106 protein-coding genes, 2 pseudogenes and 1 riboswitch (1 of these 109 running past the window's edge) are annotated in these 112,544 nt (G+C 64.1%); of the genes and pseudogenes, 48 read left to right on the top strand and 60 right to left on the bottom strand.

Annotation, left to right across the window (positions count from 1 at the left end):
• The 3 genes from ngg to ACVWZ5_RS09345 all read left to right on the top strand — a co-directional run.
• Window positions 1-1,433, top strand: partial view of an N-acetylglutaminylglutamine synthetase gene (ngg, locus tag ACVWZ5_RS09355; RefSeq protein WP_062573184.1) — the 3' portion only. 313 nt of this gene lie to the left of the window's left edge; the window shows 1,433 of its 1,746 coding nt (coding positions 314-1,746); its start codon lies beyond the left edge, outside the window; it ends in the stop codon at window positions 1,431-1,433.
• Window positions 1,434-1,615: 182 nt separating this feature from the next.
• Entirely contained in the window at window positions 1,616-2,800 is a 1,185-nt protein-coding gene (locus ACVWZ5_RS09350; RefSeq protein ID WP_062573183.1) for an osmoprotectant NAGGN system M42 family peptidase, read from the top strand.
• A 77-nt stretch (window positions 2,801-2,877) separates the two neighbouring features.
• On the top strand, window positions 2,878-3,105 hold the full coding sequence (locus ACVWZ5_RS09345; RefSeq protein WP_050704590.1) for a YheU family protein: 228 nt from the start codon (window positions 2,878-2,880) through the stop codon (window positions 3,103-3,105).
• A gap of 8 nt (window positions 3,106-3,113) precedes the next feature.
• Here the strand turns inward: ACVWZ5_RS09345 and csrA are convergent, their stop codons facing one another.
• On the bottom strand, window positions 3,114-3,299 hold the full coding sequence (gene csrA / locus ACVWZ5_RS09340) for a carbon storage regulator CsrA (RefSeq protein WP_062573182.1): 186 nt from the start codon (window positions 3,297-3,299) through the stop codon (window positions 3,114-3,116).
• 125 nt (window positions 3,300-3,424) lie between these two features.
• On the bottom strand, window positions 3,425-4,240 hold the full coding sequence (locus tag ACVWZ5_RS09335; RefSeq protein ID WP_062573181.1) for an SDR family oxidoreductase: 816 nt from the start codon (window positions 4,238-4,240) through the stop codon (window positions 3,425-3,427).
• A 202-nt stretch (window positions 4,241-4,442) separates the two neighbouring features.
• Between ACVWZ5_RS09335 and ACVWZ5_RS09330 the strand changes: the two genes are divergently transcribed.
• The gene (locus tag ACVWZ5_RS09330) at window positions 4,443-4,595 is read left to right on the top strand and encodes a DUF3309 family protein (RefSeq protein WP_046854586.1); all 153 of its coding nucleotides are present in this window, start codon (window positions 4,443-4,445) and stop codon (window positions 4,593-4,595) included.
• On the opposite strand, the gene ACVWZ5_RS09325 is transcribed toward ACVWZ5_RS09330, so the two are convergent.
• The 9 genes from ACVWZ5_RS09325 to ACVWZ5_RS09285 all read right to left on the bottom strand — a co-directional run bounded on the left by ACVWZ5_RS09325 (window position 4,540) and on the right by ACVWZ5_RS09285 (window position 14,566).
• Window positions 4,540-5,304: an Hpt domain-containing protein gene (locus ACVWZ5_RS09325; RefSeq protein WP_143514902.1), complete on the bottom strand. Its 765-nt coding sequence runs from the start codon at window positions 5,302-5,304 to the stop codon at window positions 4,540-4,542. The genes ACVWZ5_RS09330 and ACVWZ5_RS09325 overlap by 56 nt on opposite strands.
• Window positions 5,305-5,490: 186 nt before the next feature.
• Window positions 5,491-6,117, bottom strand: a complete 627-nt coding sequence (locus ACVWZ5_RS09320) for a response regulator transcription factor (RefSeq protein ID WP_062573179.1) — start codon at window positions 6,115-6,117, stop codon at window positions 5,491-5,493.
• 36 nt (window positions 6,118-6,153) lie between these two features.
• Entirely contained in the window at window positions 6,154-6,906 is a 753-nt protein-coding gene (locus ACVWZ5_RS09315; protein WP_457340575.1) for a molecular chaperone, read from the bottom strand.
• Between the two features lie 115 nt (window positions 6,907-7,021).
• Entirely contained in the window at window positions 7,022-8,203 is a 1,182-nt protein-coding gene (locus ACVWZ5_RS09310) for a hypothetical protein (protein WP_186599724.1), read from the bottom strand.
• The gene (locus ACVWZ5_RS09305) at window positions 8,203-10,707 is read right to left on the bottom strand and encodes a CS1-pili formation C-terminal domain-containing protein (protein WP_457340574.1); all 2,505 of its coding nucleotides are present in this window, start codon (window positions 10,705-10,707) and stop codon (window positions 8,203-8,205) included. The genes ACVWZ5_RS09310 and ACVWZ5_RS09305 overlap by 1 nt, the downstream gene beginning before the upstream one ends.
• Window positions 10,708-10,803: 96 nt before the next feature.
• Entirely contained in the window at window positions 10,804-11,283 is a 480-nt protein-coding gene (locus ACVWZ5_RS09300; protein WP_062573177.1) for a CS1 type fimbrial major subunit, read from the bottom strand.
• A gap of 210 nt (window positions 11,284-11,493) precedes the next feature.
• Window positions 11,494-13,158 (bottom strand): cation acetate symporter, encoded by a 1,665-nt coding sequence (locus tag ACVWZ5_RS09295; RefSeq protein WP_062573176.1) that lies wholly within the window; start codon window positions 13,156-13,158, stop codon window positions 11,494-11,496.
• Window positions 13,155-13,466 (bottom strand): DUF485 domain-containing protein, encoded by a 312-nt coding sequence (locus ACVWZ5_RS09290; protein WP_028690856.1) that lies wholly within the window; start codon window positions 13,464-13,466, stop codon window positions 13,155-13,157. Before ACVWZ5_RS09290 ends, ACVWZ5_RS09295 begins: the two co-directional genes overlap by 4 nt.
• A gap of 239 nt (window positions 13,467-13,705) precedes the next feature.
• The gene (locus ACVWZ5_RS09285; protein ID WP_084941744.1) at window positions 13,706-14,566 is read right to left on the bottom strand and encodes a glycine betaine ABC transporter substrate-binding protein; all 861 of its coding nucleotides are present in this window, start codon (window positions 14,564-14,566) and stop codon (window positions 13,706-13,708) included.
• Between the two features lie 216 nt (window positions 14,567-14,782).
• Between ACVWZ5_RS09285 and ACVWZ5_RS09280 the strand changes: the two genes are divergently transcribed.
• Window positions 14,783-16,330 carry a glycoside hydrolase family 17 protein gene (locus ACVWZ5_RS09280; RefSeq protein WP_084941743.1) on the top strand — a complete coding sequence of 516 codons (1,548 nt, stop codon included), beginning with the start codon at window positions 14,783-14,785 and terminating at the stop codon, window positions 16,328-16,330.
• Between the two features lie 88 nt (window positions 16,331-16,418).
• Here ACVWZ5_RS09280 and ACVWZ5_RS09275 read toward each other — a convergent pair whose 3' ends face one another.
• A complete protein-coding gene (locus ACVWZ5_RS09275) occupies window positions 16,419-16,787 on the bottom strand; it encodes a hypothetical protein (protein WP_062575688.1) in 369 nt (122 codons plus the stop codon).
• 218 nt (window positions 16,788-17,005) lie between these two features.
• Between ACVWZ5_RS09275 and ACVWZ5_RS09270 the strand changes: the two genes are divergently transcribed.
• The gene (locus tag ACVWZ5_RS09270; RefSeq protein ID WP_084941742.1) at window positions 17,006-18,304 is read left to right on the top strand and encodes an alpha/beta fold hydrolase family protein; all 1,299 of its coding nucleotides are present in this window, start codon (window positions 17,006-17,008) and stop codon (window positions 18,302-18,304) included.
• Window positions 18,297-19,112 (top strand): MlaA family lipoprotein, encoded by an 816-nt coding sequence (locus tag ACVWZ5_RS09265; RefSeq protein ID WP_050704582.1) that lies wholly within the window; start codon window positions 18,297-18,299, stop codon window positions 19,110-19,112. The genes ACVWZ5_RS09270 and ACVWZ5_RS09265 overlap by 8 nt, the downstream gene beginning before the upstream one ends.
• A 139-nt stretch (window positions 19,113-19,251) precedes the next feature.
• Here ACVWZ5_RS09265 and ACVWZ5_RS09260 read toward each other — a convergent pair whose 3' ends face one another.
• Both ACVWZ5_RS09260 and ACVWZ5_RS09255 read right to left on the bottom strand, forming a co-directional pair.
• Entirely contained in the window at window positions 19,252-20,400 is a 1,149-nt protein-coding gene (locus ACVWZ5_RS09260; RefSeq protein WP_028690863.1) for a patatin-like phospholipase family protein, read from the bottom strand.
• 75 nt (window positions 20,401-20,475) lie between these two features.
• Window positions 20,476-21,411, bottom strand: a complete 936-nt coding sequence (locus tag ACVWZ5_RS09255) for a lipid A biosynthesis lauroyl acyltransferase (protein WP_062573171.1) — start codon at window positions 21,409-21,411, stop codon at window positions 20,476-20,478.
• Between the two features lie 100 nt (window positions 21,412-21,511).
• On the opposite strand from ACVWZ5_RS09255, the gene minC reads away from it, so the two are divergent.
• The 7 genes from minC to ACVWZ5_RS09220 all read left to right on the top strand — a co-directional run bounded on the left by minC (window position 21,512) and on the right by ACVWZ5_RS09220 (window position 28,080).
• Entirely contained in the window at window positions 21,512-22,273 is a 762-nt protein-coding gene (gene minC / locus ACVWZ5_RS09250) for a septum site-determining protein MinC (protein WP_028690865.1), read from the top strand.
• Between the two features lie 96 nt (window positions 22,274-22,369).
• The gene (gene minD, locus ACVWZ5_RS09245) at window positions 22,370-23,182 is read left to right on the top strand and encodes a septum site-determining protein MinD (RefSeq protein ID WP_028690866.1); all 813 of its coding nucleotides are present in this window, start codon (window positions 22,370-22,372) and stop codon (window positions 23,180-23,182) included.
• A gap of 3 nt (window positions 23,183-23,185) precedes the next feature.
• Window positions 23,186-23,440: a cell division topological specificity factor MinE gene (minE, locus tag ACVWZ5_RS09240; RefSeq protein WP_011532731.1), complete on the top strand. Its 255-nt coding sequence runs from the start codon at window positions 23,186-23,188 to the stop codon at window positions 23,438-23,440.
• Window positions 23,441-23,552: 112 nt separating this feature from the next.
• Complete coding sequence (locus ACVWZ5_RS09235; protein WP_084941741.1) at window positions 23,553-24,188, top strand: RluA family pseudouridine synthase; 636 nt, start codon at window positions 23,553-23,555, stop codon at window positions 24,186-24,188.
• Between the two features lie 90 nt (window positions 24,189-24,278).
• Window positions 24,279-25,568 carry a M18 family aminopeptidase gene (locus ACVWZ5_RS09230; RefSeq protein WP_028690868.1) on the top strand — a complete coding sequence of 430 codons (1,290 nt, stop codon included), beginning with the start codon at window positions 24,279-24,281 and terminating at the stop codon, window positions 25,566-25,568.
• 140 nt (window positions 25,569-25,708) lie between these two features.
• The gene (locus tag ACVWZ5_RS09225; protein ID WP_167388396.1) at window positions 25,709-25,879 is read left to right on the top strand and encodes a hypothetical protein; all 171 of its coding nucleotides are present in this window, start codon (window positions 25,709-25,711) and stop codon (window positions 25,877-25,879) included.
• Between the two features lie 44 nt (window positions 25,880-25,923).
• A complete protein-coding gene (locus ACVWZ5_RS09220) occupies window positions 25,924-28,080 on the top strand; it encodes a mechanosensitive ion channel domain-containing protein (RefSeq protein ID WP_457340573.1) in 2,157 nt (718 codons plus the stop codon).
• Between the two features lie 15 nt (window positions 28,081-28,095).
• Here the strand turns inward: ACVWZ5_RS09220 and ACVWZ5_RS09215 are convergent, their stop codons facing one another.
• Window positions 28,096-28,809 carry a UTRA domain-containing protein gene (locus ACVWZ5_RS09215; RefSeq protein WP_096048498.1) on the bottom strand — a complete coding sequence of 238 codons (714 nt, stop codon included), beginning with the start codon at window positions 28,807-28,809 and terminating at the stop codon, window positions 28,096-28,098.
• A 327-nt stretch (window positions 28,810-29,136) separates the two neighbouring features.
• Between ACVWZ5_RS09215 and ACVWZ5_RS09210 the strand changes: the two genes are divergently transcribed.
• The 7 genes from ACVWZ5_RS09210 (at window position 29,137) to sugE (ending at window position 34,933) form a co-directional block, all read left to right on the top strand.
• Window positions 29,137-30,195, top strand: coding sequence for an ABC transporter substrate-binding protein (locus ACVWZ5_RS09210; protein ID WP_062573166.1), 1,059 nt, complete (start codon window positions 29,137-29,139; stop codon window positions 30,193-30,195).
• 154 nt (window positions 30,196-30,349) lie between these two features.
• The gene (locus tag ACVWZ5_RS09205; RefSeq protein ID WP_028690873.1) at window positions 30,350-31,156 is read left to right on the top strand and encodes an alkaline phosphatase family protein; all 807 of its coding nucleotides are present in this window, start codon (window positions 30,350-30,352) and stop codon (window positions 31,154-31,156) included.
• Complete coding sequence (locus ACVWZ5_RS09200) at window positions 31,153-31,992, top strand: ABC transporter permease (RefSeq protein ID WP_062573165.1); 840 nt, start codon at window positions 31,153-31,155, stop codon at window positions 31,990-31,992. Before ACVWZ5_RS09205 ends, ACVWZ5_RS09200 begins: the two co-directional genes overlap by 4 nt.
• Window positions 31,982-32,776 carry an ABC transporter permease gene (locus ACVWZ5_RS09195; RefSeq protein ID WP_062361447.1) on the top strand — a complete coding sequence of 265 codons (795 nt, stop codon included), beginning with the start codon at window positions 31,982-31,984 and terminating at the stop codon, window positions 32,774-32,776. Before ACVWZ5_RS09200 ends, ACVWZ5_RS09195 begins: the two co-directional genes overlap by 11 nt.
• Window position 32,777: 1 nt before the next feature.
• Window positions 32,778-33,767 carry an ABC transporter ATP-binding protein gene (locus ACVWZ5_RS09190; protein ID WP_062573164.1) on the top strand — a complete coding sequence of 330 codons (990 nt, stop codon included), beginning with the start codon at window positions 32,778-32,780 and terminating at the stop codon, window positions 33,765-33,767.
• 13 nt (window positions 33,768-33,780) lie between these two features.
• Complete coding sequence (locus tag ACVWZ5_RS09185) at window positions 33,781-34,434, top strand: HAD family hydrolase (protein WP_028690877.1); 654 nt, start codon at window positions 33,781-33,783, stop codon at window positions 34,432-34,434.
• Window positions 34,435-34,615: 181 nt separating this feature from the next.
• Window positions 34,616-34,933 (top strand): quaternary ammonium compound efflux SMR transporter SugE, encoded by a 318-nt coding sequence (gene sugE / locus ACVWZ5_RS09180; RefSeq protein WP_028690878.1) that lies wholly within the window; start codon window positions 34,616-34,618, stop codon window positions 34,931-34,933.
• A gap of 16 nt (window positions 34,934-34,949) precedes the next feature.
• Here sugE and ACVWZ5_RS09175 read toward each other — a convergent pair whose 3' ends face one another.
• Window positions 34,950-36,824: an MFS transporter gene (locus tag ACVWZ5_RS09175; RefSeq protein WP_062573163.1), complete on the bottom strand. Its 1,875-nt coding sequence runs from the start codon at window positions 36,822-36,824 to the stop codon at window positions 34,950-34,952.
• Window positions 36,825-36,953: 129 nt separating this feature from the next.
• The gene (locus ACVWZ5_RS09170) at window positions 36,954-38,093 is read right to left on the bottom strand and encodes a TDT family transporter (protein ID WP_028690880.1); all 1,140 of its coding nucleotides are present in this window, start codon (window positions 38,091-38,093) and stop codon (window positions 36,954-36,956) included.
• 159 nt (window positions 38,094-38,252) lie between these two features.
• Here ACVWZ5_RS09170 and ACVWZ5_RS09165 point away from each other — a divergent pair, with 159 nt between their 5' ends.
• Together ACVWZ5_RS09165 and ACVWZ5_RS09160 are read left to right on the top strand one after the other, a co-directional pair.
• Window positions 38,253-39,443, top strand: a complete 1,191-nt coding sequence (locus tag ACVWZ5_RS09165) for an MFS transporter (protein WP_084941739.1) — start codon at window positions 38,253-38,255, stop codon at window positions 39,441-39,443.
• 131 nt (window positions 39,444-39,574) lie between these two features.
• Window positions 39,575-43,051 (top strand): hybrid sensor histidine kinase/response regulator, encoded by a 3,477-nt coding sequence (locus ACVWZ5_RS09160; protein ID WP_062573160.1) that lies wholly within the window; start codon window positions 39,575-39,577, stop codon window positions 43,049-43,051.
• Here the strand turns inward: ACVWZ5_RS09160 and rmuC are convergent.
• A complete protein-coding gene (gene rmuC / locus ACVWZ5_RS09155; RefSeq protein WP_167388423.1) occupies window positions 43,023-44,381 on the bottom strand; it encodes a DNA recombination protein RmuC in 1,359 nt (452 codons plus the stop codon). The genes ACVWZ5_RS09160 and rmuC overlap by 29 nt on opposite strands.
• Before the next feature lie 247 nt (window positions 44,382-44,628).
• Window positions 44,629-45,048: a tetratricopeptide repeat protein gene (locus tag ACVWZ5_RS09150; protein ID WP_062573158.1), complete on the bottom strand. Its 420-nt coding sequence runs from the start codon at window positions 45,046-45,048 to the stop codon at window positions 44,629-44,631.
• Between the two features lie 942 nt (window positions 45,049-45,990).
• Between ACVWZ5_RS09150 and ACVWZ5_RS09145 the strand changes: the two genes are divergently transcribed.
• From ACVWZ5_RS09145 to ACVWZ5_RS09135, 3 genes are all read left to right on the top strand, one after another.
• A complete protein-coding gene (locus ACVWZ5_RS09145) occupies window positions 45,991-46,215 on the top strand; it encodes a hypothetical protein (protein WP_050704563.1) in 225 nt (74 codons plus the stop codon).
• Between the two features lie 244 nt (window positions 46,216-46,459).
• Complete coding sequence (locus ACVWZ5_RS09140) at window positions 46,460-46,942, top strand: hypothetical protein (protein WP_062573157.1); 483 nt, start codon at window positions 46,460-46,462, stop codon at window positions 46,940-46,942.
• Between the two features lie 144 nt (window positions 46,943-47,086).
• Window positions 47,087-48,349 (top strand): OmpP1/FadL family transporter, encoded by a 1,263-nt coding sequence (locus ACVWZ5_RS09135; RefSeq protein ID WP_084941738.1) that lies wholly within the window; start codon window positions 47,087-47,089, stop codon window positions 48,347-48,349.
• A 189-nt stretch (window positions 48,350-48,538) separates the two neighbouring features.
• Here ACVWZ5_RS09135 and ACVWZ5_RS09130 read toward each other — a convergent pair whose 3' ends face one another.
• The 3 genes and pseudogenes from ACVWZ5_RS09130 to ACVWZ5_RS09120 all read right to left on the bottom strand — a co-directional run bounded on the left by ACVWZ5_RS09130 (window position 48,539) and on the right by ACVWZ5_RS09120 (window position 50,512).
• The gene (locus ACVWZ5_RS09130) at window positions 48,539-48,967 is read right to left on the bottom strand and encodes a hypothetical protein (protein ID WP_253249240.1); all 429 of its coding nucleotides are present in this window, start codon (window positions 48,965-48,967) and stop codon (window positions 48,539-48,541) included.
• A 177-nt stretch (window positions 48,968-49,144) separates the two neighbouring features.
• Window positions 49,145-49,450: pseudogene (locus tag ACVWZ5_RS09125) on the bottom strand (RHS repeat-associated core domain-containing protein); the annotation flags it as partial.
• A 132-nt stretch (window positions 49,451-49,582) separates the two neighbouring features.
• Window positions 49,583-50,512 (bottom strand): LysR family transcriptional regulator, encoded by a 930-nt coding sequence (locus tag ACVWZ5_RS09120; RefSeq protein WP_457340572.1) that lies wholly within the window; start codon window positions 50,510-50,512, stop codon window positions 49,583-49,585.
• A 116-nt stretch (window positions 50,513-50,628) separates the two neighbouring features.
• On the opposite strand from ACVWZ5_RS09120, the gene ACVWZ5_RS09115 reads away from it, so the two are divergent.
• Window positions 50,629-50,889 carry a DUF2798 domain-containing protein gene (locus ACVWZ5_RS09115; protein ID WP_062573154.1) on the top strand — a complete coding sequence of 87 codons (261 nt, stop codon included), beginning with the start codon at window positions 50,629-50,631 and terminating at the stop codon, window positions 50,887-50,889.
• Window positions 50,890-50,903: 14 nt separating this feature from the next.
• On the opposite strand, the gene ACVWZ5_RS09110 is transcribed toward ACVWZ5_RS09115, so the two are convergent.
• From ACVWZ5_RS09110 to cobO, 16 genes are all read right to left on the bottom strand, one after another.
• Complete coding sequence (locus tag ACVWZ5_RS09110; RefSeq protein ID WP_253249235.1) at window positions 50,904-51,698, bottom strand: RHS repeat-associated core domain-containing protein; 795 nt, start codon at window positions 51,696-51,698, stop codon at window positions 50,904-50,906.
• 104 nt (window positions 51,699-51,802) lie between these two features.
• On the bottom strand, window positions 51,803-52,363 hold the full coding sequence (locus ACVWZ5_RS09105; RefSeq protein ID WP_457340571.1) for a glutathione peroxidase: 561 nt from the start codon (window positions 52,361-52,363) through the stop codon (window positions 51,803-51,805).
• 46 nt (window positions 52,364-52,409) lie between these two features.
• Window positions 52,410-52,532, bottom strand: a complete 123-nt coding sequence (locus tag ACVWZ5_RS09100; RefSeq protein WP_256582037.1) for a hypothetical protein — start codon at window positions 52,530-52,532, stop codon at window positions 52,410-52,412.
• The gene (locus ACVWZ5_RS09095; protein ID WP_062573151.1) at window positions 52,529-53,731 is read right to left on the bottom strand and encodes an MFS transporter; all 1,203 of its coding nucleotides are present in this window, start codon (window positions 53,729-53,731) and stop codon (window positions 52,529-52,531) included. The genes ACVWZ5_RS09100 and ACVWZ5_RS09095 overlap by 4 nt, the downstream gene beginning before the upstream one ends.
• Before the next feature lie 64 nt (window positions 53,732-53,795).
• Window positions 53,796-54,200 carry a MarR family winged helix-turn-helix transcriptional regulator gene (locus ACVWZ5_RS09090; RefSeq protein WP_062573150.1) on the bottom strand — a complete coding sequence of 135 codons (405 nt, stop codon included), beginning with the start codon at window positions 54,198-54,200 and terminating at the stop codon, window positions 53,796-53,798.
• A 42-nt stretch (window positions 54,201-54,242) separates the two neighbouring features.
• Window positions 54,243-55,433, bottom strand: coding sequence for a glycoside hydrolase family 5 protein (locus ACVWZ5_RS09085; protein WP_457340570.1), 1,191 nt, complete (start codon window positions 55,431-55,433; stop codon window positions 54,243-54,245).
• Between the two features lie 229 nt (window positions 55,434-55,662).
• On the bottom strand, window positions 55,663-56,397 hold the full coding sequence (locus tag ACVWZ5_RS09080) for an adenosylcobinamide-GDP ribazoletransferase (RefSeq protein WP_457340569.1): 735 nt from the start codon (window positions 56,395-56,397) through the stop codon (window positions 55,663-55,665).
• 1 nt (window position 56,398) lies between these two features.
• Window positions 56,399-56,968: an alpha-ribazole phosphatase family protein gene (cobC, locus tag ACVWZ5_RS09075; RefSeq protein WP_062573147.1), complete on the bottom strand. Its 570-nt coding sequence runs from the start codon at window positions 56,966-56,968 to the stop codon at window positions 56,399-56,401.
• Complete coding sequence (gene cobT, locus ACVWZ5_RS09070; RefSeq protein WP_084941733.1) at window positions 56,965-58,020, bottom strand: nicotinate-nucleotide--dimethylbenzimidazole phosphoribosyltransferase; 1,056 nt, start codon at window positions 58,018-58,020, stop codon at window positions 56,965-56,967. Before cobT ends, cobC begins: the two co-directional genes overlap by 4 nt.
• Entirely contained in the window at window positions 58,017-58,538 is a 522-nt protein-coding gene (gene cobU / locus ACVWZ5_RS09065; RefSeq protein ID WP_062573145.1) for a bifunctional adenosylcobinamide kinase/adenosylcobinamide-phosphate guanylyltransferase, read from the bottom strand. Before cobU ends, cobT begins: the two co-directional genes overlap by 4 nt.
• Window position 58,539: 1 nt before the next feature.
• Window positions 58,540-59,994 carry a cobyric acid synthase gene (locus ACVWZ5_RS09060; RefSeq protein WP_343579479.1) on the bottom strand — a complete coding sequence of 485 codons (1,455 nt, stop codon included), beginning with the start codon at window positions 59,992-59,994 and terminating at the stop codon, window positions 58,540-58,542.
• A complete protein-coding gene (gene cobD / locus ACVWZ5_RS09055) occupies window positions 59,991-60,983 on the bottom strand; it encodes a threonine-phosphate decarboxylase CobD (RefSeq protein WP_457340568.1) in 993 nt (330 codons plus the stop codon). The genes ACVWZ5_RS09060 and cobD overlap by 4 nt, the downstream gene beginning before the upstream one ends.
• On the bottom strand, window positions 60,976-61,884 hold the full coding sequence (cbiB, locus tag ACVWZ5_RS09050; protein WP_062363768.1) for an adenosylcobinamide-phosphate synthase CbiB: 909 nt from the start codon (window positions 61,882-61,884) through the stop codon (window positions 60,976-60,978). Before cbiB ends, cobD begins: the two co-directional genes overlap by 8 nt.
• A complete protein-coding gene (bluB, locus tag ACVWZ5_RS09045; protein ID WP_062573141.1) occupies window positions 61,881-62,531 on the bottom strand; it encodes a 5,6-dimethylbenzimidazole synthase in 651 nt (216 codons plus the stop codon). Before bluB ends, cbiB begins: the two co-directional genes overlap by 4 nt.
• Window positions 62,528-63,823 carry a cobyrinate a,c-diamide synthase gene (locus tag ACVWZ5_RS09040; RefSeq protein WP_084941730.1) on the bottom strand — a complete coding sequence of 432 codons (1,296 nt, stop codon included), beginning with the start codon at window positions 63,821-63,823 and terminating at the stop codon, window positions 62,528-62,530. Before ACVWZ5_RS09040 ends, bluB begins: the two co-directional genes overlap by 4 nt.
• Window positions 63,820-64,431, bottom strand: a complete 612-nt coding sequence (cobO, locus tag ACVWZ5_RS09035; RefSeq protein WP_457340567.1) for a cob(I)yrinic acid a,c-diamide adenosyltransferase — start codon at window positions 64,429-64,431, stop codon at window positions 63,820-63,822. Before cobO ends, ACVWZ5_RS09040 begins: the two co-directional genes overlap by 4 nt.
• 113 nt (window positions 64,432-64,544) lie before the next feature.
• A riboswitch (cobalamin riboswitch) is annotated at window positions 64,545-64,763 on the bottom strand.
• A 151-nt stretch (window positions 64,764-64,914) separates the two neighbouring features.
• Here cobO and ACVWZ5_RS09030 point away from each other — a divergent pair.
• Window positions 64,915-65,493 (top strand): hypothetical protein, encoded by a 579-nt coding sequence (locus ACVWZ5_RS09030; RefSeq protein WP_028690904.1) that lies wholly within the window; start codon window positions 64,915-64,917, stop codon window positions 65,491-65,493.
• A gap of 11 nt (window positions 65,494-65,504) precedes the next feature.
• Here the strand turns inward: ACVWZ5_RS09030 and ACVWZ5_RS09025 are convergent, their stop codons facing one another.
• From ACVWZ5_RS09025 to ACVWZ5_RS09000, 6 genes are all read right to left on the bottom strand, one after another.
• A complete protein-coding gene (locus ACVWZ5_RS09025) occupies window positions 65,505-68,075 on the bottom strand; it encodes a dermonecrotic toxin domain-containing protein (RefSeq protein ID WP_084941728.1) in 2,571 nt (856 codons plus the stop codon).
• Window positions 68,076-68,209: 134 nt separating this feature from the next.
• Window positions 68,210-68,743: a C40 family peptidase gene (locus ACVWZ5_RS09020; RefSeq protein ID WP_062573136.1), complete on the bottom strand. Its 534-nt coding sequence runs from the start codon at window positions 68,741-68,743 to the stop codon at window positions 68,210-68,212.
• 146 nt (window positions 68,744-68,889) lie between these two features.
• Entirely contained in the window at window positions 68,890-69,525 is a 636-nt protein-coding gene (locus ACVWZ5_RS09015) for a C40 family peptidase (RefSeq protein WP_062573135.1), read from the bottom strand.
• 125 nt (window positions 69,526-69,650) lie between these two features.
• Window positions 69,651-70,355, bottom strand: a complete 705-nt coding sequence (gene hda, locus ACVWZ5_RS09010) for a DnaA regulatory inactivator Hda (protein ID WP_050704543.1) — start codon at window positions 70,353-70,355, stop codon at window positions 69,651-69,653.
• 208 nt (window positions 70,356-70,563) lie between these two features.
• Window positions 70,564-71,637 carry an AI-2E family transporter gene (locus tag ACVWZ5_RS09005; protein ID WP_062573134.1) on the bottom strand — a complete coding sequence of 358 codons (1,074 nt, stop codon included), beginning with the start codon at window positions 71,635-71,637 and terminating at the stop codon, window positions 70,564-70,566.
• 11 nt (window positions 71,638-71,648) lie between these two features.
• On the bottom strand, window positions 71,649-72,704 hold the full coding sequence (locus tag ACVWZ5_RS09000; RefSeq protein WP_062573133.1) for a DUF2066 domain-containing protein: 1,056 nt from the start codon (window positions 72,702-72,704) through the stop codon (window positions 71,649-71,651).
• A 342-nt stretch (window positions 72,705-73,046) separates the two neighbouring features.
• Here ACVWZ5_RS09000 and purM point away from each other — a divergent pair, with 342 nt between their 5' ends.
• The 4 genes from purM (at window position 73,047) to ACVWZ5_RS08980 (ending at window position 75,845) form a co-directional block, all read left to right on the top strand.
• Entirely contained in the window at window positions 73,047-74,105 is a 1,059-nt protein-coding gene (gene purM / locus ACVWZ5_RS08995) for a phosphoribosylformylglycinamidine cyclo-ligase (RefSeq protein ID WP_050704540.1), read from the top strand.
• Window positions 74,105-74,749 (top strand): phosphoribosylglycinamide formyltransferase, encoded by a 645-nt coding sequence (purN, locus tag ACVWZ5_RS08990; protein ID WP_062573132.1) that lies wholly within the window; start codon window positions 74,105-74,107, stop codon window positions 74,747-74,749. Before purM ends, purN begins: the two co-directional genes overlap by 1 nt.
• 8 nt (window positions 74,750-74,757) lie before the next feature.
• Window positions 74,758-75,468: a DUF3108 domain-containing protein gene (locus tag ACVWZ5_RS08985; protein WP_028690912.1), complete on the top strand. Its 711-nt coding sequence runs from the start codon at window positions 74,758-74,760 to the stop codon at window positions 75,466-75,468.
• 194 nt (window positions 75,469-75,662) lie between these two features.
• Window positions 75,663-75,845: a hypothetical protein gene (locus ACVWZ5_RS08980; protein ID WP_062573131.1), complete on the top strand. Its 183-nt coding sequence runs from the start codon at window positions 75,663-75,665 to the stop codon at window positions 75,843-75,845.
• Between the two features lie 46 nt (window positions 75,846-75,891).
• Here the strand turns inward: ACVWZ5_RS08980 and ACVWZ5_RS08975 are convergent, their stop codons facing one another.
• The 7 genes from ACVWZ5_RS08975 to ACVWZ5_RS08945 form a co-directional block, all read right to left on the bottom strand.
• Window positions 75,892-76,431 (bottom strand): DUF2058 domain-containing protein, encoded by a 540-nt coding sequence (locus ACVWZ5_RS08975; protein WP_062573130.1) that lies wholly within the window; start codon window positions 76,429-76,431, stop codon window positions 75,892-75,894.
• A 27-nt stretch (window positions 76,432-76,458) separates the two neighbouring features.
• Window positions 76,459-77,292 carry a nucleoside triphosphate pyrophosphohydrolase gene (gene mazG, locus ACVWZ5_RS08970; RefSeq protein ID WP_062573129.1) on the bottom strand — a complete coding sequence of 278 codons (834 nt, stop codon included), beginning with the start codon at window positions 77,290-77,292 and terminating at the stop codon, window positions 76,459-76,461.
• Between the two features lie 59 nt (window positions 77,293-77,351).
• The gene (relA, locus tag ACVWZ5_RS08965) at window positions 77,352-79,592 is read right to left on the bottom strand and encodes a GTP diphosphokinase (RefSeq protein WP_062573128.1); all 2,241 of its coding nucleotides are present in this window, start codon (window positions 79,590-79,592) and stop codon (window positions 77,352-77,354) included.
• 99 nt (window positions 79,593-79,691) lie between these two features.
• A complete protein-coding gene (gene rlmD / locus ACVWZ5_RS08960) occupies window positions 79,692-81,050 on the bottom strand; it encodes a 23S rRNA (uracil(1939)-C(5))-methyltransferase RlmD (RefSeq protein WP_062573127.1) in 1,359 nt (452 codons plus the stop codon).
• A complete protein-coding gene (gene cysM / locus ACVWZ5_RS08955) occupies window positions 81,050-81,949 on the bottom strand; it encodes a cysteine synthase CysM (protein ID WP_301140354.1) in 900 nt (299 codons plus the stop codon). Before cysM ends, rlmD begins: the two co-directional genes overlap by 1 nt.
• An 81-nt stretch (window positions 81,950-82,030) precedes the next feature.
• Window positions 82,031-83,425 carry a histidine kinase sensor domain-containing protein gene (locus ACVWZ5_RS08950; protein WP_186599707.1) on the bottom strand — a complete coding sequence of 465 codons (1,395 nt, stop codon included), beginning with the start codon at window positions 83,423-83,425 and terminating at the stop codon, window positions 82,031-82,033.
• Window positions 83,426-83,428: 3 nt separating this feature from the next.
• Complete coding sequence (locus ACVWZ5_RS08945; RefSeq protein ID WP_062573125.1) at window positions 83,429-84,145, bottom strand: response regulator transcription factor; 717 nt, start codon at window positions 84,143-84,145, stop codon at window positions 83,429-83,431.
• A gap of 219 nt (window positions 84,146-84,364) precedes the next feature.
• On the opposite strand from ACVWZ5_RS08945, the gene ACVWZ5_RS08940 reads away from it, so the two are divergent.
• The 4 genes from ACVWZ5_RS08940 (at window position 84,365) to ACVWZ5_RS08925 (ending at window position 89,050) form a co-directional block, all read left to right on the top strand.
• Window positions 84,365-87,121: a response regulator gene (locus ACVWZ5_RS08940; protein ID WP_062573124.1), complete on the top strand. Its 2,757-nt coding sequence runs from the start codon at window positions 84,365-84,367 to the stop codon at window positions 87,119-87,121.
• Window positions 87,122-87,189: 68 nt separating this feature from the next.
• Window positions 87,190-88,179: a 2-hydroxyacid dehydrogenase gene (locus ACVWZ5_RS08935; RefSeq protein ID WP_186599705.1), complete on the top strand. Its 990-nt coding sequence runs from the start codon at window positions 87,190-87,192 to the stop codon at window positions 88,177-88,179.
• A 31-nt stretch (window positions 88,180-88,210) separates the two neighbouring features.
• Window positions 88,211-88,645 carry a hypothetical protein gene (locus ACVWZ5_RS08930; RefSeq protein WP_028690922.1) on the top strand — a complete coding sequence of 145 codons (435 nt, stop codon included), beginning with the start codon at window positions 88,211-88,213 and terminating at the stop codon, window positions 88,643-88,645.
• Window positions 88,646-89,050 carry an META domain-containing protein gene (locus tag ACVWZ5_RS08925; RefSeq protein ID WP_084941724.1) on the top strand — a complete coding sequence of 135 codons (405 nt, stop codon included), beginning with the start codon at window positions 88,646-88,648 and terminating at the stop codon, window positions 89,048-89,050.
• 34 nt (window positions 89,051-89,084) lie between these two features.
• Here the strand turns inward: ACVWZ5_RS08925 and ACVWZ5_RS08920 are convergent, their stop codons facing one another.
• Window positions 89,085-89,552: a TlpA disulfide reductase family protein gene (locus ACVWZ5_RS08920; RefSeq protein ID WP_028690924.1), complete on the bottom strand. Its 468-nt coding sequence runs from the start codon at window positions 89,550-89,552 to the stop codon at window positions 89,085-89,087.
• Between the two features lie 86 nt (window positions 89,553-89,638).
• Here ACVWZ5_RS08920 and arsC point away from each other — a divergent pair, with 86 nt between their 5' ends.
• From arsC to ACVWZ5_RS08905, 3 genes are read left to right on the top strand one after another with little or no spacing between them, the layout of a single operon-like run.
• Entirely contained in the window at window positions 89,639-89,992 is a 354-nt protein-coding gene (gene arsC / locus ACVWZ5_RS08915) for an arsenate reductase (glutaredoxin) (protein ID WP_260270341.1), read from the top strand.
• Window positions 89,989-90,594 (top strand): NAD(P)H:quinone oxidoreductase, encoded by a 606-nt coding sequence (wrbA, locus tag ACVWZ5_RS08910; protein WP_084941722.1) that lies wholly within the window; start codon window positions 89,989-89,991, stop codon window positions 90,592-90,594. Before arsC ends, wrbA begins: the two co-directional genes overlap by 4 nt.
• Window positions 90,587-91,000 (top strand): DUF2069 domain-containing protein, encoded by a 414-nt coding sequence (locus ACVWZ5_RS08905; RefSeq protein WP_084941801.1) that lies wholly within the window; start codon window positions 90,587-90,589, stop codon window positions 90,998-91,000. Before wrbA ends, ACVWZ5_RS08905 begins: the two co-directional genes overlap by 8 nt.
• A 27-nt stretch (window positions 91,001-91,027) precedes the next feature.
• Here the strand turns inward: ACVWZ5_RS08905 and ACVWZ5_RS08900 are convergent, their stop codons facing one another.
• Together ACVWZ5_RS08900 and ttcA are read right to left on the bottom strand one after the other, a co-directional pair.
• Window positions 91,028-91,699, bottom strand: coding sequence for a DNA-3-methyladenine glycosylase I (locus ACVWZ5_RS08900; protein WP_084941721.1), 672 nt, complete (start codon window positions 91,697-91,699; stop codon window positions 91,028-91,030).
• Window positions 91,700-91,703: 4 nt separating this feature from the next.
• Complete coding sequence (gene ttcA / locus ACVWZ5_RS08895; protein WP_011532643.1) at window positions 91,704-92,528, bottom strand: tRNA 2-thiocytidine(32) synthetase TtcA; 825 nt, start codon at window positions 92,526-92,528, stop codon at window positions 91,704-91,706.
• 263 nt (window positions 92,529-92,791) lie between these two features.
• Between ttcA and ACVWZ5_RS08890 the strand changes: the two genes are divergently transcribed.
• The gene (locus ACVWZ5_RS08890) at window positions 92,792-93,391 is read left to right on the top strand and encodes a Yip1 family protein (RefSeq protein WP_028690929.1); all 600 of its coding nucleotides are present in this window, start codon (window positions 92,792-92,794) and stop codon (window positions 93,389-93,391) included.
• 140 nt (window positions 93,392-93,531) lie between these two features.
• Complete coding sequence (locus ACVWZ5_RS08885) at window positions 93,532-94,026, top strand: SprT family zinc-dependent metalloprotease (RefSeq protein WP_198745023.1); 495 nt, start codon at window positions 93,532-93,534, stop codon at window positions 94,024-94,026.
• Between the two features lie 101 nt (window positions 94,027-94,127).
• On the opposite strand, the gene ACVWZ5_RS08880 is transcribed toward ACVWZ5_RS08885, so the two are convergent.
• The 4 genes from ACVWZ5_RS08880 to ACVWZ5_RS08865 form a co-directional block, all read right to left on the bottom strand.
• On the bottom strand, window positions 94,128-95,450 hold the full coding sequence (locus ACVWZ5_RS08880) for a dicarboxylate/amino acid:cation symporter (protein ID WP_028690931.1): 1,323 nt from the start codon (window positions 95,448-95,450) through the stop codon (window positions 94,128-94,130).
• A 342-nt stretch (window positions 95,451-95,792) separates the two neighbouring features.
• Window positions 95,793-97,133, bottom strand: a complete 1,341-nt coding sequence (locus tag ACVWZ5_RS08875) for an ATP-binding protein (protein WP_028690932.1) — start codon at window positions 97,131-97,133, stop codon at window positions 95,793-95,795.
• Window positions 97,130-97,807: a response regulator gene (locus ACVWZ5_RS08870; RefSeq protein WP_062573117.1), complete on the bottom strand. Its 678-nt coding sequence runs from the start codon at window positions 97,805-97,807 to the stop codon at window positions 97,130-97,132. The genes ACVWZ5_RS08875 and ACVWZ5_RS08870 overlap by 4 nt, the downstream gene beginning before the upstream one ends.
• Before the next feature lie 84 nt (window positions 97,808-97,891).
• Entirely contained in the window at window positions 97,892-98,497 is a 606-nt protein-coding gene (locus tag ACVWZ5_RS08865; protein WP_028690934.1) for an outer membrane protein, read from the bottom strand.
• A gap of 123 nt (window positions 98,498-98,620) precedes the next feature.
• On the opposite strand from ACVWZ5_RS08865, the gene ACVWZ5_RS08860 reads away from it, so the two are divergent.
• Together ACVWZ5_RS08860 and ACVWZ5_RS08855 are read left to right on the top strand one after the other, a co-directional pair.
• Window positions 98,621-99,412 (top strand): dienelactone hydrolase family protein, encoded by a 792-nt coding sequence (locus ACVWZ5_RS08860; protein ID WP_062573116.1) that lies wholly within the window; start codon window positions 98,621-98,623, stop codon window positions 99,410-99,412.
• A gap of 124 nt (window positions 99,413-99,536) precedes the next feature.
• Window positions 99,537-100,238 (top strand): 4'-phosphopantetheinyl transferase family protein, encoded by a 702-nt coding sequence (locus ACVWZ5_RS08855; protein ID WP_096048528.1) that lies wholly within the window; start codon window positions 99,537-99,539, stop codon window positions 100,236-100,238.
• Here ACVWZ5_RS08855 and ACVWZ5_RS08850 read toward each other — a convergent pair.
• Both ACVWZ5_RS08850 and ACVWZ5_RS08845 read right to left on the bottom strand, forming a co-directional pair.
• Complete coding sequence (locus ACVWZ5_RS08850) at window positions 100,235-101,839, bottom strand: ATP-binding protein (protein ID WP_062573114.1); 1,605 nt, start codon at window positions 101,837-101,839, stop codon at window positions 100,235-100,237. The genes ACVWZ5_RS08855 and ACVWZ5_RS08850 overlap by 4 nt on opposite strands.
• Window positions 101,836-102,531 carry a response regulator gene (locus ACVWZ5_RS08845; protein ID WP_028690938.1) on the bottom strand — a complete coding sequence of 232 codons (696 nt, stop codon included), beginning with the start codon at window positions 102,529-102,531 and terminating at the stop codon, window positions 101,836-101,838. The genes ACVWZ5_RS08850 and ACVWZ5_RS08845 overlap by 4 nt, the downstream gene beginning before the upstream one ends.
• Window positions 102,532-103,326: 795 nt before the next feature.
• Here ACVWZ5_RS08845 and ACVWZ5_RS08840 point away from each other — a divergent pair.
• The 5 genes and pseudogenes from ACVWZ5_RS08840 to ACVWZ5_RS08820 all read left to right on the top strand — a co-directional run.
• Window positions 103,327-106,206, top strand: coding sequence for a ribonucleoside-diphosphate reductase subunit alpha (locus ACVWZ5_RS08840; protein ID WP_457340566.1), 2,880 nt, complete (start codon window positions 103,327-103,329; stop codon window positions 106,204-106,206).
• 1,204 nt (window positions 106,207-107,410) lie between these two features.
• Window positions 107,411-108,658 (top strand): ribonucleotide-diphosphate reductase subunit beta, encoded by a 1,248-nt coding sequence (locus ACVWZ5_RS08835; protein WP_457340565.1) that lies wholly within the window; start codon window positions 107,411-107,413, stop codon window positions 108,656-108,658.
• A gap of 156 nt (window positions 108,659-108,814) precedes the next feature.
• Window positions 108,815-109,921 (top strand): protein kinase domain-containing protein, encoded by a 1,107-nt coding sequence (locus tag ACVWZ5_RS08830; RefSeq protein ID WP_336196556.1) that lies wholly within the window; start codon window positions 108,815-108,817, stop codon window positions 109,919-109,921.
• Window positions 109,918-111,609: a tetratricopeptide repeat protein gene (locus tag ACVWZ5_RS08825; protein ID WP_336196557.1), complete on the top strand. Its 1,692-nt coding sequence runs from the start codon at window positions 109,918-109,920 to the stop codon at window positions 111,607-111,609. Before ACVWZ5_RS08830 ends, ACVWZ5_RS08825 begins: the two co-directional genes overlap by 4 nt.
• A gap of 345 nt (window positions 111,610-111,954) precedes the next feature.
• Window positions 111,955-112,239, top strand: a pseudogene (locus ACVWZ5_RS08820) (BRO-N domain-containing protein); the annotation flags it as partial.
• Between the last annotated feature and the right edge of the window lie 305 nt (window positions 112,240-112,544).

The raw sequence follows: 112,544 nt of genomic DNA, 5'->3' as shown, positions 1-112,544 counted from the left end.
CCGACTACCGGCCAGCGCAACGCGTGTTTCGCGGCTTTCGCATTCGGCGGGCGCAAGGTGCGGCGGACTGGCAGGCAATCAATGCGCTGTACCAGGCCCGCGGCATGTTGCCGGTCGATCCCGAGCTGCTGACCCCGCGCCACCTCGGCGGGCCGGTGTACTGGCTGGCCGAGGACGAAGACAGCCACACGGTAATCGGCAGCGTCATGGGCCTGGACCACGGCAAGGCCTTCGACGACCCCGAACACGGCTGCAGCCTGTGGTGCCTGGCGGTGGACCCGCACTGCACCCGCCCGGGCGTCGGCGAAGTGCTGGTGCGTCACCTGATCGAACACTTCATGAGCCGTGGCCTGGCCTGCCTCGACCTGTCGGTGCTGCACGACAACCGCCAGGCCAAGCGGCTGTACAAGAAGCTTGGGTTCCGCACCCTGCCGACCTTCGCCATCAAGCGCAAGAACGGCATCAACCAGCCGTTGTTCCTCGGCCCGGGGCCCGAGGCCGGTCTCAACCCCTATGCACGGATCATCGTCGACGAGGCATTGCGCCGCGGCATCGAAGTTCAGGTCGATGATGCCGATGCCGGGCTGTTCACCCTGAGCCTGGGCGGACGGCGCATCCGCTGTCGCGAATCGTTGAGTGACCTGACCAGCGCCGTGACCATGACCCTCTGCCAGGACAAGCGCCTGACCCGCCAGGCCTTGCACAACGCTGGCCTGCAGGTACCGGCGCAGCAACTGGCGGGGAGCGTCGATGACAACCATGCGTTCCTCGACGAGCATGGCGCGGTAGTGGTCAAGCCGGTGGATGGCGAGCAGGGTCAGGGGGTGGCGGTCAATATCACCACCCTCGAAGCGCTGAGCCATGCCGTGGAGCAAGCCCGCGCCTTCGACAGCCGCGTGCTGCTGGAGAGCTTCCATGCAGGCGTCGACCTGCGCATCGTGGTGATCGGCTACGAGGTGGTGGCGGCAGCAATCCGCCATCCGGCCCAGGTGATCGGCGACGGCAGGCACAGCCTGCGTGCCCTGATCGAGGCCCAGAGCCGACGCCGCCAGGTGGCCACCGGTGGCGAAAGCCGCATTCCACTGGACGAAGAGACCGCGCGCACGCTCAAGGACGCGGGGCTGGGCTACGACGACATCCTGCCGGCCGGGCAACGGCTGGCCGTGCGCCGTACCGCCAATCTGCACACCGGTGGCACCCTGGAGGATGTCACCGCGCGCCTGCACCCGGTGCTGGCCGATGCCGCGGTACGCGCCGCCCGCGCCCTGGAAATCCCGGTGGTGGGCCTGGATCTGATGGTCCGCGATGCCGAGCAACCGGACTACGTGATCATCGAGGCCAACGAGCGTGCGGGGCTGGCCAATCATGAACCGCAGCCCACGGCCGAGCGCTTTGTCGACTTGTTGTTTCCCCACAGCCGCCCCTTGGCCTGACAGCCCCCCGGATCTTTGCGGGAGCGGCCTTGTGTCGTGAAAGGCCCGCAAAGCGGGCCCGGCCATAGATGCAGCGAAGCTGAGATCCCGGGGGGCGCTTCGCCCCCCTCTCGCGACCCAAGGCCGCTCCCACAAGACCTTGCCCACAGTTTGGAAATTTCACCCCGACCGGAGACCTGGACATGTCCGAACGACTTCCCGAACCCGATCTCGACTACCTCAAACGTGTGCTGTTGGAGATGCTCGCCATCCCCAGCCCCACCGGCTTCACCGATACCATCGTGCGCTATGTCGCCGAGCGCCTGGACGAACTGGGCATCCCCTTCGAGCTGACCCGTCGCGGCACCATCCGCGCCACCCTCAAGGGCCGCCAGAGCTCGCCCGACCGCGCCGTCTCGGCGCACCTGGACACCATCGGCGCCAGCGTGCGCCAGTTGCAGGACAACGGTCGCCTGGCGCTGGCGCCGGTGGGGTGCTGGTCGAGCCGCTTCGCCGAGGGCAGCCGGGTCAGCGTGTTCACCGACACCGGCGTCTACCGCGGCAGCGTGCTGCCGCTGATGGCCAGCGGGCACGCGTTCAACACCGCCATCGACCAGATGCCAATCAGCTGGGAACATGTGGAGGTGCGCCTGGACGCCTACTGCGCTACCCGCGCCGACTGCGAGGCACTGGGGATCGCCATCGGTGACTGCGTCGCCTTCGACCCGTTGCCGGAGTTCACCGAAAGCGGCCATATCAGCGCCCGCCACCTGGACGACAAGGCCGGCGTGGCGGCCTTGCTGGCGGCGCTCAAGGCCGTGGTGGAAAGCGGCCGCCAGCCCCTGATCGACTGCCATCCCTTGTTTACCATCACCGAGGAGACCGGCTCCGGCGCCGCCGCTGCCCTGCCCTGGGACGTCAGCGAGTTCGTCGGCATCGACATCGCCCCGGTGGCGCCGGGGCAGGCGTCCAGCGAACACGCGGTGAGCGTGGCCATGCAGGATTCCTCCGGGCCCTACGACTATCACCTGTCGCGTCACCTGCTCAAGCTGGCCGGCGATCAGGACCTGCCGGTACGCCGTGACCTGTTCCGCTACTACTTCAGCGACGCCCACTCGGCGGTGACCGCCGGGCACGATATCCGCACCGCCCTGGTGGCCTTCGGCTGCGATGCCACCCATGGCTACGAGCGCACCCATATCGACAGCCTGGCGGCGCTGAGCCGTCTGCTCGGCGCCTACCTGCTCAGCCCGCCGGTATTCGCCAGCGACTCGCAGCCGGCCAATGCCTCACTGGAGCGCTTCAGCCACCAACTGGAACACGACGCACAGATGGAAAGCGACACCCGAGTGCCGGCAGTGGATAGCCTGGTGGGCAACAAAGGGTGATCAGTTGGGGGAAAGGGGCGCACCGCGCCCCCAAATTCACGTAGCATGCCCCCATTCTCACAACCACCGCCCAGACCATGCTGATCCCCTACGACCAACTCGAAGCCGAAACCCTGACCCGCCTGATCGAGGACTTCGTCACCCGCGACGGCACCGACAACGGCGACGACACGCCGCTGGAAACCCGTGTGTTACGGGTGCGCCAGGCCTTGGCCAAGGGGCAGGCGTTCATCCTGTTCGACATGGACAGCCAGCAGTGCCAGTTGCTGGCAAAGCATGAGGTACCGCAGGAGCTGTTCGAGTAGCAGGGCCTTCAAGCTTGTTGCTTCTCCAGCTCCAGCGCCTTGATGCGTTTGTACACCTCGAACCGGTGCACCTCCACCTCTCGCGGTGCGCTGATACCGAAACGGACCTGGCCGTTATCCACGGACATCACCTGGATCCTGATGTTTTCGGAAATCACGATGACCTCGCCCACTTCTCGTCCAATTACCAGCATGTTCCGATCCTCACAGCTCAAGGGAAAATCGGAGACTGCCCCGCCAGCTTTGGCCTACTCAATCCTTCTCAGGATAAATAGACGCAACCTACCGGCAAGGGTAAAAAGACCTACAGAAATCCCTCTCAATGCGCGGTTTTTCGTGACTTCGCCCGCATTTTCATCGCCATGTCCGCCATTTCGTCGTACAGCCGCTGAGGCGCCTGGCACTTGAGCTGCCAGGCGTGGCGCCCGGCCTCATGGGGCAGGATCAGGAACTCGCCAGCGGCGACCCGCTGGTGGATATATTCGGCGATATCCGCAGCATTGATCGACGAACCTTCCAGCAGTTTGCCCACCTGCGCCTTCATCGCCGGATCCGGCCCGCGGAACGAGTCGAGCAGGTTGGTCTGGAAGAACGACGGGCACACCACGTGCACCGCCACCTCGACCTGACGCAGCTCCACCAGCAGACTTTCGGACAAGGCCAGCACCCCAGCCTTGGCCACGTTGTAGTTGCTCATGCCCGGCCCCTGCATCAGGGCGGCCATGGAGGCGATGTTGATGATCCGCCCACGGCTGCGCTCGAGCATCGGCAGGAAGGCCTTGCAGCCCTTGACCACGCCCATCAGGTTGACCGCGATCTGCCAGTCCCAGTCCTCCAGGGACAAATCGGCGAAGAACCCGCCCGACGCCACCCCGGCATTGTTGACGATCACGTCGATGCCGCCGAGCTTTTCCTCGCAGGCCTGGGCCAGGGCCGTAAGCTGGCTGTAGTCGCGCACATCGCAGCGCTGGATAAAACCATCACCACCGATGCTGCGCACCAGCTCCAGGGTCTCGCGCAGTCCTGCTTCATTGACATCGGCCAAGGCCAGGCGCCAGCCATCACGGGCCCAGCGCAGGGCGATCTCGCGGCCAAGGCCAGAGCCTGCGCCAGTGATCATCATTCGGTTGTGCATGGGGCAAATGCCTTGAACAGTGGGATTGGTCTGGAGTCTAGCCAGAACGCCGGCCGCAGCGGTGCAGCATCAGAATGCTGAATGAGGATCCATCCACCGGGGCCTGCACAACCGATGGAATCTTTGCCCACCGCCAACAGTCGGAACAGTAAGTGCCCAGCTTTCCGAGGCCCTTGACCCTCAACCACGCAAGGACTCCACTATGACCACGATCCTCATCATCATCCTGATCCTGCTGCTGATCGGTGGCTTGCCGGTCTTCCCGCATTCGCGCAGCTGGGGCTATGGTCCGTCCGGCATCATCGGCGTGGTGCTGGTGGTATTGCTGATCCTGTTGCTGCTGGGGCGGATATGAGTCGGCTTGCCTTGTAGCGACGCAGCCCGAGCAAGAGGCGTAGCACTTCAAGGCCAAGTCTTCGCAGGTCATCGGCGAGCGCGCTGGTCGCTGGTTGCGGCGCCAGGCATCGGTCTTCCATAGCCTGGCAGGCCGCTACCAGCTCCTGCGCATCGACCATGCGTACGCCGCCCTTGATCCGGTGCGCCAGCAGGTGCAGACCCGGCAGGTCACGATCAAGGGCGCACTGGCGAAGCGATCGCAGGTCTCCCTCGGTGGTTTCGATCAGCACCTGGACAAGTTCGCCCAGCACCAGAGGGTTGCCTGCCGCCAAACGCTCCAGCTCGGTCATATCCAACACCGGCTGGTCAGCCACGCAGTCCTCGCCACCGGGCAACAGCGATTGCAGCTGGTTCACCGTCAAAGGCTTGGCCAGGCAACGGTCCATACCGGCCGCCAACCACCGATCAGTGTTCGTGGTGAATCGTCGAGCCGTGATACCCAGGACCAGCGATGGATACAATTGCCGGCGGCGCTCATGCAGACGCAGGGCACGCACTAGCCTGCAGCTATCCAGACCAGGCAGGCTCAAGCCGGTGAAGACCACATCGAACGGCGTCTTGAGACACACTTGCAGCGCTTGCTGCCCATTGACGGCGACGGTGACCCGATGGCCCATTCGTGTCAGTTGCAATCCGAGCATCAGGCGACTGGCGGGATGCCGCTCCACCACAAGAATCTCGAGGACTGTCCCGCATTGTTGCGGTAGATAGTCAAACCCTGGCTCTGACAGGGGCGGCTCGGTTGGTAAAGCAGGTACAGTTCTTCTCCGTCGTCTACCGCCACGCTGTCACTGCTGTCAACGCCATACTCGCTGAAATGGCATCGCTTCCAGAAACCTCTGGCGCGCTACGCCTCAGATCAGCCCGTTGCGTCGGGCAATGTCCGCCATGTCGATGACCGAACCGACCTTCAGTTTCTCGATCAGCCGGGCCTTGTATGTGCTGATGGTCTTGTTGCTGAGCAGCATGGCTTCGCCGATGGCCTTGTTGCTCAGGCCACGCGCCAGATGCTGCAGGATGATCAGCTCACGGTTGGTGAGCGACGCGAGCACCTGGGCTTCGTCCACCTCCAGCTCCCGCCGGTTGACTGAACTCAGGGCGACCTCCGGGAAGTAGGTGTAGCCGGCCAACACCGCCATGACCGCTTTGCTGAGGATCTTGAGGTCCTCGGTCTTTGACACGAACCCCGATGCCCCCGCCTTCATGCAGCGCAGCGAGAAGTTCTCGGTTAACTGCGAAGTCAACACCACGACCTTGACCGGCGACCCCATCATTCTGATTCGGGAGATCACCTCCAAGCCGTCCAGCCCCGGTAGCAGCAAATCGAGGATGACCACATCGGGCTTGCGCTCACGGGCCAGGACAACGGCATCGATGCCGTTGTCCGCCTGACCGACCACCTCCAGGTTATCCAGGCGCAGCTGCATGCACACACTGGTACGAATAAAGGGGTGGTCATCCACCACAAGCACTTTGTACATGCCCCTCCTCCCCCGGCAGGACATTCACGAGGCCAGTCAGCGCCCCACCACCACATCCCTGCGATCACGCCCCTCATGCAGTTCAAACTGGTAGAAACGCCCGTCCGCCACGGAAAATTCACGCGTACGCCCCGGCAGCAAGTGATGCTTGATGGCGGTGTCACATTTGTCGCCCTTGCGATCACACTGCCGAAAATGGTCCAGCACAACCGTGGCATTGCCCGCGTTGCTGATTACCATGCTACCGCCTTTCTGCTCCACGGGCGTTTGATAGCTGACCCTGGATGGCGTGACGAACAGCAGCGTGCCGTAGCCGGCGAGCACGTTGACACCAGCCTGCAAGCTTTCCTTGTAGCCCTGGGCTTGGGCTTCGCTCAGGGCGAAGCCGTCATTGTGCTCGGGCAGCACCGGAATGAAGCGTAGGCGGAAATAACGCTCCCTGTCGCGCTCGCCTCGGTACAGCAAGCGAATGGCCTGCATACCCCGCGCAGGAATAATCAAGCGGGCCGGGCTGGCAACCAGCCCACGCTCTTCCACGGGCAGCGTCTGCTGATCGACCTCGCGGACCGTACCATCACTTTCATAGACCAGCTCGGCCACGCTGACCTTGACGAACGCCGTGCTGTCGCCGCTGTTACGCACACGCTTGAGCAAGGTGCTGCGGTCAGCATCGAGATAGTCGTAGAGCCCGCCCACATTGAGTGCGGGAGCCGCCAGCAAGGGCGAGGAAAGCAGCAGGCCAAGCAGGACCAGCAGGTAGGAATGGATCGTCACGGAAAGGGTCCTCATGAAAAGGTGTCGTACTGACTGCTAATACCCTTGTATTTTTTACGCTTGTGCCCGGGAAGCAGGACTCGTCATTTCCCAAAGAAGCTTCAGAAATTTCCCAGGCGGACCGGCAGCATCAAAGCTCCGCATCAAACACCACCGTCACCTGCCCTTGATAGGTGGTGCCGGCATGGGCCGTCATCTCGCCGATAGCAGCTTGCCTTACCTGGAAATGCAGTTGCCCGGATTGGTTGGCCACCAAGTGCTGTGGCAGGAAGACCGGCGCACCGGTCTCGCCAGTGGTCAGCATGATCCGCCTGGAGGCGCCGCCGCCGTGCTGGACACTGCTCGGCAGCGACACGCCGACCTCCACCGGTACGGCATGGTTTGCGACATTGCGGATACCGCAATGCTCCCCCACCTCGAACTCGCATTGCTTGTAGACCTTGAACGGCCCCGACGACCAGATCCTGAAAGGTATGTCGCGCTCCAGTCTCGGCGGCAGGCCACGCCCCCCCAGGTAGCCCTGCCAGCCTCCCGGGGGTTCCAGTACCGCACGATCAGAACCGGGGGGAAATCGAAGATAAAGGTCGTGCCGGACGTCCAGTTCCAAGTGCACGGTGAGTATCGGATCGTTGAGATTCGACACGTTGTTTCCGAATGCAAAATCCCCATCGGCCCCCACGGTGAACTGCGTACTGCCACGGTAGGTCCCCTGAGGCATACCGATCGGCCGTGGCATGATCAGCCTGTAAGAAGTGCCGGCCAATCCAACACTGCTTTGCACTTCCTCCCCGTCGGTGCCACTGCTGGAGTCGCTGTAACAGGGCTGTGGCGCGACCACGTTGCTCACAGACCAGAGGAAGCGTCCAGTGGCTCCGAGATTGTGACTGTTGGCGACCCGGAGCATGCAACCACCCTGCATGTTGAAGATTGGAACATCGGGTGTACCCCGCACTCGCTGCAACTCCAGACTGAACTCCTGAAACTCAAGCGTGACCAGATAGCTATCGAGTGTTGACTGGTTGACCACTGTCACAGTCCGTCGAGCGGGCACCTTGACGAACAGTCGGTCTCGCGGATCTGCCGCGCCTCGAGTGGTGGTCTTGAGAAAACTGATCGGCAGGTCCACCGTCGCCCTGTTGCACATGGATGGCCATCGCGTGCAAAAATCAGCTTTTGGCGTCGTGTTTTCGAACTGCCCATCAGCATCCCCCAGGTAACGGGCCGACAATGTCACGTCAGCGGCCCAGCTCGGCGACAGATAGCCACCGACCAGCCCCAGTAGAGCCAACAGAATTGTCCTGGCCTGCTTCATCAGATTTTCGCTCCTTGCTCCAGAGGTTGCATCGCTGCCAAGCCTTCACCTGCACAGGGCAGATCTCCCACCAACAACACATCGTCCTCGCGCTTGTGCTCGGCAAGGTCCAGGGACAGATTGCAAAGGGTCTGTCCACCCCGGCGGATTTCCAGGGTCGGCGTGGATTGGCTCAACTGCACGGCAAAATGCCCGCCGGCCTCGCTGACACTGCGGCTGGCGTGGTTGATCACCATCGCTCCAGCCAACGGCTGCCCCTGATCGTCCAACAACCGCCCCAGCACCGTGACCGTGCGCAGCACACGCACCTGGCCGTACTCCACGCCGCCGCGGTTGAGGTGGTAGTCGAGGCTGGGCGGCTGGATGATGGCCGATGGGTCGTGGGCCTGGGCAAAGTCGAACTGCACATGCCCGCTACGGTAGGCCGTCACCGGGATGATGTTGCGCCCGGGACGCAGCGTGGTACTCACGCCCAGGAAATCATCGGCGCGTAGCGCCAGGTCAGGCAGATCGCTATCGATGTCGACGATTAGGCCAGCCTCCTGCGCCTGGTGGTGACCCGACATCGCCGCGCCTCCCGGGCCGAATGCAACCAGGCTCTGCAGGTTCAGGCCTGCGCTGAGCTCGCCGTTGTAGGAGGACGTCTGTGCGTAGGCATCACCCTGCAAGCTCTGGCTCAGGAACTGAGCATGGCCCGAGTAGCCGGTCCCGTAGCGATCCACCGTGAACGCGCCGCCTACGGATTCCACTGCCCCCCATTCGACATCCTGCTGGTAGGACAGCGTGGCGTTCTGGTCGCGACCGCCATCCCGAGCGGTTCTCGTGCCCAGGCTTACCCCCACGCGACGCCCCGGCCCGCCAAGGCTCATGCTGAGGCTCAGGTTCACGCCACGGTTGCGCTGCTCACCGGTACTGACCGAGCCCGGGCGATCGAACACCGAGAAGCGCCAGTTGGCGTCCGAGCCCAGCAGCTTGCCGTAGTAGGCCCAACCCAGGTCGACGCCGCTGCCACTGTCGGAGCCGGTGCTGTGGGCCACCCGCACCGTCGCCGTGCTGCGCGGGCTGATGCGGTGGTTGTAGGAAAGGGACGTTTGCCGAACATCCGCCTGATCACGCAGCGCCTGGCGCACCGACGCCGATGTATCGACGCGGCTGCGACTGTGGCTGAGCACCAACGAGCCAAGGTCATGGCGAAGCACGGCCTGCAGGTCGTAACCGTCGCCTCGGCCCTGGCTCCGATAGAAATTGCCGTACAGCTTGAAACGGTCCAGCGCATCCCAATCCACGGAGGTACCGAATTGCATCGCCTCCTCCACCCTCTGCGCGGACACCCCCAGCACCGCACGGGGGTGCAGCAGGTAGTTGGCCATCACCCCTGCGGCCAGGCTCGGCTCACGACCGTCATCCCAATTGCTCAGCAGTGTCTGCTGCCGGCCCAGGTAGGCGTTGTAGCGCCAGCGGTTGTCGGTGTTGCCCCAGTTGCTCGGCTTGTACACGAAGGCTTCGCTGCGCGAGCTCTCCTGGCCATCCTCGAGCAGGCGTATCTCGACCTCGTAGATGCCCCCGGGCAAGACCCGCGTGTCGAGGGCCTGGAGTCCGGGTTGAACGGGTTGGCTGTTGATCAGCACACCATTGCGATAGATCTCGGCCACGCCCGGACGATTGGGCGTGACATAGATCGGGATGCTGCTGGGCTGGCCGTTCTCGATCAACAGGCTGTCGCTACTGCCCAGCATCAGACCCAAGGTAGTGTCGGGGGTGCTGCCGTACAGCCTTGGCTGTCGGCTCAGCCCTTGGGCGCTCGGGGTGAAATAGCCCAGGCGATAGAAGTGTTCTTCAACTACACGCTCACCGTACAACTGGTCCAGCCGATGCCGGGTATCCTGGCGCTCATCGCTGCCACGGTCGGCCTGGGCGTCGGCCAGCACCGTCCAGTTGCCCACGCTACCCTGACCTTGCAGGGCATAGCGCCCCGTGGTGTCCGCCCCACTGCCCAGCAGGTTGAGCTGATTGCGCAGCAACAGCCCATAGCTGCCATGCTCCGGCTCCCGGTGGTACCTGGCCTGTCCGCTGGCTTGTTCGACGTCCTGGGTCAACAGTGACAACTGCGAGTTGACCAGGCTGTAGTGAATGGCCCGTAAACCTTCGACACAGTCACGGACACATTCGCCCAGCGGTCGCCCGACCGACAGCCGCTCCCGCCAGCGACGTCGCACGACGGCGGGCTCCTGACTGTCCTGGATATCGGTGAACTCGAGGAGTTGGACCTGCATGCCACGCGACAGCACCACCATCGCATCGCCCAGGTAACGACCATCCACATCGATCCGGACCGCCAGAGGTACATCGAAGAAGTGCTCCTCGAACTCCCTTGGCAACCCCTGGGTCGGCATCATCGCCACGAGTGAATCCGTGGAGGGCTCGGCAGTGGCCGGGCGCGCCACACAAGCAAGAAAAGCCAGCCCGCCATACAGGCAGGCCTGAGAGAAAGGAAAGTTTGCCATGACAGTCTGCATTCAGCCCCGGCTCGCCCTTGGGCTCGAATTGCCAAGGACGAGGGGCAAGGACGAAAGAAGAAGTGATTCAACCCAATGTCAGGGTCAAGGTGCGGCGGTCTCGAACACCATGCTGACCAGGCCCTGATAGCTGCCCGGCACATAGCTGCCGCTGCTCGGGGGCAGCGCGGCGATCTGGAAGCCAACCACCGCCCCCGCATTGGCCTGGGCTTCGCTGATCACCTCGGAGGACGTGGTCGTCAAGGAAGTGCCGGCCACCTTGACATCCAGGTCGATCCCCTCGGCACCGCTGGAAATCACGGCCGGCGAAAGCAGGTACGCAGCGATCGGGCCGATGGTGCTCTTGACCTGCAGTTGCTTGTCGATGACACCGAAGGTCTGTAGGTTCGAATTCCATTGCAGTTCCTGTGGATCGTTTATCCAGTTGCCACCGACCGGCTCGACGAAGAAGGCGGCGGTGGGAACGGTGGCGATCACCTGGACCTGTTTCTCGATGGGGTCGGCGGCCATGGTGGAACCGGCAGCCAGAAGGGCGAGAGGAAGGGCAAGAAACAAAGCTTTCAAGAGTGGATCTCCTATCAGTCCGCTGAACGACATCAGCAAGAAATGCCAAGACGGCGATGCGCCGCTGGTGATAGGGATTATTCGTATTGGCCCGAGGCAAGCCGTTAGGACCGCTCCGAGCCAGACAGGGAAATTTCCCAGGGAAATACAACTTGTTCAAAAAAGATAACGCCCCGGCAAGCCGGGGCGTCGTTCAGACAGCAACCTGGATCAGTGGGAAACCGCTCCGCTGGCCCCAAGACCGGTCTGCGACCGGACGAACTGCGGGAAGAACAGCGCGCGCTCGTCTTCGGCGGCCTTGGACTTGTCGGTGACCGAGAAGAACCAGATGCCGGCGAAGGCGATGATCATCGAGAACAGCGCCGGGTACTCGTACGGGTAGATCGCTTTCTCGTGACCAAGGATCTGCACCCAGATGGTCGGGCCGAGGATCATCAGGCCCACCGCGCTGACCAGGCCCATCCAGCCGCCGATCATGGCGCCGCGGGTGGTCAGTTTCTTCCAGTACATCGAGAGCAGCAGCACCGGGAAGTTGCAGCTGGCGGCGATGGAGAAGGCCAGGCCGACCATGAAGGCGATGTTCTGCTTCTCGAACAGGATGCCCAGGCCGATCGCCAGCACGCCCAGGGCGATGGTGGTGATCTTCGACACGCGGATCTCGTCCTTGTCGTTGGCCTTGCCCTTGCGCCAGACGCTGGCATACAGGTCATGGGACACCGCCGAGGCACCGGCCAGGGTCAGGCCGGCGACCACCGCCAGAATGGTGGCGAAGGCCACTGCCGAGATGAAGCCGAGGAACACGCTGCCACCCACGGCATCGGCCAGGTGCACCGCCGCCATGTTGTTGCCGCCGATCAGGGCGCCGGCGGCGTCCTTGAAGTCGGGATTGGTGCTGACCAGCAGGATCGCGCCAAAGCCGATGATGAAGGTCAGGATGTAGAAGTAGCCGATGAAACCGGTGGCGTACAGCACGCTCTTGCGCGCTTCCTTGGCATCACTGACGGTGAAGAAGCGCATCAGGATGTGCGGCAGGCCCGCGGTACCGAACATCAGCGCCAGGCCCAGCGAGAACGCCGAGATCGGGTCCTTGACCAGGCCGCCCGGGCTCATGATCGCCTCGCCCTTGGCGTGCACCTTGATCGCTTCGGAGAACAGGGTGTTGAAGTCGAAGCCCACGTGCTTCATCACCATCAGCGCCATGAAGCTGGCACCGGACAGCAGCAGCACTGCCTTGATGATCTGCACCCAGGTGGTGGCCAGCATGCCGCCGAATAGCACGTACAGGCACATCAGGATGCCCACCAGGATCACCGCCACATGGTAGTCCAGGCCGAACAGCAGCTCGATGAGCTTGCCGGCGCCGACCATCTGAGCGATCAGGTAGAACGCCACCACCACCAGCGAGCCCGAGGCCGACAGGGTGCGGATTTCCTTCTGCCCGAGGCGATACGAGGCCACGTCGGCGAAGGTGTACTTGCCCAGGTTGCGCAGACGTTCGGCGATCAGGAACAGGATGATCGGCCAGCCGACCAGGAAGCCGATGGAGTAGATCAGGCCGTCGTAGCCGGAGGTGAACACCAGCGCGGAAATGCCCAGGAACGAGGCCGCCGACATGTAGTCGCCGGCGATCGCCAGGCCGTTCTGGAAGCCGGTGATCTTGCCACCGGCAGCGTAGTAGTCGGCCGCCGACTTGTTGCGCTTGGAGGCCCAGTAGGTAATGCCCAGGGTGAAGGCGACGAAGGCCACGAACATGGCGATCGCCGAGACGTTCAGCGGCTGTTTCTGCACCTCGCCGGTCAGGGCATCGGCGGCCCACACGGCGGGTGCAAAGGCACCGCAGGCCAGGACGGCCAGGGCTTTGGCGTGACGGATCATTGCTTGGCCTCCTCGAGAATGGCCTTGTTCAGTTCATCGAACTCGCCGTTGGCGCGACGCACGTAGAGCGCGGTGAGCACGAAGGCCGAGACGATCAGGCCGACGCCCAGGGGAATGCCCCAGGTGATCGACGAATCGGGGCTGAGCTTGGCGCCCAGCACGTGCGGGCCATAGGCGATGAGGAGGATGAAGGCGCAGTACAGGCCGAGCATGATCGCCGAGAGAATCCAGGCGAAGCGCTCACGCTTGGTGACCAGTTCCTTGAAGCGCGGACTGTTCTGTATCGATTGGTAAATGCTGTCGTTCATTGTTTTTGTCCTAGCAGCACAGAGTAGGGAGAACCCGACTCCAACTTTATGCTGCCGCTGGACGCCAACCAGACGACCTTAGTCTTAGATGCAACGGTGTTTTGCAAGATCGGTAACAAATCCTGGGGACGCTGCGCACCCTTTTCGCCGACAAGCCGGCTCCGACAGGGGATCTGCGCCGACACTGCGGGAGCCGGCTTGCCGGCGAAAGGGCTGCACAGCAGCCCCATCTCAAGCCATCACTTGCCGGTCCACTCCTTGACCCGCTCCGGATGCTTGGCCAGCCAGTCCTTGGCCGCGGCCTCCGGCTTGGCGCCTTCCTGGATCGCCAGCATCACTTCGCCGATCTCGTCCTTGGACTGCCACTGGAACTTCTTCAGGAACTCGGCCACTTCCGGCGCCTTGCTCGCCAGTTCCTTGCTGCCGATGCTGTTGACCGTCTCGGCGGCGCCGTACACGCCCTTGGGATCCTCGAGGAACTTAAGCTTCCACTTGGCGAACATCCAGTGCGGCACCCAGCCGGTCACGGCGATGGACTGCTGCTTGGCGTAGGAGCGGCCCAGCTCGGCGGTCATCGCCGCGCCGGAACTGGCCGTCAGTTTGTAGCCGGTCAGGTCGTAGTCCTTGATGGCCTGCTCGGTCTTGAGCATGACCCCGGAGCCGGCATCGATGCCGACGATCTTGTTCTTGAAGCTGGCATCGGTCTTGAGGTCGGCGATGCTGTTGGCCTTGACGTACTCGGGGACGATCAGGCCGATCTTGGCATCCTTGAAGTTCGGCCCGTAGTCGACGACGTTGTCCTTGTTCTTGGCCCAGTACTCGCCATGGGTCACCGGCAGCCAGGCCGAAAGCATGGCATCGAGCTTGCCGGTGGCCACGCCCTGCCACATGATCCCGGTGGCCACGGCCTGCAGCTTCACGTCATAGCCAAGTTTCTGCCTGATCACTTCGGCGGCCACGTTGGTGGTGGCCACGCTGTCCGACCAGCCATCCACGTAACCGATGCTCACTTCCTTGGCCATGGCCTGCGCAGTGCTCATGGTCAATACCAGGGCGGCGCCCACACTCAGGAAACGTCGTACTCTTGTAAAAGTCGCCATCAAAGCATCCCTCGTCAGGTCTTGGAGAGAGCATCATCGACCTGCCCCCGCGCACGACCTGCTCTGTCAGCGACCTCCAGCGAACGATCAGCGACAGCACTGTGCCATTAACGCCATGGCACTCGATCGACCTGCGCGATCCTTGCATGCCAAAGGCTTGGCGCCGGTCATTTGCGGCTATCATCTAGCCCTTTGTGCTTGACGACGGACTGCCCGATGCCCAGTAACACCCGACTGCTCCTGCCTGCGTACCTGCTCGCCTGCCTGCTCGCCCTTGGCGGGCTGTGGGCGCTCTGGTACGGCCTCGGCAAGCCGGTGCACCTGCCTGATGCGGCGAGCCCGACGCACAAGCTGCAGTGCGCGTCCTACACCCCCTTCGACAAGGACCAGTCGCCGTTCGACCAGCCGTTTCGCCTGCGCCCGGCGCGCATGGACGCCGACCTGGCGTTGCTGAGCGAGCGATTCCAGTGCATCCGCACCTACTCGATGACCGGCCTTGAGGCAATCCCGGCGCTGGCCCGCAAGCATGGCCTGAAGGTGATGCTCGGCGCCTGGGTCAACGCCAACCCGGTGGACACCGACAAGGAAGTCGAACTGCTTATCGCCGCGGCCAATGCCAACCCCGACGTGGTCAGCGCGGTGATCGTCGGCAACGAGGCGCTGCTGCGCAAGGAAGTCACCGGCGAGCGCCTGGCCGGGCTGATCGAGAAAGTGAAAAGCCAGGTCAAGGTGCCGGTGACCTACGCCGACGTCTGGGAATTCTGGCTGCAACACCCGCAGATCGCACCGGCGGTGGACTTCCTCACCATCCACCTGTTGCCGTACTGGGAAGACGACCCGCGTGGCATCGATGCGGCGCTGGCCCATGTGGCCGAGGTGCGCCAGGTGTTCGGCAACCGCTTCGCGCCCAAGGACGTCCTGATCGGCGAGACCGGCTGGCCCAGCGAAGGACGCCAGCGCGAAACCGCCGAACCGAGCCGGGTCAACGAGGCGCGTTTCATCCGCGGCTTCGTCGCCTTGGCCGAAGCCAACGGCTGGCGCTACAACCTGATCGAGGCATTCGACCAGCCCTGGAAACGTGCCAGCGAAGGCGCCGTGGGCGGCTACTGGGGGCTGTACGATGCCGACCGCCAGGACAAGGGCGTGCTCGAAGGGCCGGTGAGCGACCTGGCGTTGTGGCCGCAGTGGTTGCTGGCCAGCGTGTTGCTGATGCTGGTTACCCTGGCCCTGGCCGGGCGCCCGGCAAGCCACCGTGCCGCCCTGCTGCTGCCGTTGCTGGCGGCCCTGGGTGCCGGCAGCCTGGGGCTGTGGGGGGAACTGATGCGCACCAATGCCCGCTTTGTCGGGGAATGGCTGTGGGCGGGTGCCCTGGCCGGCTTGAACCTGTTGGTGCTGGCCCACGGCGCACTGGCCCTGGCTCGTCCAGACGGCTGGCGCCAGCGGCTGTTCACCTGGCTCGAGGCGCAGGCGGGCACCTGGTTGCTGGCGGCGGGATTCGCCGCGGCAGTGAGCATGCTGGCGATGGTGTTCGACCCGCGTTATCGCAGCTTCCCCAGCGCGGCGTTGCTGTTGCCGGCGGTGGTCTATCTGCTGCGGCCGGTGCCGGCGCGGCGGGCGGAGGTGGCGTTGCTGGCCTTTATCGTGGGCGCTGGAGTGGCACCGCAGTTGTTCCAGGAAGGGTTGGCGAATCGACAGGCATGGGGCTGGGCGGTGGTCAGCGTGTTGATGGTTGGCGCGTTGTGGCGCAGCTTGCGCAAAGCCTGATGGCCCATCGCGGGGCAAGCCCGCTCCCACGCTCACACAAGGCGTTGGCCTCGACGTGGGAGCGGGCTTGCCCCGCGATAGGGCCCTGTCAGGCAACGGATGATCGTCGCACCAGCCGCAATCCCGCCAGTACCACGGCAAACACCGCGATGCTCGCGGTATAGAGCACCAGTGCCGGAATCCCGAACAGCAGCGCCAGCGCCGCCAGCCACCACCCGCCTCGGCCAGGCGTCAGTTGGCTGAGCAACGCCAACCCCAATGCCCCCCAGGCAATGACCTGGAAATGTATCCCCAAGCCCAGCAGCGAACGCGCCTGGCATTGCCATACCTCTCCCGGCACGCTGCACAGCCCGACCCACCGGGCGTCCTCCATCAACCCATAACGCACGCCATAGCTGGCCGCAAGCCACAGGCCCAGGCACGCCAGCAGTACAAGAAGAGGCCACGTACGAGACATCCGATTCTCCAACAGCGGTAATGGAAACGCTGCATGATCCCTCAGTGGGGAGATGAAAGGCAAAATCATGGCCCTGCAGCTATGTTGCACAAGACAAACGTTGTCCGGCGCGGCAACATCTTGTGCGACGAACGACACGACGACGGGCAACTTTGTCCGACTTGCCGTGGTCCTAGCCTGCGTATTGCACGACCTTGCGTTTTCCCTGGGGGACATAAATGCTTCGATCTTTGCGCCTCGCCGCCCTGCTCGGCGGCCTGCTCATGGCTGCGGCCGCATCGGCGCGGGATATCGACGCGGCGAGCTACGGCTATCCGTTGACCAACCCGTTCGAGGCGACCATCGCCACCACGCCGCCTGAACAGCGCCCGACGCTGCCCAGTGACGACGATATCGACCAGGCCGACTACAGCCTTACCCTGCGCCCGGAGCGCGAGTTCACCCTGCCCGACAACTTCTGGTCGGTGAAGAAACTGCGCTACCGCCTGGCCAGGCAGGACCACAAGGCGCCGTTGATCTTCCTGATCGCCGGTACCGGCGCGCCCTACTCCAGCAGCATCAACGAGTACCTGAAGAAACTGTTCTACCAGGCCGGCTACCACGTGGTGCAGCTGTCATCGCCGACCAGCTGGGACTTCATGAGCGCCGCTTCGCGCTTCGCCACCCCCGGGGTGACCAGCGAGGACGCCAAGGACCTGTACCGGGTCATGCAGGCGGTGCGCGCCCAGCAGGCACACCTGCCGGTCAGCGAGTACTACCTCACCGGCTACAGCCTCGGGGCGCTGGACGCGGCGTTCGTCAGCAAGCTCGACGAAACCCGCCAGAGCTTCAACTTCAAGCGCGTGCTGCTGCTCAACCCGCCGGTCAACCTGTACACCTCGATCACCAACCTGGACAAGCTGGTGCAGACCCGGGTCAAGGGCATCGACCGCAGCACCACCTTCTATGAGTTGATGCTGGAGAAACTCACCCGTTATTTCCAGGACAAGGGCTACATCGACCTCAACGAAGCGCTGCTGTATGACTTCCAGAAATCGCGGGAGCACCTGTCCAACGAACAGATGGCCATGCTCATCGGCACTTCGTTCCGCTTCTCGGCCGCCGACATTGCCTTCACCTCCGACCTGATCAATCGCCGCGGCCTGATCATTCCGCCTAAGTTCCCGATTACCGAGGGCAGCAGCCTGGAGCCCTTCTTCAAACGGGCGCTGCAATGCGACTTCGACTGCTACCTGACCGAGCAGGTGATTCCCATGTGGCGAGCGCGCACCGATGGCAACAGCCTGCTGCAACTGGTCGACCAGGTGAGCCTGTACGCGCTGGAGGACTACCTGCGCGCCAGCCCCAAGATCGCCGTGATGCACAACGCCGACGACGTGATCCTCGGCCCCGGCGACATCGGTTTCCTGCGCCGGGTGTTCGGCGAACGGCTGACGCTCTACCCCCATGGCGGCCATTGCGGCAACCTCAACTACCGCGTCAACAGCGACGCCATGCTGGAGTTCTTCCGTGGTTAACAGACTGCTGCTCGTCACCGCCCTGCTCGCCAGCGGCTGCGCCCTGGCCGAGGAAGTCGCGCCGCGTGCCAGCGTGGTCGAGGCCGACAAGACCGAAACCCTGACCGTGGAGGCCGACGGCTTCGTCGATCCGCTGCGCGAACTCAAGTTCAACCCCGGCCTGGACCAGCGCGAGTTCGAACGCTCGACCCTGGCCGCGCTGAACATCTACGATCCGCTGGAGTCGCTGAACCGGCGCATCTACCACTTCAACTACCGCTTCGACCAGTGGGTATTCCTGCCAGTGGTCGACGGCTACCGCTATGTCACGCCCGGTTTCGTGCGCACCGGGGTGAGCAATTTCTTCAACAACCTGGGTGATGTGCCCAACCTGTTCAACAGCGTGCTGCAGCTCAAGCCCAAGCGTTCAGCGGAAATCACCGCGCGGCTGATGTTCAACACCATCATCGGTGTCGGCGGCCTGTGGGACCCGGCGACCAAGATGGGGCTGCCCCGCCAGAGCGAGGACTTCGGCCAGACCCTGGGCTTCTACGGGGTACCGGACGGGCCATACCTGATGCTGCCGATCCTCGGGCCATCGAACCTGCGCGATACCACCGGACTGGTGGTCGACTACGTGGGGGAGAAGGAGATCAACTACCTGAACGTGCCCGACACCGCCAGCGACCACCCGGAGCTCACCGTGCTGCGGGCGGTGGACAAGCGCTACACCACCAACTTCCGCTACGGGCAGACCAACTCGCCGTTCGAATACGAGAAGCTACGGTACGTGTATACCCAGGCGCGCAAGTTGCAGATCGCCGAATAAGCGCTGTGGGAGCGGCCTTGCCGAGGCGTCGGACCGGTCGGAAAGGGCCGCAAGCGGGCCCGGCAATCTTGAGCCGGGCACACATCCTGGGGCTGCTTCGCAGCCCTATCGCGACGCAAGGCCGCTCCCACAGGAGTGTTCAGCCAGGCAGTCCGAGGAACTGACACAGCTCCCGCTTCTTGGCCAACGCATCCTTGCGCCCCAGCTCGATCAGCTCGCTGCAATAGCTCGCCTCGAACAGCAGGTAGCTCAGCACCCCCGCCCCGCTGGTCTTGGTAGCGCCAGGCCCACGCAGGAAAAGCCTCAGCGCCGCTGGCAGCTCGCGCCGATGACGGGCGGCGATCTCGTCCAGCGGCTGGCTGGGCGCCACCACCAGCACCTCGATCGGCGCCAGCCCCAGGCGCCGGGCGTCCAGGTGCGCCGGCATCAGGTGGCTGAGATGGTTGAGCCGCTGCAGCAACTCGATATCGTCCTCGAGACTGTCGATGAACGTGCTGTTGAGCATATGCCCGCCGATCTGCGCCAGGCTCGGCTGCTGGCCGCTGAACACGCGCTGGGTGGGCAAGGGCGGCGCCGGGCGCTGGGGGTTGCCACTGACGCCGACCACCAGCACGCGGCTGGCGCCCAGGTGCAGCGCCGGGCTGATCGGCGCCGACTGGCGCACCGCGCCATCTCCGAAGAACTCATCGCCCAGGCGCACCGGCGCGAACAACAGCGGGATCGCCGAGCTGGCCAGCAGGTGGTCGATGGTCAACGGCGTGGGCATGCCGATGCGCCGGTGGCGCAGCCAGGGCTCGATGGTGTCGCGGCCCTGGTAGAAGGTCACCGCCTGGCCGGACTCGTAGCCAAAGGCGGTCACGGCAATGGCGCGCAACTGATTGGCCGCCAGGGAGTGGGCGATGCCGTCCAGGTCCAGGTGCTCATGCAGCAGGCGGCGCAGCGGGCGACTGTCGAGCAGCGCCACCGGCACCTGGCCGCCGAGCCCCAGCAGGCTGTGGCCGACGAAGCGGCTGGCCTGGCGGATCACCCCGGGCCAGTCGCTGCGCAGCACCAGGTGGCTGCGAAAGTTCTGCCAGAAGGCGGTCAGGTGCTGCACCGATTCGGCGAAGCGGGTAGCCCCGCTGGCCAGCTTGACGGCATTGATCGCGCCAGCGGAGGTGCCGACGATCACCGGGAAGGGATTGGCCGCCCCAGGGGGCAGCAGCTCGGCGATACCGGCCAGCACGCCGACCTGGTAGGCCGCGCGGGCACCGCCGCCGGAGAGGATCAGGCCGGTGGTTGAGGTCATTGCTCCTCCCTGGAATCAGTGCTTGCCAGTGACCGTCCTATCGCGGGGCCAGCCCGCTACCACGCGGCCCCAGTGTCATTTTTTCTTCTTGTCGTACAGCCGTGGCTCGCCCTCGGGCCGCGACTTGAAGCGCCGGTGCGCCCACAGGTACTGCTCCGGGCACTCGCGCAGCACGCCCTCTACCCACTGGTTGATGCGCAGGCAGTCGGCCTCCTCGGTTTCGCCGGGAAAGTCAGCGAGCGGCGGATGCACCACCAGACGATAGCCGCTGCCGTCCTCCAGGCGCCGCTGGGTGAACGGAATCACCCGGGCCTTGCCCAGCCGGGCGAACTTGGTGGTGGCGGTGACGGTGGCCGCGGGAATGCCGAACAGCGGCACGAAGATACTCTGCTTGATGCCATAGTCCTGGTCCGGCGCGTACCAGATCGCCCGGCCCTTGCGCAGCAGCTTGAGCATCCCGCGCACGTCGTCGCGCTCCACGGCCAGTGAATCGAGGTTGTGGCGCTCGCGACCGCGGCGCTGGACGAAGTCGAACACCGGGTTGCCGTGCTCGCGGTACATGCCGTCGATGGTGTGGGCCTGCCCCAGCAGCGCGGCGCCGATCTCCAGGGTGGTAAAGTGCACGGCCATGAGGATGGCGCCCTCGCCTTCGCGCTGGGCGGCCTGCAGGTGCTCGATGCCCTCGATGTGGGCCAGGCGCGCCAGCCGGGCCTTTGGCCACCACCAGCTCATGGCCATCTCGAAGAAGGCGATGCCGGTGGAGGCGAAGTTTTCCTTGAGCAGATATTGCCGTTCGTCGCCGGACAGTTCGGGGAAACACAGCTCGAGGTTGCGCGCGGCAATGCGCCGGCGCTCGCCGGCTACCCGGTACATCACCGCGCCCAGGGCGCGGCCCAGGCCCAGCAGGGCACGGTACGGCAGTTGGGCGACCAGCCACAGCAGGCCCAGGCCAAGCCACAGCCCCCAGAATCGCGGGTGGAGGAAAGAGGATCGAAAACGCGGGCGTTCCATTGAAGCTTCCGGCAAGACATGAGCCCGGCATTCTACATCGGTTGCGGGCAATCGGTCTTATCGCTATAAGTCAGGGCACTTTTTTCGCAACAAGCCGTCTATGCAGACCATGAGCCCCAACCAGACACCCGACAACGCCCCCGTGTTCCAGCTCAAGGGCAGCATGCTTGCCATCACCGTGCTGGAACTGGCGCGCAACGACCTCGAATCCCTCGACCGCCAGCTGGCGGCGAAGGTGGCGCAGGCGCCGAATTTCTTCAGCAACACCCCGCTGGTGCTGGCCCTGGACAAGCTGCCCCATGACTCGGGCGCCATCGACCTGCCCGGGCTGATGCGCGTGTGCCGTCACCATGGCCTGCGCACCCTGGCGATCCGCGCCAGCCGCATCGAGGACATCGCCGCGGCGATCGCCATCGACCTGCCGGTGCTGCCGCCGTCGGGTGCCCGTGAACGCCCGCTCGAGCCCGAACCGGAAGCGAAGAAGCCCGAACCCGCGCCAGCTCCGCCACCGGCGCCGGCCGAACCCGAGGTGCGCCCGACCCGCATCATCACCTCGCCGGTGCGCGGCGGCCAGCAGATCTACGCCCAGGGCGGCGACCTGGTGGTGACAGGCTCGGTCAGCCCCGGCGCGGAACTTCTCGCCGATGGCAACATCCATGTGTACGGCGCCATGCGCGGCCGCGCCCTGGCCGGTATCAAGGGCAACACCAAGGCGCGCATCTTCTGCCAGCAGATGACCGCGGAAATGGTCTCCATCGCCGGCCAGTACAAAGTGTGCGAAGACCTGCGCCGCGACCCGCTGTGGGGCTCGGGCGTGCAGGTCAGCCTGTCCGGCGACGTGTTGAACATCACCCGTCTTTAACGGATACTTGCCGGCATTTTTAGCGCAACTTTTTTCCCGTTGCCGTTTTTTGTATTTGCAGGGACACGCGTCCCGTTTATTTAGGGGTGAAACACCTTGGCCAAGATTCTCGTCGTCACTTCCGGCAAGGGGGGTGTGGGCAAGACCACCACCAGCGCCGCCATCGGTACCGGCCTCGCACTGCGCGGCTACAAGACTGTCATCGTCGACTTCGACGTCGGCCTGCGTAACCTCGACCTGATCATGGGCTGCGAGCGCCGCGTGGTGTACGACTTCGTCAACGTGGTCAACGGCGAGGCCAACCTGCAGCAGGCCCTGATCAAGGACAAGCGCCTGGAGAACCTGTTCGTGCTGGCCGCCAGCCAGACCCGCGACAAGGACGCCCTGACCCAGGAAGGCGTGGAAAAGGTCCTGATGGAGCTGAAGGAAACCTTCGACTACGTCATCTGCGACTCGCCGGCCGGTATCGAGAAAGGCGCGCACCTGGCGATGTACTTCGCCGACGAAGCCATCGTCGTGACCAACCCCGAGGTGTCCTCGGTACGCGACTCCGACCGCATGCTGGGCATCCTGTCGAGCAAGTCGCGCCGCTCCGAGAACGGCGAGGAGCCGATCAAGGAACACCTGCTGATCACCCGTTACCACCCCGAGCGCGTCGAGAAGGGCGAAATGCTCAGCATCGCCGACGTCGAAGAGATCCTGGCGATCAAGCTCAAGGGTGTGATTCCCGAGTCGCAAGCCGTTCTCAAGGCCTCCAACCAGGGCATCCCGGTCATCCTTGACGACCAGAGCGATGCCGGCCAGGCGTACAGTGACACCGTCGACCGTCTGCTGGGCAAAGAGAAGCCCCTGCGGTTCATCGACGTGCAGAAGCAAGGATTCTTCGCGCGTCTGTTTGGAGGCAAGTAAACCATGAACCTTTTTGACTTCTTTCGTGGCAGACAGAAACAGACCAGCGCGTCGGTAGCGAAAGAGCGTCTACAGATCATCGTGGCGCACGAGCGCGGCCAGCGCAGCACCCCGGACTACCTGCCCGCCCTGCAGAAAGAGCTGGTCGAGGTGATCCGCAAGTACGTCAACATCGGCAACGACGATGTGCAGGTGGCGCTGGAGAACCAGGGCAGCTGCTCGATCCTGGAGCTGAACATCACCCTGCCCGAGCGCTGATCTTTCAGTAGCTCAGGGTTACCTTGTGGGAGCGGGCTTGCCCCGCGATTGCCTCCAATGGCCATCGCGGTGCAAGCCCGCTCCCACAATGCTTTGCAGAGAACACCTGAACATGCCGCTGTCGAACATCCAGATCCTTCACGAAGACGCCGCCATCCTGGTGATCAACAAGCCGACCCTGCTGTTGTCGGTGCCGGGCCGCGCCGAGGACAACAAGGACTGCCTGATCACCCGCCTGCAGGAAAACGGCTACCCGGATGCCCTGATCGTCCACCGCCTGGACTGGGAAACCTCGGGGATCATCCTGCTCGCCCGCGACGCCGACAGCCACCGCGAGCTGTCGCGCCAGTTCCACGACCGCGAGACCGAAAAGGCCTATACCGCGCTGTGCTGGGGCCAACCGACCCTGGACAGCGGCAGCATCGACCTGCCGCTGCGCTACGACCCGCCGACCAAACCGCGCCATGTGGTCGACCACGAACAGGGCAAGCACGCCCTGACCTTCTGGCGCATCGTCGAACGCTGCGGCGATCATTGCCGGGTCGAGCTGACGCCGATCACCGGGCGCTCGCACCAGTTGCGCGTGCACATGCTGTCGATCGGCCACCCGCTGCTGGGCGACCGGTTGTACGCCAACCCCGAGGCGCTGGCGGCCCATGAGCGGCTGTGCCTGCATGCGTCGATGCTGAGCTTCACCCACCCGGTATCTGGCGAACGCCTGAAGTTCGAGTGTCCGGCGCCGTTCTGATTACTCAAGCCGTATAGTGCCAGCAACAGGGCCGGCACAAATTTTCGAGCAATTACGCTAAACTCGCGCCACTGCTGTCTGGAGTGACTTATGCGCGATGCCCTGAATGCCGGCCTGATCGAATTCCTCAAGGCCTCCCCGACGCCGTTCCATGCCACCGCCAGCCTCGCGCAGCGCCTCGAGGCCGCCGGCTACCAGCGTCTGGACGAACGCGACAGCTGGGCCACCGTGCCCGGTGGTCGCTACTACGTGACCCGCAACGATTCCTCGATCATCGCCATCAAGCTCGGCAAGCTCTCGCCGCTGTTGGGCGGCATCCGCATGGTCGGCGCCCACACCGACAGCCCATGCCTGCGGGTCAAGCCGCAGCCCGAGCTGCAACGCCAGGGCTTCCTGCAACTGGGCGTGGAAGTGTACGGCGGCGCCCTGCTTGCCCCTTGGTTCGACCGCGACCTGTCGCTGGCCGGCCGGGTCACCTTCCGCCGTGATGGCAAGGTGGAAAGCCAGCTGATCGACTTCAAGCTGCCGATCGCCGTAATCCCCAACCTGGCGATCCACCTCAATCGCACCGCCAACGAAGGCTGGCAGATCAACCCGCAGACCGAGCTGCCACCGATCCTGGCCCAGGTGGCCGGCGACGAGCGCGTCGACTTCCGCGCCCTGCTCACCGAGCAACTGGCCCGCGAGCACGACCTCAACGCCGACGTGGTGCTCGACTACGAGCTGAGCTTCTACGACACCCAGGACGCCGCGTTGATTGGCCTGAACGGCGACTTCATCGCCGCCGCCCGCCTGGACAACCTGCTGTCATGCTATGCCGGCCTGCAGGCCTTGCTGGGTGCCGACAGCGACGAGACCTGCGTGCTGGTGTGCAACGACCACGAGGAAGTCGGCTCCTGCTCGGCCTGCGGCGCCGACGGCCCCATGCTCGAGCAGACCCTGCAACGCCTGCTGCCCGAAGGCGACGACTACGTGCGCACCATCCAGCGCTCGCTGATGGTCTCGGCCGACAACGCCCACGGCGTGCACCCCAACTACGCCGACAAGCACGACGGCAACCACGGGCCCAAGCTCAACGCCGGCCCGGTGATCAAGGTCAACAACAACCAGCGCTACGCCACCAACAGCGAAACCGCCGGGTTCTTCCGCCACCTGTGCATGGCCGAGGAAGTGCCGGTGCAGAGCTTCGTGGTGCGCAGTGACATGGGCTGCGGCTCGACCATCGGCCCGATCACCGCCAGCCACCTGGGCGTGCGCACGGTCGACATCGGCCTGCCGACCTTCGCCATGCACTCGATTCGCGAACTGTGCGGCAGCCATGACCTGGCGCACCTGGTGAAGGTGCTCAGCGCCTTCTACCGCAGCCGCGAACTGCCCTGACGGCCAACCCGCTCCCACGCGGACCCGTGGGAGCGGCGGTGTGCCGATGCGCCTTGCCCACCGCCTGCCCCCGGTCAATCCGCCTCGCTTGCAAAGCGCTATGCTTGATACATGGCCCCCAAAACAGAAGGATGCTGTTCATGTCATCGCCGTTCCTGTCCCTGTTCGTGCCGGTGTTCCTGTTCCTGATGCTGCTGACCATCGGCTTCAGCCTGCGCGAGCGCAATGTCGGCGTGTTGATGATGTGGATCGGCACCCTCGGCATTTTCGGCCTTACCTGCTGGAAGATCCTCGAGAAACTGCCGTCGTAAACCACTACACTCGGGCAAACGTTTGACCTGAGGTAGAGTTTCCGGTGCCAGCCCTCCTGCGTTGCATCACGCTGCTGTTCCTGCTGTTCATCACCCCGGTGCACGCCGCCGGCCTGCCGGGCCTGCTCGGTTCCAGCACACCCGCCCAGCCCGAAGCCAGCGAACCGCTGGGCAAGTCGCTGGACGAGGTGATCAAGAGCCTGGAGAACGACCAGCAACGGGCCAAGCTGCTGGCCGACCTGAAGAAGCTGCGCGACGCCAGCAAACAATCGCAACCCACGGTCGAACAGGGCGTGCTCGGCCTGATCGGTGGCGCCCTGCACGATTTCGAGCAGCAGTTCAGCGGCGATGCCAGTCCGTTCAAGCGCTGGTCGCTGGAAATCGACCAGGCGCAGGATGAGTTGGCCGCGCTGGTGGTGCCGGTGCACCAGTGGCCGGCGATCCTGTTCGGCTTTGCCGGGGTGATCCTGGTCTGGAGCCTGCTGGCCTACACCTTCAACTGGATCGGCCACCGCGTGCGCCTGCGCTTCGGCCTGACCGAGGAACTGCCCCAGCACCCGCGTACCTGGGACCTGGTGCGCTTCGCCCTGCGCAAGCTGGGACCGTGGCTGGTGGCGCTGGTGTTCACCGTGTACCTGAGCTTCGCCCTGCCCTCCTCGCTGGGCAAGTCGATGGCCATGGTGCTGGCCTACGCACTGGTGGTCGGCACACTGTTCTCGGCGATCTGCGTGATCGCTTTCTCGCTGCTCGACGGCCCGCATCGCCACCGCGCCCTGCATATCCTGCGGCACCAGGCGTTCCGCCCGCTGTGGCTGATCGGCAGCTTCGCCGCGTTCGGCGAGGCGATGAGCGACCCACGCCTGACCACTGCCCTGGGCAGCCACCTGGCCCACGCCCTGGCCACCCTGGCCAATGTCGTCGCGGCGCTGTGCACCGGGCTGTTCATCCTGCGCTTTCGCCGCCCGATCGCCCACCTGATCCGCAACCAGCCCCTGTCCCGACGCCTGACCCGGCGCACCCTGAGCGACACCATCGAGCTGCTCGGCAGTTTCTGGTACCTCCCGGCGCTGATCCTGGTGGCGATCTCGCTGTTCGCCACCTTCGTTTCTGCCGGCGACACCAGCACTGCCCTGCGCCAGTCGCTGATGTGCACGGTGCTGGTAGTGGTGTGCATGGTGCTCAACGGTCTGGTGCGGCGCCACGCCGCCAAACCCCGGCGCGCCAACATGCGCCAGGCGGTCTACACCGAACGCCTGCGCAACTTCGGCTACGTGCTGGTGCACCTGTTCATCTGGCTGGTGTTCATCGAGCTGGGCCTGCGCGTCTGGGGCCGCTCGATGATCAGCTTCGCCGAGGGCGACGGCCATGAAGTGAGCCTGCGCCTGCTGGGCCTGGCCGGCACGCTGATCGTCGCCTGGCTGGTGTGGATCCTCGCCGACACCGCCGTGCACCATGCCCTGGTGCGCTCGCGCCGCGGACTGGCCAACGCCCGGGCACAGACCATGATGCCCTTGATCCGCAACGTGATGTTCGTGGTGATCTTCATCATCGCGGTGATCGTCGCCCTGGCCAACATGGGCATGAACGTCACCCCGCTGCTGGCCGGTGCCGGCGTCATCGGCCTGGCCATCGGTTTCGGCGCCCAGTCTCTGGTGGCCGACCTGATCACCGGGCTGTTCATCATCATCGAGGACTCGCTGGCCATCGACGACTACGTCGACGTCGGCGGCCACCTGGGCACGGTCGAAGGCCTGACCATCCGTACCGTGCGCCTGCGGGACATCGACGGCATCGTGCACACCATCCCGTTCAGCGAGATCAAGAGCATCAAGAACTACTCGCGGGAGTTCGGCTACGCGATCTTCCGCGTGGCCATCCCGCACAGCATGAACATCGACCAGGCCATCACGCTGATCCGCGAAGTGGGCCATAAGCTGCGCAACGACCCGCTGATGCGCCGCAACATCTGGTCGCCGCTGGAGTTGCAGGGGGTGGAGAGCTTCGAGTCGGGCTCGGCGATCCTGCGGGCGCGGTTCAAGACCGCGCCGATCAAGCAGTGGGAGGTGTCGCGGGCGTTCAACCTGGCCTTGAAGCGGCAGCTCGATGAAGCCGGTCTGGACCTGGCGACGCCACGGCTGTCAGTGCAGGTGGTGACGGCTGGCGGTGGCGGCATGACTGAGACCGGAGGCGCTAGCAGTTAGGGCCGCTTCGCGCCCCTAACCCGCCTCGGCGCGGATGCGGATCGCATCGTGCCGCCAGTATTCCAGGTCACAGTCGATCAGATGCCCATGCTGGTCGCTGTTGACCCGGGTGATGTGCAAGCCCGGGCTGCCCGTCGAGACCTTCAGCGCCCCTGCCGCCGCCACTGGCAACGCGGTCGGCAGGATCTCGAAGCACACCTGCCCATAGTGAATGGCGTACTCCCGCGCATAGATCTCGGTCAGCGACCGGGCCAGGTCCAGCTCGAGGATCCCCGGGAAGTAGCACGGGTTGAGATAGTGCTCGGCGTACAGCACCGCCCGCCCATCGATACGCCGCAAACGGCAGATCCGCACCACGCTGGACAACGCCGGCAGGCGCAGGCGCGCGCAGATCGCCGCCGAGGCCGGTTGCAGGCGTGCCGACAGCAACTCGGTGCTCGGCACCCGCCCCTGGTCGCGCACCATCGCATGGAAGTGGCTGCGCTCGATCAGGTCGTAGGTCAGACGCTCGGGCGCGACGAACCAGCCACGGCGCTCCTCGCGGTAGATCAGCCCTTGGGCCTCCAGCTGCACCAGTGCCTCGCGCAGGGTGATGCGCGTGGTGTCGAACACTTCGCTGAGCCGACGCTCGGCCGGCAGCTTGCCGCCGGGGGCCAGCAGGCCGTGTTCGATCTGCTCCTGCAGGGCATGGCAGATGGCTGTTACCGCGCGCGGTGGCGTCGCTTGCATCAAAGGTTACCTATCTGGACTAGTCCAGCCCCATAAAGGGGCATGTGGCGATGGCTACAAGCCTAGGCAAGGCTGATGAACATCCTGTGACAAAGCCTCGCCCAGGGACTTGCCAGATCCGGGCCAGGCCACGCGATTCAAGGCTTTCGATGTGGTCTACGCTGTATCCCGAGAGCCATCGGCCTGCCACCCGCACCTTCTTCTTACATCAAACTGTCACGCAACAGGCCTACCTTGGCTCAAGGTTTGCTGACCTAGACCAGGGGTTCGCAAGCACCGCTTCTGTTCATAACAACGAATGCAAGGCACCCACCAAAGGAGCTTCGGATGAAAAAGTTGTTCATGGCGTCACTGCTCGGTTCGGCCATCGCTTTTTGCACCTCGGCCATGGCCCAGGACCTCAAGACCCTTGAAGACGCCGCCCGCAAGGAAGGCACCGTCAACAGCGTGGGCATGCCCGATGCCTGGGCCAACTGGAAAGGCACCTGGGACGACCTGGCGAAAAAATACGGCCTCAAGCACAGCGACACCGACATGAGCTCGGCCCAGGAGATCGCCAAGTTCGACGCCGAGAAGGACAACGCCAGCGCCGACATCGGCGACGTCGGCGCCGCCTTCGGTCCGATCGCGGTCGCCAAGGGTGTCACCCAGGCCTACAAGCCGAGCACCTGGGACCAGGTGCCGGCGTGGGCCAAGGACCAGGACGGCCACTGGGCGCTGGCCTACACCGGCACCATCGCCTTCATCATCAACAAGGACCTGGTCAAGGAAGACGAACGCCCGACCACCTGGCACGACCTGGAAAAGGGCAAGTACAAGGTCGCCATCGGTGACGTCGGCACCGCCGCCCAGGCCGCCAACGGCGTGCTCGCCGCCGCCATCGCCTACAAGGGCGACGAGAGCAACATCGAGCCGGGCCTGCAGCTGTTCACCAAGCTGGCCCAGCAGAAGCGCCTGTCGCTGGCCAACCCGACCATCCAGACCCTCGAGAAGGGCGAGGTGGAAGTCGGCGTGGTATGGGACTTCAACGGCCTGAGCTACCGCGACCAGATCGACCCGAAACGCTTCGAGGTGCTGATCCCATCGGACGGCTCGATCACCTCCGGCTACACCACCATCATCAACAAATACGCCAAGCACCCGAACGCGGCCAAGCTTGCCCGTGAGTACATCTTCAGCGATGCCGGGCAGACCAACCTGGCCATCGGTCACGCCCGGCCAATCCGCGCCGAGCACCTGAAGCTGCCAGCGGACGTGCAGGCCAAGCTGCTGCCCAACGAGCAGTACAAGGCCGCCCAGCCGATCAAGAACGCCGAAGCCTGGGAAGCGACCTCCAAGGCCCTGCCGCAGAAGTGGCAGGAGCAGGTGATCATCGAGATGGAGTAAGGCTGGGCCAACCCGGGGCAGCTGCGCAGCCCATCGCGACGCAAGGCCGCTCCCACAGGGCCCACGTCGCCCCAGAGGTTTGCACTACCTCTGTGGGAGCGGCCTTGCGTCGCGAAAGGAGGGCAAAGCCCTCCCCGCTTTTTCGGAGTCATAAATGAACCACAACGTCATCCTGGTCCTGCTCGACGGCCTCAACCACCAGGTCGCGCACCATGCCATGGGCCACCTGCACGCCTACGTCGAGGCCGACCGCGCCGCGCTGTACCGGGTGGAGTGCGAGCTGCCGTCACTGTCGCGACCGCTGTACGAATGCATCCTCACCGGCGTGCCGCCGATCGACAGCGGCATCGTCCATAACAACGTCAACCGCCTGTCCAACCAGCGCAGCGTGTTCCACTACGCCCGCGAGGCCGGCCTGGGCACTGCCGCCGCGGCCTATCACTGGATGAGCGAGCTGTACAACCGCTCACCCTTCGACCCCCTGCGCGACCGCCATACCCACGCACCGAAGCTGCCGATCCAGCACGGCCTGTTCTACTACGCAGACCACTACCCCGACTCGCACCTGCTGGCCGACGCCGAATACCTGCGCCGCCGCCATGCGCCGAACTTCCTGCTGGTGCACCCGATGAACATCGACGACGCCGGCCACCGCCACGGCCTGGACAGCAGCCAGTACCGCAACGCCGCCCGCAGCGCCGACATCCTGCTGGCCGACTACCTGCCGCGCTGGCTCGAAGAGGGCTACCAGGTGCTGGTCACCGCCGACCACGGCATGAACAACGACCGCTCGCACAACGGCCTGCTGGCCGAGGAACGCGAAGTGCCGCTGTTCGTGTTCGGCGAGGCGTTCAGCCTCGATCCCGCGGCCAAGCCGTTGCAGACCGAGCTGTGCGGCACGATCTGCGAGCTGCTCGGCGCCGCCCACGACAAACCGGTCTGCCGGGAGCTGCTCAAGTGAATGCAAGCCATCGCGGCCGCTACCTGGCCCTGCTCTGCCTGCTGCCGTTCGCCGTGTTCTTCATCATCTTCCAGGTCGCGCCGCTGGCCTGGGTCGCCCTCAACAGCCTGCAGGGCGAAAGCGGCTGGGGCCTGGCCAACTTCAGCAAGGTCTTCGCCTCGAAGTTCTACCTGCAGGCGTTGCAACGCAGCCTGGAGATCAGCTTCTGGTCGAGCCTGTTCGGCATCGTCATCGCCACCCTGGGCGCCTATTCACTGCGCCAGGTCGACTCGAAACTGCGCGACTTCGTCAGCGCCTTCGCCAACATGACCAGCAATTTCGCCGGCGTGCCCCTGGCGTTCGCCTTCATCATCCTGCTCGGTTTCAATGGCGCACTGACGCTGCTGCTCAAGCAGATGGGCCTGCTCGGCGACTTCAGCATCTACTCCAAGACCGGCCTGATCCTGGTGTACACCTACTTCCAGATCCCCCTGGGCGTGCTGCTGCTCTACCCGGCCTTCGACGCCCTGCGCGAGGACTGGCGCGAGTCCGCCGCACTGCTCGGCGCCAGCCACTGGCAGTTCTGGCGGCATATCGGCCTGCCGGTTCTGACCCCGGCGCTGCTCGGCACCTTCGTCATCCTGCTGGCCAACGCCCTCGGCGCCTACGCCACTGTGTACGCCCTGACCACCGGCAACTTCAACGTGCTGCCGATCCGCATCGCGGGCCTGGTGGCTGGCGACATCAGCCTCGACCCGAACCTGGCCAGCGCCCTGGCGATGGTGCTGGTGGGCCTGATGACCGTGGTCACGGTGGTCCATCAATGGCTGCTCAAGAGGAGCTACCATGCGCGCTGAAAACAACGCTGGCGGGCTCTACCACCGCGTGGTGGTGTACCTGCTGTTCCTGATCCTGCTGCTGCCGCTGGCCGGCACCCTGCTCTACTCGTTGGCCACCAGTTGGTCGGCGACCCTGCTGCCCAGCGGTCTGACCTTCAAGTGGTACGTCGCGCTGTGGAGCGAGCCGCGCTTTCTCGCCGCCTTCGGCCAGTCGCTGCTGGTATGCGTCGGCGCGCTGCTGCTGTCGGTGCTGCTGATCCTGCCGTTGCTGTTCGTGGTCCACTACCACTTCCCCAAGCTCGACGCGCTGATGAACGTCCTCATCCTGCTGCCGTTCGCCGTGCCGCCGGTGGTGTCGTCGGTGGGCCTGCTGCAGCTGTACGGCAGCGGGCCGATGGCCATGGTCGGCACGCCATGGATCCTGATCGGCTGCTACTTCACCATCGCCCTGCCGTTCATGTACCGGGCCATCACCAACAACCTGCAGGCCATCAACCTGCGCGACCTGATGGACGCCGCCCAGCTGCTCGGCGCCAGCACCTGGCAGGCGGCGTTCCTGGTGGTACTGCCCAACCTGCGCAAGGGCCTGATGGTGGCGCTGCTGCTGTCGTTCTCGTTCCTGTTCGGCGAGTTCGTGTTCGCCAACCTGCTGGTGGGCACCCGCTACGAGACCCTGCAGGTGTACCTGAACAACATGCGCAACAGCAGCGGCCACTTCAACAGCGCGCTGGTCATCTCCTACTTCGCCTTCGTGCTGGTGCTGACCTGGGTCGCCAACCGCCTGAACAAGGACAAGACCTGACATGAGCTTCGTCAGCGTACAGAAACTGCAAAAGAGCTACGCCGGCAGCCCGGTGTTCGAGAACATCGACTGCCAGATCGAGCGCGGCGAGTTCGTCACCCTGCTCGGCCCCTCCGGCTGCGGCAAGTCCACGCTGCTGCGCTGCATCGCCGGGCTGACCCCGGTGGACAGCGGGCGGATCCTGCTCGACGGCCAGGACATCGTGCCATTGAGCCCGCAGAAGCGTGGCATCGGCATGGTGTTCCAGAGCTACGCGCTGTTCCCCAACATGACCGTGGAACAGAACGTCGCCTTCGGCCTGCGCATGCAGAAGGTCAAGGCCGACGAGAGCCAGGCGCGGGTGCGCCAAGTACTCGACCTGGTCGAGCTGGGCAGCTTCGCCGGGCGCTACCCGCACCAGCTGTCCGGCGGCCAGTGCCAACGCGTGGCCCTGGCCCGCTCGCTGGTCACCCGCCCGCGCCTGCTGCTGCTCGACGAGCCGCTGTCGGCGCTGGATGCGCGCATCCGCAAGCACCTGCGCGAGCAGATCCGCGCCATCCAGCGCGAGCTGGGGCTGACCACCATCTTCGTCACCCACGACCAGGAAGAGGCGCTGACCATGTCGGACCGCATCGTCCTGATGAACCAGGGCCGCATCGTCCAGAGCGGCGATGCCGAGACCCTCTACACCGCGCCCGTGGACCTGTTCGCCGCGGGCTTCATCGGCAACTACAACCTGCTCGACGCCGACAGCGCCAGCCGCCTGCTGCAACGCCCGGTCAGCGCACGCCTGGCAATCCGCCCGGAGTCGATCACCCTGGGCCTGAACGGTGAGCTCGACGGCGAGATCCGCAGCCACAGCCTGCTGGGCAACGTCATCCGCTACCGGGTGCAGGTGCGCGGCGTGGAACTGGTGGTGGATGTGCTCAATCGCTGCGCGGCCGACCTGCACGCGGACGGGCAGCGGGTATCCTTGTCGATCGACCCCACGGCGCTACGGGAAGTGGCCTAAGGAGCATCAACGCATGGCACTGGCAATCTTCGATCTGGACGAAACCCTGATCCACGGCGACTGCGCGTCGCTTTGGAGCGAGCAGATGGCGCGGCTGGGCTGGGTGGACGGCAAGGCTTTCCTCAAGCGCGACCACGAGCTGATGGAAGCCTACGGCAAGGGCCACCTGGCGATGGAGGACTACATGGCCTTCAGCCTGGAGCCCATCGCCGGGCGTACCCTGGAAGAGGTCGAGCACCTGGTCGAGCCCTGGGTGGAGGATGTGATCGAGCCGATCATCTACGGCGACGCCTGCCGTTGCATCGCCGAACACCGCAAGCGCGGCGACCGGATCCTGATCATTTCGGCCAGCGGCACCCACCTGGTCGGACCGATCGCGGCGCGCCTGGGCGTCGACGAGTACCTGGCCATCGAGCTGGAGGCGGTCAACGGCGTGTTCACCGGCAAGACCCACGGCGTGCTCACCTACCGCGAAGGCAAGATCACCCGCCTGCTGGAGTGGCTGGACCAGGAACAGGAAAACCTGGAGGGCGCGAGTTTCTACTCGGATTCACGCAACGACCTGCCGCTGCTGCTGAAGGTCGATCACCCGCACGTGGTGAACCCGGACCCGGTGCTGCGCGAGCATGCGCAGACCAATGGCTGGCCCATCCTGAGCTGGTCTTGACGTAGGTGTACATGCGTACCGGCCAGCCAGTGACGATGGCCGGTACAAGCACCATTGATCCGTCACGCTTGCCTCGCCCGCGGCAAATGTGCAGTATAGTGCGCACTGTGAGGACGGCCTCACGACGCTGTGCGTGAACATACCGGGGACGGCCCCATCATTGAATCGATGGAGACTTACCATGTCCTGGATCATCCTGTTCTTCGCCGGCCTGTTCGAAGTCGGCTGGGCTGTCGGCCTCAAGTACACCGACGGCTTCACCCGCCCCCTGCCCACCATCCTCACCGTCGGCGCCATGGTCATCAGCCTCGGCCTGCTGGGCCTGGCCATGAAAGAACTGCCGCTGGGCACTGCCTATGCCATCTGGACCGGGGTCGGCGCGGTCGGCACGGTGATCGCCGGGATCATCCTGTTCGGCGAATCCATGGCGCTGATCCGCCTGGCCAGTGTCGCCCTGATCATCACCGGCCTGGTCGGCCTGAAGGTCAGCGCCAGCTGACCTCCCTCCGTTTCCCTTAGCGAACGTCGCCGCGCAGCAGGCTCACCTGCTCGCGCAGCGCCTCGGGCTGCGCCGCCTCCACCGGGATGGCGGCGCCGGCCACCAGGGTCACCCGCGACCACAGGCGCTTGAAGAAGCCCTTGTTCGGGTCGCGACTGAAGAAGCTGCCCCACAGCCCCTGCAGCGCCAGCGGAATCACCGGCACCGGCGTCTCCTGCAGGATGCGGTTCACCCCGCCCTTGAACACATCGATCTCACCGTCCGAACTCAGCTTGCCTTCGGGGAAGATGCACACCAGCTCGCCGTCGGCCAGGTACTGGGCGATACGGGCGAAGGCGCGCTCGTAGGTGGCCTCGTCCTCGCCACGCCCGGCGATGGGGATGGCGCCGGCGGTGCGGAACACGAAATTGAGCACCGGCAGGTTATAGATCTTGTAGTACATGACGAAACGGATCGGCCGGCGGATCGCCCCACCGATCAGCAGCGCATCGACGAACGACACATGGTTGCACACCAGCAGCGCCGCGCCCTCATCGGGAATGCGCTGCAGCTCGCGGTGCTCGACCCGGTACATCGAGTGGCTGAGCAGCCAGATCAGGAAGCGCATGGTGAATTCCGGCACGATGCGGAAGATGTAGGCGTTGACCGCGATATTGAGCAAAGACACCACCAGGAACAGCTGCGGGATGCTCAGCTTGGCCAGGCTCAGCAGGACGATGGTGATGATCGCCGACACCACCATGAACAGCGCGTTGAGGATGTTGTTGGCGGCAATCACCCGGGCCCGCTGGTCTTCCGGCGTGCGTGCCTGGATCAGCGCGTACAGTGGCACGATGTAGAAGCCGCCGAAGATGCCCAGGCCAACGATCGACAGCATGATCCACCAGGCCTGGCCCATGCCCAGCAACGCCAGCCAGTCATGGGGCACGACGCCGACCGGCACATCCCCCGAATGCCACCACCAGAGCAGGCCGAACAGGGTCAGGCCGAACGAGCCGAACGGCACCAGGCCGATCTCCACCTTGCGTCCGCTCAAGCGCTCGCACAGCAGCGAACCGACGGCGATGCCCACCGAGAACAGGGTCAGCACCAGGGTCACCACGGTCTCGTCGCCGTGCAGCCAGTCCTTGGCGTAGGCCGGGATCTGCGTGAGGTAGATGGCACCGACGAACCAGAACCACGAGTTGCCGACAATCGAGCGCGACACCGCCGGGGTCTGGCCAAGGCCCAGGCGCAGGGTCAGCCAGGACTGCTTGAAGATGTTCCAGTCCAGCGTCATCTGCGGTGCGGCCGCGGCGGCGCGAGGGATCCAGCGGCTGGCCAGATAGCCCAGCACGGCGGTGCCTACCACCCCGGCGGCAGCCAGTACCGCGTACTGGCTGGAGGACATCAGCACCCCGGCACCGATGGTGCCGGCCAGGATCGCCAGGAAGGTGCCCATCTCCACCAGGCCGTTGCCGCCCACCAATTCCTCCTCGCGCAGGGCCTGGGGCAGGATCGAGTACTTTACCGGGCCGAACAGCGCCGAGTGGGTGCCCATGGCGAACAGCGCCACCAGCATCAACTCCAGATGGTGGGTGACGAAACCGGTCGCGCCGATGGCCATGATGACGATCTCGGCCAACTTGATCGCACGGATCAGCCGGTCCTTGGCGAACTTCTCGCCGAACTGCCCGGCCAGTGCCGAGAACAGGAAGAACGGCAGGATGAACAGCAAGGCGCAGAGGTTGACCCAGATCGAGCGGTCGCCTTCCAGGCTCAGCTTGTAGAGGATCGCCAGGATCAGCGACTGCTTGAACAGGTTGTCGTTGAAGGCGCCCAGCGACTGGGTAATGAAGAACGGCAGGAAGCGCCGTTTGCCGAGCAGGGTGAATTGCGAGGGGTGACTCATCGTCCTTGTACCTGGTTGGGCTTTGTCATTGGAGGCACGTACAGCGTGATAAGCCACAAATCTGCACGGGAATGTCCATAGGCACAAGGAACTTGTAGGAGCGGGCAAGCCGCCCCTACTGGATCACCCTCAAGACTGCGCGATGCATGGCGACACAAACAGCTCGCCGCGCCAGGCCCCGCGCAGGGTCCGGCTGGCCACCAGCAGCCAGAGCAGCGCCAGCGCCACCACCAGCACCTGGCCGAACACAGTGAAGAAGCCCAACTCCAGCCAGGCAGCCAGTTTCAACGTGGCCAGGCAGTACACCCCCAGCGGGAAGGTGAACCCCCACCAGCCCAGGTTGAACGGCATGCCCTGGCGCATGTAGCGCAAGGTGATCAGCACCGCTGTCAGCAACCACCACAACCCCGCGCCCCACAGCACGATGCCGGCCACCAGGCCCAACCCGTGTGCCACCTCGCCGAGGCCGCCAAGGCCATTGGCGGCGAACACTGCAGGGGCATCGCCGCCGAGCACCAGCATGCCCAGCGCGCCGGTACCGATCGGGCCTAGCGCCAGCCAACTGGAAGCGGCCATGTTCGCCGGCGGCAGTTTATGCAGGGCCATGCGCAGCATCAGGATGGTGAGGATGCTGAACGCTACCGGCAACGACACCGCCCACATCACATAGCTGGTGATTACCACCAGGAATTGCCGGTGCATATCCACCAGGTGCGGCGCCAGCAGCCCGCCGCTGGCGGCGGCGACTTCAGCAGCCACCACCGGCAGCAACCACACCGCGGTCATCTGGTCGATGCTGTGCTCCTGGCGGGTGAACATCAGGTAGGGAATGGCCACGCCGCACAGCAGCGCCAGGCCCACGTCCAGCCACCAAAGCATTTCAACCCACGGCACCACGGCCTCACCCCAGCGCGCCATGCCGAACACCAGGGCGCCGTTGAGGATGGTGGCCAGCCCCATGGGGATGGTGCCGAAGAACATCGACACGGTGGAGTGCGCGAAAATCCGCCGCGCCTCATCGAAGAACATTACCCAACGGGCGCCGTACAGGACGCAGAACAGGGTAAACAGGCCGATGGTCAGCCACCAAAGGCCCTCGGCCACGCTGTCCAACCCCGGCACCTGGACTTGATGAAAGGCCAGGGCCAGCACGCCGGTACCCATGGTCGCGGCGAACCAGTTGGGGGTGAACTGGCGGATCACTTCGCGGGGGTGGGCCAATTGGCTGAACGGGCGCCAGGAAGGCGCGCGGGTCTGGGTGCATGGCATAAGGTGTCTCCTGGCCTTGTGTAAGGTAGAGATATCTTATGCCTGCAAAGAATATCTATATAACGGGTAATTTCTCTATCTGTTATCGATTTTAAAGATATAGCAGCCAGGCCGGCACCTGACATATGCTTGACCGCTGACAATGACAAGGATCGGTCGATGCTCCGCGCCCTTAAAGGCTACCCCGCTGCGGTTCGCCTGCTGTTGTTCACCACCTTCACCTTGACCATGGCCCGGGCGATCACCCTGCCCTATCTGGTGGTGTACCTGTCAACGCACCTGGGCCTGTCGGTCGGCCAGACCGGCCTGCTGGTCGGCGGCGCGATGCTCCTGGCATCAATGCTCAGCCTCTATGGCGGACACCTGGTCGACACCCTGCGCAGTCATACGCTGATCGTCGCCTGCACCTCGGTGTTCGCCCTGGCCTTCGTCGGCATCGTGGCCAGCACTTCGGCTGCGCTGTTCTTCTGCTTCCTGGTGGTGGCCTACCTGGCCCAGACCGTGGTCGACATTGCCGCCAAGGCCGGGTTCTGCGCCTTGCTGGCAGAGAACCGACGCGGCGAAGTATTCGCCATCAAGTACACCTTCAACAACATCGCCTGGGCCGCGGGGCCGATGCTTGGGGTGCTGCTGATCGAGGCGGACGACCACCTGCCGTTCGTGGTTTCGGCCCTGATCGGCCTCGGCCTGAGCCTGGTCTATTACCGCCTTGGCGAACGCAGCTTGCTGAGCCTGCGCGCGGACCGGCCGGCAGCGGGCTTCGCCCAGGTCGCCCTGGGCATGCTGCGCGACCGGCGCCTGGTGTGCTTCACCCTGGGCGGCGCGCTCAGTGCCATGGTGTTCGGCCAGTTCACCGCCTACCTTTCGCAGTACCTGGTGGTGACCCTGAACGATCCCGCCGAGGTGGCGCGCCTGGCCGGCTACCTGGTAACCACCAATGCCCTGGCAGTGATCGGCCTGCAATACCTGATCGGCCGACGCATCACCCGTCAGCACCTGATGCCCTGGCTGATGGCTGGCATGGCCATGTTCGCTGCCGGGTTGCTGGGGTTCTCCGTGGCTGCTTCGGCGCCGGCGTGGTGCCTGGCCATGCTGGTGTTCACCCTGGGCGAGATCATCGTGATTCCGGCCGAGTTCATGTTCATCGACCTGATTGCGCCGGAGCATCTGCGCGGGGTTTATTATGGCGCGCAGAACCTCTCCAACCTGGGCGCTGGGCTCGGGCCGATCCTGGTAGGCCTGGCACTGGGGCATGTGGTGCCGGTGACGGTGTTCTATCTGTTGATCGGCTCGGTGATGCTGGCGGCGGTGTTCTACTGGCTGGGAACACGCACCGCCCGCCAGCCTTAGTTGGCAATACCGGCCGATCGCGGGCCCTGCGACGTCCTGCCACTGCGACCATCGTCGGCGCTGACGAACCGCGCCCTGCGTGCCAGACTGATTGATCGTGACCGCGTTTCATTTTTTGCTCCGGAGTTTGCATGTCGTTGTCCAGCGGGCTGATCGCCGTGGTCGCCCTGGCCTACATGGCCATCATGTTCGCCATCGCCTTCTATGGCGACCGCCGCAGCACGCCGTTGCCGCCGCGCCTGCGCGCCTGGGTGTACAGCCTTTCGCTGGCGGTGTACTGCACCAGCTGGACCTTCTTCGGCGCCGTCGGCCAGGCCGCCGAGCAGCTTTGGGCGTTCCTGCCCATCTACCTGGGGCCTGTGCTGTTGCTGATCTTCGCGCCCTGGGTGCTGCAGAAGATGGTGCTCATCAGCAAACAGCAGAACATCACCTCGATCGCCGACTTCATCGCTGCCCGCTATGGCAAGTCGCAGACCCTGGCGGTGGTGGTGGCACTGATCTGCCTGGTCGGGGTGCTGCCGTACATCGCCCTGCAGCTCAAGGGCATCGTGCTGGGGGTGAACCTGTTGATCGGCGCCAACGCCGATGCCACCGGCAGCCGGGTGCAGGACACCGCACTGGTGGTGTCGCTGGTGCTGGCGCTGTTCGCCATCGTCTTCGGCACCCGCAGCCTGGACGTCACCGAGCACCACCGCGGCATGGTCCTGGCGATTGCCTTCGAATCGCTGGTCAAGCTGCTGGCCTTCCTTGCCGTGGGCGCCTTCGTGGTGTTCAACCTGTATGACGGCTTCGACGACCTGTTCACCCAGGCGCGGCAGTCGGTGCACCTGAGCGACTACTGGGAAGAGACGATCAACTGGCCGTCGATGGTGGTGCAGACCGCCGTGGCGATGATGGCGATCATCTGCCTGCCCCGGCAGTTCCACGTCACCGTGGTGGAAAACATCGAGCCCCAGGACATGCGCCTGGCCCGCTGGGTGTTCCCGCTGTACCTGGCCCTGGCCGCGCTGTTCGTGGTGCCCATCGCCCTGGCCGGGCAGATGCTGCTGCCGGGCACGGTGATTTCCGACTCGTTCGTGATCAGCCTGCCGCTGGCCGAGGCCCACCCGAGCCTGGCCCTGCTGGCGTTCATCGGCGGCGCCTCGGCGGCCACCGGCATGGTCATCGTCGAGGCCGTGGCGCTGTCGACCATGGTCTCCAACGACATGCTGCTGCCCTGGCTGCTGCGGCGCAACAACGCCGAGCGGCCGTTCGAGGTGTTCCGCCACTGGATGCTCTCGGTGCGACGGGTGACCATCGTCGTCATCCTGCTGCTGGCCTACGTCAGCTACCGCCTGCTTGGCTCCACCGCGAGCCTGGCGACCATCGGCCAGATCGCCTTCGCCGCGGTGACCCAGCTGACCCCGGCGATGCTCGGCGCGCTGTACTGGAAGCAGGCCAACCGCCGCGGCGTGTTCGCGGGCCTGGCCGCCGGCATCTTCCTGTGGTTCTACACCCTGGTGCTGCCGATCGCCGCCCACAGCCTGGGTTGGTCGCTGCAGCTGTTCCCGGGGCTGGCCTGGCTGCACGGCAACCCGCTCAACCTGCCGATCACCCCGCTCACCCAGGGCGTGGTGCTGTCGCTGGCGGGCAACTTCACCCTGTTCGCCTGGGTCTCGATCCTGTCCCGTACACGGGTTTCCGAACACTGGCAGGCCGGGCGCTTCATCGGCCAGCAGACCAGCGCCCGTCCCTCCAGCAAACCCCTGCTGGCGGTGCAGATCGACGACCTGCTCAAGCTCGCCGCGCGCTTCGTCGGCGAGGAGCGCGCCCGGCAAAGCTTCATCCGCTTCGCCTACCGCCAGGGCAAGGGCTTCAACCCCAACCAGAACGCCGACGGCGACTGGATCGAGCACACCGAGCGGCTGCTGGCCGGCGTGCTCGGCACCTCCTCGACCCGCGCCGTGGTCAAGGCCGCCATCGAAGGCCGCGACATGCAGCTCGAGGACGTGGTGCGCATCGCCGACGAAGCCAGCGAGGTACTGCAGTTCAACCGCGCGCTGCTGCAGGGCGCCATCGAGAACATCAACCAAGGCATCAGCGTGGTCGACCAGAACCTGCGCCTGGTGGCCTGGAACCGCCGCTACCTGGAGCTGTTCAACTACCCCGACGGGTTGATCAGCGTCGGCCGGCCGATCGCCGATATCATTCGCTACAACGCCGAGCGCGGCCTGTGCGGGCCGGGCGAGGCTCAGGTGCATGTGGCGCGGCGCCTGCACTGGATGCGCCAGGGTCGCGCCCACTCCTCCGAACGGCTGTTCCCCAATGGCCGGGTGATCGAGCTGATCGGCAACCCGATGCCCGGCGGCGGCTTCGTCATGAGCTTCACAGACATCACCCCGTTCCGCGAGGCCGAGCAGGCCCTGCGCGATGCCAACGAAGGCCTTGAACAACGCGTCGCCGAGCGCACCCACGAACTGTCACAACTCAACCAGGCGCTGACCGAGGCCAAGAGCCGCGCCGAGGCGGTCAGCCAGTCCAAGACCCGCTTCCTCGCCGCCGTCAGCCACGACCTGATGCAGCCGCTCAACGCTGCCCGGCTGTTCTCCGCCGCCCTGTCGCAGCAGGCCGAGGCCATGAACGACGAAGCCCGGCAACTGGTGCAGCACATGGACAGCTCGCTGCGCTCGGCCGAGGAGCTGATCAGCGACCTGCTCGACATCTCGCGCCTGGAGAACGGCAAGGTCACCCCCGACATCAAGCCCTTCGCCCTCAACGAGTTGTTTGACACCCTCGGCGCCGAGTTCAAGGTGCTGGCCGCCGAGAAGGGCCTGGAGTTCCGCCTGCGCGGCAGCCGCCTGCGGGTGGACAGCGACATGAAACTGCTGCGCCGGGTGCTGCAGAACTTCCTCACCAACGCCCTGCGCTACGGCAAGAGCCCGCTGCTGCTGGGTGCGCGGCGACAAAGTGGACGCCTGTGGCTGGAGGTGTGGGACCGTGGCCCGGGCATCGCCGACGACAAGCTGCAGGTGATCTTCCAGGAGTTCAAGCGCCTGGACAGCCACCAGACCCGCGCCGAGAAAGGCCTGGGCCTGGGCCTGGCGATCGCCGACGGCCTGTGCCGGGTTCTCGGGCACCCGCTTGAGGTACGCTCCTGGCCGGGCAAGGGCAGCGTGTTCCGCGTCAGCGTGCCCATCGCCCACAGCCCCGCGCCCGCGACGCCCGCCCCCGTGGAGCAGGCCGGGCAGCCCCTGGCCGGGCTGCAGGTATTGTGCGTGGACAACGAGGACAGCATCCTGATCGGCATGAACAGCCTGCTCAGCCGTTGGGGTTGTCAGGTGTGGACCGCGCGCAACCAGGCCGAATGCGAGGCCCTGCTCGGCAAGGGCCTGCGCCCGCACCTGGCGCTGGTGGACTACCACCTGGATGACGGCGAGACTGGCACCGGGCTGATGGGCTGGCTACGGACACGCCTGGGCGAGCCGGTGCCCGGGGTAGTGATCAGCGCCGACGGGCGCAACGAGACCATCGCCCTGGTGCATGCCGCAGGTCTCGACTACCTGGCCAAGCCGGTCAAGCCGGCAGCCCTGCGCGCCCTGCTCAATCGGCATCTGAGCCTGGTTCAGTAAGCGCCTCGTCGGTGAGGGCGCGCTCGATCAGATCGGCCGGCAGGCTCTTGCTGGCCCGGGCGCCGAGCAGCTTGAGCTGCTCGCTGCGGCTGACCAGGTTGCCGCGCCCCTCGCACAGCTTGTTGCGTGCCGCGGCGTAGGCCTTGTCCACCTGGGCGAGGCGTGCGCCGAGCTCGTCCAGGTCCTGGATGAACAGCACGAACTTGTCGTACAGCCAGCCGGCGCGCTCGGCGATCTCGCGGGCGTTCTGCCCCTGGCGTTCCTGCTTCCACAGGCTGTCGATCACCCGCAGGGTGGCGAGCAAGGTGGTCGGGCTGACGATCACGATCTGTCGGTCAAAGGCCTCCTGGAACAGGTTGGGCTCGGCCTGCAGCGCCGCCGAGAAGGCCGCCTCGATGGGCACGAACAGCAGCACGAAGTCGAGGCTGTGCAAGCCCTCAAGGCGGCTGTAATCCTTGCTGGACAAGCCCTTGACGTGATTGCGCAGCGACTGTACGTGCTGCTTGAGCGCGGCTTCGTCGTTGTTGCCGACGAACTGCTGGTAGGCCGTCAGGCTGACCTTGGCATCCACCACCACCTGCTTGTCGCCCGGCAGCATGATCAGCACATCGGGCTGGAAGCGCTCGCCATCGGCGCTGCGCAGGCTGACCTGGGTCTGGTATTCGCGGCCCTTTTCGAGGCCCGCGTGCTCCAGCACCCGCTCCAGGATCAGTTCGCCCCAGTTGCCCTGGGTCTTCTGGCCCTTGAGCGCCTGGGTAAGGTTGGTGGCCTCGTCGGACAGGCGCAGGTTGAGCTGCTGCAGGCGCTCGAGTTCCTTGCCCAGGGAGAAGCGCTCGCGGGCCTCCTGCTGGTAGCTTTCCTCGACGCGCTTCTCGAACGCCTGGATACGCTCCTTGAGCGGGTCGAGCAACTGGCCCAGGTGCTGCTGGCTGGTCTGGGCGAAGCGTTGCTCGCGCTCGTCGAAGATCTTGGTGGCAAGGTCGGCGAACTGCGCGCGCAGGGTGTCGCGGGCTTCCTGCAGGTCCTCGAGGCGTTGCTGGTGGCTCTCCTGCTGTTCACGCAGCTCGGCTTCCAGGCGTGCAGCCTGGGCCTCGAGACGGCGCAGCTCCGCCTCGCGGTTGGCGCGCTCCAGGTGCCAAGCATGGGCGGCGTCACGGGCGTTGTCGCGGTCGATCTGCAGCAGCTCCAGTTCCCTGCCTTGGGCGGCCAGCTGGGTCTGCTTGATGGTGTTGGCCTCGCTGAGGTCGCTGATCTCGTCGCGACTGGCCTCCAGCTGGGCCTGGAGGCCGGCCTGGGTCAGCTGGGCGGCATTCAGGCGCTCTTCGAGCAAGGCCTGCTCGGCCTTGCGCGCCCCCTGTCCGCGCTGAACCTGCATGACCCAGCCCAGGCAGGGCACGGCGCCCGCCACCAAGCCCAGTAGAATGCTGGTCAGATCCACTGTCATGCCTACCCCGATCGAACGTTGACGAATGCTGCGCAGCTTATCAGCCTGGTGACAGGGTTGCGTGGTCAGTACCCAGCAAGAGAGCACCTCAGCCATGCGCTCCCCAACAAATGGTTTTACACAGCTGCTCCGGTTAATTACCGAACCACTGGCGCAACAACCGCCGCGCCTCCTGCGAGCCCTGCCCCGCAGCCAGCTCCAGCCAATAGCGGGACTGCTCCGGCTCCTGGGCCTGGCACAACCGGCCATACTCCAGCTGGGCCCGGCGATCACCGGCACGAGCCGCCTGGCGCAGCAGTTCATGACCGATGCGCCGGTCGCGGGCATTGCCGCAGTCGCGGCAGAGCATCTGTCCCAGGCGGCTCTGGGCCACCACCACGCCTTGGCGCGCCGGCTGCTTGAGCATGCGCCCGGCCAGGTGCTTGACGCTGGGCTTGTCCCCCAGGCGCGGGCTGTCGAGCAGCCACAGGGCCACTTTCAGGGAAAAACGCTTGGAGGAAGGCAGCGATGGCGAGGCATCAGGACTGGCGAGGTGTTTACCGCGAAGCTTCATGACCTACAGCAAGGGTGATTCGAGAGGCGCGCCACTCTACTCCTTTTTTTGTGAACTGACCTGGGCGACTTTCGGCTGATCGCCATTTTTTTCCACGATTTTTTCTTGACGTTTTCCCGGGGAAAATGCCCATGCCACCCCTGCCCACCGATTGTCGGACAATGGATGAAACAGCTGGCACGCCCGTCCTAGAGCAAGCGCCTGGGACAATCCACAGAACCTGTGGATAACTCGGTGGACAACCCCTTGAGGTAGCTCGCAAACCCCTGTGAAATGGGGCTTTCAGTCAAACTGACGATTTTTTCACCAGCAAAAATTAGTGTTTTTTTTCATTGACTTAAGCCCCCAGTCAAGTCATTGGCGAGCCGTCCACAGGACGTTGCAAGAGGGTTACAACTGTTCAACCGAGTGTGTACAACCGCACCAGCAAATGGCATCGCGGTGCACGGAAACAATACAAAAGGGTGGTTGGCCGAGCATTTCCGCCTCTTCACAGCAGGCGCTATTGACGACATAATGATCGGCTAACCGCTATAAAAGCCATAAACTTGCCAACTCCGAAAGGTTCGTGTAGGGTTGCGCCCTGTTAGTACCCAGCTGAAGTCATTCTGGCCACTCAGTCCCCGCAGCCCAAGTGCTCGGTAACGAGCAAGCACTGCCCCATCGGGACCGGCCCATTCGATGATTCACTCGGCAAACCTTGCCCAGCACGAATCACGTTTCAGATTGATCAGGATCTTCCCCGACGCCCAGAACCCTGGTGTCGGTGTGCTGCCTGCCTTCTGTCGTACCTACCAGTCAGCCCAGCGCCCACTTATTGCATGCGCCCCTCTGGCTGCCCTGTTCCAGTCAGGTTCTGCGTCTCCTTAATAAAGACGTCACTGGAACGTTTCTATTGTGCACGGATCAAAGACCGTGTCTTACGCAGGAACATCCAACAATATGAGTAACCATCAACAAATCCAGGCTGCCTTCGGCACCCTTTCCCAGGCCTTCGCCCCATTGAAGTGCCTTATCGTTGCCCCACGCAAGGGCAGCTTCAGCTTCACCCTGGTCGACGAGCATGGCATCGCCTGCCACAGCGAGCGCCTCTATCCGGAGCAGTACAACCGGGCCGAACCGCTGCAGGCGGTGATCGAGCGCACCCGCCAGTCGCTGACCGCATGAATGAATGGTGGGTGATTCAAATCATGAATACCCCCTGTGAAACCCAGCCTGAAGGTAATTGGCCTAATCGCCAATGGGCATATGCCCTGCGCCTTCGGGCTGCAATCGATTTAAAAACAGCCTTTTACACCACTGTTATCACACTACACTTCAACTCGAGCGGCATCTGCCGCTTCCGGCGGGCCTGACCACTCACCAGCTGCCAAGCTCCAGCGCCCGTCGGCCCTTTTCAGCAGAGGGCATCATGGGCATCGCTGCGAACGAGTTGAGTCGATATGTGATTCGGCCGACCCTGATCTACCTGGGTCGCCACAGCGACAGCGCCGAAGCTTTGTTACTGGGCGTTGCCGCGAGCCAGTCTGCGCTGGGGGCCGCCCTGCATGACCGACGTGGCCATGGGCTTTACCGGATCGGTGGGAATCGTCACCGTTGCCTGTGGGACGAATACCTTGCCCGCGACCCCGAACTGGCCAGCCTGGTGCGCGGCCTGGCCAGCCAGCACGCCTTCCTCGGCGGCCCGCACCTCGAACTGACCGTCAACCTGCGCTACGCCACCGCCATCGCCTGGATGCTGATCGAAGAGCAAGCCCTGCCCTTGCCGGCGGCCGACGATCTGCTGGGCCTGGCACGAATTTGGCGGCAGACCTTCCACCCCCAGGGACGCCTGCGGGATTTCACCCATGCCTGGCAGCATTGCATCGAACCCATGCTGACCCCAGCGCACTGAGCCGCTGCGTCCTACAGGTCGAATAAACGGAATTTTGGTCGGATTGTCCTACAAAACCGCTCTATCTCCTGCGTTCTAGCCTATAGCGTGGAGTGGAATTTATTGGTAGCTTTCCGCCTCGGAGATCCCAAGGAGTTTCTAATAATGAAAAAAGTATTGCTCAAAACCTCTCTCGGTATTGCCGTTGCTTTCGCTTCCAGCCACTTGCTCGCCAGCGGTTTCGCGCTGAACGAACAAAGTGTCAGCGGCATGGGAACAGGTTTTGCGGGGCGTTCTTCCTCTGCCGATGATGCCAGCACCGTTTACGGAAACCCGGCAGGCATGTCACGCCTCAAACGTCAGGAAGTCACCGTGGGTGGCGCAGCCATCTTCGCCAAGTCCGATATTTCGGGCCGTGGCAGCAACTTCGGGGGAGAAACCGACGGGGACATGGTTCCTACCGTCGGTGTACCAATGGGCTTCTACGTCAAGCCGATCGATGACCATTGGGCTGTCGGTTTCGGCGTGTATGTGCCCTTCGGTCTGGTGACCGACTACGGCAGCGGCGACGCCGCCCGCTACTGGGGCAAGAAGAGCCACGTCGAAGTGGTGACCTTCCAGCCCACCATCAGCTATGCGTTCAACGACAAGGTGTCGATCGGCTTCGGCCCAACCATCAACAAGATCAAAGGCGAGCTCGGTTCGAACATCATCAACCGCTTCACCCCTGGTCGTAACGATGGCGAAGTGAAGATCAAGGGTGACGACACCGCGGTCGGCTACAACATCGGTATTCTGGTTCAGGCCACCGACCACACCCGCCTCGGCCTGACTTACCACTCGATGGTGGACTACAAGCTCGAAGGCAATACCAAAGTCAACAGCGCCCTGATCGGCCCGTACAGCGGCAGCAAGTTCGATGCCGAGCTGAAGATCAAGACCCCTGAGTCGGTGGACTTCTCGGTCACCCACGAGCTCGACGACCAATGGACCCTGTACGCCGGCACCACCTTCACCCGCTGGAGCCGCCTGAAGGACATCACCGTCGACAACGAGGTACCGGCGGCGCTGCGTGCCCAGTTCGGCACCATCACCGAAGAGCAGAACTGGCATGACACCTGGGCAGGCGCTGTTGGCGCCTCCTACAAGGTGAACAAGCAGTGGACCCTGCGTACCGGCTTCTCGGTCGACCAGTCGCCGACCAACAACCAGGACCGGTCGCCACGCATCCCAACGGGCGATCGCAAGATCTTCAGCCTGGGTGCCGGCTGGAGCCCCAACGACGACATGACCATCGACGTGGCCTACTCCTACTTGTGGGAGGAAGACACCAAAGTCAACCTGGCAAGCCCGACCAAGGGTACTTACCAGGCCAAGTACGAAAACAGCGCCCACGGCGTTGGTGCTTCGCTGACCTACCGCTTCTAAGTGTCACCCGCTGCATGAAGAAACCGCCCTTGTGGCGGTTTTTTCATGCCTGCGCGGGCCATTATTTGCCCAAGTCCATTTGCATGAACTTCATCTCACACCTCAACGAGCGTGCTTGACGGAGTAAGTCGTCAACCGGGCCCTGGACTTCGGACGACACCTTCGATTATGACTGTCTCCAAAAGGTGCTCAACTGCTGCCGCGCACTTGCGCGCCCGCTCTACTATTTCCACCTACAGCTGACAAAGAATCACCACCTGGATTAAGCATCTGCAGCTCAATACTAATCCCTGGCGGCCCGCCATTAGCGCTTGTATTAGAAGCAGGCACAGACAGATAAGCTGCATAAACGCTACTAAAAACTTGTGCACCTTTCACAAAACCTGAAAACACCCCAAATCCGAGATAGCCAAACTGTGGGTTTTCTTGGCCGGGAATATCGTTCCAATAACCCGCTCGAGACTCTACTGCCGCAACGCCCGCCCCCACGACATGGACGGCTGCCGCACCAAAATTAGCAAGCGCTGCTTTGTTATTACTACCAAGCTGTTTAAAGCCTACCGCTGCATGACCCAAGGCAGCTGCTGCTGAACCAACCGCCAATATATTCTCGTCCACCCCTAGGACGCCTGCCGGCGAGGGCGACGTACTTATGCCATAAGCTTGTGTCGAGGTCGGCCCTGGGGAAGTACTTACAGGGCCAGGGGCGGATTGGAACATATTACCTGTAAGGTTCCGACCCGTCGCGCCAATAGCCGGCGAAGTATTACGTAGAGACGCCGGGCCATTTCGATCCTGATAGTTGATCGGATCTCCAGCACAATAGGTATACGCATTGATGCCTCCCTTTGCGAACGGGCTCAATGCATCGGCAGATAAGAAACGCATCAAGCAAGGATCATAACTTCGATAGCCATTACCCAAGTGATAAAAGCCCGTCGCTGCCTCACGCGCCTGACCACAATACGCCAGCCGTGGGCCAATGGCTGCTGGCAATGCACCATAAGGAGGATAGCTTCGAGCAGCACCCGCCGAGGCCAGAACTGACTGTTGCTGGTCACATGCAGTTAGATTTGCATTGCCATGATGCTCTGCGCGCATGTATGACTTTCAGCAAGCGTGCATCACCTAGGCGCCGAAGGTAACTGGCAAAAATATCAGGTCAGCCCACCTTTCGCTCCACGCTGGACCTAATCCACCACTACAGGAAAAGCCGCCCTCGTGGCGGCTTTGTCATACCTGCGCGGGCCATTGTTCGTCCAGGCACTGTTGTAGGTATTCCATGAACACACGCACCTTGGTCGTCAGCGCAAAGCGGTCGGCCAGGCACAGATAGACATCCATCGGTTCAGTCCGGGCATAAGCGTAACCACCGCGATTGTTTTCAAACAACGGCACCAGCCGGCCGGCATCCAGGTGCGGGCGCACGACGAACTCCGCCAGGCGGGTAATGCCGCCGTCATTCAGGGCCATCTGGGTCAGCGCATCGATGTCGTCACTGATCAACACCTTGCCGAACCGGGCCTCGAAACGCAGCCCGTCGCGCATGAAGCCCCAAGGCAGCAAGCGTCCATCCACCGGGTAGCGAAACACCAGGCAACTGTGGTCTTGCAAGCTTTCCGGCGTGGTGGGCCGACCAGCACTGAGCAGGTAGCCAGGCGACGCGCAGCAGATAAATGGAATACGGGCGATATGCCGGGCCAGCAGGTGGTCTTCCAACTGCGGGGTGATGCGCAGGCTCACATCCACGTCTTCGCGGGCGTGATTGACCTTGCGATCAGCCATCACCAATTCTATCGAAAGCAGCGGATAGCGGGCGCTAAACCCTGGGATGAGCGGCGCCAGCACGTGCCGTCCGAAGGCCGAGGTCGAGGCAATGCACAAGCGCCCCTGAGGCTCGCTGTCCGGCGTGGTGACCGCAAGCTCCGCATGGGCAAGATCACGCTCGATATGCCGTACGCGCTCGTAGTACAGGCTTCCGGGCGGCGTCAGGGCCATGCTGCGAGTGGTACGGGTCAGCAGGCGCACCTGCAGATGCGTCTCCAGCCGCGCCAGGTTCTGGCTGACGGCCGCCTGGCTGAGACCCAGGTTGCGGGCACCGCCGGCAATGCTGCCGGCTTCGACGACCTTGATGAAACTGCGGATGGCGTTGAGCAGGTCCATGGGATGCCTGGCTGATTCGTAAGTTTCTCTTTATAAAGAACTTACCAGTCAAGGTCTACAACTGCCCACATTCGCATTGCTAACCTGCGCCTCCACCCTATCGCTGAGGAAGTACCATGACTGGATTCGTCACCCAGCGCCGCCGACGCAAGCTGCACCGAGCCACAACGCCCTATGTTTTTGCTTTTTACATGTCGGCCATCATGGCGCTGCTGATGTGCTTTGTGATTACCGCAGCCAACGGCGGGATCGATGCCGACTACCTGCACGATGTGCTAAAGGCTTATCAACTAGCAATGCCAGTGGCGTTTTTCTGTGTGCTGGTGGTTAGGCCAGTAGTCCTCCGGCTGGTGGCGCTCACTGTGCATCCTGAATAAGGCTTATCTACTGGCTAGACAATGTCCCCTCGTAGTTGGGAAACAATAATTGCCACGTCACCTGCCGGGTAGGCGTCCGCCCCCCATTCATCAGTAAAACGTTGAAGTGAAATCGAAGCCCGAGCATCAGCGGCAATGGAAATCGACACCACCGCCAACAATGCCGCATCGTACAACATGTCCTGCTTCATCACGTCAGGTGGCCTCGGCTCATAAGGTTTGTAATACCCTCGCACCCTGTCAATCCCACCTCTCAGCCCCTGCGAATTACCCGAGGGTGAGTAACCAGCCATGGCATGCAATGAGAATGCGGAAGCTGCCGCATTGGCTAGCAGCGCCCCTCCCAAGGTCAGCCATTCCCCCATCGTGGGAGGTGCAACATTGTTTGGGTTATCGCCAAAAGTCGCGCTAAGCATGTTGATTGCAGCCTCGCCATGCTTGATTTGAAATAGCGTCTTTCCAGCGCCGAGCGCTTGAACCAACAAGGCAGCCGGGTTGCGTTGATTACCACTACGATCCTGATAATTGATCGGGTCACCACTACAATAAACGTAAGCGTTAATCCCACCGGCTTCGAAAGGGCTCAACCTGTCCGGTGAATGAAAACGCCCCATACAAGGATTGTAGGTACGGTGCCCATTACCCAGGTGATAATTACCCGTGAACCCATCCTGCGGCTCGCCACAATAGGCCAGTCTTGACACGAGAGCCGTCGATAATCCGCCGTATGGCGTATAACTGCGGGGTGTTTCAGCCGCCACCATAATCGACTGTTGGCGGTCACACATCGCTAGATGGTTCACTGCCATGTGCCCTCCGGGCAAGCGCGATCTTTCAGCAAGACTGCCCCACATCGCCCCCCGGAGATAACTGGTAAAAATATCAGTTCAGCCGACCTGCCCCCATTCTGGACCTATTGGCTCAGAGGCTGCGAAGCAATCGCCTTGTCGATCGCCGCCCTGAACGCCGGATCATCCGGCTTGGTCAGGCTGGAAAAGTTGCCGATCACCTTGCCCTTGCGGTCCACCACATACTTGTAGAAGTTCCACTTCGGCGCGCTGCTCTGCCGGGCCAGCTCGACGAACAGCGGGATCGCGTCCTTGCCGCGCACCGGCTGGGCCTTGGTCATGGTGAAGGTCACGCCGTAGTTGGCGTAGCAGACCTTGGCGGTCTTGTCGCTGTCGGCGTCTTCCTGCTTGAAGTCGTTGGATGGCACGCCGAGCATTTCCAGGCCCTGGTCGCGGTAGTCCTTGTAGGTCGCCTCGAGGCCTTCGAACTGCGGGGCGAAGCCGCAGTAGCTGGCGGTGTTGATCACCACCAGCGGCTTGCCGGCGAAACGCTGGCACAGGTCGATCTGCTCCTTGCCGCGCAGCTCCGGCAGGCTGCCCTGGAGCAACGCCGGACAATCGGCCGCCCAGCTCGAAGTGGCGGCGGCCAGGGCCAGCAAAGGGAAGGTTAGCCAGCGGGCATGCATGATAGCGGTCTCCTGCACATGATTCCTTGAGTGTGCAGGGTAGCGCTTAACACAGGCTCATGCCCAACTGCATCAACGCCAGCCCGCCCTTGTGCCAGCCCCACCACACCAGCGCCAGCACCAGTATCGCGGCGATCAGCAGCAAGCCACGCCCGAGCAGGCCGTTCACGCGGCCTGGGCCTGCAGGCGGGCGACCGGGCGCTCGCGCACCGGCCAGTTAAGGGCCGCGGCCAGCAGGCTGAGCAGGATCGAGATCTGCCACACCAGGTCATAGCTGCCGGTCTGGTCATAGACCACCCCACCCAGCCAGCCGCCGAGGAACGCGCCCAGCTGGTGGAACAGGAACACGATACCGCCGAGCATCGACAGGTTGCGCACGCCGAACAGCGTGGCCACGGTGCCGTTGGTCAGCGGCACCGTGGACAGCCACAGCAGGCCCATGGCAATACCGAACAGGTAGGCACTGAACTGGGTCACCGGCGCCCAGAGGAACAGCACGATGACCACGGCGCGCAGCAGGTACAAGCCGGTCAGCAGGCGCGGCTTGGACATGCGCCCGCCGAGCCAGCCGGCGGTATAGGTGCCGACGATATTGAACAGGCCGACCAGCGCCAGCACGGTGGTGCCGGTGATCGCCGGCAAGTGCTGGTCGACCAGGTAGGCCGGCAGGTGCACGCCGATGAACACCACCTGGAAGCCGCAGACGAAAAAGCCCAGCGCCAACAGCCAGAAACCGGAATGCGAGCAAGCTTCGCGCAGCGCCTGGCCGAGGCTCTGTTCGGCGCCGTGGCTGGGCAGCGGGTTATCACGCAACAGGCCTACGAACGGCACGATCAGCGCCACCATCAGGCCCAGCACCAGCAAGGCTGCCGACCACCCCAGCCACTGGATAAGGCCCAAGGTGCCGGGAAGCATGGCGAACTGGCCGAAGGAGCCGGCGGCGCTGGCGATACCCATGGCCATGCTGCGCTTTTCCGGCGGCACGGCGCGCCCGACCACCCCAAGGATCACCGAGAACGAGGTGCCGGAAAGGCCGATGCCGATCAGCAGGCCGGCGCTCAGCGACAGCGACCAGGCCGAGTCGGCCATGCCCATCATCACCAGGCCAGCGGTGTAGAGGATGCCGCCGATCACCACCACCTTGGCCGCGCCCAGGCGGTCGGCCAGGGCGCCGGTAAACGGCTGGGCCAGGCCCCAGATCAGGTTCTGCAAGGCGATGGCGAAGGCGAACACCTCACGGCCCCAGCCGAACTCGGCGCTCATCGGCGCCAGGAACAGGCCGAAACCATGTCGCACCCCCAGCGACAGCGCCAGGATCAGCGCCGCCCCCACAAGTACCCAACCGCTGCTCCGCCAAAGGGAAGTCATTGTCGTTGTCTCCAGCCCATCGCAAGGTTGATGCGGGTATATACCCGCTTTATATCGTAGTCGTTCAGGCAAGCTGCCCCAGCAAGCGCACCAACTCGTCACGCTGGCTTTCGCCCAGCCGTTCCACCAACTGCCTCTGGGCCTGTTGCCAAGCCGGGTAGGCGGCGTCCAGGCACGCCCTGCCCGCTTCGCTCAGCAGCACCACGCGATTGCGCTGGTCGTCGCCATCGGCAAGACGCACCAGGCCGTCGGCCTCGAGCACCTTGAGATTGCGGCCCAAGGTGCTGCGCTCCAGGCCCATGGCCTCGGCCAGGCAGGTGATGCTGGGGCGGTCGAGGCGCTGCACATGGCGCAGCAGGGAAAACTGGGCGACATTGATGCCGAAGCCGGCAAGGGCCTCGTCGTAATGTCGGCTCACCCCTCGGGCGGCGCGACGCAAATGGGTACAGATGCATTCACTGGTCAGCATGGATACGTGTATATACCCGCATTATGGATGTTGCAAGAGATTTCACGGTGTCGGTTTGGGTAGCAGGCGCTGGCGGATCGGCTCAAACTCGGCCGTGGCCTTGCGCGGCATAGGGTCCGGCGCGGCGTTCTCGATGGCTTGCCAATAACGCCACGGCACCTTGGCCGAACCCAGCTCGTAATCCATGCCGTCCCAACTGTCCTCGCGGAAGCTGTAGAAGGCCCAATGCAGTTGCTGGCGATCCAGCACCGTGAGCACATCCTCCAGGTATTCCCGACCCCCAGGCAAGCGGCGCATGCAACCGAACTCCCCCACCACCAGCCGCGAACGCGGCAACTTGATCGAATCGGCCCAATCCACCGGTTGTTGCAGGTAGCGGGCGACCTGCCCGGCATCCCACTGGCGGGTCTGTCCGGCAAACGGCACTGGACCGGGGTAGGCGAAAGGTTGCTCGCGAGAAAGATTGGGCGCGCTGGTGGCGGCATAGGGTTCGTACATGTGCACGCTGTACAGCACACGCTCATCCTCCAGCGCCTTGGGCCAGTAGCCGAAGGCATCGGCGGCGGCGTACCAGCCGGCATCGACCATGATCGGCGTCTTGCCGTCGACCTCGCGAATCGCGGCCACCAACTGCCGATAGAACGCCGGCAAGTCACGCGCCCCGCCCTGCTCGTGGGCGTACCACTGCTTCATCCGATCGAGGTCGGCATGCTCGACCAGGCCGCCGTGCTTCTCGGGCGCGGGCTCGTTGATGAGATTGTAGGCGGCAACGGCCGGGTGGTCCTTGAGGGCCTGGGCAACGTCTCGCCAGAAACGGGCGGACTGGGTCCAGTAGCGCTTGTCCTGCCATAGCCGGTCGTCGAAGCGATTCTGGTTGTTCTGCGCCCAGCGCATGCCGGGGAGCGACAGCGGCGTGATGACCACCTTCAGGCCGGCGGCGTGGGCGCGATCCAGCACCTCGACGAGCTGCTTCAGGTCGGTGTCGGCCAGGCCCTGGTAATCGTCTGCGTTGCCCAGCAGGAAATCGCGCTCGGCCGGCTGCCATTTATCGTAGGAGAGGCGCACCCAGCTGGCGCCGTAGCCTTTCAGGGCATCGAAATAGGCCTGGTCCGGGGGCAGGCGGTTGAAACTGTTACCGCCGTGGCGTGGGGAGTTCCAGAAATCGATCAGGTCGGCGGCGGTGGCGGACATGGTGGCAAGGGCCAGCAGGCTGGCGAGTATCCAGGGGTGCATGGCAGGGGTTCCTGGTGGTTTTGGGGAACGAACGAAGATAGACGCAATAGTTGCGGAAGGTTTCCGGGATCTATGTAAGACACGTCCCCTTATAGGAGCGGCCTTGTGTCGCGAAAGGGCCGCGTAGCGGCCCCAGGATCTAGGCGTTGATGCAAAGATTGCCGGGGCCGCTTTGCGGCCCTTTCGCGACACAAGGCCGCTCCTACAAGGGGAACGTGCCAGGCTGAAGCTATGCGCGTAGTGCCAGGGTAACCACCACCGTCAATTCCAGCAGTTCCAACAGCGCCCCGGCCGTATCTCCTGTGGTTCCACCCAAGCGACGGCACATCAGCCGACGCAGCCACACGAACACGACCAACGCCGCCAGCAGTGGCCACAGCACCGCCCAGCCTCCCAGCGCCAGTCCGGCCAGCGCAGAAACCAACAATACCCAGCCCGCACCGCGCCGGGGCAGGTGTTCGGCCAAGGCCGCGCCCAGCCCGCCCGCGCGCACGTAGGGCGTGCCGAGAAACAACCCGAGCATCGCCGCCCGCCCCACCACCGGAGCCAACACCAACAGGCCATCAGCGCCCCGCTCGACCAGAACCCAGAGGGCACAGAACTTCAGCAGCAATACCAGCACCAGCGTGACCACGGCAATCGGCCCGCTGCGCGGGTCCTTCATGATCTGCAAGGTGCGTTCGCGATCACCGAAGCCCCCCAGCCACGCATCGGCGCTGTCGGCCAGGCCGTCCAGGTGCAGCCCGCCGCTGAGCAGCACCCACAGCGCCAGCAACAAGGCCGCGAGCAAGGGCGCCGCAGTGCCTTGCAGCAGATGGCTGGCCAGCCACAGCAACAGGCCGAACAGCAGCCCCACCAGCGGATAGCACAGCAGCGAACGCCCAATCTCGCGGGGCTCCGGCATGCCCGGCAAGCGTACCGGCAAGCTACTGAGAAACTGCAAGGCGATCCAGAACGGCAGCATCTCAACCCACCTCGCGCATCTGCCCGTCGTGATCCAGCATCAGACGCACCAGCGCGCCATGCCCGACCTCGACCTGCAGCAATTGCTCACGCGGCAAGCCACGTGCCCGCGCCAGGAGAAGACGCATCACCCCACCATGGGTGACCAGCAGCACGCGCTTGCCTGCATGCACACTGCGCAAACCCTCGACCGCCGCCAGCACCCGTTCGGCAAAGGCCAGCACCGGTTCGCCGCCCGGCGGAGTGAAGGCATACGGATCATTCCAGAACTGCCCCAGGGCATCGGCGTCGACCTGCATGATCTGCGCGGCGCTTTGCCCTTCCCACTCACCGAAGTGCAGCTCGCGCACACCAGCCTCGCGCAGCACCGGCAGGTTCAGGCGCGCGCCCAGCTCATCGGCGAACGACGCGCAGCGCTGCAGCGGCGAACTGACCAGCACGTCCCAGGGACCGGAGTCGGCGACGGCCTGGCGCATCTGCTCCCAACCAGACTCGGTCAGGGCGTCGTCGAGGCTGCCGCGCAGACCGCCCCCCAGTTCCGTCTCGCCATGGCGCAGCAGTTCGAGGATCATGCCGGGCGATCCGCCACCGCCGCCTCGGCGAAGGTCGCCATCTGCCCGTGCAGCGCGCAGGCCAGGCGGATCAGCGGCACCGCCAGCGCCGCACCGCTGCCCTCGCCCAGGCGCAGCCCCAGGGCCAGCAGCGGCTCGGCTTCCAGGTCCGCCAGCAGGGCCTTGTGCCCCGGCTCGGCGCCCTGGTGGGCGAACAGCAGCCAGGGGCGGCACTGCGGATTGAGGCGGACCGCCACCAGGGCGGCGACACTGCAGATGAAGCCATCGACCAACACTGCCACGCCATGCTGCGCGCACGCCAGGTAGGCACCGGCCAGCGCGGCGATCTCAAAGCCGCCGACACAGGCCAGCGCCTGCAGCGGCTGGTCGGCGCGCAAGCCGTGCAGTACCAGGGCACGCTCGATCACTTCGGCCTTGTGCCGCACGCCGGCGCTGTCCAGGCCGGTGCCCGGGCCGCTCAGCTCATGGGCAGGGCAACCCAGCAAGGTGCTGGCCAGCGCCGCCGCCGCGGTGGTGTTGCCGATGCCCATTTCCCCGCCGATGAACAGCTGGGCGCCGTTGTCGAGTGCGCGCAGGGCGCTGTCGCGTCCGGCCTGCAGCGCCGCAGCCAGTTGCGCGTCGCTCATCGCCGGCTGACGGGCGAAGTTGGCCGTACCAGGCCCAAGACTCAGGTGATGGACACCGGGCAGTTGCAGCGTCGGGTCGATGGTACCGAGGTCGACCACCTCAAGGTCTGCGTCCAGCTGGCGCGCCAACACGCTGATCGCCGCGCCACCGCCGACGAAGTTGCGCAGCATCTGTCCGGTCACCGCCTGCGGGTAGGCAGAGATGCCCTCCTCCACCACGCCATGGTCGCCGGCGAAGATCGTGATGGCGACCCGCTCCAGGCTGGGACGCTCGCGCCCTTGCAGGCCGGCCAGGCGTATCGCCAGGCCTTCGAGTTGGCCGAGGGAGCCGGCCGGTTTGGTCAGCTGCTGCTGACGGGCGCGGGCCTGGTCCATGGCGGCGGTGTCGAGGGGTTGGCAGGCGTCACGCCACCACATCTGGGTCATAGGGCAGGTCCTTTGAGCATGAGAGGGAGGCCGGCCACGGTCAGCACCACGCGCTGGCAGCGTTCGGCCACGGCCTGGTGCAGCGTGCCCGCCAGGTCGACGTAGCGACGGGTCAATTCGCCCATGGGCACCACGCCCAGGCCGGTTTCGTTGCTGACCAGGACAAGGGTGCCCGGCAGCTGTTCCAGGCAATCGAGCAGCGCATCGCGCTCCTGTGCCAGGCGCAGGTCATCCTCGAGCATCAGCAGGTTGGTCAGCCACAGGGTCAGGCAGTCCACCAGCAGGCAGCGCCCTTCGGCGGCTTCGGCGCACAGCACATCAGCCAGCGCCACGGGCTCCTCGACCAACCCCCAATGGGCCGGACGGCGCTCGCGGTGCAGACGCACGCGTTCATTCATCTCGCCATCCAGCGGCTGGCTGGTGGCGATATAGGTCACCGGCAGGCCGCTGCTCTCGGCCAGTTGCTCGGCCAGGCGGCTCTTGCCCGAACGGGCGCCGCCGAGGATCAGGTTGCGCATGTCAGGCGACTCCACACAATTGGCGCAGGCGCACGGTGTCCAGGTGCTGCTCGACCAGGTCGGCCAGGCGCTCGATATCGCGTTCGCGCAGGGCCTCGTAGTCGATGGCCTGCACATCGGCCAGACCCGCCCAGCGCAGCAGCGCGGCGCACGACTGGGTGCCCTCGAACAGGCCATGCAGGTAGGTGGCGAGGATCTGCCCGTCGGCGCTGATGGCCCCGTCGGCGCGGCCATCGGCCAGTAGCACCGCCGGACGCGCCAGCGCCGGACCGTGGGTAACCCCGGCATGGATTTCGTAACCCGACACCGGAACCTGCTCGAGATCGAGCGTGCCGGCCACGTTGCGCAGCTGCTTCTCGGCCTCCAGCACGGTGCTGTAGGCCAGCAGGCCGAGGCCCGCGCTGGAGCCGGCGGGCCCTTCCAGGCCCAGTGGATCATGCACCTGCTCGCCGAGCATCTGCAGGCCACCGCAAATGCCGATGAGCTTGCCGCCGTAGCGCAGGTGCCGGGCGATGGCGGCGTCCCAGCCACGCTCGCGCAGTTGCGCCAGGTCGCCGCGCACGCTCTTGGAGCCGGGCAGGATGATCAGGTCGGCGGCTGGGATCGGCTGGCCCGGGCCGATGAACTGCAGGTCCACCTGCGGATGCAGGCGCAGCGGGTCGAAGTCGGTGTGGTTGCTGATCCGCGGCAGCACCGGGACGACCACCTTGAGCACGCGCTCGCCCTTCGCCCCCTGGCGGCTATCGATCCCGTCCTCGGCCTCCAGGTGCAGGTCGGTGACATAGGGCAGCACGCCCAACACCGGCTTGCCGGTGCGCTGCTCCAGCCAGTCCAGGCCCGGCTGCAGCAAGGCGATGTCGCCACGAAAACGGTTGATGACAAAGCCCTTGACCCGCGCCTGCTCGCTCGCCGACAGCAGTTCCAGGGTGCCGACCAGGTGGGCGAACACGCCGCCCCGGTTGATATCGGCCACCAGGATCACCGGGCAGTCGACCGCCTCGGCGAAGCCCATGTTGGCGATGTCGCCGGCACGCAGGTTGATCTCCGCCGGGGAGCCGGCGCCTTCGACCATCACCACCGGGTAGGCTGCGCTCAGGCGCTCGTGGGACGCCAGCACCGCCTGCATGGCGATGGCCTTGTAGTCGTGGTAGGCGACGGCGTTCATGCTGGTCACCGCGCGGCCATGGACGATCACCTGGGCGCCGGTGTCGCTGTTGGGCTTGAGCAGCACCGGGTTCATGTCGGTGTGCGGCGCCAGCCGGCAGGCCTGGGCCTGCACCGCCTGGGCGCGGCCGATCTCGCCGCCGTCGGCGGTCACGGCGCTGTTGAGCGCCATGTTCTGCGGCTTGAACGGCACCACGGCGATGCCCTGGCGCAGCAGCCAGCGGCACAGGGCGGTGACCAGCGTGCTCTTGCCGGCATCGGAGGTGGTGCCTTGCACCATGAGGGTGGTCATGCCGATTCCTTCTGGTAGTCCGCCAGGGCCTGGGCCAGGCGTTGTTCGTCGGCGGCCGTGGCGGGCAGGCCGAAACGCAGTGCGGGCGGCTGCTCGAACAGGCGCACCAGGATGCCGCGGCGGGCGAGAAAGTCATGCAGGTACGCGGCGCGCTCATCACGCACGTACTGGAACAGGTCGCAGCCGCCACTGGGTGGCAGGCCCGCGCCGTCGAGCAACGAGACCAGGCGCTGGCTGGCCTGGGCGCAACGGGCAATCTGCGCCTGGTGCGCCGCGTCGTCGGCGAAACAGGCCTGCCCCAGCACTCGGGTCGGGCCGCTGACGGCCCAGGGCCCGAGTGCCTCGGCCAGACGTCGCAGCACATCCGTCTGGGCGACGACGAAGCCCAACCGCACACCGGCCAGGCCGAAGAACTTGCCGAACGAGCGCAACACGATCAGGCCAGGTTGCCCGGCCTGATCGACCACGCTGTGTTCGGGCGTATTGTCCATGAAGGCTTCGTCCACCAGCAGCCAGCCACCGCGCTCGGCCAGACGCGCATGCCAGGCCAGCAGGCGTTCGCGGGTCACCCGGCGGCCGGTGGGGTTGTTGGGGTTGACCAGTACCAGGACGTCGAGACTGTCGAGCAAGCCCTCGACCTCGGTCTCGTCCAGTTCGACCAGCGTGTGCCCTGCCCGTGCCCAGGCATGCGGATGCTCGGCATAGCACGGCGACAGGACCCCGACCCGCCCGCTCGGGCGCAGGTGCGGCAAGGCCTGGATCGCCGCCTGGGAACCGGCCACCGCCAGCAACGGCTGCGCGCCATAGTACTGCCGCGCCGCCGTCTCCAGGCCGTCTTCGGTCTCCGGCAGGCGGGCCCAGGCCTGCAGCGGAATCGGCGGTATCGGGTAGGACCATGGCGCGATGCCGCTGGACAGGTCGAGCCACTGCTCCCGTGGAATGGCGTACTGTTTCACCGCCCGCAGCAGGCGGCCACCGTGTTCAAGCATTCAGATAGGCTCCCACGCAGATCAACAGCACCCACAACCACACGCCGCGCTGCACCAGGCTCCAGCCGCGCTCGATGGCCTGGGCGTCGGCCATCGGCCCTTCACCCAGGCGCGGTCGTTCATGCAGCTCGCCGTGATACACCGCCGGGCCGCCCAGCTCCACGCCCAGCGCGCCGGCACCCGCGGCCATCACCGGGCCGGCGTTGGGGCTGTCCCACAGCGGCGCCTGGTTGCGCCAGCAGGCCAGGGCCAGGCGGGTCTTGCCCAGCAGCGCATAGGTCAGCGCCACCAGCCTGGCGGGAATATAGTTCAGCCCATCGTCGATGCGCGCCGCGCACCAGCCGAAGCGTTCGAAGCGCTCGTTACGATAGCCCCACATGGCATCCAGGGTATTGCTCAGGCGGTACAGCACCACCCCCGGCGCACCGGCCACGACGAACCAGAAAAGCGCGGCGAACACCGCGTCGCTGCCGTTTTCCAGCACCGACTCGGTGGCCGCCCGGGCTACGGCGGGCTCGTCCAGCTCGCGGGTTTCGCGGCTGACCAGGTAACCGACACGCCGCCGCGCCTCGGCCAGGTCCCCCTGGCGCAATGCCTGGGCCACCGGCAGCACATGCTCGCCCAGGCTGCGCAGGCCCAGGGCGCAGTACAGCGCCAGCACATCCACCAGCCAGCCGATGTACGGCAGCCAGGACAGGATCAGCGCCAGCAGGGTCAGCGGCACCACCGCCAGGAACCACGCGGTGACACCATGGCTGCGCCAGCCGCGCCCACCGGCGTTGAAACGTTGCTCCAGGCGCGAGGCGAAGTTGCCGAAGCCCACCAGCGGATGACGCCGGCGCGGCTCGCCCAGCAGCGCATCCAGGGCCACGCCCGCCACGGTCAGCAACGCCACGCTCATGGACGCTCTCCCCAATGGTTCTCGTACAGCATCTCGCTCAGCGGCCGTTGCTCGGCCCAGTCTTCCAGCACCAGCATCGGCGCCGGATAGAACTCGGTCACCGGCCCCAGGCACAGCACCGCCATGGGTTTTGCGCCCGCGGGCATGCCCAGCAGCTCGGCCAGGGCCTGGGGGTCGAACAGCGACACCCAGCCCATGCCCAGCCCTTCGGCCCGTGCCGCCAGCCACAGGTTCTGGATGGCGCAGGCCAGCGAGGCCAGGTCCATCTCGGGTAGGGTGCGGCGGCCGAAGACATGTGCCTCGCGCTTGTCCATCAACGCGGCCACCAGCACTTCGGCGCAGTCGTTGATGCCTTCGACCTTGAGCTTCATGAATTCATCGGAGCGCTCGCCCAGGGCCTCGGCGGTGCGCACCCGCTCCTGCTCCACCAGCGCCTGGATCCGCTCGCGCAAGACACGCTGGCTGATACGGATGAACCGCCACGGTTGCATCAGGCCCACGCTGGGCGCCTGGTGGGCGGCGGCGAGCAGGCGCCCGAGCAACTCGGGGGCCACCTCGCCCCCGGCGAAATGGCGCATGTCGCGGCGTTCGCCAATGGCCCGGTAGATGGCCTGGCGCTCGGCTTCGCTGTAGGCGTGTCGGCTCATGGTCGCAGCAGCGCCGCCGCCGCGTCGGGGTTGGAGGGAAAATAGAAGTGCACGTAGGAGGCGGTCAGGCGCCCCAGCCGATAGACCGCCTCGTTGCCCCGACCACCGTTGGGGCTCAGGCCGCGGGCGATCGGTGCAAGCTCCGTGCTGGTCAGCGAGTGGTGGTAGGTGTGGCCACGCAGGGTGCCTTCGGGCAGTTCGACCGCCTGCAGGGCCAGGGCCGCCAGACGCTTCTGCATGGTCGCCTCGCCGGGCAGCAGGCCCAGCAGCGTGGCGCGCTCGCCCGCCACGTCGGTCAGTGCGTCGAGCAGGTAGAGCATGCCGCCGCACTCGGCCAACAATGGCTTGCCGGCGGCATGATGGACGCGGATCGCTTCCAGCATCGGCGCGTTGGCGGCCAGCGCCTGGTGATGCAGCTCGGGGTAGCCGCCGGGCAGGTAGAGACTGTCCACCACGGGTAGCTCGTGGTCATGCACCGGCGAGAAGAATTCCAGGTGCGCACCGAGGCCACGCAGCAGGTCAAGATTGGCGCCATAGGTGAAGGCGAAGGCCTCATCGCGGGCCACACCGATGCGCACCCCGCTCAGCGACGCAGTCACATTCACAGGCTCAGGCTCGGCAAAACGGACCGGTGGCGGCAGCGCGGCATCGCAACTGGCGCCCAGGGCTTCGGCGGCGGCATCCAGGCGTGCATCCAGGTCATTCAACTCGCTGGCCTGGACCAGACCAAGGTGACGGCTGGGCAGTTCGATGCCGCGCTCGCGGGACAACCCGCCGTACCAACGCAGGCCTTCGGTCAGACTGCCTTCGAGCAGTTGCGCATGACGCAGGCTGCCGACCCGGTTGGCCAGCACCCCGGCGAACGGCAGGTCGGGCTGGTAGCGCGCCAGGCCTAGAGCCAAGGCACCAAAGGTCTGGGCCATGGCCGTGCCGTCGATCACCGCCAATACCGGCACGCCGAAGTGGCGCGCCAGGTCGGCGCTCGACGGGGTACCATCGAACAGGCCCATCACGCCCTCGATCAGGATCAGGTCGGCCTCGCCCGCCGCGTCCCACAACAGGCGGCGACTTTCCTCGGCGCCGATCATCCACAGGTCGAGCTGGTAGACCGGCGCACCGCTGGCGCGCTCGAGGATCATTGGATCGAGAAAGTCAGGCCCGCACTTGAACACCCGCACCGTGCGCCCGAGGTTGCGGTGCAGACGGGCCAGGGCGGCGGTGACCGTGGTCTTGCCCTGGCCCGAGGCCGGGGCTGCGATCAGCACGGCGGGACACTGGCGCGACTCACTCACAGTTCGACGCCCTTCTGCGCGCGGATACCGGCCTGGAAGGCGTGCTTGAGCATGCCCATCTCGGTGACGGTATCGGCCAGTTCGATCATTTCCGGTTTTGCCGCTCGCCCAGTGACGATCACATGCTGCATCGGCGGACGCGCCTGGATATCCGAAAGCACCTGGTCGAGGTCCAGGTAGCCGTGCTTGAGGGCGATGTCCAGCTCATCGAGCACGACGAACTGGACCGACGGGTCCTGCAGCAACTGCCGCGACACCGCCCAGGCGGCTTCGGCGGCGGCGATGTCGCGCTGGCGGTCCTGGGTTTCCCAGGTGAAGCCCTCGCCCATCACGTGGTAGCGCACCTGCTCGGGGAATCGGCGGAAAAACAGCTCCTCGCCGGTGCTGTTGCGGCCTTTGATGAACTGCACCACGCCGCACTGCATGCCATGGCCCAGGGCGCGGGCAAGCATGCCGAAGGCCGAGCTGCTCTTGCCCTTGCCGTTGCCGGTCAGCACCAGCAGCAGGCCGCATTCGTTGGGGGAGTTGGCGATGCGCTCGTCGATGATCGCCTTCTTGCGCTGCATGCGCGCCAGGTGACGTTCGTCGCGTTCGGTGGATTCGCTCATCAGGGGTCTCCGCAGGCTGTCGCGGCGGCGGCGACAGGTAAAAGGCAGGCAGACGAGGAGCGCGCAGGAGGCATGGCAACAGCCACATCGCACCGCGCATCACCCTCCGTGATGCCGTTTGGCAGTGACAGGCCGGTCTCCGGGCTCATGAGCGGGCGCAGGCCCTGGCCACGCGCCTTCCCGGACATGGACATCCAGTGGCCTTGCGTAGCCGTCGACTCATCTACCGTTGCGGGGGCAGCGCCGGACTCGCGCCTGCTGGCGCCCACCGGCTTCCCAGTTTCACCCTGCCGAACCGCGGTTCGCAGGGCACCTGAAGCACGCCGCGAAGGTTAGAGGGTTGCACCGGGAGCGTCAATCGAGCGTGGGCCGATCTGGCCTGGATCAATGGCCGATTCGCCAGCTTGTGCCACACTCAAAGCAGTGATATCACATAGCCACTATTTCGGCTGACCTCGATCACAATGACAAGGAGAGCGCAGCATGCAAGGCCTGATGATCAACAACCCGCGCCTGGAGTTCCTGCGCCCGGCCCTCGAACGCTGGGTCGACTGCATCGACCGCTTCAACCAGTTGCAGGGCGACAACGAAGCGCCCTACTGGCACGGCACAGCCAGCAACGTCGGCCTGCTCGCCGCTGCCGCCTGGCAGGGTGAATTGGTGGCGCTGGAACGGCACATGAGCAAGAAACAGCGCGACGAGGGCGAGCGCGACGGGCGCTGCGACCTGTCGATCAGCAGCGCCGAGGAGTCGCTGTACCTTCACGCCGGCCAGCGCTGGCCGCGCATCGCTCGCCTCGACCTGACAGCGGCCCTGCAGGAAACCGCCGCCCTGGCCAAGCCGATCGCCTATGGCAGCCAGCTCAAGGCCGGGGCGCTGTTCGTCACACCGTGGAAGGCCGGCCAGCACGCCAGCCCCGAGGAACTGCAGGACCTGGTGGACGACCTGCAGAAGCACACGGCCTGTGCGCTTGCCTGGTACTTCCCGTATGCCTACCGCAAGCTGCACAACGAACTTGGGCAGTACTATCCCGGGGTGGCATTGCTGCTCAAGCAGGCTTGATCGGCGCCGCCTCAGTTGGCAGCGGCAGCCGGCAGGTCGACGGGAAAGAAACGCTCTGCCAAGTCAGGTGTCCTGAAGCGCGTCTTGTAGGCCTGTTCGTCGAACAGCAGGCCGGTGCGCAGGTCGTAGACAGGCCCGGCAGCCGGCTTGGGCACCTGCTGGAGCGTGACATGGACGAAGCGATAGTGATCACCGTAGACCTGCTCCAGGTTGTCGATCCGGAAGTAATGGCCCGGCAGGAACAGGGTCTCCCCTTCGTCCCAGTAAAGCGAGAATGCGCTGATCGGCGTGCCTTCCTGGTAGCGGCCGAGGGGCAGCTCGAAGATCACCGAGGTGTCGTCGAACTGTCCCGCAAGATGGCCGAGCGCATTCACCGAAGGTTGTGAGGCGAACTCGGCGACTTTGTAGGGATTCTCGGTAAACGAGGTCAGGTCGGTATTGACCAGCACATCCCCCACCCGCAGCTGGCCATTGCGATAGCGCTGGCCACTGGTGCCACGGGAACCGTGCCCTCCACGATACAGGCTCACCTCGTTGCTGTCGGGCAGCTCGTCCAGGGTATCGGCCAACGCTTGAATGTAATCATCCTCATCGTCGTACCGGTAAGTACCCGAGCGGAACACATCGTTCACCTTGGACTCGTCGCTTGTGTAGTACTCGATCAGGGAGTTGTAGTACTCGCGATCATAGCGATAGGAATACTGAACGCGACCATCGACCAGTACGCAATCCAGACCATTGGCATCCACACCAGGCACCTGGTCCTGCTCCAGCACGGGAATCGGATGGGCCTGCAGCAGCGTTTTCTGACGGCGAAGTGCATTGGCGGAGAACACCTTGCTACGCACATCATCCACGACAAGGTACAAGTCCCAGAACCTCGATCTGGTGCTGGACATGCCCACCACCGCAGGCGGCATACCCCCGACCAACCGCGGCGGCACCAGCAACTCCCATTCGTTCGCCTCGTTCAGCCGTACCGGGTAAAGAGGGCCAAAAGCAAACGGGTTATTGGCCGGCACAACCAGCCAGGTATGCAGTTGATGGTCATACCGCACGCGGTACGACAAACCATTGAGCACGATCCAGCAACTGCCATCGCTCCCCAGCCTGATGCCACGCAAACGCCCGGAGGTAACCTGCTCACCACTGAGCAGCTCGTTGCTCTCCCGCCCTTCGACCAGCAGGGTGGCGGACTGCGACACCTGCCACTGGTCCAGGTTGCCATCCAACCCATCGAACGGCACGTCATGGGCCAAAGCGGCAAAACTCGACTGAAACCCCAGATCGACCATGTTCAAGGCCGCGAACAGGCTGTCGAGCATGGCATCGCGCAAGGCACTCTTGCGGCTCTGCTCGTCGGCGACATGCAAGGCGGCATCGATATCCAACCCCACCTTGCCCAGGCTGGCCCCCAGCAGCATCAGCGTCATCGGCCAGCCGAGCGGCGCAAAGCCACCGAATACCTTGATGAACGCCGAGAGATAACCACTCCACATCGCCTTGCGCAGCTGGGCGTTGTCGAGCATGGCCGTGGCGTTGTCGTCCATCTCAGTGGTGGCCTGATTGGCCAGGTAGGTAAAGAGGTCGATGCTGATCGGCCGCTTCAGATAACCGAGCAACACCAGCGCCGCCTCATCGCTCGTACTGTTGGCGATACTTTGCAGATGCATACTGATCGAGCGGGCACGCGAAGGGGCACGGGCATCGGTGTGGGCAGCTGCCACATAGCTGGCCAGGGTGGCGGGATCCTGCAACTGTCCGCGTAGCCACCCAGCCAGATCCTGCTCCGATGCGAAACTCTTGAACGCCTCGCTTGCCCAGGGGCGATAGAGGAGCGTACGACCGCTGCCCATCACAAAGCTGTAGAAGCAACCGCGATCGCCTTGATCCAGCACGTAGCGCAAGACCGAAAAGGGCGTTGTCGAACTGCCCTGTTTGAGCGCGTCCAGCGTCGGCAGCCCGCCGGCAGCCAGCCCGTCTGCAACCATTGCCCGCAACGAAGCCCAGTCACTCTCGCTGATTCGCCTTGCGCGAAAGGCGATACTCCCCTGCCCCAACATGTTGACCTTGGCCAGGACTCGAAAATGTTGTGAATAGGTGCTCCAGAATCGCGTGATGTCGGCGCGATAGGCTATCGCGAAGTCCAGCGTCCACAGGTCTTCCTGCACCTTGCTGCCAAGCATCGCCACTTCGTTGCGTTCATCGAAGTGATTGGCCTGCCGCCCCTGCAGGTAGAAGCCACCGTACAGATCAAGCTCGTCCGGTGCCTCCTGGAAGTGGGCATCGAAGCGCTTGATCACAAGCTCCGTCAAGGTCATCGACTTCAACGGCGGCCCGCTGTGCTGCCACCCCGTGAAAGTGCGGCTGCTGGTGCTGGCAGTGCCGAACTGGTGCCACCAGATGAACCGTGGATCGATTGGCTTGCCGGTGTGCTTGAGCACGATGCGCTGCGCGTGCTGGGTCGCCAGCACATAGGGATCGGGAAATTCGCGGACGATTTCGTCCACCAGGCGTACCAGCGGCCACCCTGCATCCAATGCGTCGAGACTGCGTTCTACGCGCTCCTTGATCGTGGTCATGACCCGCTCCTGGGAAGTCGTTATGGGACGAGCAGCCTGGCGTAACGGGCAGGAGGAGGAGCGGTAGAAGATTGTAGGGTCAGGAACGATCCGCCAAACCGTTCAAACAGGTCTGGCAAACACGCCATCAGGTATCAGGGATTCTGCGCCAGATGCCCCGGCGGCAGCACCCGCTTGGCCTGGAGGTAGGCCTTGGCCCAGTAGCTGTTGGACAGGTAGTCCAGGCGCACGGTGCCGCCTGTCGACGGCGCATGCACGAAGCGCCCTTCACCGACGTAGATGCCGGCATGGCTGACCTGCGACCCACCGCTGGTGGCAAAGAACACCAGATCGCCCGACTGCAGCGAATTGATATCCACATTTGGCGCGCGCATGACGATCATCTCCCGGGTCGAGCGTGGCAGACTGATACCCGCCGCATCACGGTAGACATAGCCGATCAGGCCGCTGCAATCGAATCCGGCATCCGGTGTGTTGCCACCCCAGCGATACGGTGTGCCCACCAGGCCGATGGCGCGAAACAATACATCGTCGGCCACAGGCGACGAAGGCGCCTGATTGAACACCATCGGCTGCTTGGGCGTGGGCGCCGGCGCAGGAGCACGGCTGGAGCAGGCCGCAACCAGGGCCACCAGGGAAAGGAATGCGAAGCGCGCCAACATCGCCATGATGCGAACGTCCTGTCGAGAATCCGACGGCCACGGCCGAAGGTAAAAAGAGTTGAGAATTTAGATTAGACGCTTTCTGTAAATGCGCACGGCGGCGAGCTTTTCAGCTACGCCGCCGTGCGAGGTTACAACATTTTGATATCAAATCAATTGCGCGAGATCGTAGTCGGCGCCATGGCGAGCGCGCGCTTGGCCTCGATGAAGGTCTTGCTCCAGTAGCGATCGCCCAGGCTGTCGATACGCACGCCACCGCTGCGGCGGCTGCTGGAGTGGATGAACTGGTTGTCACCCAGGTAGATGCCGGCATGGCTGACGCGGCCACGGCCGTTGGTGCTGAAGAACAGCAGGTCGCCGGGCTTGAGCTTGTTACGGGCGACCTTGGGCGCGTCGACGTTGATCATCTCGCGGGTCGAGCGCGGCAGGTTCATGCCCGCCTCTTCGCGGAACAGGTAGCCGATGAAACCGCTGCAGTCGAAGCCGGACTTCTCGGAGGTGCCACCGAAGCGGTAGCGGGTGCCGATCAGGGCCATGCCGCGTTCGAGAATGCTGTCGGCGAGCGCAGGCAGCTGGTATGGCTTGCCGTTGCTGGAGAAGGCGTTAAGGTCGTCTTCGCTGGCCAGCTCTTCCTCGGTGAATACGGAAGAGGCGGAAGCCTTGGCCTTGACCGATTGCTCGGCGGCCACGCGGTGGTCCTGCGAGGGTGCGACCGGGCCGGTGGAGGCACAGCCGTAAAGAAGGGTGACAAGTGCAAGTGGCACGAGGGGTGCGAAGCGCTTCAGCATGGGCACGACCGTGTCTGTAGTCCTTTAGAAGGGGGAAACTATGCCTTCTATCGGACCCATTTGCAAATTTTATCGAAAAAGATGTGACTTTTCCGTTTTGATGCTCTGGCACCTTGTTCTCAGGGCTACCAGCCGAGGGTTTCCTTGAGGAACGGGATGGTCAGCTTGCGCTGGGCCTGCAGGGAGGCCTGGTCGAGGCGTTCGAGGAGATCGAACAACGCGCTCATGCTGCGCGTACCGCGGGTGAGGATGAAGTGGCCGACCTCGTCGGTCAGGTGCAGGCCACGGCGCGAGGCACGCAGTTGCAGGGCGCGCAGCTTGTCCTCATCGGACATCCCACGCATCTGGAAGATCAGCGCCAGGGTCAGCCGCGACTTGAGGTCGGCCAGTTTGATCGGCAGTTCCCGTGGCGAACTGGACGCCGCCAGCAGCAGGCGCCGGCCGCTGTCGCGCAGGCGGTTGAACAGGTGGAACATCGCCTCTTCCCAGTCCGCCTTGCCGGCAATCACATGCAGGTCGTCGATGCACACCAGCTCGTACTGTTCGAGGTGGTCGAGCAGTTCGACGCCACGATCAAGCAGTTGCGCCAGGGGCAGGTAGACAGCGGGTTGGCCCAACTGCTGGAAACGCTGGGTGGCGGCCTGCAACAGGTGGGTACGGCCCACGCCCTGCTTGCCCCACAGGTAGATGAGGCTTTCGGTCCAGCCGGCGTCGGCTTCGCACAGCCGCTCGACATAGCCCAGTGCCGCGGCATTGGCGCCGGGGTAGTAGTTGATGAAGGTGGCGTCGTCGCGCAGACGCACACCCAGGGGCAACTGGATCGGTTTCATGCTCGCGGGCGGTCGCGGGGACCACAGGGGGCCTTTGATGAACAGTGTGCAAAGTCTATACCCGCAGCGCGGACGGCACAATCGGCGAGGGAAATAGCGCAAGTAAAATCAAGTAGTTGCACTGTTCCACAAGCATCGCGGGGCAAGCCCGCTCCCACGTTATCGCCCCTGCCAGGGTAGCGTGGGAGCGGGCTTGCCCCGCGATTGATCATAGGTCGGGGTCGATCTCCCCGGCATACATGTCCGACTCCTTGTACAGGTCATGCACATGCCGCAGCAGCACCATGATCACCGCCGCCACCGGCAACGCCAGCAACACCCCGGTAAAGCCGAACAGCTCGCCGCCGGCCAGGATCGCGAAGATCACCGCCACCGGGTGCAGGCCGATGCGGTCGCCCACCAGCAGCGGTGTCAGCACCATGCCTTCGAGCGCCTGCCCGACCATGAACACCGCGACGATGCCCAGCATCGGGTAAAGCTCGCCGCCGAACTGGAACAACCCGGCGACCAGCGCCGCGCCGATGCCGATGATGAAGCCCATGTACGGCACGATCGCCGCCAGCCCCGCCAGCATGCCGATCAGCAGCCCCAGTTCCAGCCCCACCAGCATCAGGCCGGTGGAATAGATGACGCCCAGCGCCAGCATCACCAGCAACTGCCCGCGCACGAACGCCCCCAGCACTTCGTGGCACTCGCCGGCCAGCTCCACCACCTGCGGCTCGCGCTGGCGCGGCAACAAGCTACGCAGCTTGGCCATCATCAGGTCCCAGTCGCGCAGCAGGTAGAAGCCCACCACCGGAATCAACACCAGGTTGGCCAGCCAGCCAATCAACGCCAGGCTCGAAGCGGTGGCCTGGGACAGCAGCACCCCGACGATGTCGGTGGTCTGGCCCATGTGCTCGCCGATGGCGGCCTTGATCTTGTCGAATTTCCAGAAGCCATCGGCCAGGCCCAGGCGGCTCTGCACCCAGGGCAGCGCCACATGCTGCAGCCAGTCGAGCATCTGCGGCGCCAGTTCGTACAGGCGTAGCAACTGCTTGGCCAGCATCGGCACCAGCACCAGCAGCAGGGCCAGGAATATCAGGGTGAACAGGCTGAACACCACCACCACGCCCCAGGTGCGCGACAAGCCGAACCGTTCCAGGCGGTCGACCAGCGGGTCGGCCAGGTAGGCCAGCAGGATGCCCACCAGGAACGGCGAGAGAATGTTGTGCAGGAAGTACAGCAGCACGGCAATCACAAAAGCCGCGCCCAGCCAGATCCAGCGACGCAGGTCAGTCATTCAGACACTCCTTACCAGCGAAAACGCAGGCCGTCGAACGGCTTGGCGGCGGTGGCCGGCGGCGTCGCGCCGGCCGGGTCCTGCGTGTTTGGCGCAGGTGTCGCGGGCACGGCCTCGGCAGGCAGTTCCTGGAGCTTGGCCAGGCTCAACTGCGCGCGCAGTTGCTCACGATTGCCGGTGACGCGGTAGGTCAGGGTACCGCCATCGGCCATCTGCAGGCGCGCGCCATATGGCTCCAGGACTCGGCTCAGCTCGGCGTAGCGTTGCAGGTTCATGCCCTGGACCTGCACCTCAAGCTCGCTGCTGGTGCCGGGACGGGTGACATAACGCGGCGCCAGACGATTGCTCACCGCCAGCAGTACGGCATCGGCCAGGGCCGCCTGATCGGCGCCCTCGGCGCTGCCTTGCTCGCGCTGGTCGCCCAGCCACAACTGCCATTTGCCCTGCCACTTGCCGTCAGCCTCGTGGGCGTGCACCGCCAGCAGCGCATCGGCGCCATAGCGCTCGGAGGCCTCGCGCAGCGGCGCCGGGTCGTTGCCTTCGAGCAGCTTGGCATTGGCCACCAGTTGCTCCTGCAGGTCGGCCAACGGCAGGCGCAACGGCAGGCCGCGGTGCTGGGCGGCCCGGCGCAGGGGTTCGGCGACAGCCTGGCCATCGCCGACCAGGCTGCTGCCCTCGACGCTGTCGTTCAGCCACCAGCCAAGAATCGACGGCCGGTTGCTGCCCCACAGCGCCAGGCCGGCTTGGCGCAATGCGCGCTCGGTGCTGCCGGGGTCGAACTCGACCAACACCGACTCCGGCGGCCCGGCTTCGGTGCCGACCTGGTTGATGATCTGCTGCGGGTCCTTGCGCAGCGCGGCCAACGCCGGGTTCTGCACCGCCTTGGGATCGCCGGTCAGGCGCAGCACCAGGGTATCCAGGGCCTTGCCGGTCGCCTGGGCGCGGGCTTCGCCGCCCTGCCCTTCGACGGGCTCGCGCACCTGGTACAAGCCAGAGACGGTTTCGGCCTGGGCGACGGTGCCAGCCACAACCAGGCAGGCGCCAGCGATGAAGTTGAGAAGACGCATTGAGGATTCCTGTCCAGATGACCTTGGGGCGACACGCCCTTGCCTGTCGGCTGTGACCGCGCAACCACGGCAAATACTCCGCGTTGCCGGCCCGTTGCCTGGGTCGCCATGCCTATACCTTATACAGGCACCGGCGCGGCAACCAGTCACAGGGGGTGAAACACGGTTTTTTGCCCAGATTTCCCGCCTGCCCGTCGGCCTGAGGATGGCCGCCTTGGGGCAACCCTGATAAAATCGCGCGCCTTCGCAGACCAGTGACGTACAGGCAGCCGCCGTTTTTGAAACCGGCCTTGGCCGTCCCGGTCGTTTTTCTGAATCCCTCCCTCCTAAAGGCCTGGATCAATGAGCAAGCAACCCTCCCTGAGCTACAAAGACGCCGGTGTAGACATCGACGCCGGCGAAGCACTGGTCGAACGCATCAAGGGCGTCGCCAAGCGCACCGCACGTCCTGAAGTCATGGGTGGCCTGGGCGGCTTCGGCGCCCTCTGCGAGATCCCGGCCGGCTACAAGCAGCCGGTGCTGGTCTCCGGCACCGACGGCGTCGGCACCAAGCTGCGCCTGGCGCTGAACCTGAACAAGCACGACAGCATCGGCCAGGACCTTGTCGCCATGTGCGTCAACGACCTGGTGGTGTGCGGCGCCGAGCCGCTGTTCTTCCTCGACTACTACGCCACCGGCAAGCTCAACGTCGACGTGGCCGCCACCGTGGTCACCGGCATCGGCGCCGGTTGCGAACTGGCCGGCTGCTCGCTGGTCGGTGGTGAAACCGCCGAGATGCCTGGCATGTACGAAGGCGAAGACTACGACCTGGCCGGCTTCTGTGTCGGCGTGGTGGAAAAGGCCGAGATCATCGATGGCTCGAAAGTGGTCACCGGCGACGCCCTGATCGCCCTGCCATCCTCCGGCCCGCACTCCAACGGCTACTCGCTGATCCGCAAGATCCTCGAGGTTTCCGGCACCGACATCGACAACACCCAGCTCGACGGCAAGCCGCTGGCCGACCTGCTGATGGCGCCGACTCGCATCTACGTCAAGCCGCTGCTGCAACTGATCAAGCAGACCGGCGCGGTCAAGGCCATGGCTCACATCACCGGTGGCGGCCTGCTGGACAACATCCCGCGCGTACTGCCAAAAGGCGCCCAGGCCGTGGTCGACGTGGCCAGCTGGCAGCGTCCGGCGGTGTTCGACTTCCTGCAGGAAAAAGGCAACGTCGACGAGCATGAAATGCACCGCGTGCTGAACTGCGGCGTGGGCATGGTCATCTGCGTGGCTCAGGACCAGGTCGACAATGCCCTGAACGTGCTGCGCGCCGAAGGCGAGCAACCGTGGGTGATTGGCCGTATCGACGTGGCCGCCGAAGGCGCCGCCCAGGTCGAGCTGCAGAACCTCAAGGCACACTGATGCCCTGCAATGTAGTCGTGTTGCTGTCGGGCTCCGGCAGCAACCTGCAGGCACTGATCGACAGCAACAGCGCCAGCGACAGCCCGGCACGCATCCGCGCGGTCATCTCGAACCGTGCCGATGCTTACGGCCTGGAACGTGCCAAGGCCGCCGGCATCGAAACCGCCGTGTTGTCGCACACCGGTTTCGACGGGCGCGAAGCCTTCGACGCGGCGCTGATGGCGCTGATCGACGGCTTCCAGCCCGACCTGGTGGTGCTGGCCGGTTTCATGCGCATCCTCAGTGGCGATTTCGTGCGCCACTACCAGGGCCGCCTGCTGAACATCCACCCGTCACTGTTGCCCAAGTACAAAGGCCTGCACACCCACCAGCGCGCGCTGGAGGCGGGCGACGCCGAGCATGGCTGCAGCGTGCACTTCGTCACCGAGGAACTCGATGGCGGGCCTCTGGTCGTACAGGCTGTGGTGCCCGTGGCAACGGATGACACCGCGCAGACGCTCGCCCAGCGCGTGCACCTGCAGGAACACCAGATCTACCCGCTGGCGGTGCGCTGGTTCGCCGAAGGACGCTTGCGTCTGGGCGGACAGGGTGCATTACTGGATGGCCAGCCGCTGGCGGCCAGCGGTCACTTGATTCGATCCTAGGAGAATTTATGCGTCGCGCCCTGCTCTTGGCTCTCGCCGTGCTCGCCCTGCCCCTCCAGGCAGCTGACCTGAAGCCTTTCGCGGCCAGCTACACCGCCGACTGGAAACAGCTGCCGATGAGCGGCACCGCCGCGCGCAGCCTGGAAAAGAACGCCAACGGCACCTGGAGCCTGAACTTCAAGGCTTCGATGATGATCGCCAGCCTGACCGAGCAAAGCACCCTCAAGTTCGACAACGACACCCTGCTGCCGCAGCAGTATCACTTCGAACGCGGCGGCCTGGGCAAGGCGAAGAAGGTCGACCTGAACTTCGACTGGGCCGGCAAGAAGATCACCGGCAGCGACCGTGGCGACGCCATCAACCTGCCGCTCAACCGCGGCGTGCTGGACAAGTCGTCCTACCAGCTGGCCCTGCAGCATGACGTGGCCGCCGGCAAGAAGAGCATGACCTACCAGGTGGTCGACGGTGACGAGATCGACACCTACGACTTCCGCGTGCTGGGCACCGAGAAAGTGACCACCAAGACCGGCCAGGTCGACGCGATCAAGGTCGAACGCGTGCGCGACCCGAGCCAGAGCAAGCGCATCACCGAGCTGTGGTTCGCCAAGGACTGGGACTACCTGCTGGTGCAGCTGCGACAGGTCGAGACCGACGGCAAGGAGTACGTGATCGTGCTGCAGGATGGCACGGTCGATGGCAAGGCGGTCAAGGGTAACTGATACCGCTGCCTGCAACGCCCGAAGCCCCGCCTTGTGCGGGGTTTCTTTTTTGCCGCACACCGCTCCCACAGGATATGCGCTGCCCTTGATGAAACTTGTTTCATCGCTGTTTTATTTACTTAGCCTGCTAACAAATTCTATAAAGGGGTCCTGCGACAGAGTGCCGCAGCCAACCCAAGCAGTGGAGTTTGACGATGACAGTCCAGGTAACCGAACGCGACGAATCGAAAATGTCCCACGAAGGCCAGGCCGCTGGCCTGCGGATCTGGGACGTGCATCAGCAAGGCCAATTGGTCGGCATGTTCCATGACGAGCAACAGGCTCACCAGTACCGCATGGAGCTTGAATACCTCGAGCGCCAACGCCCGACGCAGTGAGCCGGCCCTGCAACGAAAAACCCCGCCAAGGCGGGGTTTTTCGTGCTTACCACATCAGATCATCCGGGATCTTGTAGGCCGCGTACGGATCGTCCTCGTCCGCTTCCTCGACATGGGTGTTGAGCAGCAGGATACGGTTGGGGTCGCGTTCCTGGATCTTCACCGCGGCTTCGCGCGGGATCACTTCGTAGCCGCCGCCATGGGCGACGATGGCCAGCGCGCCATTGCTCAGCTTGCTGCGCATCAGGGCGTTGACGGCGATGCGCTTGACCTTCTTGTCATCGACGAAGTTGTAATAGTCCTCGGTGGTCAGCTTGGGCAGGCGGGTCGCTTCGATCAGTTGCTTGATCTGCGCGGCACGGGCCTTCTGCTCGGCCTTCTCCTGGACCTGGCGGTTCAGTTCCTGGTCCTTCTTGGCCTTCTCGGCCATGGCTTGCTTGGCCAGGCGCTGCTGGCTGTCGTCCACCTCCACCTGGCCCTTGTGTTCCAGGCGTTTCTGTTTCTTCTCGGCTTTGTTGGTCTGCGAAACCTGTTTCTGGTTGACCAGGCCGGCTTTGAGCAATTGGTCGCGAAGGGAAAGGCTCATGGGTGTTCTACTCACTTATGCATCGGCTCAGCCGCAGCTGGGCAGGTTCTTTTCCTGACGCTTGGCCTCGCCCCACAGGGCGTCCAGCTCGTCGAGGGTACGATCTTGGATGTTCAGGCCCTGCTCGCGCAATGCCTGTTCGATGAATCGGAAGCGCCGCTCGAACTTGCGGTTGGCGCGGCGCAGGGCGTTTTCCGGGTCGTGCTTGAGGTGCCGGGCCAGGTTGACGGTGGCGAACAGCAGGTCGCCCAGCTCGTCCTCCAGCGCGTCGCTGTCGCCATCGGCCATGGCCTGCAGCACTTCGTCGAGTTCCTCGCGGACCTTGTCCAGCACCGGCAGCGCCTCGGGCCAGTCGAAGCCGACCGTGGCGGCGCGCTTCTGCAGTTTGGCGGCGCGGGACAGCGCGGGCAAGGCGGCGGGCACATCGTCGAGCAGCGACAACTGCTCGGGCTCGCTTTTTTCGGCGCGCTCCTCGGCCTTGATCTCCTCCCAGCGCGACTTGACCTGCGCCTCGCTCAACACCGGGGTGTCCAGCGGCGCGTACAGCTCGCCGGTGGGGAATACATGGGGGTGACGACGGATCAGCTTGCGGGTGATCGAATCGACCACGCCGTCGAACTCGAAGCGCCCTTCTTCACGAGCCAGCTGGCTGTAGTAGACCACCTGGAACAGCAGATCGCCGAGCTCGCCCTGCAGGTGCTCGAAGTCGCCGCGTTCGATGGTGTCGGCGACTTCGTAGGCTTCCTCGAGGGTGTGCGGGACTATACTGGCGTAGTCCTGCTTGAGGTCCCAGGGGCAGCCATATTGCGGGTCGCGCAGGCGGGCCATGAGGTGCAACAGGTCTTCAAGGGTGTAGGTCATATCAAGCCTGTTCCTAGGCGAGGGCTTGCCGGCGATGGGCCGCACAGCGGCCCCGTTTCTCAAGGGGTGCGATTACGCCGCGTCTCGATGATGTTGGGCAACTGCGAGATCCGCCCCAGCAGACGTCCGAGGGCATCCAGGCCGGGGATCTCGATGGTCAGCGACATCAGCGCAGTGTTGTCTTCCTTGTTCGAGCGGGTGTTGACCGCCAACACGTTGATCTTCTCGTTGAGCAGTACCTGCGACACGTCGCGCAGCAGCCCCGGGCGGTCGTAGGCACGGATGACGATGTCGACCGGATAGGTCTGCACCGGGATCGGCCCCCAGCTGACCTGGATCATGCGCTCCGGCTCCTTGCCCGCCAGCTGCAACACCGAGGCACAATCCTGGCGGTGGATGCTCACGCCACGGCCCTGGGTGATGTAGCCGACGATGGCATCGCCCGGCAACGGCTGGCAGCACCCGGCCATCTGCGTGAGCAGGTTGCCGACGCCCTGGATCTGGATGTCGCTGCGCTTGCCCGCGCGGATGCCCCGGGCCTGGCGCGGAATCAGCTCGACCGGTTCCAAGCGCTCGGGTTCGAGCAGTTGCTGGGCGGCGTTGACCATGTGCGCCAAGCGCAGGTCGCCGGCGCCGAGTGCGGCGAACATGTCCTCGGCGGTCTTGACGTTGGCCTTCTCCGCCAAGCGTTCGAAGTCCACCTGGGGCAGGCCCAGGCGGCTCAGTTCGCGCTCGAGCAGGGTCCTGCCGGCAGCCACGTTCTGGTCGCGGGCCTGCAGCTTGAACCAATGGACGATCTTGGCCCGGGCCCGCGAGGTGGTCACGTAGCCCAGGTTGGAGTTCAGCCAGTCACGGCTCGGGCTACCGTGCTTGCTGGTGATGATCTCCACCTGCTCGCCGGTCTGCAGGCTGTAGTTCAGCGGCACGATGCGGCCGTTGATCTTGGCGCCGCGGCAGTTGTGGCCGATCTCGGTGTGCACCCGGTAGGCGAAGTCCAGCGGCGTGGCGCCCTTGGGCAGGTCGATGGCGTGGCCGTCGGGGGTGAACACATAGACCCGGTCCGGCTCGATATCGACACGCAGCTGTTCGGCCAGGCCACCGATATCGCCCAGTTCCTCGTGCCACTCCAGCACCTGGCGCAGCCAGGAGATCTTCTCTTCGTAGTGGTTGGAGCTGGGCTTGACGTCGGTGCCCTTGTAGCGCCAGTGCGCGCACACCCCCAGCTCGGCTTCCTCGTGCATGGCGTGGGTGCGGATCTGCACCTCCAGCACCTTGCCCTCAGGGCCGATCACTGCGGTGTGCAGGGAACGGTAGCCGTTTTCCTTGGGGTTGGCGATGTAGTCGTCGAACTCCTTGGGGATGTGCCGCCACAAGGTGTGCACGATGCCCAACGCGGTGTAGCAGTCGCGCACTTCCGGCACCAGCACGCGCACTGCGCGCACGTCGTAGATCTGGCTGAACTCCAGGCCCTTGCGCTGCATCTTGCGCCAGATCGAATAGATGTGTTTCGCCCGGCCGCTGATGTCGGCGTTGACGCCGGTAGCCAGCAGCTCGTTCTGCAGTTGGCTCATCACGTCGCTGATGAAGCGCTCGCGGTCCAGCCGGCGCTCGTGCAGCAACTTGGCGATCTGCTTGTACTGGTCGGGTTCGAGGTAGCGGAACGAGAGGTCTTCCAGCTCCCACTTGATATGACCGATGCCTAAACGGTGGGCCAGCGGCGCATAGATGTCGAACACCTCGCGTGCCACGCGCAGGCGCTTCTCGTCATCGGCGCCTTTGACCGCACGAATGGCGCAGGTGCGTTCGGCGAGCTTGATCAGCGCCACGCGCACGTCGTCGACCATGGCCACCAGCATCTTGCGCAGGTTTTCGACCTGCGCCTGGGAACCAAGCACCAACGACTGGCGCGGGCTGAGGCTGGCACTGATGGCCGCCATGCGCAGCACGCCGTCGATCAGCTTGGACACCACCGGGCCAAAGCGCTGGCCGACTTCAGCCAGGGTCACCTTGCCTTCGCGCACCGAGCGGTAGATCACCGCGGCGACCAGCGAATCCTGGTCGAGCTTGAGGTCGGCGAGGATTTCGGCGATCTCCAGCCCAGCCTGGAAACTGGAGGTGCCGTCGGCCCAGGAATGCTTGGCTGGATTGCCTTTTTTCTCGACTTCATGGGCGAACTCGCAGGCTTCTTTCAGCCCCGGGCGATCGAGCTGCGAATCGACGCTCACCACATGATCGAGCCATGCTTCGAGATTGATACTGCCGTCGTGGTTGACCGGCTGGTGCACTCTCACCTGTACCATCTTTGTTTTACCTTTCCATACAGCGCACCACGCGGGTGCACTGGCTATCACCTGTGCGCCCCTCACTCCTTGAAGGCCGCACCAAGAGGGCCAGCCCGGCTAGCCCACTTCGAATAACGCCATGGCCTCGACATGCGCCGTCTGAGGAAACATGTCGAGAATCCCGGCCCTTTTTAACCGGTACCCCTGCCCGACCAGCACCTGCGCGTCTCGCGCCAGCGTGGCCGGGTTGCACGATACATAGACCAGCCGCTTCGCGCCGAGCCGGGCGATGCCTTGCACCACCTCGAATGCCCCGTCGCGCGGTGGATCCAAGAGTACCGCAGAAAAGCCCTCGGCGACCCATCCGGCGCCCGCCAAAGGCTGCGATAAATCGGCCTGAAAAAACCGAGCGTTATGCACATTGTTGCCGTCGGCGTTGGCCGCGGCGCGCTCGACCATGGCCTGCACGCCCTCCACCGCCACCACCTCGCGCACCTGGCGGGCCAGGGGCAGGGCAAAGTTGCCCAGGCCGCAGAACAGGTCCAGGACCCGCTCGTGCGCCTCGGGCGCCAGCCAGGCCAAGGCCTGCTGGATCATCAAGGTGTTGACCTGGGCGTTGACCTGGACGAAGTCACCCGGCCGCCAGGCCAGTTCCATGCCCCAGGGCTCCAGGGCAAAGCCCAGTTGCGCCGCGGCATCCACCGGCGCCGGCTCGCCCTCGCCCTGCAGCCAAAGCTGGGCGCCGGCCTCGCGGCAGAAAGCCTCGAGCCGCGCCAGGTCTTCACTGGGCAAGGGCGCCACATGCCGCACCAGCACCGCCTCGGCGGTGCCGCTGAACAGCTCCACGTGCCCCAGCGCCTGCGGCTTGCCCAGGCTGCGCAGCACGGTCGGCAGGTGGCGCATGATCGACTGCAAGGGTTGTACCAGCACCGCGCATTCGTCGATGCCGACGATGTCCTGGCTGGCCTCGGCGCGGAACCCCACGTCCAGTTGGCGCGCCTTGGTGTCCCAGCGTACCGCGACCCGCGCCCGGCGGCGGTAGCCGAATTCCGGTCCGCTGAGGGGAACAGCCCACTCCTCGGGCTGCACGCCGGCCACCCGTTGCAGCTGCTCGGCAAGCAGGCGTTGCTTGAGCACCAGTTGCCCGTCATGAGGCAGGTGCTGGAGGTTGCAGCCACCGCAGCGGGCATAGTGCCGGCAAGGCGCTTCACGGCGCTCGGGGCTGGCCTGGAACACGCGCTCCAGGCGCGCCTCGACCACCTTGCCACGCGCCGCGAGCACCCGCGCCTCGACATCTTCGCCAGCCAGCGCGCCGCTGACGAACCAGGTACGTCCTTCGATGAAGGCGATGCCGCGACCGTCACCGGCCACGCGCTCGATCGTCAGGCGCTGCTTCTTGCCCACGGGTACCTGTGCGGCACGGTTGCCGCCGGCCGGCTGGAAACGCAGGCCGGTATTGTTTTTCTTTCTGGACATCAGGTTGGATCGAACAGGCCGGTGGAGAGGTAACGGTCGCCGCGGTCGCAGATGATGGCGACCATCACCGCGTTCTCGACTTCGCGGGACAGGCGCAGCATCGCCGCCACCGCACCGCCGGAGGATACGCCACAGAAAATGCCCTCTTCGCGGGCCAGGCGACGGGTGGTCTGCTCGGCCTCCTGCTGGGACATGTCGACCACGCGATCGACCCGGGTGGCGTCGAAGATCTTCGGCAGGTACTCGTGGGGCCAGCGGCGGATGCCGGGGATGGCCGAGCCTTCCATCGGCTGCAGGCCGACGATCTGCACCGCCGGGTTCTGCTCCTTGAGGTACTGCGAGCAGCCCATGATGGTGCCGGTGGTGCCCATGGAGCTGATGAAATGGGTGATGGTGCCCTGGGTCTGCTGCCAGATTTCCGGGCCGGTGCTGTTGTAGTGGGCGATCGGATTGTCGCCATTGGCGAACTGGTCGAGGACCAGGCCGCGGCCTTCGGCCTGCATCTTCTCGGCGAGGTCGCGCGCGCCCTCCATGCCCTCTTCCTTGGTCACCAGGATCAGCTCGGCGCCATAGGCAGTCATCGCCGCCTTGCGTTCGGCGGTGGAGTTGTCCGGCATGATCAGGATCATCTTGTAGCCCTTGATCGCCGCAGCCATGGCCAAGGCGATGCCGGTGTTGCCGGAGGTGGCTTCGATGAGGGTGTCACCGGGCTTGATCTGGCCACGCAGCTCGGCGCGGGTGATCATCGACAGCGCCGGGCGGTCCTTGACCGAACCTGCCGGATTGTTGCCTTCGAGCTTGAGCAGCAAGGTGTTGCTGGTGTCCCCGGCGATGCGCTGCAGGCGAACCAGTGGCGTATGGCCGATGCATTCGGCGATGGTTGGGTACTGCAGGGTCATGGGCGTTTTCACAATCCGGACGGCAGGGGCGCCTATCATACCGGCAAACCCAGCGCGGCCATATCACGCAATTGCTGGATGTTATAACGGGTGGCTATAAGTGCCTGGAGCGGGCTTGTCCCGCGATGGGCTCGACTCTGCTGCTGCCAGGCGCAGGCACAAGCGCAGGCCGCGCTCGCCATTGACCGCCCACACGCGCCCACCCTGGCGGCGGATCGCATTGCGGGCGATGCTCAAGCCCAGGCCAAAACCACCATCCCCAGGCCGCGAACCCTCCAGCCGGGAAAACGGCGCGAAGATCCGCTCCAGGTCTTCCTCGGCCACGCCACCGCCCTCGTCCTCCAGGTCGATACGCCAATACCCGCCCTCCCGCCAACCGCTCAGGCGCACCACACCCGCCTCGGGTGAATGACGGATGGCATTGCGCAACATGTTCTCCAGCGCCTGGGCCAGGTCATTGAGGCTGCCCTGCACCCAGCAGTCGGCCGGCAGCTCGCAGCGCAGCCGTCGCGGCGCCCAGCCGCTTTCGTAGCAGGCGTTCTCGCTGAGCAGATCCCACAGCGCCGCCACCTGGATCGGCTCGAGGTTTACCGGCGCGCGCTCGGCGTCCTGCCAGGCCAGTTGCAAGGTGTCCTCGACCAGTTGCTGCATGCCATCCACCTCGCGGTGCAGGCGTTCGCGCAGGCGCTGCAGGTCGGTCTCGCCATCACAGGCCACGCGCAGGCGGCTGAGCGGCGTGCGCAGCTCGTGGGACAGGTCGCGCAGCAACTGCTGCTGCAGGGCCACGGTACCCTGCAGGCGTTCGGCCATCTGGTCGAAGGCGCGGGCCAGTTCGCCCAGTTCGTCCTTGCGCCGAGTGGTGCGCGAGTCCAGGCGCGCCGCCAACTGGTCGGCACGCCAGGCATTGGCCTGCTCACGCAGTTGGTTGAGCGGCACGATCAGCATGCGGTACAGGCCGACGCACAGCAGCAAGGTGAACAGCCCGGGGATGATGCCGTTGGTGACGATGCGCCAGAACAAGCGGTATTGGCCGGGGTTGAAGCGCTCCGGCAGCTCGATCACCAACATGCCCTGCTCCGGCGCGCCGGGGAACGGCAGGCGCAACCAGGGCTGGCCGATGGTGCGCCGGCTCATGGGCCAGTCGACGCCACGCAGGCGGGTCAGGCGCTGGGCCTGGCCTGCGCTCAGGTCGGCGCTGCCCAGCGGCTGCAGATCGCCATCGAGCACGCCCATCCAGCCCTGTTCGCGCTCGCGCATCGTGGCCAGCCAGGCATCCACGCCCTCGCGGTCGCCGCTGCGCCAGGCTTGCTCGGCCTCGGCCGCGTAACCGCGCAGGACCTGCCGCGCCGGCTCGGACAGGAAGGCATCCTGGGTTTCCATATGCCGGCCCCAGCTGTAGCTCAGGCCGATCATCAACAGGCAGAAGCCCACCAGCAGGACGGTCAGTTTCCAGAACAACGAGTGACGGTCGAGCACGGTTCAGTCAGCCTCGCCCGCGCCGAACACATAGCCCTTGCCCCACACGGTACGCACCTGGCGCTCGTGGTAGCCGATGGCCTTGAGCTTGCGGCGGATCTGGCTGACATGCATGTCCAGGCTGCGGTCATGCCGCGAGTAGCCGCGCTGCAGGACGTGCTGGTAGAGGAAGGGCTTGCTCAGCACCTCATCCTGGCTGCGGTGCAGGGTGTCGAGCAGGCGGTATTCGCTGGGAGTCAGGCCGGCACAGGCTCCGGCGAGGCTGACATCGGTGGTCTGCTCGTCGAAATGCAGCTGCCCGGCGTCCGCCTCCCGCGGCGCCCGAGCGCGTCGCTCGAAGGCCACCCGACGCAGGATCGCCTCGATGCGCACGCGCAGCTCGGCAAAGCTGAACGGCTTGGGCAGGTAGTCGTCCGCGCCGCGCTCGAAGCCGCTGATGCGGTCGGCCTCGGCGCCCAGCGCCGACATCAGGATCACCGGCGTGGCGCTGCGCCGACGCAGGCTGACCAGGGCGTCCAGGCCGTTGAGGCCGGGCAGCAGGATGTCCATCAGCACCAGGTCGAATACCTGCCGGCCCGCCGCCTCCAGGCCTTCGAGGGCATCGCGGCACCAGGTCACCTGGAAGCCGCCGCGCTGCAGCTCGTCGTGCAGGTAGGCGCCCAGCACGGGGTCGTCCTCGATGGCGAGGATGTTGGTCGCGCGAATAGCTTCAGGATGCATTGGCAACTGCCATCAATTCTCAATTGCGCGATTATTGGACAAGCGGTCCGAACAAGGCAACCGTCGCCCGACTGGCGCGAGGTCAGAGCGGTCGCACCGCCACTGCCAGCCGAGAAAAGCGAAAACCACTACAAATCCTGTGCATTCCCCCTCAGCGCAGAGTAACGTTCCCGGTGATGCGCGAACTGCGCCTTTAACAGCACATGACAGGAGACAGGTGTGCTCGACCGTTTGGGAATCCGCAGCCGTGTCCTGCTGCTGGCCTTGCTGCCCGCCAGCCTGATGGCCCTGGTGCTGGGCAGTTACTTCACCTGGCTGCAACAGAGCGACCTGCGTACGCAACTGCTGCAGCGCGGCAAGATGATCGCCGAGCAACTGGCACCCCTGGCGGCACCGGCCCTCGCCCGCCAGGCCCCGGCGCAACTGGAGCGCATCGCCACCCAGGCGTTGGAGCAGGCCGATGTGCGCGCCGTGGCGTTCCTCGCCGCCGACCGCACGCGCCTGGCCCACGCAGGTCCGAGCATGCTCAACCAGCCGCCCAGCGGCGGCACCGGCACGCAACTGCTGCAACGCACCGGCAACGACGCCACCCGCTACCTGATGCCGGTGTTCGGCCATCACCGCGACCTGGCCACCGACGCCGTTCCCGCCGAGGCCGAACGCCTGCTCGGCTGGGTGGAGATCGAACTGTCCCACGACGGCACCTTGCTGCGCGGCTACCGCAACCTGTTCACCAGCCTGCTGCTGATCCTCGCCTGCCTGAGCCTGACCGCGCTGCTGGCCCTGCGCATGAGCCGCACCATCAACAACCCGATCAACCGCATCAAGCACGCGGTCAACCAGCTCAAGGACGGGCACCTGGACGAACGCCTGCCGGCCATGGGCAGCCATGAACTCGACGAGTTGGCCGCCGGTATCAACCGCATGGCCGAGACCCTGCACAGCGCCCACGAAGAACTGCAGCACAGCATCGACCAGGCCACCGAGGACGTGCGCCAGAACCTGGAGACCATCGAGATCCAGAACATCGAGCTGGACATGGCGCGCAAGGAGGCCCTGGAGGCCAGCCGGATCAAGTCCGAGTTCCTCGCCAACATGAGCCATGAAATCCGTACTCCGCTCAACGGCATCCTCGGCTTCACCCACCTGTTGCAGAAGAGCGAGCTGACCCCGCGCCAGCTCGACTACCTCGGCACCATCGAGAAGTCCGCCGACAACCTGCTGGGGATCATCAACGAGATCCTCGACTTCTCCAAGATCGAGGCCGGCAAGCTGGTGCTCGACAGCATCCCGCTGAACCTGCGCGACCTGATCCAGGACACCCTGACCATCCTTGCCCCGGCCGCCCACGCCAAGCAGCTTGAGCTGCTCAGCCTGGTCTACCGCGACACGCCGTTGTCGCTGGTGGGCGACCCGCTGCGGCTCAAGCAGATCCTCACCAACCTGGTGAGCAACGCCATCAAGTTCACCCGCGAAGGCACCATCGTCGTGCGCGCCATGCTCGAGGACGAGCAGGAGGACAGCGTGCAACTGCGCATCAGCGTTCAGGACACCGGCATCGGCCTCTCGCCCCAGGATGTGCGCACCCTGTTCCAGGCCTTCAGCCAGGCCGACAACTCGCTGTCGCGCCAGCCCGGCGGTACCGGCCTGGGGCTGGTGATCTCCAAGCGCCTGATCGAGCAGATGGGTGGCGAGATCGGTGTCGACAGCACGCCCGGCGAGGGTTCGCAGTTCTGGATCAGCCTCAACCTGCCCAAGGCCCACGACGACGCCGAGGAGCAACCCGCCCAGGCCCTGGCCGGCCGCCGCGTGGCCATCGTCGACGGCCACGACCTGGCGCGCCAGGCGCTGGAGCACCAGTTGGAGGACTGCGGCCTGGCGGTAAGCGTGTTCGCCTCCTGCGACCAGCTGCTGCAAGGCGTGCAGGCCGCCAGCCAGGCCGGGCAGCCGTTCGAGTTCGCCGTGCTCGGGGTCAACCTGGGCAGCCTGGCGCCGGAACAGCTGGGCCAGTACCACCAGCAGCTCGAACGACTCGGCTGCCAGTGCGTGGTGCTCTGCCCGACCACCGAGCAGCCGCTCTACCACCCTTACCTGCCCAACGCCCATGGCCAGCTGCTCGCCAAGCCAACCTGCACCCGCAAGCTGCGCCGCCTGCTGCTGGAACTGGTGCAGCCGCGCCGCCCGGTGTGCGAACAGCGCAACCACAGTGGCCAGCGCATGCCGAAGATCCTCTGCGTCGACGACAACCCGGCCAACCTGCTGCTGGTGCAGACCCTGCTCGAAGGCATGGGCGCCGAAGTGCTGGCGGTGGACAACGGCTACGGCGCGGTACAGGCCGTGCAGGACGAACCCTTCGACCTGGTACTGATGGATGTACAGATGCCCGGCATGGATGGCCGCGCCTGCACCGAGCAGATCCGCCAGTGGGAAAGCAGCCAGAGCGGCCCGCCCCTGCCGATCGTGGCCCTCACCGCCCACGCCATGGCCAACGAAAAACGCGCCCTGCTGCACAGCGGCATGGACGACTACCTGACCAAGCCGATCAGCGAGCGCCAGCTGGCCCAGGTGGTGATGAAGTGGACCGGCCTGAGCCTGGGCTCACCGCCACCGGAACGCGCCAGCGAACGCCTGCCCGACAGCAGCGAGCTGAAGGTGCTCGACCCGGAGGAAGGCCTGCGCCTGGCGGCCGGCAAGCCGGACCTGGCGGCGGATATGCTGGCCATGCTGCTGGCCTCGCTGGAATCCGACCGCGAAGCCATTCGGGCCGCCCGCAGTGCCGCCGACCGCACGGCGATGATCGAGCGCGTGCACCGGCTCAACGGCGCCTCGCGCTATTGCGGCGTGCCGCAGTTGCGTGCGGCCTGCCAGCGCAGCGAAACCTTGCTCAAGCAGGACAGCCCCCAGGCATTGCAGGCCCTGGACGAACTGGACCAGGCCATCAACCGACTGGCCGAGCAGGCGCGCCAGAGCGCGTAGCCGACACAGGTCAACGCCCAAGCCAACCCTTTGGCTAGACTGGTGGCATTTCAGACAGGACCCCGACCATGCGCGCTCTGTTGTTCAGCAGCCAGCACTACGATCAGGAAAGCTTCACCCGGGCCGCCAGCGCGGCCCCCCTGGAGCTGCACTACCAGCCCGCCCGCCTGACCCTCGACACCGCGCCGCTGGCCCAGGGTTTCGAGGTGGTCTGCGCCTTCATCAACGACGAGCTCGACGCCCCGGTGCTGGAACGCCTGGCCGCCGGCGGCACGCGCCTGATCGCCCTGCGCTCGGCCGGCTACAACCATGTCGACCTGGCTGCGTCACAGCGCCTTGGCCTGACCGTGGTCCGCGTCCCGGCCTATTCGCCCCACGCCGTCGCCGAGCACGCCGTGGCCCTGATCCTGGCCCTCAACCGCCGTTTGCACCGGGCCTACAACCGCACTCGCGAAGGCGATTTCACCCTCCACGGATTGACCGGCTTCGACCTGCACGGCAAGACCGTCGGCGTGGTCGGCACCGGCCAGATCGGCGCCGCCTTCGCCCGCATCATGGCCGGCTTCGGCTGCCAGTTGCTGGCCTACGACCCTTGCCCCAACCCCGAGCTGGTCGCCCTCGGCGCGCGCTACCTTGAGCTGCCCGAGTTGCTGCGCCAGGCACGCATCATCAGCCTGCACTGCCCGCTGACCGAGCACACCCGCCACCTGATCAACGCCCAGAGCCTGGCCCAACTGCAGCCCGGCGCCATGCTGATCAACACCGGCCGCGGCGCGCTGGTCGATACCCCGGCGCTGATCGACGCGCTCAAGAGCGGCCAGCTCGGCTACCTGGGGCTGGATGTGTATGAAGAGGAGGCGCAACTGTTCTTCGAGGACCGCTCCGACCTGCCGCTGCAGGACGACGTGCTGGCACGCCTGCTGACCTTCCCCAACGTGATCGTCACCGCCCACCAGGCCTTCCTTACCCGCGAGGCCCTGGACGCCATCGCCGCGACCACCCTGGACAACATCAACCGCTGGGCGGCAGGCAATCCGCACAATCTTGTAAACGGTTGATGCTAGGATACGCGGCAATTTTGGAGGCCCCATGGTCGAACACGATTTCCGCTACACCCTTTTCAACCCGCAACACACCCTGATCGAGTGCCGCGCACTGGTGCCGGGCCGCTACCAGGTCACCGGCAACGGCGGCTCGATCCAGAAGGGCGACGTCCTGCTGGTCACCCTCAAGGGCAGCAAGGACCTGTCCATGCGCCTGACCGTCGAGACCGTGCGCCACCTGATCAACCCGCACGGCCAGTGGGTCGCCGTGGCCCAGGGCCCGGCGTTCAACGAGCTTGAGATCCTCAACTGGCAGGTCAAGTGCGACAGCTGCGACGCGGTGCTGGACTTCGAGTTCGCCAACGACGCCAAGCTGGGCAAGAAGGGGCAGGCCCCGGCCGCCAGCGCGCGCATCCAGGAACTGGGCTGGGCGAGCAAGGGCGACAAGCACCTGTGCCCACAGTGCCGGGAGCGTGGTTGAGTGAAACAGCTGCTGACCGGCGCGCTGATCGCCTGCGGCCTGATGGGCTGCGCCGCACAACCCTCGAAGCTGCAGCAGGAGCAGAGCTACGTGCTGGAGTGGATCGGTGAGCGCCCGCTGATCGACTACAGCCACCTGACGCTGACCCTGGCCAGCGATGGTCGCGCCTACGGCAACGGCGGCTGCAACCACTGGTTCGCGCCCTACACACTGGAGGGCGAACGCATCAGCTTCGGCAAGGTCGGCAAGACCCGCAAGCTGTGCGCGCCGGCGCTGATGGACCAGGAAAAACGCTTCCTGCAGGCGCTGGAAACGGTGCAGCGCTGGGATGTGTCGCCGATCGAGCAGATCCGTTTCTGGCCGGCCGAGGGCAAGCCATTGCGCTTCTGGCCTGAGGAAGGTTGAGCTACCTGGGGCTGCGAAGCAGCCCCAAGATCGATCAGGCGCCGCCTTTCAAAGCCCTGATCTTCGCCTGCAGCCCTTCGAGCGTCTGCTCGCCCATCAGCTGCTCACGCACCTTGCCCTTGTCGTCGATGATGTAGGTCACCGGCAGCGCCTCGCTGCGCGGCAGCTCGTAACGCTCGGCCGGGTCCTGGGCCAGCACGGTGAAACCGATGCCCAAGGTATCGGCGGCGGCTTTCAGGTCTGGTCCCTGCAGGCCATCGAAGTTCACCCCCACCACGCGAATGCCCTGGGCCTCCCACTGCTTGGCAGCGGCATTGAGCTCAGGGATTTCCGTGCGGCACGGGCCACACCATTCGGCCCAATAGTTGAGCACCAGCCAGTGCCCGTCGATCTGTTCGGCCTTTACCGTGTTGCCGTGCTGGTCCACGCCGTAGTCCGCACCGCAGCCGCCGAGCAACAGGCTCGCGGTGATGGCCAGTGCAGCTGCCAAACGCCTTGCCATGGGTCAATCCTTCTCGAAGTTTTCAAGCATTGAAGTCGGTCGCTGCGGTTAGAATAGCCGCCACACCCTGCTGGATGCGACCCGTCATGACCGATCTGACCCTCTATCATAACCCGCGCTGCTCGAAATCCCGCGGCGCCCTGGAACTGCTCGAGGCACGCGGCCTGACGCCGACCGTCGTGCGCTACCTCGAGACCCCGCCGGACGCCGCCACCCTCGAACAGCTGCTTGGCAAGCTGGGCATCGGCGCGCGCCAGCTGCTGCGCACCGGCGAAGACGAATACAAGGCCCTGGACCTGGCCAACCCAGCCCTGAGCGACGCCCAGCTGATCAAGGCGATGGTCGAGCATCCCAAGCTGATCGAGCGGCCGATCCTGGTGGCCGGTGACAAGGCCGTGGTCGGCCGCCCACCGGAGAAGGTCCTGGAGATCCTGCCGTGAGCGAACCCTACATCCTGGTGCTGTACTACAGCCGCCACGGCTCGACCAGCGAGATGGCCCGGCATATTGCCCGCGGCGTCGAGATGGCCGGCCTGGAAGCGCGCCTGCGCACCGTGCCGGCGATCTCCACCGAGTGCGAAGCCGTGGCCCCGGACATCCCGGCCAGCGGCGCGCTGTACGCCACCCTCGACGACCTGCGCCATTGCGCGGGCCTGGCCATGGGCAGCCCGACCCGCTTCGGCAACATGGCCGCGCCGCTCAAGTACTTCCTCGACGGCACCAGCAGCCTGTGGCTGGGCGGCGAGCTGGTGGGCAAGCCGGCGGCGGTGTTTACCTCCACCGCCAGCCTGCACGGCGGCCAGGAGACCACCCTGCTGTCGATGCTGCTGCCGCTGATGCACCACGGCATGCTGGTCACCGGCCTGCCCTACAGCGAATCGGCGCTGCTGGAGACCCGTGGCGGCGGCACGCCGTACGGCGCCAGCCACCATGCCGGCGCCGACGGCAAACGCGAGCTGGACCAACACGAGATCACCCTGTGCCGCGCGCTCGGACAGCGCCTGGCGAAGACGGCCAAGGCCCTGGGTGGCGAACGTGGCTAGAAAGCCCAAGATCCTGCCGCCACTGGACTGGCTGGCCCCGCGGGTGCGCTTTACCCGCGCCCTGAGCCTGGCCTGCTTCTTCGGCCTGATCGCCCTGCTGGTGGTGAACAACCTGTGGTTCGCCGACCTGCACGGGGCGCGGGTCGAGGTGATCATGGCCATCGAGCTGATCCCCCTGCTGCTGCTGCTGCCGGGCATGCTGATGGGCAGCGCCCGGGCACATGCCTGGACCTGCTTCGTGGTGAACATCTACTTCATCAAGGGCGTGCTGGCGGCGTTCGATCCGGCGCGGGCGCTGTTCGGCTGGGTCGAGGTGCTGGTGAGCCTGGGGTTGTTCGTCAGCGGGTTGCTGTTTGTGCGCTGGAAGTTCCAGCAGGAGCGGCGCCTGGCGGGTGAAGGAAGCTAAACGCCATCGCGGGCTTGCCCCGCGATCTCAATGATTGACGGTATGCGCCAGCATCACCGACAACTGGCACAGCGGCCGGCCGCTCTCTGCATGCCACTGGTTGAACGCCTGCTGCACCAGTGCCAGGTCACGCTGGCTAGTCGGCGGCTTGTCGATGATCTTCTGCGCGATCAGCGCCGCCGCCATGTCATCGGTGGGAATGAAGGTATCCTTGCCGACCATCCGCAGGAACCGCGGCGCCGACAGCCCGCCCAGCTGGTTGCCATGCCTGGCCAGGTACTTCCACAACCCGACGATATCGGTCTCTGGCCAGTCGGCGATGAACGCGCCGAAACTGCCCTTCTCCTTGGCCACGTCCAGCACCATCTGGGCATTGCGCGGCACGCTCTTGAGCTTGCCCAGGTGGCGGATGATGCGCTCGTCGTGCATCAGCCGCTCCAGGTGCTCGGCGCCCATCAGCACCACCTTTTCCGGATCGAAACCGAAGAACACCTGCTCGAACGCCGGCCACTTGGCGTCCACCAGGCTGTGCTTGAGCCCGGCGCGGAACACGCGCAAGGCAAGGGTCGACAGGTAGCGGTCGTCAGGGATGTCGCGCAGCTGCGCAGGCGTGCGCGGCTGCGGCAGGAAGGCCTCCAGCGCCTGGGCCGAGCCGAAGCGGTTCAGGCAGTACTCGTGCAGCCACTGATAGTCGCGCATGCGGTCAGATGTTCAGCACGTCGAGGAAACGCGGGGTGGCGCTTTCGTCGATCTTCAGGCTGGTGAAGTCGAACAGGTTGCGGTCGGCCAGCTGCGACGGCGCGACGTTCTGCAGGGCGCGGAAGATGCTCTCGGTACGGCCCGGGTGCTTGCGCTCCCACTCCACCAGCATGTCCTTGACCACCTGGCGCTGCAGGTTTTCCTGCGAGCCGCACAGGTTGCACGGGATGATCGGGAATTCCTTCATGTCCGAATAGGCCTGGATGTCCTTCTCGCTGCAGTAGGCCAGCGGGCGGATCACCACGTTGCGGCCGTCGTCGGCGCGCAGCTTCGGCGGCATGCCCTTGAGCGCGCCGTTGAAGAACATGTTGAGGAAGAAGGTCTCGACGATGTCGTCGCGGTGGTGCCCCAGGGCCATCTTGGTCGCGCCGATCTCGTCGGCGAAGGTGTACAGGGTGCCGCGACGCAGGCGCGAGCACAGCGAGCAGGTGGTCTTGCCCTCGGGTACCAGCTCCTTGACCACCGAGTAGGTGTCCTTCTCGACGATGTGGTACTCGACGCCCAGCTCTTTCAGATAAGCCGGCAGCACGTGCTCGGGGAAGCCCGGCTGCTTCTGGTCCATGTTCACCGCGACGATGTCGAACTTGATCGGTGCCACCTTCTGCAGGTGCAACAGAACGTCGAGCATGGTGTAGCTGTCCTTGCCGCCGGACAGGCAGACCATGACCTTGTCGCCATCCTCGATCATGTTGTAGTCGGTGATGGCTTCGCCGGCGAGACGACGCAGGCGTTTTTGCAGTTTGTTCTGGTTGACCGAGAGGGTGCCCATAGCGCTTGGATCCGCGAGGTGTGACAAAAGCCGGCTATTTTACGCACAAACCGCACGGCGCAGTAGGTGAATCCGATAAAGACTTCAAGGGAATCAGCACCGCGCCTGACAGCGCAATTTGCTCTAAAAACCCGGTTTTATGCGGGGAACGGCTTCCTATACTGCGACATAAGGCCACATTGGCGCAGCACTTGGTGTCCTGGCCTCGGGCCATCGGCGCTCCATCCGGGGGGCGTTTGGCAACGACGATAGGAGTGACCCGTATGATTCATCACGTTGTAGGGCTGTTCACCCACCCTGACCAGGAGTGGCGGGAGATCCGTGGCGAGGAAGAAAGCATCAGCCACATGTACCTGACGCACACGCTGATCCTGGCGGCGATCCCCGCCGTCTCGGCGTTCATCGGCACCACCCAGGTCGGCTGGGTGATCGGCGAGCGGCCGGCAGTGATGCTGACCATGGAAAGCGCGCTGTGGATGAGCATCATGTCGTACCTGGCGATGCTCGCCGGGGTCGCGGTGATGGGCGCCTTCATCCACTGGATGGCGCGCACCTACGACGCCAACCCGAGCATGGCGCAGTGCATCGCCTTCGCCACCTACACCGCCACCCCGCTGTTCATCGGCGGCCTCGCGGCGCTGTATCCGCACCTGTGGCTGGGCATGCTGATCGGCACTGCGGCCATCTGCTACACCGTGTACCTGTTGTATGTCGGCTTGCCGACGTTCATGAACATACCGTCGGATGAAGGCTTCCTGTTCTCAAGCTCCGTGCTGGCGGTGGGCCTGGTGGTACTGGTGGCGATCATGGCCGCGACCGTGATCATCTGGGGACTGGGCGTGGGGCCCGTCTACACCAACTGACGCATACCTATCAGATCCAACCAGCACTGGGGCATCACCCGAGGCCGCCGCAAGGCGGCTTCGTTTCGTGTGCCTGACCGGCGGCTCGGCAGCCAGCCTGAGCCTGCGGCATAATACCCGGTCAGGAGAACCATCCCGCCATGCCCGAGCTGCTCAGACAACGCGTCGAAACCTGTTACCAGCAAGCCGAAACCTTCTTCAAACGCCCTTTTCCGCGCCCGCAGGTCAGCTTCAAGCTGCGCGGCCAGAAAGCCGGTGTCGCCCACTTGCACGAGAACCTGCTGCGCTTCAACCTGCAGCTGTACCGCGAGAACCAGGAAGACTTCCTGCGCCAGACCGTGGCCCACGAGGTCGCCCATCTGGTGGCCCACCAGCTGTTCGGTGACCGCATCCAGGCCCATGGCGAGGAGTGGCAGCTGATCATGCGCGGGGTGTACGAACTGCCGCCGAACCGTTGCCACAACTATGAAGTGCAGCGGCGGGTGGCGACACGCTACATCTACCGCTGCCCGTGCCCGGAGAGCGACTTCCCGTTCACCGCCCAGCGGCACAAGCTGGTGCGCCAGGGGCGACGGTACCTGTGCCGGCGGTGCCGGGAGATTCTGGTGTACAGCGGTGAGACCCGGGTCGAGTAGATGCCCATACCCCTACAGGGGCGGTAGGCGTCCCCCCGGGCATTGTGCAAGTGACACAAAAAAGGCGACCCGAGGGTCGCCTTCTTCATTTCATACCGCGATCAACGCGCCGGGCCTTCGGCCACGCCCAGGTCGTCGGTCGGACGGGTGTCGACCAGGGGCGAGCCGCCGGACGCCAGTTCCGCCTGCAGGGTGTCGGTGTCCAGCTCCTTGACCCACTTGGCCACGACCACGGTGGCCACGGCGTTGCCGATCAGGTTGGTCAGGGCGCGGGCCTCGGACATGAAGCGGTCGATACCCAGGATCAGCGCCAGGCCCGCCACCGGCAGGTGGCCGACGGCCGACAGGGTCGCGGCCAGCACGATGAAGCCGGAACCGGTGACGCCCGCGGCACCTTTGGAGGCCACCAGCAGCACCAGCAGCAGGGTGATCTGGTGAGTGATGTCCATGGTGGTGTCGGTGGCCTGGGCGATGAATACCGCGGCCATGGTCAGGTAGATCGAGGTGCCGTCCAGGTTGAACGAATAGCCGGTCGGGATCACCAGGCCAACCACGGATTTCTTCGCGCCCAGGCGCTCCATCTTGGCCAGCATGCGCGGCAGGGCCGATTCGGACGACGAGGTGCCCAGCACGATCAGCAGTTCTTCACGGATGTAGCGGATCAGCTTGATCACGCTGAAACCGTGGGCGCGGCAGATACCGCCCAGCACCACCAGGATGAACAGCACGCAGGTGATGTAGAAGCAGGCCATCAGGTAGCCCAGCTGTACCAGCGAGCCCACGCCGTATTGGCCGATGGTGAAGGCCATGGCACCGAAGGCGCCGATCGGGGCCAGCTTCATGATCATGTTGATGATGTTGAACATCACATGGGCAAAGCGATCGATCAGGTCGAGCACAGGCTTGCCGTAGCTGCCCAGGCGGTGCAGGGCGAAGCCGAACAGCACCGAGAACATCAGCACTTGCAGGATGTCGCCGTTGGCGAAGGCGCCGACCACGGTGTTGGGGATGACGTTGAGCAGGAAGCCCACGGTGGTCTGCTGCGCGCCGGCGGCGGCGTAGGCGGCCACGCTGCTGGCGTTCAGGGTGCTGACGTCGACGTGCATGCCGGCGCCCGGCTGGACCACGTTGACCACGACCAGGCCGATGATCAGGGCGATGGTGGAGACGATCTCGAAGTACAGCAGCGCGTAACCGCCGGTCTTGCCGACCGACTTCATGCTCTGCATGCCGGCGATGCCACTGACCACGGTGCAGAAGATGATCGGGGCGATGACCATCTTGATCAGCTTGACGAAGCCGTCACCCAAGGGTTTGAGGGCTACACCGGTTTCCGGGTAGTAGTGGCCGAGCAGAATACCGATGGTGATGGCGACGATCACCTGGACATACAGCGATTTGTACAGCGGCTGACGAGTCGTCATGGCTAGTTTTTCCTCAAGTGGGCTGGCGCATCCTTCCCAGGATGTCGGGGCACCTGAATCGCGAACCCTCCTGTACCCGGAGGGATTTGTCGTTGTGGGCGAGTGCCTGGGCAGGCCTCTGCCAGCTGAATAGCAAGGGCGATGCCAAAGTGCCCGCTTGAGGTGCACAGCCAATGATTACAGGGTGTGAATGCCCCAGGACGGGGCGCAAAAGCCGGTAGGAAATGGCGGATTTCCGCCCGATGGCGGAAATCGTACAGGGTGGATTGGCGGGAATCCGCCTTTGAGGAAGCCGTGACAGCAGGCCCGGCAGGGCCGGCTTGCCGGCGATGAAAGAAGCGCTCAATCCAGTCGGAAAGCGATACGAAACGCAGCCCCACCCAACGCCGAATCGCCCAGGCTCAGCTCGGCGTCATAGCTGTCGATGATGTCCTTGACCACCGCCAGCCCGATCCCCTGCCCCGGGTGCTGGCGGTCCAGCCGCTCGCCGCGCTCGAGAATCCGCTCGCGCTGATCCGGTGGCACGCCCGGCCCGTCGTCCTCGACGCACAGCTCCAGCAGCCCCGGCGACTGACGCAGGCTCACCCGCACCTGCCCCAGGCACAACCGGTAGGCGTTTTCCAGCAGGTTGCCCAAGAGCTCAAGCAAGGCGCCCTGCTCCATCGGTACCCGCGCCAGGGCCGGGATGTCGAGGCTGACCTCGACGCGCTTGTCGCGATAGACCTTGGCCAAGGTACTGCACAGGCTGTCGAGCAACGGTTTGAGCTCGACCTGGTACTTCACCAGGCCGCTCTTGCGCAGGCTGGCGCGCTGCAACTGGTAGTCGATCTGCTGGCTCATGCGTTCGATCTGGCTTTGCAACACCCGCGCCTGTTCGCGGTCGCCCTGTTCCATGCTCTCGCCAACGCCCTGCAGCACCGCCAGCGGGGTCTTGAGGCTGTGCGCCAGGTCGTCGAGCGAGTCGCGGTAGCGCTGGCGCTGCTCGCGCTCGCTGCGCAGCAGGCGGTTGAGCGAACCGGTCAGGCGCAGCAGCTCGCGTGGGTGCTCGCGGCTGAGGCCATCCCGCGCTCCGCTCTCCACGTCGTCCAGCTCGGAGCTGAGCCGGCGCAATGAACGCAGGCCCCAGGTCAGGCCAGCCCAGAGCAGCACCATCAGCGCCAGCAGCGCCGCGCCGAAGCCCAGGTAGAGTTTCTCGCGCAGGCCATTGAGGGTGTCCTGGTATTCGCGTACCGGCTGCAGGGCGACGATGCTGAACGCCGCGCTCTTGCCGCCGAGCAGCTTGACCTCGACGTCATAGACGAAGAATTCGTCGCCGTCGTCCTGATGGATACGGGCGAACTCGTTGCCGCGCCCGTCATAGCGGGGGTGGTAGTTGATATTGCGGTTGCGGGTGGCCCGCGACTGCCACACCAGCGTGCCCTGGCGGTCGAAGATATAGCCGAGCAGGCCGGTGTAGGGCAGGTTGTAGCGCTCGTCAGGCAGCAGTGCCGGCATCTGCAACTGGCCGCGCTCGATGCGCGCGGCCGAGATCAGGGTGGTCACGTCCGAGGCCAGCCGCTGCTCGATCGATTCCTGCAACGCCAGGCTGAAGGCCTTCTGCAAGGCCGGCAGCAGCGCCAGCATGAACAGCAGCGCCAGCAACGCCGCCGCCAGCATCAGGCGCACCCGCAGCGAACGAATCATCGGCAGCGCTCAGTGAACAGGTAGCCCAGGCCGCGCACGGTGTCGATCGGCTTGAAGCCATTGTCGCCCTCGAGTTTGCGGCGCAGGCGGCCGACCAGCACCTCGATGACGTTCGGGTCGCGCTCCTCGTCGCCCGGGTACAGCTGCTCCATCAGCCGGTCCTTGGCCACCACCTGCTGGTGATGGCGCATGAGGTACTCGAGGATGCGGTATTCGTAGGCGGTCAGCGCCAAGGGCTGCTCGTCCAGGGTCGCCTGCTTGCGGTTGAGATCGAGCACCAGGGGCCCTGCGGCGATGGTCGACTGGGTGAAGCCGCTGGAGCGGCGCAGCAAGGCGTTCAGGCGCGCTTCCAGCTCTTCGAACTGGAACGGCTTGACCACATAGTCGTCGGCGCCGGCGGCCAGGCCCTCGACCTTGTCCTGCCAGTTGCCGCGGGCGGTGAGGATGAGGATCGGGAAGGTCTGGCCGAGGCTGCGCAGCTGGCGGATCAGGTCCAGCCCGCTCATGCCCGGCAGGCCCAGGTCGATCACCGCCAGGTCGTGGTTGTACTGCTCGGCCTGGTACAAGGCTTCTTCCGCGTTGGCCACCGCCTGCACCACATGGCCGCCTTCGCCGAGGCGGGTGAACAGGTGATGACGCAGCAGCGCCTCGTCCTCGACCACCAGCAATTTCATGCGGATCTCCTTCTATGGGAATGCCCTGTGCAGGCCTTTTCGCGGGTTTGCCCGCGAAAAGGCCTGCACAGGATAACAGCGACCTCAGAACTTGTAGGTAGCCGCCAGGTAGGTCTGCGCGCTGCTGGTCAGGCGCAGGGTACCGTCCTTCGGCCCGCCGTGGGCGCCGATCTCGGTGGCGGCGTTGCTGCGCAGGTAACGGTAGCCCAGCTCCACCGAGGTGTTGTCGGTCACTTCCTGGATCACACCGGCCTGCAGGCCGACGGCGTAACCGTAGTCGGTGTCGCGGCGGGCGCCCGGCGAATCCTGGGTCAGCTTGGTCATGCCCAGGCTGCCGCCGCCGAACAGCTTGGTGGTATCGCCCACCGGCAGGAACAGGTCGTAGCTGCCCAGCAGGTTCTCCTGGCGCAGCTTGACGCCGCTGTGGTCGCCCGAGACGTTGTCGTAGGTCACGTAGTAGCGGCCCTGGTCGTTGATCTTGCCCAGGCGCGCGCCCCAGGTGCTGTCCTTGCCGATGATGCCGTCGGCGTTCAGGCCGTCGGTGTTGCGTTGCAGCAGGCCGGACTTGCGCACTTTGTCGCTGGTCTGGCCGTAGGTCAGGCTGGCGAAGTTGTCATCGGCCTGGGCAACGCTGGTGAGGCCGGCTGCGCAAACCGCCATGGCGGCAATCAGGGTGTTGAGGGTTTTCATGGTTCAGTTACTCCGGGTTGGATGCGTTGTTGCTGTCTGGGGGCTAGAGTAGGGAGGGCGCCCTGAACCCCTGCTGAACCCGGCCTGAACCTTGGCTGAACGAACCGAACAAGGAGCTCGACCATGCGTACCCTGCTTGCCCTGGCCTTGTTGTGCAGCGCCAGCCTCGCCCAGGCGGCGGTGCAGACCCGCGAGATTCCCTACCAGGATGCCGACGGCAACCGCCTGATCGGCTACTACGCCTACGACGACGCCCTCGAGGGCAAGCGCCCGGGCGTGGTGGTGGTGCACGAATGGTGGGGGCTGAACGACTACGCCAAGCGCCGCGCCCGCGACCTCGCGGCGCTGGGCTACAACGCCCTGGCCATCGATATGTATGGCGACGGCAAGAACACCGAGCACCCGGCCGACGCCCAGGCGTTCATGGCGGCGGCGATGAAGGATCCGAAAGCCGCTGCCCGGCGCTTCGACGCCGGGCTTGAGCTGTTGAAGATCCAGCCCAATACCAACAAGCACCAGTTGGCGGCCATCGGCTACTGCTTTGGCGGCAAGGTGGTGCTGGATGCGGCGCGCCGGGGCGAGAAGCTCGATGGCGTGGTGAGTTTCCACGGTGCGCTGGTGACCCAGACACCGGCCAAGCCCGGGGTGATCCGGGCGAAGATCCTGGTGGAGCATGGCGAGGCCGACAGCATGGTTACCCCGGAGCAGGTGGCGGCGTTCAAGGCGGAGATGGATGCGGCCAAGGCCGACTACCAGTTCGTCGGGATTCCGGGGGCCAAGCATGGGTTTACCAACCCGGATGCGGATCGGTTGGGGCATGGGGGGCATGGCGGGCCGGATATCGGCTATGACAAGGCGGCGGACGAAAGCTCTTGGAAGGATATGCAGGCGTTCTTGAAGACGGCGTTTGACTGAAGGGCCCATCGCGGGGCAAGCCCGCTCCCACGCCGGAAAACAATGCCATTCGTGGGAGCGGGCTTGCCCCGCGATGACGCTTCGGTGATTTGCGCCAGCTATCGCGGCTGGCACAATACCCGCCATGAACAGACTTCCCACCTGCTGCGCCCCGCTCCAGCACCACTGGCCCCTGCCCCGCCCGGTCCCCGGCGCGGTGCTGGTCAGCTGCGCCTTCGACCCGGGCCGCCTGGCCGCCGACGACTTCCTGCGCGCCGGCATCGAGCAGACCGCCAGCCTGCAACGCTCGGTGGCCAAGCGCCAGGCCGAGTACCTGGCCGGTCGGGTCTGCGCCCGCGAGGCACTGCAACGCCTGGATGGCCGCGATTATGTACCGGCCACCCACGAGGACCGCTCACCGATCTGGCCCGCCGATATCCGTGGCTCGATCACCCACGGCCAAGGCTGGGCCGCCGCGGTTGTCGCTGCCGACGGCCACTGCCGTGGCCTGGGCCTGGACCAGGAAACCCTGCTCAGCGAAGAGCGCGCCGAACGCCTGGCCGGGGAAATCCTCACCCCCGCCGAACTGGAGCGTTTGGACCGCAGCCAACAGGCACTGGCCGTGACCTTGACCTTCTCGCTCAAGGAAAGCCTGTTCAAGACCCTCTATCCGCTCACCAAACAGCGCTTCTATTTCGAGCACGCCGAACTGCTGGCCTGGTCCGCCGACGGCCATGCCCGCCTGCGCCTGCTCACCGACCTGTCGGCCGAGTGGCACCACGGCGTCGAACTCGATGGCCAGTTCTGCCTGCAGGACGGCCATCTGCTCAGCCTGATCAGCGTCTAGTCGCGCGGCTGCTCACGCGGCCAGCTCAGGCTGAAACACGCCCCGCCCAGCTGCTCGCTGTGCCCGACCAGGGCACGGCCGCCATGCCAGTAGATGATCCGCCGCACGATCGACAGCCCCAGCCCATGCCCGCCCGAAGCCCGGGTGCGGCTGTCGTCGAGACGGGTGAACGGGGTGAAGATGCGGTGCCACACTCCTTCGGGAATCCCGGGGCCGTCATCCTCCACATCGATGCGACAACGCTGCTGGCCGATCTGGTAGCTCAGGCGCACTTGCGATTCGGCATGGCGCATGGCATTGCGTACCAGGTTCTGCAGGGCCCGGTGCAGGTAGCGCGGTTCGGCCTCGACGCGGGCGTCGCCACCGTCGAGCCCGTGGCACACTCCGCGTACCACCCGCACCTCGGCCCGCAGCGGCGCCAGCTCCTCGATCACCCGCGCCAGCAGCTCGTCCAGGTCCACCACCTGGAAATGCAGGGCCGGCGCGCCCTGCTCCAGGCGGGCGTAGGTCAGCATCTCGTCGACCAGCTTGTCCAGGTCCTGGATATCGCCGTCCATGCCCGCCAGGTGCTTGGCCCGGGCCTCGTCACTGCCGGCGCTCTCGATCATCTCCAGGCCGAAGCGCAGCCGCGCCACCGGCGTGCGCAATTCGTGGGACACCGCCCGCACCAGCTCGCGCTGCATGGTCAAGGAACGTTGCAGGTGTTCGGCCATGCCGTTGAAGGCCTCGGCCAGACGCCCCACCGAGTCGGCATCGCCCGCCGGCACGCGGGTGTCGAGACTGCCCTGGGCGATGCGCGTGGCCGCCACCTCCAGGCCCGACACGCGCCGCTCCAGCTGACGCACCAGCAGGTAAACCACCAGCCCGATCAGACACAGGCCGAGGAAGGCGATCAGGATCAGCAACTGCGGCGGATAGGGGTTGAGCTGGTACAGCGGGCCGATCTCCAGCACCCAGGGCGAGCCGGACAGCCCCGAGAACACGCGGATCGAATCACCGTCCCGGCCCAGGGCCATCACCGTGTCGCCCTCCTCCACCCGGCGGCGCTGGTCGTCGTCCAGCGCGGCGCGCTCGATACGCTGCAGGGCGATGTCGAAGCCGAAACCCTTGCTCTGCCGAAGCTGTGCCAGGCGCGCCTGCTGCTCGGTCACCGGGTAGCGCACCAGCTCATCGGCCAATAGATAAAGCGTGGCACGGGCCAGTTGCTCGCTGATCTGCTTGACCTCGGCCACCAGCAGCAGGTCCTCGTGACCGACCCGGCGCAACACCCGGGCGGCATGCGGGCCGGTCTTCTCCACCACCACCAGGTCGCGGTACAGCCGCGCCCGCTGCCCGCCGTCGAGGGTGAACGCCGACAGCGGCTGCAGGTCCAACGGCACGCCGAGCAGGCGCTCCCAGATCACCAGCGAACGGGTGCGCTCCACCGCGTTCTGCTGCGCCAGGTTGTCGGCCATCAGGCTGAAGGTGCCCTGGGCCAGGCGCTCGCGGTGCTGGCCAGCACGGATCTCGTTGACCAGGTGCAGGCTCAGCACGCCGAGCACGGCCACCAGCACCAGCACCGCGAGCATGCCGCCATAGATACGCAGGAAGATCGAGTTCATGGCGCCTCGCCGACGAACAGGTAGCCCTTGCTGCGCAGGGTCTTGATCAGCCGCGGGGTGATCGGGTCGTCGCCGATCTTGGGGCGGATCTTGGAAATGCGCACATCGATGGAGCGGTCCTGGCCGTCGTAGCCGACGCCGCGCAGCGAGGTGAAGATCTCCTCGCGGGACAGCACCCGCCCGGCGTTGCTGGCCAGCAGCCAGAGCAGGTCGAACTCGGCGCCGGTCAGCTCGATCAGCTGGCCGCTCAGGCGCGCCTCGCGCTGGCGGCTGTCTATATGCAGCGGGCCGAACGTCAGCTCCTGGCGTCGCTCCGGGGCCTCGCTGCGGCGCAGCAGGGCGTTGATGCGCGCCAGCAGCACGCGCGGGCGCACCGGCTTGCAGACATAGTCGTCGGCGCCCAGGTCCAGGCCCTGGATCTGGTCCAGTTCGTCGCTGCGGGCGGTGAGCATGAGGATGGGGCCGGCGTACTGGCCGCGCACCCGGCGGCAGATGCTCAGGCCGTCCTCGCCGGGCAGCATCAGGTCGAGGATCACCAGGTCCGGCTGGCTGTCGATGATGCGCCGGGCGGCACGGCCGCCGTCGCCCTCCACCGCCACCTCGAAGCCGTTGGCCTGGAGGTACTCGGCGGTGAGCTCGGCGAGGCGCTGGTCGTCCTCGACGATGAGGATGCGGTTGATTGGCTGGTCCATGGCCTTACCCTTCTTCTGGTTTTTGTCGGGCCTTGCTGTTGGCTGTAGCGGCCTCATCGCGGGGCAAGCCCGCGATGAGGCCAGTACAACCCTTTGATTCCAGCGAAAATCCACCTTCACCAAAGCGCAACATCAGCCCCGGATACTACGTCCCGCCCCCACCCCTGCCAACCACCCCAGAACGTCCCATGACTGAACCGTTTTTTGTGATAGGGTTCGCGCCCGAAAAAATCTGCGCGGCGACGTAGCACAGCCAAAAAATAGTGCAAACCTGTTGGGACAAGGCCTACAGCGAATACCCACGGATCACTCACAAAGTACCCACAAGTTATCCACAGGCGCTCACCTTGCAAAGCCCCCAAGACCGCATTATCTTGTATCCCTGTCGCAGCGAACCACTAGATATTGGGTTTCGCGCAAAATCACAAACACAAGTCGCCTGGCAAATTCAAGCGAATTTACCGACTGAACTTAACGTGATTCCAACAGCCAAACCGCTCCTGCGGAGGGCGACCGAGGCAAGCCGCAGATGGCCTTGTTCGGGTATGAGTGTTGCAGGCAGTGCCTCGCCACTCATCAGCAACAGATTTTGGGTACGCCCAGAACCTTTGACTTCGGCCAGGGAGCGGCAGGTTATTGCCCCTTATTCCTGAGTCTGTCCCGAAGTCGGTAAGCCCGAGCGGGCGTATGCGCGTGCATCACGCCTCCCCGCCCGGGCCATCGAGCAAGTGGACGGAACGGTGGGCGCCCCAACAAGGCGCCTGAACAAACTAGAAACTGTGGAGACACCCACCCATGCAAACCGACACAACTCGCGAGAACCCGCAGGGCAAAGCGCCGCAGGCCGCCGATTCCAATCAGGATCTGGCAGCCACCGCGCCTGGCCAACTGCGCGTGATCAAGCGCAACGGCACTGTCGTCCCCTACACCGACGACAAGATCACCGTTGCCATCACCAAGGCGTTCCTCGCAGTTGAAGGCGGCACCGCCGCCGCCTCGTCGCGCATCCACGACACCGTCGCGCGCCTGACCGAGCAGGTCACCGCCACGTTCAAGCGTCGCATGCCATCGGGTGGCACCATCCACATCGAAGAAATCCAGGACCAGGTCGAACTGGCCCTGATGCGCGCCGGCGAGCAGAAAGTCGCCCGCGACTACGTGATCTACCGCGACCAGCGCGCCAAGGAGCGCGCTACCCGCTCCAACGCCGACGCCGTGGTCGAGCCGCACCCAAGCATCCGCATCACCCTCGCCGACGGCAGCCTCGCGCCTCTGGACATGGCCCGCCTGAACACCATCATCAGCGAAGCCTGCGAAGGCCTGGCCGAAGTCGATGGCGACCTGATCCAGCGCGACACCCTGAAGAACCTGTACGACGGCGTGGCCCTGAAGGACGTCAACACCGCCCTGGTGATGACCGCCCGTACCCTGGTCGAGCGCGAGCCGAACTACTCGTTCGTCACCGCCCGCCTGCTGATGGACACCCTGCGCGCCGAAGGCCTGGGCTTCCTGGGCGTGGCCGACAGCGCCACCCACCACGAGATGGCCGACCTGTACGCCAAGGCCCTGCCGGCCTACGTCGAGAAAGGCGTCGAGTTCGAACTGCTCGACCCGGCGCTGAAAGGCTACGACCTGGAGCGCATGGGCAAGGCGATCAACCACGAGCGCGACCAGCAGTTCACCTACCTGGGCCTGCAGACCCTGTACGACCGCTACTTCATCCACAAGGATGGCGTGCGCTTCGAGCTGCCGCAGGTGTTCTTCATGCGTGTGGCCATGGGCCTGGCGCTGGAAGAGAAAGACAAGGAAGCCCGTGCGATCGAGTTCTACAACCTGTTGTCGTCCTTCGACTACATGGCCTCGACCCCGACCCTGTTCAACGCCGGTACCCTGCGTCCGCAGCTGTCCAGCTGCTACCTGACCACCGTGCCGGACGACCTGTCGGGCATCTACCACGCGATCCACGACAACGCCATGCTGTCGAAATTCGCCGGTGGCCTGGGCAACGACTGGACCCCGGTGCGTGCACTGGGCTCGTACATCAAGGGCACCAACGGCAAGTCGCAAGGCGTCGTGCCGTTCCTGAAAGTGGTCAACGACACCGCCGTCGCCGTGAACCAGGGTGGCAAGCGCAAGGGCGCCGTGTGTGCCTACCTGGAAACCTGGCACCTCGACATCGAAGAATTCATCGAGCTGCGCAAGAACACCGGTGATGACCGTCGTCGTACCCACGACATGAACACCGCCAACTGGATCCCTGACCTGTTCATGAAGCGCGTCTTCGATGACGGCAAGTGGACCCTGTTCTCGCCGTCGGAAGTGCCTGATCTGCACGACCTGACCGGCAAGGCCTTCGAAGAGCGCTACGAGTACTACGAAGCCCTGACCGAGTACAACAAGATCAAGGTGTTCAAGACCATCCAGGCCAAAGACCTGTGGCGCAAGATGCTGTCGATGCTGTTCGAGACCGGCCACCCGTGGCTGACCTTCAAGGACCCGTGCAACCTGCGCAGCCCGCAGCAGCACGTGGGCGTGGTCCACAGCTCGAACCTGTGCACCGAGATCACCCTGAACACCAACAAGGACGAGATCGCGGTCTGCAACCTGGGCTCGATCAACCTGCCGAACCACATCGTCGATGGCAAGCTGGACACCACCAAGCTGCAACGCACCGTGAACACCGCCGTGCGCATGCTCGACAACGTGATCGACATCAACTACTACTCGGTGCCGCAAGCGCGCAACTCGAACTTCAAGCACCGCCCGGTCGGCCTGGGCATCATGGGCTTCCAGGACGCGCTGTACCTGCAGCACATCCCGTACGGCTCCGATGCTGCCGTCGAGTTCGCCGACAAGTCGATGGAAGCGGTCAGCTACTACGCGATCCAGGCTTCCTGCGACCTGGCCGACGAGCGCGGCGCCTACGAGACCTTCCAGGGTTCGCTGTGGTCCAAGGGCATCCTGCCGCTGGACAGCCAGCAGATCCTGATCGAGGCCCGTGGCCAGAAGTACATCGACGTCGACCTGACCGAGAGCCTGGACTGGGCACCGGTGCGCGAGCGCGTCAAGAAAGGTATTCGTAACTCGAACATCATGGCCATCGCGCCGACCGCGACCATCGCCAACATCACCGGCGTGTCGCAGTCCATCGAGCCGACCTACCAGAACCTGTACGTGAAATCGAACCTGTCGGGCGAATTCACCGTGATCAACCCCTACCTGGTTCGCGACCTGAAAGCCCGCGGCCTGTGGGACTCGGTGATGATCAACGACCTGAAGTACTACGACGGTTCGGTGCAGCAGATCGAGCGTATCCCGCAAGAGCTGAAGGACCTGTACGCCACCGCGTTCGAAGTCGAGACCAAGTGGATCGTCGATGCCGCCTCCCGTCGCCAGAAGTGGATCGACCAGGCCCAGTCGCTGAACCTGTACATCGCCGGCGCCTCGGGCAAGAAACTGGACGTGACCTACCGCATGGCCTGGTACCGTGGTCTGAAGACCACCTACTACCTCCGTGCCCTGGCCGCGACCAGCACCGAGAAGTCGACCATCAACACCGGCAAGCTCAACGCCGTGTCGAGCGGCGGCGACAGCGCCCCGGTCCAGGCCGCGGGCCCTGCCCCGGTACCGAAGGCCTGCGCCATCGACGAGCCGGATTGCGAAGCCTGCCAATAAGGTAAACACGGGGCGATAGAAGGCTACTTCTCTCGCCCCGTTTTGTAAGAAGTGCTTTTTCAGGCAATAAAAAGCCCGATGCAGTTGCTGCTGCATCGGGCTCGAATCTCCCATGAGCAAGCGCATCGCTCAAAGGGAGGCTAGATCCTACAGATCTAAAGTGAGCGCGAATCTTCGTGCCTGTCAGGACTAGTGTCAAGTGATGCTCATCAGATTGGAGATACCTATGTCCAAGAAGCCATCATCTAGCGGCCAGAAAATCGGTCGTGACGCGGACAACGGTCGTTTCACCACAGTCGAAAAGGCTCGTCAGAACCCCAAGACTCATGTGGTTGAAACCGTGAAGAAATCGAAGTAAGTGCAGAAAAAGCCGGGAGAGCAATACTCCCGGCTTCTGTCGATGAAGGAGTCCCGCAAGCTCCCGAAGCCCCATGCGGTCGAGTCGTTGGGTAATCCGTGCAACTAGCCTGCTGATTGTGGGAGCGACCTTGTGTCGCGAAAGGGTTGTGCAACGGCCCCTGCAATTTCAGCGGCGACTTCGTTGCCCCCTACACCCATATTGAAAAAAACCGGAGCTGCTGCTCCAGTTTTTTATGCCTGATTTTCGTCTCCGCGTATCCATTCCCCCCGCTTCATTGACTCAAAAACCCCTTCGCTCCATCCCCGTTCGTCAATCGGTTTGCTGATGCTGACCGCCTGTAGCTCCGTTTCCATGCGGCGTTAAGGCCCATCCTCTTGATTCAGGGCAAGCTCGGCTTCGATTTCGCCCTTGTCCCCTCCCCCTCAAAACTATATCGTGTGCTTCGGAACAAGACACAACACCATATAGGCGAATTTAGCCGCTCTGGCGTCTTGACAAACTCATCGAAGGTTACCGGGTCTCTTGCCCAAAAAAGAGATCGGAGACACGACATGAAAGCCCCCGAATTGCTGTTTTCCGGTACAATGCTGCCCCTCAAAAAGCGGCTCAAAATTCTGACCGCTTGCGATGGTCGGTCCCTGCCTCCGGATGCCTTTCGCGGCCGGTGTGCCAACGAAGCCTGTGATTGCTGATCACCAAGCTCATGGCCATTCAAACCAAAATTCGAAACCTTGTGGGGACACCTCGTGAGCCGAGGCGGGTTCTACGTGGTCTCTAGCAGTATCACTTCATCTTAAATTTTTACGGTCGCCCCATGCGACCCACAAGCGGAGCCAAAACACCATGCTGAGCTGGGACGAATTCGACAAGGACGAAAACGAAGTCACCACTAAAGGCCCAGGTAGCACTCAAGCCAGCCAGCCAGGTATGGACAAGCTCGACAGCGCCGGCGGTGCCGCCGCCCTGGAAGCCCGTGCCGCCACTGCCGCCGACTCCGACGCCGTCAAGCGCGCCAAGGCTGCGCTGGACGCCCTGGACATCGCCGAAGGCCTGGCCGAGCTGGAAGGCTCCTCGGCCCGCGTCGCGGTCGATGAAAAGCGCATGATCAACTGCCGCGCCGACCTCAACCAGCTGGTCCCGTTCAAGTACGACTGGGCCTGGCAGAAGTACCTCGACGGCTGCGCCAACCACTGGATGCCGCAAGAGGTCAACATGACCGCCGACATCGCCCTGTGGAAGAGCATGGACGGCCTGACCGAAGACGAGCGCCGCATCGTCATGCGCAACCTCGGCTTCTTCTCCACCGCCGACTCGCTGGTTGCCAACAACCTGGCCCTGGCCGTGTACCGCCTGATCACCAACCCGGAGTGCCGCCAATACATCCTGCGCCAGGCCTTCGAAGAGGCGATCCACACCCACGCCTACCAGTACTGCATCGAGTCGCTGGGCATGGATGAAGGCGAGATCTTCAACATGTACCACGAGATCCCATCGGTCGCCAAAAAGGCAGCCTGGGGCCTGAAGTACACCCGCGCCATCTCGGATCCGGAGTTCAACACCGGCACCGTCGAGACCGACAAAGAGCTGCTGCGCAACCTGATCGCCTACTACTGCGTACTGGAAGGCATCTTCTTCTACTGCGGCTTCACCCAGATCCTGTCCATGGGCCGCCGCAACAAGATGACCGGCGTCGCCGAGCAGTTCCAGTACATCCTGCGTGACGAGTCCATGCACCTGAACTTCGGCATCGACGTGATCAACCAGATCAAGATCGAGAACCCGCACCTGTGGGATGCCGCGATGAAGGAAGAGGCTACCCAGATGATCCTGCAGGGTACCCAGCTGGAGATCGAATACGCCCGTGACACCATGCCACGCGGCGTGCTGGGCATGAACGCGGCGATGATGGAGGATTACCTCAAGTTCATTGCTAACCGTCGACTGACTCAGATTGGTCTGAAGGAAGAGTATCCGGGGACTACTAACCCGTTCCCTTGGATGAGCGAGATCATGGACCTCAAGAAGGAGAAGAACTTCTTTGAGACTCGGGTGATTGAGTATCAGACTGGTGGTGCTCTGAGCTGGGATTGATTGATTTTTTCTATGAAGGCTGCCAATTGGCAGCCTTTTTTTTGGAAAACAATAATGGAATTTTTGTAGCTAGCACTCTTGTCCTTTATTCAATGTGCGTGATATCACTAGGCCTTTACAAAGTGGCTTCGATTCAAACTCAAGCAAGGACCGTTTATGAGCGAACAGCCGAATGCAGCACATAGGCTAGAAGGATTGGTTCTAAATGATGGATGGATAGTAGGCAAACGTCTATCCACTGGACGAGACGGCGGCGGGACTGGAGGTTTCTTCTCAGTTTCATATGAAGCAAATAAAGATAATCAGAAAGCCTTTTTAAAAGCATTCGATATAGTTAAAGCTCTTCAGATCGCCTTAGATGGTGGAAAGCCAATTACCCTAGCATTACAAGAACAAACACAAGCCTTCAACTTTGAGACTGCCATGCATAATATATGCATAAGCGCAAAAATGAAGCGAGTAGTCCGGGTACTTGCTTATGGCGAAGCGGATGTTCCCCGCCTACAAAATGAGCAAATATCTAGAATACCTTACATGATAATGGAGCTTGCAACCGGCGGAGATGTAAGGCAATACATAGAAAAAACCGAAGCCCTAGATATAGCTTTAAAACTTACATATCTAAAAGATGTAGCCTCTGGGCTTTTACAGCTTCATAATTCAAAAGTCGCCCATCAAGATTTAAAACCTTCAAATGTCATGGTATTTAATGAACAAATTGCCAAAGTTGGAGACCTAGGTCGAGCAAGTAGTCAAGCCATCTCAGCCTTGCACGACAACTACATTATCGCAGGAGATCGCAACTACGCCCCACCAGAGCAACTATATATGCATCCACTGACCGACTGGATGGATAGGCGATTAAGGTGCGACCTCTATCAATTCGCCTCCATCATAACTTTCGTATTTTTTGGAACAACCATCAATTACGAATTAAAGAAACGCCTTCCTGTTGACTTACACCCGGCTTGTTGGGGTGGTAGCACTTCATATACTAATGCATTACCATTTCTAACTCAGAGCTTTGAGGAAATAATCAGCGACTGGCGAGGTACAGTACCTGACTGGTTAAATAAAGATTTAATAGAAATTATCAAACAGTGTGGGAATCCCGATTACACACAAAGAGGCTCTCGCAAGACACTTAGACAGACAGTCCCAGCTTTAGGTTTGGATCGTTTTATCAGTGACCTTCAGAGATTGATTTTAGTCTCATCGATGCAAGCAAAACGTAAGACCGAGACAGGAAATACCCAACAATGACTCCAACCGATACTAAAAGAGATTTAATTCCAATATGGAAATCCACTCGCGACGCGGCTCACTCACCTGAACTGCAGCCAGTTAAAACTCAAAAACCGCCGCCCTTACAAGAGCCAACAACACCTGGCCTACTAAAAGAATTTATAGAACATAAAAATCTTGGCATTGCTGCGAACCTTTTCAACATTGCCACTCTAGAAAATGATACAACCGCTACTACAATTGCAGCAGAATTCATTTTAAACCATCCGAACAGCCCCCCCGCATTAATTTCCGCCTGTCACAGCGCCCTAAAACACAAACTCAACTCGCACTCAACTACTGATGTGCATTTATTTATCCACGCAACTAGAAAGTCACTAAAAGACAACGTCAAAAACCCATTAGCATGGGTAGATCTATCTCGAGCTTACGCAACCATAAATGAAAGAGAAAAGTCTGAGCGAGCCATGTGGTCAGCTCTACACTTAACAAGTAATCATCGCTGGATTAGTAGAATGGCTGCTCGACTCTTCATCCATCTAGAAGATACTAGCAAAGCTCAATATGCATTAACAAGAAATGAAAACTTGAAGAACGACCCTTGGCTATTGTCTACCGACTTAGTGCTTTCAAGACTTTCGAACCGCCCTCTCAAACATTGGAAGATTGCGAAAAACCTTGTTGAGTCATCAATAAAGCCAATACACCTATCTGAGCTATCAAGCTCTTTAGCAACAACCGAGCTTATCAACGGCGCTAGCAAAAAAGCAAGGAACTACTTCAAACAGTCGTTAATCGCGCCAACCAGCAACTCTTTAGCTCAGGTTAAGTGGGCTGATAGGTCGTTTTTACTCGGATTTTCAACGCAAATCGAGAACTCGCTCGCAGTTACAGCCAATGCATTTGAAGCCAAATATTTAGAGGCATACGACAAGAAAGATATGTTCTCAGCCCTGCGTTATGCAATGCAATGGTGGGAAGAAGAGCCATACTCATCGGCTCCACCTCAAGCCATTGCTTACCTAGCCGCCCTAACAAATGATATCCCGCTCCTGAAGAAAGTATCCAAAGAAAGTTTACAGGCAAACCCGAACGATAACACAATACAGCTCAATTATATATTTTCACTTCTTTGCGATCTTCGCTACACACTAGAGTTTCGAAATGAAAGTCTTGAGCCTATAATCAAGACCCTTCGCACAATAATGGATTCAGATGAGAAAAGTGAGGCAGCACACGCTAGTGCCAATATAGGACTTATCGCTTATAGGCTAGGTCAATTTGACACGGGGAAAATGTATTATAACTGGGCCGCATCATACTACGAAAAAGCCAGCAAGCCCGCAATGTTATACCTCTTAGTAAACCACTTAAGGGAGTCACTGATTGCGGAGTGTTCATGGTCAACCTCGATAAAAGACCAAATCAAAAAGCAGCTTCAAGGGGCAAATGCCTTTTCTGCACCTGCTGCCGAATATTACCTAGCCAACATCGAGGATCTTGAAAAGCTCCCTGGCCCGTGGATAGAAAAACTATCAAAACCATTCGCACAACCCACACCTAATAACAACGAAATAAAACCTACGCCCGTAGAAAGAAAAATATTATCTCTTGACGACATGGCAGAGAAATTCTGGTTACCTCAAGACATTCTAACCACAAACGAACTATTGCGCTTTTTAAAAAATGAAAAGCCGAAAAATTGACCAATCTCAAGAAAAATCAAGGATAAAAAACAAGAAAAATCCTACAAAATAATTGTAGACACCGCCATTTTATGAGTTTTAACTTAGCAACTGCGCCTAAGAAACGCTTACACAGCGGTCCGCCCGCTCCCGACAGATGCGGATTTTTTATGCATGTGGTTTACTACTGCGCGCATGAAACACTCTGTAATGTCGGGAGTGGGCTAATACAAGACCCGTAAGGGAAATATGTCCGGCCTACTGTGTGAGGTTTCTTAGCTCCCGACACCCAGCCCTAAGAAAGCTGTCAACAGACAGAGGTAACGGAAATGCCTATCGAGACTAGCGTTCGTAAGCTTTTCGCACATGCGTCCCGCCTGTTTCACTCCCTCAGGACCAAGGAGGCCAGCCATGACTGACCTCCACGACTCCACCCTCTTCACCCGCCACAACCGCCCCCTCCACACCCTCTGGCTCGAATCCCAAGCCTGGTTCTGCGCCCACGAACTCGGTCGGATGACCGGGCGCTTCTTCGACGAACACTGCATCCGTAAGCTAGACCCGGACCAGCATCGCACCGTGCAGTTGCTGCGCTACGGCCAGTACGGCGAGACCACCATGGTCAGCGAGTCCGGGGCCTATACCCTGCTGGCCCATCATCACATTCCGGAAAACCGCCACCTGCGGCACTGGCTGACCCATGAGGTGGTGGCGGTGCTGCGCGATGGGCAGGACTCGGCGCTGGAAGACCTGCCGCGCCTGGGCAGGATGTGCTGGCCGGGTGGGCATACGGCGAGTCTGTTGTATTGGCAGAGTGAACCTTGGGTACGAATGCGGGATATGAATCGCCCCTGGTTTCCTAGACACTCTCCAAGCTCAGAAAATAGCGTTTCTCATACTCTACTGGAGACAGCTGCATAGCACTGCTGTGTCGACGCTTGGGGTTATAGAACATC

The organism is Pseudomonas sp. TE6283 (genome assembly GCF_054060555.1).
Note: the sequence above shows the minus strand (reverse complement) of the source record. Positions and strands in the feature narration are given on the sequence as shown.

Bases quoted from the DNA above. Each gene is read 5' to 3' on its own strand.
- ACVWZ5_RS09025 (WP_084941728.1), bottom strand. From the start codon at position 68,075: ATGACCACGATCAAGGAGCGCGTAGAACGCAGTCTCGACGCATTGGAT.
- csrA (WP_062573182.1), bottom strand. From the start codon at position 3,299: ATGCTGGTAATTGGACGAGAAGTGGGCGAGGTCATCGTGATTTCCGAA.
- ttcA (WP_011532643.1), bottom strand. From the start codon at position 92,528: ATGGGCACCCTCTCGGTCAACCAGAACAAACTGCAAAAACGCCTGCGT.
- ACVWZ5_RS08865 (WP_028690934.1), bottom strand. From the start codon at position 98,497: ATGAAAACCCTCAACACCCTGATTGCCGCCATGGCGGTTTGCGCAGCC.
- cobD (WP_457340568.1), bottom strand. From the start codon at position 60,983: ATGCTTGAACACGGTGGCCGCCTGCTGCGGGCGGTGAAACAGTACGCC.
- ACVWZ5_RS09260 (WP_028690863.1), bottom strand. From the start codon at position 20,400: ATGACCTCAACCACCGGCCTGATCCTCTCCGGCGGCGGTGCCCGCGCG.
- ACVWZ5_RS09350 (WP_062573183.1), top strand. From the start codon at position 1,616: ATGTCCGAACGACTTCCCGAACCCGATCTCGACTACCTCAAACGTGTG.
- ACVWZ5_RS09135 (WP_084941738.1), top strand. From the start codon at position 47,087: ATGAAAAAAGTATTGCTCAAAACCTCTCTCGGTATTGCCGTTGCTTTC.
- ACVWZ5_RS08975 (WP_062573130.1), bottom strand. From the start codon at position 76,431: ATGAGCCTTTCCCTTCGCGACCAATTGCTCAAAGCCGGCCTGGTCAAC.
- ACVWZ5_RS08825 (WP_336196557.1), top strand. From the start codon at position 109,918: ATGACTCCAACCGATACTAAAAGAGATTTAATTCCAATATGGAAATCC.
- ACVWZ5_RS09150 (WP_062573158.1), bottom strand. From the start codon at position 45,048: ATGAAGCTTCGCGGTAAACACCTCGCCAGTCCTGATGCCTCGCCATCG.
- ACVWZ5_RS09190 (WP_062573164.1), top strand. From the start codon at position 32,778: ATGAGCTTCGTCAGCGTACAGAAACTGCAAAAGAGCTACGCCGGCAGC.
- ACVWZ5_RS09215 (WP_096048498.1), bottom strand. From the start codon at position 28,809: ATGCAAGCGACGCCACCGCGCGCGGTAACAGCCATCTGCCATGCCCTG.
- ACVWZ5_RS08835 (WP_457340565.1), top strand. From the start codon at position 107,411: ATGCTGAGCTGGGACGAATTCGACAAGGACGAAAACGAAGTCACCACT.
- ACVWZ5_RS09335 (WP_062573181.1), bottom strand. From the start codon at position 4,240: ATGCACAACCGAATGATGATCACTGGCGCAGGCTCTGGCCTTGGCCGC.
- ACVWZ5_RS08875 (WP_028690932.1), bottom strand. From the start codon at position 97,133: ATGATTCGTTCGCTGCGGGTGCGCCTGATGCTGGCGGCGGCGTTGCTG.
- ACVWZ5_RS09115 (WP_062573154.1), top strand. From the start codon at position 50,629: ATGACTGGATTCGTCACCCAGCGCCGCCGACGCAAGCTGCACCGAGCC.
- ACVWZ5_RS09205 (WP_028690873.1), top strand. From the start codon at position 30,350: ATGAACCACAACGTCATCCTGGTCCTGCTCGACGGCCTCAACCACCAG.
- sugE (WP_028690878.1), top strand. From the start codon at position 34,616: ATGTCCTGGATCATCCTGTTCTTCGCCGGCCTGTTCGAAGTCGGCTGG.
- ACVWZ5_RS09015 (WP_062573135.1), bottom strand. From the start codon at position 69,525: ATGCTGAAGCGCTTCGCACCCCTCGTGCCACTTGCACTTGTCACCCTT.
- ACVWZ5_RS09185 (WP_028690877.1), top strand. From the start codon at position 33,781: ATGGCACTGGCAATCTTCGATCTGGACGAAACCCTGATCCACGGCGAC.
- ACVWZ5_RS09005 (WP_062573134.1), bottom strand. From the start codon at position 71,637: ATGACTGACCTGCGTCGCTGGATCTGGCTGGGCGCGGCTTTTGTGATT.
- ACVWZ5_RS08920 (WP_028690924.1), bottom strand. From the start codon at position 89,552: ATGGCAAGGCGTTTGGCAGCTGCACTGGCCATCACCGCGAGCCTGTTG.
- purN (WP_062573132.1), top strand. From the start codon at position 74,105: ATGCCCTGCAATGTAGTCGTGTTGCTGTCGGGCTCCGGCAGCAACCTG.
- ACVWZ5_RS09095 (WP_062573151.1), bottom strand. From the start codon at position 53,731: ATGACTTCCCTTTGGCGGAGCAGCGGTTGGGTACTTGTGGGGGCGGCG.
- ACVWZ5_RS08845 (WP_028690938.1), bottom strand. From the start codon at position 102,531: ATGGACCAGCCAATCAACCGCATCCTCATCGTCGAGGACGACCAGCGC.
- ACVWZ5_RS09175 (WP_062573163.1), bottom strand. From the start codon at position 36,824: ATGAGTCACCCCTCGCAATTCACCCTGCTCGGCAAACGGCGCTTCCTG.
- ACVWZ5_RS08890 (WP_028690929.1), top strand. From the start codon at position 92,792: ATGATTCATCACGTTGTAGGGCTGTTCACCCACCCTGACCAGGAGTGG.
- ACVWZ5_RS09280 (WP_084941743.1), top strand. From the start codon at position 14,783: ATGCCCAGTAACACCCGACTGCTCCTGCCTGCGTACCTGCTCGCCTGC.
- minE (WP_011532731.1), top strand. From the start codon at position 23,186: ATGAACCTTTTTGACTTCTTTCGTGGCAGACAGAAACAGACCAGCGCG.
- cobO (WP_457340567.1), bottom strand. From the start codon at position 64,431: ATGAGCGAATCCACCGAACGCGACGAACGTCACCTGGCGCGCATGCAG.
- bluB (WP_062573141.1), bottom strand. From the start codon at position 62,531: ATGAGCCGACACGCCTACAGCGAAGCCGAGCGCCAGGCCATCTACCGG.
- ACVWZ5_RS09315 (WP_457340575.1), bottom strand. From the start codon at position 6,906: ATGAGGACCCTTTCCGTGACGATCCATTCCTACCTGCTGGTCCTGCTT.
- ACVWZ5_RS09285 (WP_084941744.1), bottom strand. From the start codon at position 14,566: ATGGCGACTTTTACAAGAGTACGACGTTTCCTGAGTGTGGGCGCCGCC.
- cobT (WP_084941733.1), bottom strand. From the start codon at position 58,020: ATGACCCAGATGTGGTGGCGTGACGCCTGCCAACCCCTCGACACCGCC.
- ACVWZ5_RS08840 (WP_457340566.1), top strand. From the start codon at position 103,327: ATGCAAACCGACACAACTCGCGAGAACCCGCAGGGCAAAGCGCCGCAG.
- ACVWZ5_RS09230 (WP_028690868.1), top strand. From the start codon at position 24,279: ATGCGCGATGCCCTGAATGCCGGCCTGATCGAATTCCTCAAGGCCTCC.
- ACVWZ5_RS08945 (WP_062573125.1), bottom strand. From the start codon at position 84,145: ATGCATCCTGAAGCTATTCGCGCGACCAACATCCTCGCCATCGAGGAC.
- cobU (WP_062573145.1), bottom strand. From the start codon at position 58,538: ATGCGCAACCTGATCCTCGGCGGCGCCCGTTCGGGCAAGAGCCGCCTG.
- arsC (WP_260270341.1), top strand. From the start codon at position 89,639: ATGACCGATCTGACCCTCTATCATAACCCGCGCTGCTCGAAATCCCGC.
- ACVWZ5_RS09290 (WP_028690856.1), bottom strand. From the start codon at position 13,466: ATGAACGACAGCATTTACCAATCGATACAGAACAGTCCGCGCTTCAAG.
- ACVWZ5_RS09165 (WP_084941739.1), top strand. From the start codon at position 38,253: ATGCTCCGCGCCCTTAAAGGCTACCCCGCTGCGGTTCGCCTGCTGTTG.
- mazG (WP_062573129.1), bottom strand. From the start codon at position 77,292: ATGACCTACACCCTTGAAGACCTGTTGCACCTCATGGCCCGCCTGCGC.
- ACVWZ5_RS08885 (WP_198745023.1), top strand. From the start codon at position 93,532: ATGCCCGAGCTGCTCAGACAACGCGTCGAAACCTGTTACCAGCAAGCC.
- ACVWZ5_RS09060 (WP_343579479.1), bottom strand. From the start codon at position 59,994: ATGACCACCCTCATGGTGCAAGGCACCACCTCCGATGCCGGCAAGAGC.
- ACVWZ5_RS09235 (WP_084941741.1), top strand. From the start codon at position 23,553: ATGCCGCTGTCGAACATCCAGATCCTTCACGAAGACGCCGCCATCCTG.
- ACVWZ5_RS08855 (WP_096048528.1), top strand. From the start codon at position 99,537: ATGAACAGACTTCCCACCTGCTGCGCCCCGCTCCAGCACCACTGGCCC.
- minC (WP_028690865.1), top strand. From the start codon at position 21,512: ATGCAGACCATGAGCCCCAACCAGACACCCGACAACGCCCCCGTGTTC.
- ACVWZ5_RS09030 (WP_028690904.1), top strand. From the start codon at position 64,915: ATGCAAGGCCTGATGATCAACAACCCGCGCCTGGAGTTCCTGCGCCCG.
- ACVWZ5_RS09295 (WP_062573176.1), bottom strand. From the start codon at position 13,158: ATGATCCGTCACGCCAAAGCCCTGGCCGTCCTGGCCTGCGGTGCCTTT.
- ACVWZ5_RS09210 (WP_062573166.1), top strand. From the start codon at position 29,137: ATGAAAAAGTTGTTCATGGCGTCACTGCTCGGTTCGGCCATCGCTTTT.
- ACVWZ5_RS08985 (WP_028690912.1), top strand. From the start codon at position 74,758: ATGCGTCGCGCCCTGCTCTTGGCTCTCGCCGTGCTCGCCCTGCCCCTC.
- ACVWZ5_RS09310 (WP_186599724.1), bottom strand. From the start codon at position 8,203: ATGAAGCAGGCCAGGACAATTCTGTTGGCTCTACTGGGGCTGGTCGGT.
- ACVWZ5_RS08830 (WP_336196556.1), top strand. From the start codon at position 108,815: ATGAGCGAACAGCCGAATGCAGCACATAGGCTAGAAGGATTGGTTCTA.
- ACVWZ5_RS09085 (WP_457340570.1), bottom strand. From the start codon at position 55,433: ATGCACCCCTGGATACTCGCCAGCCTGCTGGCCCTTGCCACCATGTCC.
- ACVWZ5_RS09305 (WP_457340574.1), bottom strand. From the start codon at position 10,707: ATGGCAAACTTTCCTTTCTCTCAGGCCTGCCTGTATGGCGGGCTGGCT.
- ACVWZ5_RS09160 (WP_062573160.1), top strand. From the start codon at position 39,575: ATGTCGTTGTCCAGCGGGCTGATCGCCGTGGTCGCCCTGGCCTACATG.
- ACVWZ5_RS09080 (WP_457340569.1), bottom strand. From the start codon at position 56,397: ATGCTGCCGTTCTGGATCGCCTTGCAGTTTCTCAGTAGCTTGCCGGTA.
- rlmD (WP_062573127.1), bottom strand. From the start codon at position 81,050: ATGTCCAGAAAGAAAAACAATACCGGCCTGCGTTTCCAGCCGGCCGGC.
- ACVWZ5_RS09105 (WP_457340571.1), bottom strand. From the start codon at position 52,363: ATGCATGCCCGCTGGCTAACCTTCCCTTTGCTGGCCCTGGCCGCCGCC.
- ACVWZ5_RS08930 (WP_028690922.1), top strand. From the start codon at position 88,211: ATGGTCGAACACGATTTCCGCTACACCCTTTTCAACCCGCAACACACC.
- ACVWZ5_RS08900 (WP_084941721.1), bottom strand. From the start codon at position 91,699: ATGCGCGACTATCAGTGGCTGCACGAGTACTGCCTGAACCGCTTCGGC.
- ACVWZ5_RS09170 (WP_028690880.1), bottom strand. From the start codon at position 38,093: ATGCCATGCACCCAGACCCGCGCGCCTTCCTGGCGCCCGTTCAGCCAA.
- ACVWZ5_RS08870 (WP_062573117.1), bottom strand. From the start codon at position 97,807: ATGAAATTGCTGGTGGTCGAGGACGAGGCGCTGCTGCGTCATCACCTG.
- ACVWZ5_RS09000 (WP_062573133.1), bottom strand. From the start codon at position 72,704: ATGCGTCTTCTCAACTTCATCGCTGGCGCCTGCCTGGTTGTGGCTGGC.
- cysM (WP_301140354.1), bottom strand. From the start codon at position 81,949: ATGACCCTGCAGTACCCAACCATCGCCGAATGCATCGGCCATACGCCA.
- ACVWZ5_RS08980 (WP_062573131.1), top strand. From the start codon at position 75,663: ATGACAGTCCAGGTAACCGAACGCGACGAATCGAAAATGTCCCACGAA.
- ACVWZ5_RS09195 (WP_062361447.1), top strand. From the start codon at position 31,982: ATGCGCGCTGAAAACAACGCTGGCGGGCTCTACCACCGCGTGGTGGTG.
- ACVWZ5_RS09270 (WP_084941742.1), top strand. From the start codon at position 17,006: ATGCTTCGATCTTTGCGCCTCGCCGCCCTGCTCGGCGGCCTGCTCATG.
- ACVWZ5_RS09140 (WP_062573157.1), top strand. From the start codon at position 46,460: ATGGGCATCGCTGCGAACGAGTTGAGTCGATATGTGATTCGGCCGACC.
- ACVWZ5_RS09225 (WP_167388396.1), top strand. From the start codon at position 25,709: ATGTCATCGCCGTTCCTGTCCCTGTTCGTGCCGGTGTTCCTGTTCCTG.
- relA (WP_062573128.1), bottom strand. From the start codon at position 79,592: ATGGTACAGGTGAGAGTGCACCAGCCGGTCAACCACGACGGCAGTATC.
- ACVWZ5_RS08880 (WP_028690931.1), bottom strand. From the start codon at position 95,450: ATGACGACTCGTCAGCCGCTGTACAAATCGCTGTATGTCCAGGTGATC.
- cbiB (WP_062363768.1), bottom strand. From the start codon at position 61,884: ATGAGCGTGGCGTTGCTGACCGTGGCGGGCGTGGCCCTGGATGCGCTG.
- ACVWZ5_RS09145 (WP_050704563.1), top strand. From the start codon at position 45,991: ATGAGTAACCATCAACAAATCCAGGCTGCCTTCGGCACCCTTTCCCAG.
- cobC (WP_062573147.1), bottom strand. From the start codon at position 56,968: ATGATCCTCGAACTGCTGCGCCATGGCGAGACGGAACTGGGGGGCGGT.
- ACVWZ5_RS09090 (WP_062573150.1), bottom strand. From the start codon at position 54,200: ATGCTGACCAGTGAATGCATCTGTACCCATTTGCGTCGCGCCGCCCGA.
- ACVWZ5_RS09330 (WP_046854586.1), top strand. From the start codon at position 4,443: ATGACCACGATCCTCATCATCATCCTGATCCTGCTGCTGATCGGTGGC.
- ACVWZ5_RS08935 (WP_186599705.1), top strand. From the start codon at position 87,190: ATGCGCGCTCTGTTGTTCAGCAGCCAGCACTACGATCAGGAAAGCTTC.
- ACVWZ5_RS09345 (WP_050704590.1), top strand. From the start codon at position 2,878: ATGCTGATCCCCTACGACCAACTCGAAGCCGAAACCCTGACCCGCCTG.
- ACVWZ5_RS08860 (WP_062573116.1), top strand. From the start codon at position 98,621: ATGCGTACCCTGCTTGCCCTGGCCTTGTTGTGCAGCGCCAGCCTCGCC.
- ACVWZ5_RS09110 (WP_253249235.1), bottom strand. From the start codon at position 51,698: ATGGCAGTGAACCATCTAGCGATGTGTGACCGCCAACAGTCGATTATG.
- ACVWZ5_RS09320 (WP_062573179.1), bottom strand. From the start codon at position 6,117: ATGTACAAAGTGCTTGTGGTGGATGACCACCCCTTTATTCGTACCAGT.
- hda (WP_050704543.1), bottom strand. From the start codon at position 70,355: ATGAAACCGATCCAGTTGCCCCTGGGTGTGCGTCTGCGCGACGACGCC.
- ACVWZ5_RS09020 (WP_062573136.1), bottom strand. From the start codon at position 68,743: ATGGCGATGTTGGCGCGCTTCGCATTCCTTTCCCTGGTGGCCCTGGTT.
- ACVWZ5_RS09255 (WP_062573171.1), bottom strand. From the start codon at position 21,411: ATGGAACGCCCGCGTTTTCGATCCTCTTTCCTCCACCCGCGATTCTGG.
- ACVWZ5_RS09275 (WP_062575688.1), bottom strand. From the start codon at position 16,787: ATGTCTCGTACGTGGCCTCTTCTTGTACTGCTGGCGTGCCTGGGCCTG.
- ACVWZ5_RS08850 (WP_062573114.1), bottom strand. From the start codon at position 101,839: ATGAACTCGATCTTCCTGCGTATCTATGGCGGCATGCTCGCGGTGCTG.
- ACVWZ5_RS09120 (WP_457340572.1), bottom strand. From the start codon at position 50,512: ATGGACCTGCTCAACGCCATCCGCAGTTTCATCAAGGTCGTCGAAGCC.
- purM (WP_050704540.1), top strand. From the start codon at position 73,047: ATGAGCAAGCAACCCTCCCTGAGCTACAAAGACGCCGGTGTAGACATC.